We start from the raw sequence: 114,030 nt of genomic DNA, 5'->3' as shown, positions 1-114,030 counted from the left end.
TACGCTTACGACCCGTTGCATTACATGGTGGTGTCGGTGGCCCTGCCGCTAAGCGGTGCGAAGCTCGATGCCAGCCCGGAAAACCCGTGCCTTGGCCTGCGCCTGGACCTCGACCCGGCCGAAATCAGCCAGTTGATCGCCGAAAGCGGCCCGATGCTGGTCCCCAACCTGCCGTCCGGCCGCGGCCTGTTCGTGGAAAAAACCGATCCGCAACTGCTAGACGCGCTGCTGCGGCTAATCCGCCTGCTGGACTCGCCCCGTGACATTGCCATGTTGGCGCCGCTGATCCGTCGGGAGATCCTTTACCGTCTGCTGCGTGGCCCACAGGGCTACAGGCTGTACGAAATCGCCCTGGCCAACAGCCAGACGCACCGGGTGTGCCAGGCCATCACCTGGCTCAACCAGAACTTCCAGCAGCCCCTGCGCATCGAGGACCTGGCGCGGGAGGTCAACCTCAGCACCTCCACCCTGCACCACCGGTTCAAGGCGGTGACCTCCATGAGTCCGTTGCAGTACCAGAAGCAGCTGCGCCTGCAGGAGGCGCGGCGGCTGATGCTCAACGACGGCCTGGAGGCAGCGGTGGCGGGTTATCGGGTGGGCTATGAAAGCCCGTCCCAGTTCAGCCGCGAATACAGCCGGCTGTATGGTGCGCCACCGCTCCGCGATGTCGCACGCTTGCGTGCCAGTGCCAGCTGAAAGTCAGCCCTGCACGGCCGCCTGCCACTGGTTCTGATCGACCTGGATCAGGGTTGGCCCTCGGCGCTCCACCGCCCGCCCGAGGGCAGCCTGCAGTTGCGCCACATCGCCGACATCTTCGGCTTCTGCCCCCAAGGCACGGGCGACGCCGATGAAGTCCGGGGTATGGATATCCACACCGACCGGCTCGATCGCGCGGTTGACCATGTACTTCTTGATCTCTTCGTAGCCCTGGTTATTCCACAGCAGCACGATCAACGGCACCTGCGCTTCCACTGCGCTGGCCAGCTCCGGCAGGGTAAACTGCAGGCCGCCATCGCCAATCAGGCACACCACCGGCGAGCGCGCGGCAGGTTGTTCGGCGCTGCCCAGCCAGGCGCCCATCGCTGCTGGCAGCGCATAACCCAAGGTGCCGTAGCCGGTCGAGGCATTGAACCAGCGGCGTGGCTGATCCATGTCCAGGGTCAGGTTGCCGGTGTACACCGGCTGGGTCGAGTCCCCCACCAGGATGGCAGTGGGCAGACGCTCCAGGATGCTGGTCAGCAGGCGGGTCTGGCTCAGCGTCGGCTGATCCCAATCAGCGTTCAGCGCCTCACGCAGGCGCTGCACACGCGTTGCTCCCCAGCTGACATCACGGGACGGCTGCGGCAGCGCCTGCAAATGGTCGAGTAGTGCCTGCGCCGCCAGTTCGGCATCGGCAACCAGGGCCAGCTCCGGCAGGTAATTGCGCACGGTCTGATCCGGGTCGATGTCGATGCGCAGCAGGCTACCGGGGATTTCAAAGCCACCCTTGAAGGTCACGTCGTAGTCGGTCTCGGCCAGCTCGGTGCCGATCGCCAGCACCACGTCGGCCTCCGCCACCAGCGCACGGGTGGCGACCAGCGATTGCGTCGAACCCATTTGCAGCGGGTGTTTTGCCGGCAGCAGGCCCTTGGCATTGATGGTCAGCGCTACCGGGGCCTGCAAATGCTCAGCCAGGCGCGCAAGCACAGCACCTGCGGCCAGCGCACCCCCCCCTGCCAGGATCAACGGCTTGCGCGCCGTGGCCAGGCGTTCGGCCATCTGTGCCACGGCCTGCGGCGCGGCGCCTGCGCGGCTGCTGCGAACCGGACGCCCTGGCAGCAGGTGGTCAGCGGGCTCTACCAGCACATCCAGCGGGATCTCGATATGCACCGGGCGTGGCCGCGCGCCATCGAACACGGCAAAGGCACGGGCCAGAACTTGCGGCAGGTCGTCGGCGCTCATCAGCGTTTGCGAGAAGGCCGCGACGCCAGCCACCAGCGCGCTCTGGTTGGGCAACTCGTGCAACTTGCCACGGCCACCGCCCAGTTGGTCGCGCGACTGGACGCTGGAAATCACCAGCATCGGGATCGAATCGGCGTAGGCCTGCCCCATGGCGGTGGTGATGTTGGTCATCCCGGGGCCAGTGATGATGAAACACACGCCCGGCGTGCCACGGGTGCGCGCATAACCGTCAGCCATGAACCCAGCGCCCTGCTCGTGGCGAGGGGTGATGTGCCGGATGGACGAGCCCGCCAATCCGCGGTAGAGCTCCACGGTATGCACGCCGGGGATGCCGAAGACATGGTCTACGCCATAGCCTTCGAGGAGTTTGACCAGTACTTCGCCGCAGGTTGCCATCGGATTTCACCTTGGATCTTGTTGGAATCTAGGCGCATTGGACCCAACCCACAGCTATCGCCACAAGGCAAAAAAACACATACTAGCCATGTCCTGTAATCATGGCTTGCCGCGATGAAACGCCTCCCGCCCCTCCCCGCCTTGCACACGTTTCTGGTCACCGCCCAGCACTGCAATTTCACCCGTGCCGCGCAGCAGTTGCATATCAGCCAAGGTGCCGTCAGCCGCCAGATCGCCGGGCTGGAAGAACACCTGGGTTACACCTTGTTCCAGCGCCAGGCCCGGGGCTTGAGCCTGACCCGCGAGGGGCAGGACTGGCTGCCGCGCGTGCAGCAGGTTTTCGCGCTGATCGAACAAGGTGTACGCGAGGTGGGCGGCCGAAGCACCACCCTGCAGCTCAAGGCGCCGACCTGCGTGATGCGCTGGTTGCTGCCGCGCTTGATGGAATGGCAAGCACTGCGCCCGGATGTGCCGGTGGAACTGACCACCACGGTGCAACACGGGGTGGACTTTCGCAGAGAAGGATTCGATGCAGCCGTTGTCTATGGCAGCTTGCCCAATCATGGGCTGCGGGTGCGCAAACTGTTCGACGAGCAACTCACGCCGGTCTGTGCGCCATCGTTACTGGCGGGGCCGGTACCGTTGAAACAGGTCGAGGACCTGGCGCGCCATATGCTGCTGCACCCGTCGCGGGATGAGCATGATTGGCGCCTCTGGCTGCAGTCGGCGGGAGCGGCGTTCGACCTGCAAGGGCCGAAGCAGCATTTCGAGACCCTGGACATGGCCATGGCCATGGCCTCCCAAGGCACTGGGGTGGCCATTGGCGATTGGGCGCTGATTGGCGATGACCTACGCGGCGGGCGCTTGTGCATGCCGTTCGGCTTGAAGGTGATCACCGGTAAAGGCTATTACCTGGTCAGCCAGGCCAAGAGCCTGCCAGCAGGGCTGATCGAGCTGATGGACTGGCTGGAAGGTCGCGCTGGGCAATGACAGGCCTTAGTAGCCGGCAGTAAACCGTTGTTTCGAATGCGCCGGTTTTTCCAGCTCATCGAGCATGGCAATCGCGAAGTCGGCAAAGGTAATCCAGCTTTTGCCATCAGCGCCAATCAGCAGATGGTCCTTGCCCAAGGTGTAATGCCCCGTGCGCTCGCCTTCGACGAACTCTGCCGAGGGCGACAGGAAGGTCCAGTCCAGGTTCTGCTCCTGGCGCAGCACGTCGAGAAAACGAACCCCGGCACTGGCCTCGGCCTTGTAGGCCTCAGGGAAGTCCGGGCTGTCGATCACTCGATGTCCGGAAGGCAACAGCAGGCTACCGGCACCGCCCACCACCAACAGGCGCTTTACCCCGGCACGCTTTACCGGCTCGATGATCGCATGCGGCTCGATGGTCGAGAAATGCGCCGCACTCAGCACGGCGTCCACACCATCGACAGCCTTTTGCAATGCAGCGCTGTCCTTTACATCGAGTGCCTGCACGGTGACACCGGCACGCCCTTGCAGGAATGAGGGGTCTCGGGCGATGGCCAGCACGCTGTGCCCCCTGCGCAGGGCTTCTTCCAGCAGTTGGCTGCCGGCACGGCCAGTGGCACCGATGATTGCTATCTTGCTCATGAGGAACCTTCCTTCAATTGAATGGGATTACCACTTCATCTCGCCCTTGGCGACCTTGGCACCGAGCTCCAGCGAGCTTTCGTCGGCCAGGTCCGGGTAACGTTTTTTCATCGCGCCAATCAGTGCATTGGCATCCTTGGCCTTGGCCGCTTCAGCATCGAAGGCGCGGATATAGCCCGCCGTGAAACGCACGGCATCGAGCGAATGCTTGCTCTGGCCCAGATAGTGCCCGGCCACCACGGTGCGCGGCGCCAATTGCTCGATTTGTGTGAGCGTGCCCAACCAGTCGACATGGGACTTGGCCGACTGGGTATCAGCCATCCACACGTGGATGTTTTCGGAAACCACCACGCCACCGACCACCGCCTTGATCGAGGGGATCCAGACAAAGCTGCGCTCAGGTTGCGGACCATCCAGCCCCATGACATCGAGCGCTTGCCCCTCAAGCATCAGGCGATTGCCATCGAGCACCTGCGGTAGCACCAGGCGCGCCGGTTGGTCCGCGCCCATCTGCGGGCCCCAGTAGGCCAGCTTGGCGTCCATGGTCTGGCGGATATGGGCAACGGTAGCGGCCGAGGCGACCACCTTGGCCTGCGGGAATGCCTGGGTGAGGGTATCGAGGCCGAAGTAGTAGTCGGGATCGCCATGGCTGATATAGATGGTCGTCAGGCGTTTGCCGCCAGCACGCAGGCGCTGCACCACCTGTTCAGCCTGGGCCTTGCCGAACTGGGCATCGACCAGGATGGCGTCTTTCTCGCCGCTGACGATCACCGAGCTGACCGGGAAGATGGCCTCATGGCCCGGGTTGTAGATATCCAGTTGCAATGGCTCGGCGGCCTGGGCCTGAGCCGTCATGGCCAGACCTGCCAGAACCAGACTGCGCAAGGGAGTGAAAATCGACATGCTCTGTGACCGTCCGCTAGAAGAATGATCAACAGCTTAGTTGCCAAATCCATGACAAAAAATGCGATGCTCGAACATAGTTTGTTTCTAAAAACGAGCAGATCATGGACCGTCTCAACGCCATGCGCGTTTTCATCACCGTCGTCGACCTGGGCAGCCAGTCGGCAGCGGCGGATCATCTGCAGCTATCGCGGCCGGTGGTCTCGCGCTACCTGGCAGAATTGGAAGAATGGGTTGGCGCACGACTGATGCAGCGCACCACGCGCAAACTGAGCCTGACCGCCGCCGGCCTGGAGACCCTACCCCGTTGCCGCCAGTTGCTGGAACTGGCCGGCGACCTGCAATCCGCCGTTCGCCAACCGGAAGATGCCCCCCGCGGCGCACTGCGCATCAGCGTCAGTACTTCGTTCGGCCAGGCACAGCTGGTGGATGCGGTGGCCGCCTACGTGCGGCGCTACCCTGGGGTCAAGGTCGAACTGCAGATGCTCGATCGCACGGTCAATCTGGTGGACGAGCGCATCGACCTGGCCATCCGCACCAGCAACGACCTGGACCCCAACCTGATCGCCCGGCGGCTGACCGTTTGCCGATCGGTCGTCTGTGCGGCACCGGCCTATCTGCTTGAGCACGGTACGCCGCAGCGGGTCGAGGAGCTGAGTCGGCACAACTGCCTTACCCATGCCTACTTCGGCCATAGCCTTTGGCAATTCGATGTGGACGGCCAGCAGGTCGCTGTGCCGGTGGAGGGGAATATCAGTGCCAATGAGGCGCTGACGCTGCAAAAGGCCGCAGTGGCCGGCGCCGGGATCGCCATGCTGCCAACCTATCAGGCTGCGGCGGCCCTGCGCACGGGCGAACTGATGCGCCTGTTGCCCGATGCGCGACCACAAGCGCTGAACCTGAACGCGGTGTACACGTCACGCAAGCACATGCCGGCAACGTTGCGCAGCATGTTGGACTTCCTCGCTCAGCGGTTCAGCGATGAGCCTGAGTGGGATGCCGGTTTGCCGTGAAGGGCAGCGTCCTGCTCACTCCTCGACGCTCATGTACTCCTTGGCCCAGCGGATGTAATCCTCGGGCTGGGTATAGGTGTGCGAGAGCTCGGTGGCACTGAGGTTTTCCGACTTGTTCTGCTGACCGCGCTGCAGGCGCAGGCAGTCGTAGGTGGCCTTGATAGCGGCAAAATACGCGGCGTGGCCATCGACCACGATGCGCACGCCCAAACGCGCCAGGCGCTCGTCATCGCGCAGGTTGGGGTTGGCGTAGGTCACCAGCATCAACGGCACGGTCAGGTGCTCGGCAATCTGCTCCAGCTGCTCGAAGTCTTTCACGCCCACCATGCAGATGCCGTCAGCGCCGGCCTTCTGGTAGCTCTGGGTACGCACGATGATTTCTTCGGTGCTGAGCACCCCGGCGTTGGTCCGGGCGATGATCGACAGCGACGAATCGACTCGTGCCTCCAGCGCCGCGCGGATTTTGCCGACGCCCTCTTCGACCGGGATCAGGTCGGTGGACTTGCGACCGAACTGGGCCGGCAGCAGAGTATCTTCGATGGTCAGCGCAGCGACGCCGGCACGCTCCAGTTCAATCACCGTGCGCATGACATTGAGGGCGTTGCCGTACCCATGGTCGGCATCAGCGAGCACCGGCAGCTGGGCCACGCGCCCGATGCGAGTGGCCTGCTCGACGAATTCGCTCAAAGTGATCAGGGCAAAGTCAGGCGCAGCCAGTACCTGCAACGACGCGACCGAGCCGCCGAGAATACCGACTTCGAAACCTAGATCGGCAGCGATGCGCGCCGACATCGGGTCGAACACGGACGCCGTGTGGTAGCAGGAACCTGAAGCGAGCAGCTCGCGGAAGGCAAAACGCAAATCTTGGTGGGAAGCCCTGGGCATGATCACTCCGCTTATAGGTGAAATTGAACGGTTGCTACCGACCCCTGAATCGGGTCTACCTGACCTGTTCCAACCGTCGCCATCTGGGCGGTCATGCTCGACATGCAGGCAGAGGAATAAAAGGTGTGGGATACAGCGGCACTGAAATCCTGCGACAACTTGCTGCACCAAGCTGGTGCAAGCCCCGGATTTCAGCCCCTGCGGCCCATGCACGATATCACGCGGCCATGCAGCACTGGATGAATGCGCCAATGCCGATCTTGCATAGGGGATGCAGATAGTACATAGGAAGCTACCGAAGTCGGGTTACAATTTGAAACTCCTCATGAACCGTCCGTTAAGCGAAGGTACATCGTGACAGCCGCCCTGCCCCCTATCGCCCTGCGCAACGTCCTCACTGCATTGATGCTGGCGATCTTTCTCGGTGCGCTCGACCAGACCATCGTCGCCGTCTCCCTGCCAGCGATTTCCGCCCAGTTCAACGACGTGGGCCTGCTGGCCTGGGTAATCTCCGGCTACATGGTGGCGATGACCGTGGCCGTGCCGATCTACGGCAAGCTCGGTGATTTGTACGGTCGCCGACGCATGATCCTCACCGGCATCAGCCTGTTCACCCTGGCCTCGGTCGCCTGCGCCCTGGCCCAGGACATGCAGCAGCTGGTGCTGGCGCGGGTGCTGCAAGGTATCGGCGCTGGCGGCATGGTTTCAGTGAGCCAGGCGATCATTGGCGACTTCGTCCCGCCCCGCGAACGAGGGCGTTATCAGGGCTATTTCAGCAGCATGTATGCCGTGGCGAGTGTTGCCGGGCCGGTGCTGGGTGGCTGGCTGACCGAATATATGTCGTGGCGTTGGGTGTTCTGGATCAACCTGCCCCTGGGCTTGGTCGCCCTGTGGGCGATCCAGCGCGCACTGAGCGGCATGCCGGTACAGCGCCGGCAGGCGCAGGTGGACTATCTCGGGGCGGTGTTGCTGATTCTGGGATTGGGTAGCCTGTTGCTGGGCATCACCCTCGTCGGCCAGGGCCAGCCTTGGAGCGCGCCTTCCGTGCTGGCCTTGTTTGCCTGCGCAGGGCTGGGCACGGTGTTGTTCATCGGTCACGAACGCCGCCACCCGGAGCCCTTGCTGCCCCTCGGTCTATTTGGCAACCCGGTGGCCGTCTTGTGTTGGGGAGTGATTTTCTTCGCCAGCTTCCAGTCGATCTCGCTGACCATGCTGATGCCCTTGCGTTATCAGGGCATCACCGGTGCAGGTGCCGACAGCGCGGCGCTGCACCTGTTGCCTTTGGCGATTGGCCTGCCCATCGGGGCGTTTACCGGCGGACGCATGACCAGTTTCACGGGGCGCTACAAGCCGCAGATTCTCGCTGGCGCGCTGCTGATGCCGGTGGCGATCTTCGCCATGGCCATCACACCGCCGCAATCCGCGCTGCTCAGCGCCGTGTTCATGCTGCTGACCGGTATCGCCTGCGGCCTGCAGTTCCCGACCTCGCTGGTCGGCACCCAGAGTGCGGTAAGTAGCAAGGACATCGGCGTGGCCACCAGCACCACCAACCTGTTCCGCTCGCTGGGCGGGGCCATGGGCGTGGCGTGCATGTCCAGCCTGCTGCTGGCGCTGCTGCACCAAGGTGGCTTCGAGCTGCTGGGTAATCCACTGCTGGGGAGCTTGCAGGCAGGCGAGCCGGATCCGACGACCCAGGCACGCTTGCTGGAAACCTTCCGCCATCTGTTGCTGGGCAGCGCAGCGGTGGCATTGCTGGGCCTGGTGGCCGCCTTGGCGTTACCCGACCGGCAACTGCGCGGGCATTAACGCATCAGCCGAAGGTATTAATCCCCCCTTAATATCGGCGGGAAACACTCCCTCACAATCCTTAACAAAGTGTCATTTGCGCAATGCGGGGCTCAAGCGCAGCATATCCAGCCCGGTGTCGACCCATTTTTCAACATCGCGCAGCAGGTCGAAGCTGTCCGGCAACAACAGCCAGCGCCCGATCAGGCCATCGACATAGGCAAACAACGCCACGGCCGCGTGCTCAACATTCAGCTCGGCCGGCAGCTGCTCACGGCGCACGGCATTGGCCAGCGCCAGGGTAATGCCCTCGTGGCAATCCAGCACTGCGCTCTGGCGCTGCTGGCGAATTTCACACATGTCATCGGTGAACTCGCACTTGTGATGCAGGATTTCATTGATACGCCGGGTACGGGCGTCGAGCACCAGCTCGTTGAACACTTGCAGCAGCAGCTTGCGCATGCAGCCAAGCGGGTCGACTTCGTCCTCGCTTTCGCTGGCGCGCGCCAAGTGGTCATGGGTTTCGTGCAGGCTGTCGAGCAGCGCCTGCACCAGCTCCGCCTTGTTATTAAAATGCCAGTAGATCGCACCCCGGGTCACGCCCGCCAGCTCGGCAATGTCGGCCAGGGTGGTTCGCGCAACCCCGCGCTTGTAGAAGGCCTTTTCCGCAGCCTCGATGATTTGCGCGCGGGTTTCCTGGGCTTCTTCTTTGGTTCGACGGACCATGGCAGTACAACCTCATCTGGGCCCGCAAGCGCGTCGCGTGCGGGACGTCCGCCGGGAGCACCTCTGCAGGGTACCGCCCGGATAGGCTAATCAAGGGGCTGGGAACGTAGACAGGTACAACCCAACGCTATTTACAAACAAGCATGAATGTAAGTATATTCGTTAGTAAGCTATTTATCCACCTGATAGCATTTTTTCTGACCAGACTCTTCCATTACTCTTGAGCGTCTCCCCGCTCCAGCGACCCGAGGATCCTCATGCAATTCAAGCCAGCCGTTACCGCTCTGGTTTCCGCCGTCGCCCTGGCAACTCTGCTAAGTGGCTGCAAGAAAGAAGAAGCCGCGCCCGCAGCACAGGCTCCTCAGGTCGGCGTCGTGACCCTTCAGCCACAAGCCTTCACCCTGACCTCGGAACTGCCGGGGCGCACCAGCGCCTACCGCGTCGCCGAAGTTCGCCCACAGGTCAATGGCATCATTCTCAAGCGCCTGTTCAAGGAAGGCAGTGACGTCAAGGAAGGCCAGCAGCTGTATCAGATCGACCCGGCCGTGTACGAAGCCAACCTGGCCAACGCCCAGGCCAACCTGCAGGCAACCCGCTCGCTGGCCGAGCGCTACAAGCAGCTGATCGACGAACAGGCAGTGTCCAAGCAGGAATACGACGACGCCAATGCCAAACGATTGCAAGCCGATGCCTCGCTGAAAAGCGCCCAGATCGACCTGCGTTACACCAAGGTCCTGGCGCCGATCAGCGGTCGTATCGGGCGTTCGTCGTTCACCGAGGGTGCGCTGGTAAGCAATGGTCAGACCAACGCCATGGCCACCATCCAGCAGCTCGACCCGATCTATGTCGACGTCACCCAGTCCACCGCCGAGCTGCTCAAGCTGCGCCGTGACCTGGAAAGCGGCCAACTGCAGAAGGCCGGCGATAACTCGGCCTCGGTGCAACTGGTACTGGAAGACGGCAGCCTGTTCAAACGTGACGGTCGCCTGGAGTTCTCCGAAGTCGCGGTCGACGAGACCACCGGTTCCGTGACCCTGCGCGCGATCTTCCCCAACCCCGACCACACCCTGCTGCCCGGCATGTTCGTGCATGCGCGGCTCAAGGCCGGGGTCAACAGCAACGCCATCCTGGCCCCACAGCAAGGCGTCACCCGTGACCTCAAGGGTGCACCGACCGCACTGGTGGTCAACCAGGAGAACAAGGTCGAACTGCGCCAGCTCAAGGCCAGCCGGACCCTGGGCAGCGACTGGCTGATCGAGGAAGGCCTGAACCCGGGCGACCGCCTGATCACCGAAGGCCTGCAATACGTGCGCCCTGGCGTCGAGGTCAAGGTCAGCGAGGCCACCAACGTCAAGAAGCCAGGTAGCCCTGATCAGGCCAACGCGGCCAAAGCAGACGCCAAAGCGGAGTAAACCATGTCGAAGTTCTTTATCGATCGCCCGATCTTCGCCTGGGTGATCGCCTTGGTGATCATGCTGGTCGGCGCCTTGTCGATCCTGAAGCTACCGATCAACCAGTACCCAAGCATCGCGCCGCCGGCCATCGCCATCGCCGTGACCTACCCGGGCGCCTCGGCGCAGACCGTGCAGGACACCGTGGTGCAGGTCATCGAGCAGCAGCTCAACGGTATCGACAACCTGCGTTATGTGTCGTCGGAAAGTAACTCCGATGGCAGCATGACCATCACCGCCACCTTCGAGCAGGGCACCAACTCCGACACGGCCCAGGTTCAGGTTCAGAACAAGCTGAACCTGGCGACCCCACTGCTGCCGCAAGAAGTGCAGCAGCAAGGTATCCGTGTTACCAAGGCAGTGAAGAACTTCCTGCTGGTGATTGGCCTGGTGTCCGAAGACGGCAGCATGACCAAGGATGACTTGGCCAACTACATCGTCTCCAACATGCAGGACCCGATCTCGCGTACGGCGGGCGTAGGTGACTTCCAGGTGTTCGGTGCGCAGTACGCCATGCGTATCTGGCTCGATCCGGCCAAGCTGAACAAGTTCCAGCTGACCCCGGTCGACGTCAAGACCGCGGTCGCCGCGCAGAACGTGCAGGTGTCGTCCGGCCAGCTCGGCGGCCTGCCTGCCCTGCCGGGTACCCAGCTCAACGCCACCATCATCGGCAAAACCCGCCTGCAGACCGCCGAGCAGTTCGAGAAGATCCTGCTCAAGGTCAACAAGGATGGCTCGCAGGTGCGCCTGGGTGATGTCGCCCAGGTCGGCCTCGGTGGTGAAAACTATGCCATCAGCGCCCAGTTCAACGGCAAGCCGGCCTCGGGCCTGGCAGTCAAGCTGGCGACCGGTGCCAACGCCCTGGACACCGCCAAGGCCCTGCGCCAGACCATCAAGGACCTGGAACCGTTCTTCCCGCCAGGCGTGAAAGCGGTATTCCCGTATGACACCACGCCGGTGGTCACCGAATCGATCAGCGGGGTAATCCACACCCTGATCGAAGCCGTGGTCCTGGTGTTCCTGGTGATGTACCTGTTCCTGCAGAACTTCCGCGCCACCATCATCACTACCATGACCGTACCGGTGGTGTTGCTCGGTACCTTCGGCATCCTTGCCGCAGCGGGCTTCAGCATCAACACCCTGACCATGTTCGCCATGGTGCTGGCCATCGGTTTGCTGGTGGACGACGCCATCGTCGTGGTGGAGAACGTCGAACGGGTGATGTCCGAAGAAGGCTTGCCGCCCAAGGAGGCGACCAAGCGTTCGATGGAACAGATCCAGGGCGCCCTGGTGGGTATCGCCCTGGTGCTGTCGGCGGTACTGCTGCCAATGGCCTTCTTCGGCGGCTCCACAGGTGTGATCTACCGGCAGTTCTCCATCACCATCGTCTCGGCCATGGGCCTGTCGGTGCTGGTGGCATTGATCTTCACCCCGGCGCTGTGCGCCACCATGCTCAAGCCGCTGAAGAAGGGCGAGCACCATGTGGCCAAGGGCGGGTTCTTTGGCTGGTTCAACCGCAACTTCGACCGCAGCGTGAACGGCTACGAGCGCAGCGTCGGTGCCATCCTGCGCAACAAGATTCCGTTCCTGCTCGCTTACGCGCTGATCGTGGTCGGCATGATCTGGCTGTTCGCCCGTATTCCAACGGCGTTCCTGCCTGAGGAAGACCAGGGCGTACTGTTCGCCCAGGTACAGACACCGGCCGGTTCCAGTGCCGAGCGCACCCAGGTGGTGGTCGACCAGATGCGCTCATATCTGCTGGAGGAAGAAGGCGACACGGTAGCTTCGGTGTTCACCGTCAACGGCTTCAACTTCGCCGGTCGCGGGCAGAGCTCCGGTATGGCGTTCATCATGCTCAAACCGTGGGGCGAACGCTCCAAGGAAAACAGCGTGTTCGCCTTGGCGCAGCGCGCCCAGCAGCACTTCTTCACCTTCCGCGATGCGATGGTGTTCGCCTTCGCCCCGCCTGCGGTGCTGGAGCTGGGTAACGCCACCGGCTTCGACGTGTTCCTGCAGGACCGTGGCGGTGTCGGCCATGCCAAGCTCATGGAGGCACGTAATGAATTCCTCGCCAAGGCCGCGCAAAGCAAGGTGCTCAGCGCCGTGCGCCCGAACGGTCTGAACGATGAACCGCAGTACCAGCTGACCATCGATGACGAACGTGCCAGCGCCCTGGGCGTGACCATCGCCGACATCAACAACACCCTGTCGATTGCCCTGGGTGCCAGTTACGTCAACGACTTCATCGACCGTGGCCGGGTCAAGAAGGTGTACATCCAGGGTGAATCAGACGCCCGGATGAGCCCGGAAGACCTGCAGAAGTGGTACGTGCGCAACGGTGCAGGCGAGATGGTGCCGTTCTCCTCCTTCGCCAAAGGCGAGTGGACCTACGGTTCGCCCAAGCTGTCCCGTTACAACGGTGTCGAGGCGATGGAAATTCTCGGTGCGCCAGCCCCTGGCTACAGTACCGGTGAAGCCATGGCCGAGGTGGAACGCATCGCAGGCGAATTGCCGGACGGTATCGGCTTCTCCTGGACCGGCATGTCCTACGAGGAAAAACTCTCCGGCTCGCAGATGCCGGCGCTGTTCGCCCTCTCGGTACTGTTCGTGTTCCTCTGCCTGGCAGCCCTGTATGAAAGCTGGTCGATCCCGATCGCCGTCGTGCTCGTGGTGCCGCTGGGTATCATCGGTGCGCTGATCGCCACCAGCATGCGCGGCTTGTCCAACGACGTGTACTTCCTGGTCGGCCTGTTGACCACCATCGGCCTGGCGGCGAAGAACGCGATCCTGATCGTCGAATTCGCCAAGGAACTGCACGAGCAGGGCAAGAGCCTGTACGACGCCGCAATCGAGGCGTGCCGCATGCGTCTGCGTCCGATCATCATGACCTCGCTGGCGTTCATCCTCGGCGTGGTACCGTTGACCATCGCCAGCGGCGCCGGCGCGGGCAGCCAGCACGCCATCGGCACCGGCGTGATCGGCGGCATGATCAGTGCGACCATCCTGGCAATCTTCTGGGTACCGCTATTCTTCGTCGCAGTGTCGTCGCTGTTCGGCAGCAAAGAGCCGGAAAAGGACGTCACCCCTGAAACTCCACGTTATGAGGCTGGGCAATGACCAAGTCTTTGTTGTCCCTGGCGGTAACCGCTTTCATTCTCGGCGGCTGCTCGCTGATTCCTGACTACCAGACCCCGGAAGCGCCGGTGGCCCAGCAGTGGCCGCAAGGCCCTGCGTACACGCCGACCCAGTCGGCCGACGTGGCCGCCGCCGAACAGGGCTGGCGTCAGTTCTTCCATGACCCGGCACTGCAGCAACTGATCCAGACCGCGCTGGTGAACAACCGCGACCTGCGTGTCGCGGCGCTGAACCTGGACGCCTACCGCGCCCAGTACCGCATCCAGCGGGCTGACCTGTTCCCTGCGGTTTCGGCCACCGGCAGCGGCAGCCGCCAACGTGTGCCGGCCAATATGTCGACCACCGGTGAGTCGAACATCACCAGCCAGTACTCGGCCACCCTGGGCGTCAGCGCCTATGAGCTGGACCTGTTCGGCCGCGTGCGCAGCCTGACCGAGCAGGCTCTGGAAACCTACTTGTCCAGCGAGCAGGCGCGGCGTTCCACGCAGATCGCCCTGGTGGCCAGCGTGGCCAACGCCTATTACACCTGGCAGGCCGACCAGGCACTGTTCAAGCTGACCGAAGACACCCTCAAGACGTACGAGGAAAGCTACAACCTGACCCGCCGCAGCAACGAAGTGGGTGTGGCCTCGGCGCTCGACCTGAGCCAGGCGCGCACCGCCGTGGAAGGCGCCCGGGTCAAGTACTCGCAGTACCAGCGCCTGGTCGCCCAGGACGTCAACAGCCTGGCCGTGCTGCTCGGCACCGGCGTACCAGCCAACCTGCCGACAGCGCTGAAACTCGATGCCGACCAGCTGGCCGAGGTGCCTGCTGGCCTGCCATCCGACCTGCTGACCCGTCGCCCGGACATTCAGGAAGCCGAGCACCTGCTCAAGGCCGCCAATGCCAACATCGGTGCAGCGCGCGCAGCGTTCTTCCCGAGCATCAGCCTGACCGCCAACGCCGGGACCCTGAGCCCGGACATGGACGGGCTGTTCAAGGGGGGGTCGGGCACCTGGCTGTTCCAGCCGCAGATCAACCTGCCGATCTTCAACGCCGGCAGCTTGAAGGCCAGCCTGGACTACTCGAAGATCCAGAAGGACATCAACGTCGCCAAGTACGAAAAGACCATCCAGACCGCCTTCCAGGAAGTCTCCGATGGCCTGGCGGCGCGCAAGACCTTCGAAGAGCAGCTGCAGGCGCAACGCGACCTGGTGCAGGCGAACCAGGACTACTACCGCCTGGCCGAACGCCGTTACCGCATCGGCATCGACAGCAATCTGACCTTCCTCGATGCCCAGCGCAACCTGTTCAGTGCGCAGCAGTCGCTGATCACCGATCGCCTGTCGCAGCTGACCAGCGAGGTCAACTTGTACAAGGCGCTGGGTGGTGGCTGGTACGAGCAGACCGGGCAGGCCAATCAGCAGGCATCGGTGGAAGCACCGAAGAGCTGAGTGCTTCTGTAGACTGATCAAGCCCACCCTCGCGGTGGGCTTTTTGTTTCTGCCGTCTGTATCGACCTCTTCGCGGGACAAGCCCGCTCCCACAGGTAAATCACAAGTCTCCAGTTCAGTGGGGACCTGTGGGAGCGGGCTTGTCCCGCGAAGAGGCCAGCACAGACTTACAGTTAACCAGCTGGAACATTCCGTTCGATTATCGCCCGCTTCCGCCTGTGGCGAATTGCCTCGCCCCTTCCCTTCCCCGCACCATCGCCTCCAGCAACGCCCCATCGGCTCGCCAATAAAAACAAGAGATCCACGACAGATGAGCACTTCCCACCCTGCACGCCAGCTGCTGCCCGGCCTGTTGGCCATGTCCTGCGCGCTCCCCGCGTTCGCCGCCGAAGGCGGGTTCATGGAGGACGCCAAGGCCAGCCTCAACCTGCGCAACTTCTACATCAACCGCAATTTCGTCGACCCGGCCCATTCTCAAGCCAAGGGCGAAGAATGGACGCAAAGCTTCATCCTCGATGCCCGCTCCGGTTTCACCCAAGGCACCGTGGGTTTCGGCGTGGACGTGCTGGGCCTGTATTCGGTCAAGCTCGATGGCGGTAAAGGCACCACCAACACCCACCTGCTGCCAGTGCACGACGATGGCCGCCCCGCCGACGACTTCGGCCGCCTGGGCGTGGCGCTGAAGGCCAAGCTGTCGCAAACCGAACTGAAAGTCGGCGAGTGGATGCCGGTTCTGCCAATCCTGCGCTCGGACGATGGCCGCTCGCTGCCGCAGACCTTCCGCGGTGGCCAGTTGACCTCGAAGGAAATCGACGGCCTGACCCTGTACGCCGGGCAGTTTCGCGGCAACAGCCCGCGCAACGACGCCAGCATGGAAGACATGTCGCTGAACGGCCGCGCGGCATTCACCTCCGACCGCTTCAATTTCGGTGGTGGTGAGTTCACCTTCAACGACAAGCGCACGATGATTGGCCTGTGGGACGCCCAGCTCAAAGACATCTACCGCCAGCAATACCTCAACCTGGTGCACAGCCAGCCGCTCGGCGAGTGGACCCTGGGCGCCAACCTCGGCTACTTCATTGGCAAGGAGGATGGCGCCGAACGGGCAGGCGAACTCGACAACCGCACGGCTTCGGCGATGCTCTCGGCGCGCTACAAGGGCAGTACTTTCTATGTCGGCCTGCAGAAGGTCAGCGGCGACGATGCCTGGTTGCGGGTCAACGGCACCAGTGGCGGCACCCTGGCCAACGACAGCTACAACTCAAGTTTCGACAACGCCAAGGAGCGCTCCTGGCAGGTGCGCCATGACTTCAATTTCGTCACTGTTGGCATACCGGGATTGACGCTGATGAACCGCTATATCAAGGGTGACAATGTCACGGCGGGCGGCGTGACCGATGGCAAGGAATGGGCGCGCGAGACGGAGCTGGCCTATGTGGTGCAATCCGGGTCGTTCAAGGATTTGTCGGTGAAGTGGCGCAACTCGACCATGCGCCGGGATTTCAGCACCAATTCGTTCGATGAAAATCGGTTGATTGTGAGCTATCCGTTGAATCTGCTTTGAATGTGCTGGCCTCTTCGCGGCTGAAGCCGCTCCTACAGGTTCCTCACCATTTCAACACCTGTGCATGACCCGGAGCGGCTTTAGCCGCGATGAGGCCATATGCTCCAGCAAATAACCAAAAGAAATAAACAAATCCATAAACCTTCTTTGACGACATATAAATCAGTCGATTAAATCGAGCCTTGTTTCCGCCGCAGAGCCTGACATGGACCTTCGCCAACTGCGCTACTTCATCGCCCTCACCGAGTACCGCAGCTTCGTTCGCGCCGCCGAGGCCATGGGTATTACCCAACCCGCATTCAGCCGCGCCATCCAGGGCCTGGAGCAGGCCTTCGGTTGCGCCTTGGTCGACCGCGCCAGCAAAGCCCTGCCGCCGACCCCCGAAGGCCTGGTGGTCCTGCAACACGCCAGGCGCCTGGTGCAAGGCGCCGCGCAGCTGAGCAACGAAGTGCTGCAGATGACCAAACTCGATGCCGGCGAACTGCATTTCGGCAGCGGCCCTGCCCTGGCCGCGCGCCTGGTCCCGGAAGCCTTGCGCCACTTCATTGCCAGCCACCCCGGGATCCGCACCGCGCTGCTGGTCGACAACGCCGAACGCCTGGGCCAGGCCTTGCGCCGCGAACAAATCGAGTTCTTCGTCGATGACATCCGCCCGTTCGAAGCCGATCCGAACTTCCACACCGAAGCGCTCAGCCCACGCCCCGGCCTGTTCTTCTGCCGCCCCGGCCACCCGTTGCTGGCCAAGGACAGCCTGTCGACCAACGACCTGTTCGCCTACCCCCTCGCCAGCGCCCTGCTCGCCGCCGGCGTGCGCAAACGCCTGGCCAACCTGAGCGGACGTAGCGACTTCACCCCGCACCTGCAAACCGAGCACCTCGCCGTACTGCGCAGCGTTGTGCAGTCTACCGACGCGATAGGCACCGCCAGCGAAGAGGCAGTAGCCGATGACCTGGCTGCCGGGCGCCTGGTCCGCCTGCACTGGCGCAACCTGCCGCCGGCACTGGAGGTACTGAGTGTGCGCTGTGGCGTGGTCAGCCGCAGCGGCTACCGCCTGTCACCGGCGGCACGGGCGATGATCGAGACGCTGGTGGAACTCGATGCGCCGCTACGCAGTGCTGCCATTCGCTGAACTGATGATGCTGTGACTTCGGGCTATCCTCAGCATTATTGGGGGAGGTCAGCCAAGGAGGAACAACAATGAAAAACCTCGTCGAACACCTGAGCCAGTACGCCAACTACCATCGCGACCCGCGCAATATTGGCACGCATTTCATCGGCATCCCGCTGATCGTGGCGGCGGTGGCCATCCTGCTGTCGCGCCCCGGCTGGGACCTGGCGGGCATCTGGCTGTCCCCTGCCCTGCTGGCGGCGGCGGCCTCGGTCTGGTTCTACCTGCGCCTGGACCTGCGCTTCGGGCTGGTGATGGGTGTGCTGCTGGGGCTGTGCCTGTGGGTGGGACAGGTATTGGCAGTGCAGAGCACTTCGCTGTGGCTAAGCGTCGGGATAGGGGCGTTCGTGGTGGGGTGGATCATTCAATTCGTCGGGCATCATTACGAGGGCCGCAAGCCGGCGTTCGTCGATGATGTCAGCGGGCTGATCATCGGGCCTCTGTTCGTAGTGGCCGAAGCGGCGTTCATGTTGGGCCTGTGCCCGGCATTGAAACAGGCCGTGGAAGCCAATGCCGGGCCGGTGGCGCTGCGGCAGAAGAAGGCAGCTGTGTAACAATCAGCCGGCCTCTTCGCGGGGCAAGCCCGCTCCCACAGATATCCCACTGATTTCAAGATTTGTGGAGTATCTGTGGGAGCGGGCTTGCCCCGCGAAGAGGCCAGCAAGACAAACAATTAATCCCGCGATTCCACGCCCAATTCATCCCACACCGACTCCGCCAGGTGGAAGGTGGCATTGGCCGCCGGAATGCCGCAGTAGATCGCGCTCTGCATCAGCACTTCCTTGATCTCGTCACGGGTCACGCCGTTGTTGGCCGCAGCGCGCAGGTGCAGCTTGAGCTCGTCGTTGCGGTTCATGCCGATCAGCATGGCGATGGTGATCAGGCTGCGGGTGTGGCGTGGCAGGCCCGGGCGGGTCCAGATATCCCCCCAGGCATGGCGAGTGATCATGTTCTGGAACTCGCCGTTGAAGTCGTTGAGCTTCTCCAGGCTGCGGTCCACGTGAGCATCGCCAAGCACTGCGCGGCGTACTTGCATGCCGGCGTCGTAACGTTGTTTCTCATCCATGGCGTATTCCTCAGCGAGCCAGCAGGAAGTCGAGCACGCGGCGGCTGAACGCCTCGCCGATCTCGACGTTGGACAGGTGCGCCGCCGGGAACTCGGCGTAAGTGGCACCGATGATGTTGGCCTGCATGAAGCGGCCATGTTCCGGCGTGGTCACCACGTCTTCGGTGCCGGCCACCACCAGCGTAGGCACCTGGATACGGCCCAGTTGCTCACGGAAGTCGGCATCGCGCACGGCGGCGCAGTTGCCGGCATAGCCTTCGGGGGAGGTCTGCGCGAGCATCTGGCAGATGCGCTGCGCCTGCTCAGGTTGCGCCTCGGCAAACGCAGGGGTGAACCAGCGGGCGATGGAGGCATCGCGCAGGTCGGCCATGGCTTGCTGGCCGCCCTTGAGCACGGTGTCGATGCGAGTATTCCACACCTCGTCATTGGCGATCTTGGCTGCTGTGTTGCACAGGGTCAGGCTGTGCAGACGGTCGCCAGCATTGATACCCAGCCACTGGCCGATCAGACCGCCCATGGACAGGCCGACGAAATGGGCGTGCTGGATGTCCAGGGCGTCGAGCAGTGCCAATACATCGCGGCCCAGTCGTTCGATGCTGTAGGGGCCGTCGGTAACCAGCGAAGCACCGTGGCCACGGGTGTCATAGCGCAGCACCCGGAAGTGCTCGCTCCACAGCGGAATCTGGCTGTCCCACATGCCAAGGTCGGTACCCAGCGAGTTGGACAGCACCAGCACCGGGGCATCTTCCGGGCCGTCGAGTTGGTAGTTCAGTACGCCATCGGCCAGTTGCACATGCGCCACAGCGGTCTCCTTCAGGCAGTGAAACGTTGATGTTCAGCCACGGCGCGCGCCACCCAGACGCGGGCCTGGCCGAGGTAATGGGCAGGGTCGAGCAGGCGGTCGAGTTCCGCCTCGGTCAGCTCGGCGGTCACCTGTGGCTCGTCGCCCAGTACGGCGCGCAAGTGGCGCTGTTCGGCCACGGCGCGCTGGCAGCATTGCTCCAGCAGGTGATGGGCGCGGTCGCGGCCCAGGCGCTGAGCCAGGACGATGCTCACCGCCTCGGCCAGCACCAGGCCCTGGGTCAGGTCGAGGTTGCGGCGCATGCGCTCGGCGTCCACCTCCATGCCCTCGGCGATCACCTGGGCCTGGCGCAAGGCGCCCGAAACCAGGCAGCAGATATCCGGCAGTGTTTCCCACTCGGCATGCCACAGACCGAGGCTGCGCTCGTGCTCCTGGGGCATTGCACTGTAAAGCGTCGACAGCAGGCCGGGTACGCGGGTGGCGGCACCGATCAGCACCGCCGCGCCCACCGGGTTGCGCTTGTGCGGCATGGTCGACGAGCCGCCCTTGCCCGGCGCCGAGGGCTCGAACACTTCGCCCGCTTCGGTCTGCATCAGCAGGCTGACGTCGCGGCCGAACTTGCCCAGGCTGCCGGCGACCAGGCCCAGCACCGAGGCGAATTCCACCAAGCGATCACGCTGGGTGTGCCAGGGTTGTTCAGGCAAGGTCAGCTTGAGCTGTTCAGCGAGGCCTTCGGCGACCGGCAGCGCCTTGCTGCCCAGGGCCGCAAGGCTGCCGGAGGCACCACCGAACTGCAGCACCAGCAAACGTGGACGCAGTTCCTGCAGGCGCTGACGGTGACGGGTCAGAGCCCCGAGCACACCCGCCAGCTTCATGCCCAGCGTCACGGGCGTTGCATGCTGCAGCCAGGTGCGCCCCACCAGCGGCGTGTCGGCATGCTGCAGGGCCTGGCGCGACAGGGTTTCGGCCAGCTTGGCAAGGTCCGCCTCGATCAGGCCCAGGGCATCGCGCAACTGCAGCACCAGCCCGGTGTCCATGGCATCCTGGCTGGTGGCACCGAGGTGCACATAGCGCTCCGCCTCGGGCACACCGCTGGCGATCACCTTGCCCAACGCCTTGACCAGCGGGATAGCCGAATTGCCAGCGGTGGCGATTGCATCGGCCAGGGCGCGAACGTCATAACGCTCAGCCTGGCAGCCGGCCTCGATGGCGGCAACCGCGCTGTGCGGCACCAACCCCGCAGCCGCTTCGGCGCGCGCCAGGGCCGCTTCGAAATCGAGCATGCCCTGCAGGCGACCGCGGTCGGAGAAGATCTCGCGCATGGCCGGGGCAGTGAAATAGGCGTCGAACAGCTGGTTGGTCATGCAACGTCCTTAAATCTCATGGTGCAGGTACGCTGCCTGTTTCGGCAGGCGCAGGCTGAACAGGAAAGCGATGGCCATCATCGCTGTCACGTACCAGTAGAAGGTGTTCTCCATACCCAGGGTTTTCAAGCCCAGCGCCACGTATTCGGCCGAACCGCCGAACACTGCGTTGGCTACGGCATAGGCCAGGCCGACACCCAGCGCACGCACCTGCGGTGGGAACATCTCGGCCTTCACCAGGCCGCTGATCGAGGTGTAGAAACTGACGATGCACAGGGCCAGGGTAATCAGCACGAAGGCCATGAACGGGCTGGTCACCGTCTTCAGCGCCATCAGCAACGGCACGGTGAACAGCGTACCCAAGGCGCCGAACAACAACATCGAATTACGCCGCCCGATGCGGTCGGAGAGCATGCCGAAGAACGGCTGCAGCACCATGAACAGGAACAGCGCGCCGGTCATCACGTAGCTGGCGTGCTTCGCGGTCATGCCAGCGGTGTTGACCAGGTACTTCTGCATGTAGGTGGTGAAGGTGTAGAAGATCAGCGAACCGCCAGCGGTGTAACCGAGCACGGTGATGAAAGCTGCGGCGTGGTTGCGGAACAGGCCTTTGACCGAGCCGGCATCCTTGTCATTGCGGGTTTCGGCGCTGCTGGTCTCGTGCAGCGAGCGGCGCAGCATCAGCGAGATCAACGCGGCAATGGCGCCAACCACGAACGGAATGCGCCAGCCCCAGGCACGCAGTTCCTCTTCAGTCAGCAGCTGTTGCAGGATCACCACCACCAGCACCGCCAGCAACTGGCCGCCGATCAGGGTGACGTACTGGAAGGAGGCGAAGAAACCGCGCTGGCCGCGCAGCGCCACTTCACTCATGTAGGTGGCGGTGGTGCCGTATTCGCCACCCACCGACAGGCCCTGGATCAGGCGCGCCAGCAACAGCAGCGCTGGGGCCCAGGTGCCGATGCTGGCGTAGGTGGGCAGGCAGGCGATCATCAAGGAGCCGAAGCACATCATCAGCACCGAGATCATCAGGGAATTCTTGCGGCCATGACGGTCGGCCAGGCGGCCGAAGATCCAGCCACCGATGGGGCGCATCAAAAAGCCCGCTGCGAAAACACCGGCGGTGTTGAGCAATTGCACGGTCGGGTCGTCGGAGGGGAAGAAGGCCGGGGCGAAGTAGATCGCGCAGAAGGCGTAGACGTAGAAGTCGAACCATTCCACCAGGTTGCCTGAGGAGGCACCGACGATGGCGAAGATGCGCTTACTGCGCTCTTCGCCGGTGTAATAGGCTGAGGTCATGATGGTTTTACTCCTGGAGGGTGCTAGGTAAGTCTAGACATACCTAGTAACACACTCGTTCCGCATTGGGGCCGGCCATTAGCCTTGTGTCTTACAGGGCCAGCCTATTCGCGGGGCAAGCCCGCTCCCACACCTAACCTGTGGGAGCGGGCTTGCCCCGCGAAAAGGCCGGACCAGATCAAACCCGTTCGATGGCCAGCGCCAAGCCCTGGCCAACCCCAACACACATGGTCGCCAGCCCCTTACGCCCACCGCTCTTCTCCAACTGGTGAAGTGCAGTCAACACCAGCCGCGCCCCACTCATGCCCAGCGGATGTCCCAGCGCAATAGCACCGCCATTGGGGTTAACCTGCGGCGCATCATCGGCCACACCCAGTTCACGCAACACCGCCAGGCCTTGGCTGGCAAACGCTTCATTGAGCTCGATCACATCGAAATCGCTCACCGCCACACCCAGGCGCTCGGTCAGCTTGCGCACTGCCGGCACCGGGCCGATGCCCATCACGCGGGGGGCAACGCCGCCGCTGGCCATGCCCAGTACACGGGCGCGCGGGGTCAGGTCGTGCTTCTTCACCGCTTCCGCCGAGGCCAGGATCAGTGCCGCAGCACCGTCATTCACGCCCGAGGCGTTGCCGGCGGTGACGGTCTTGTCCGGGCCATTGACCGGTTTGAGTCTGGTCAGCGCCTCCAGGGTCGTTTCCGGGCGCAGGTGTTCATCGTGCTCGACGATGGTTTCACCCTTCTTATGGGCAATGCGCACGGGCACGATTTCTTCGGCAAAGAAGCCGGCGGCCTGGGCAGCGGCAGCTTTCTGCTGGCTGCGCAGGGCGAAAGCGTCCTGGTCGGCACGCGAAACCTGGTAATCGTCGGCCACGTTGTCAGCAGTTTCGGGCATCGAGTCCACGCCGTACTGGCTCTTCATCAGCGGGTTGATGAAGCGCCAGCCGATGGTCGTGTCTTCAAGCTTCATGTTGCGTGAGTAACCGCTTTCAGCCTTGCCCATGACGAATGGCGCACGCGACATCGATTCGACGCCGCCGGCAATGGCCAGCTCCATCTCGCCGCTGGCGATGGCACGGAATGCCGTGCCGATGGCGTCCATGCCCGAAGCGCACAGGCGGTTGAGGGTGACGCCCGGGACGCTCTCCGGCAGGCCGGCCAGCAACAGCGCCATGCGCGCCACGTTGCGGTTGTCTTCACCGGCCTGGTTGGCGCAGCCGAAGAACACTTCGTCGAGCTGGTCCCACTGCACGCCTGGGTTGCGTTCGATCAGCGCCTTGAGCGGCACCGCTGCCAGGTCGTCGGCACGCACGCCGGCCAGGGCGCCGCCGAAGCGGCCGATCGGGGTGCGGATAGCGTCACAGATGAATACGTCGCGCATCAGGCTTCTCCTGCCACCTGGCCATGGGCCGCGGCGGTGCGGGCTTCGAGGTCACGCAATGCGCCCAGTTCGACCTCGGTGGGTTCGGCGGTGGTCTGCACATCGTCGGCGAAACGGATCGCCCAGCCGGTGGCGGCGGTGATCTGCTCGCGGGTCACGCCCGGGTGGATGGCGGTGACCACGAACTCGTGGGTGCCGGCTTCCGGCTCCATGATGCACAGGTCGGTGATGATGCCGACCGGGCCTTCGCCCGGCAGGCCCAGGCGTTTACGCGAGTCGCCGCCTTCACCGTGGCCGACCGAGGTGATGAAGTCGAGCTTGTCGACGAAGGCGCGCGGCGACTGCTTGAGGATGATCAGCACCTGCTTGGCAGAGCCTGCGATCTCCGGCGCGCCACCGGCACCCGGCAGGCGGGTTTTCGGGGCGTGGTAATCACCTACCACGGTGGTGTTGATGTTGCCGAAGCGGTCGACCTGGGCCGCGCCGAGGAAACCGACGTCGATACGGCCACCTTGCAGCCAATAGCGGAAAATCTCACCGGTTGGCACCACAGTGTCGGCAGTTTCAGCCAGCTCGCCGTCACCGATCGACAGCGGCAACACGCTCGGCTTGGCACCGATCGGGCCTGATTCGTAAATCAGCACCACGTCTGGCGACGATGTCAGGCGCGCCAGGTTGGCGGCCTTGGACGGTAGGCCGATGCCGACGAAGCATACGGCACCATTGCGCAGGCGACGGGCGGCGGCAACGGTCATCATTTCAGAGGTGGAGTAGCTCATTGTGCAGCCTCCGAGGTGCTGGCCAGCTTGGCCTTGAATTCGTTGAAGTCGGCGGTGCCACGGATGTAGGAGTCGATCCAGGCGGTGAACGACTCGCGATTGCGCGCGATCGGGTCCCAGGCCTGGTAGAAGCGGTTGTCACGCTCGTAGTAGCCGTGGGCGTAGGACGGGTGTGCGCCACCGGGCACCAGGCAGACCGCGCTGAGCGCCCAAGTCGGCAATACGCAGGCGTTCATCGGCGCTTGCAGGTCATCGACGATTTCCTCGACGGTGACGATGCAACGCTGGGCCGCCAGGGCCGCTTCCTTCTGCACACCGAGAATGCCCCACAGCAGCACGTTGCCCTTGCGGTCGGCCTTCTGCGCGTGGATCACGGTCACGTCCGGGCGAACCGACGGCACCGCAGCGAGCACTTCACCGGTGAACGGGCAGGTGACGCTCTTGATCAGTGGGTTGACCTTCGGCAGGTCGGAGCCGGCGTAGGCGCGAAGCACCGCGAACGGCAGGCCGGAGGCACCGGCGACGTAGGCATTGGCCAGGTCGGCGTGGCTGTGTTCTTCGATTTCGATCGCATGCGGCCACTGTTTCTCGACGGCATCGCGCAGGCGGTGCAGCGAGCCGACACCAGGGTTGCCGCCCCAGGAGAAGATCAGCTTGCTGGCGCAGCCGGCACCGATCAGCTGGTCGTAGATCAGGTCTGGGGTCATGCGCACCAGGGTCAGGTCACGCTTGCCCTGACGGATGATCTCGTGGCCGGCGGCGGTCGGGATCAGGTGGGTGAAGCCTTCGAGGGCGACGGTATCGCCGTCCTGGATGAACTGCTTCACGGCTTCGTGAAGCGGGAGAATTGCAGCCATTGGGAGACTCCTGGTCAGGGTGCTACGTTGAGCTCAGATTAAGGAGCCGGGTGGGTCGCTGACAATCCGATAATCGACTATTTGTGCGATTATCGAACGATTTGTTACCCAGCTCCCTCTCTCTAAAATCCACTGCAGCCCCCCTGTGGGAGCGGCTTTAGCCGCGAAGCAAGCGACACGGTGGATGGCACCGGCTTCGCCGGTGTTCGCGGCTGAAGCCGCTCCTAGGTCGCGTCCGCGTGGCTTACCAAGCCTTTCACGATGACACCGACGGTCGCCAGCGCCGCCGGCACCAACAACGCAGTCAACACCTGCTCGAAGTTCCAGCCCAGGCCCAGCAGCGTCGCGCCACTCCAGGCACCGAGGATCGCGCCGAAGCGGCCAATACCCAGCATCCACGACACGCCAGTAGCGCGCGCCTGGGTCGGGTAGAAACGCGCCGCCAGTGAAGGCATGGCCGATTGCGCGCCGTTCACACACATCCCGGCGACCAGCACCAGCGTCGCAAGCACGGTGATGTTGCCCAGGCTCTGACCGATTGAGTAGGCAAACACACCCGCCAGCAGGTAAAAGATGCCGATGACCTTGTGCGGGTTGTAGCGGTCCATGGCCCATCCCACCGCCACCGCGCTGAGCACGCCACCGAACTGGAACAACGCTCCGATGAAAGCGGCCTGTTCCATGCTCGCACCGCTGTCACGCATCAGCGTCGGCAGCCAGCTGGTCAGCAGATAGACGATCACCAGGCCCATGAAGTAGGTCAGCCACAGCAGCATCGTGCCCAGGCCATAGGTACCGGAGAAGATCACTGCGAACACGTTGCGCGCAGCCACGGCTTTCTGTTCCGGCACGCTGAAGCTTGCCGCCTGCGCCACCACTGCCGGGGCGATCGGTGCCAAGGTTTTGCGCACCTTGTCGGTGCCGCGGTTGCGTACCACCAGGAAGCGCGCCGACTCCGGCAACCAGACCATCAGCACCACCGCCAACAGCAGCGGCAGCACGCCACCGACCACCAGCAGGCTGTGCCAGCCATAAGCCGGGATCATCTTGGCGGAGATGAAACCGCCACCGGCCATGCCTAAGTTGAAGCCGCAGAACATGCTGGTGACCAGCAGGGACTTCAGACGCTCGGGGGTGTATTCGGAAAGCAGCGTGGTAGCGTTGGGCATGCCGGCGCCCAGACCCAGGCCGGTCAGAAAGCGCAGCACCAGCAATTGGTCGACATTGCTGGCGTAAGCCGAGGCGAGGCTGAAGCCACCAAACACGAGCACTGCGCCGACCAGTACGCCCTTACGGCCAAAACGGTCAGCCAATGGCCCCGATCCCAGAGCGCCGAAGACCATGCCGATCAACGCAGCGCTCATCACCGGGCCCAGGCTGGCGCGGTCGATCCCCCACTCCTGTGACAACGCCGGGGCGATGAAACCCATGGCGGCAGTGTCCAAGCCATCGAGGAAAACAATCAGGAAACAGAGAATCACCACCCGCCATTGATAGCGCGACAGTGGCTGGTCATTGATGAACGACTGGACGTCGAGGCAGTTCCCGACTGATTGAGGCTTGTTCATTGTTGTTATCCAGAAGTGCGCACAATCGGGCCGCTGTACTGTGCAACCAGTACAGGGTTATGGATCGAGGAATGCGCCGGTTAATTGTTCTTGTTCGGTCGGCTAAGCCGACCGTTGCGAGAGACATTAATCAGCGAATGAAGGGGGCGCAATTCGCCCGGAGCGACACTGTGCGTTTATCGCACAGGAAACGGATGGGATGTTCGAGATGGGTGCAAAGGGCACTCAGCCAAACAGCTGGTGGCAAAGATCACGGCTCGAGGCCAGCAGGATCGGCAGGAACCGTTGTTCCAGCTCGCTGCGGCTGACCCGTCCGACATGGGTACTGACGTTCAGCGCCGCCAGTACCTGCCCCGAAGCGTCGTAAATCGGCACGGCAATCGAGCGCAGCCCCTGCTCCAGTTCCTGGTCGACTACACACCAGCCTTGCGCACGTACCTGCTGGATGCAGGCAAACAGCGACTCGGGGTCGTGCAGGGTTCTGCTGGTCCGGGCCTTGAGGTCGGCGCGGTCGAGGTACTCGCGCAAACTGGTGTCGTCCATCGCCGCCAAGAGGATACGCCCCATCGATGTGCAATAGGCCGGCAAGCGCCCACCGACCGACAGGTCGACCGAGATCAGTCGCTCGACCGTGGCGGAACGGGCTATATATAGAATGTCGTCGCCTTCGAGGGTGGCCATGTTGGCGGCCTCGTGCAATTGATCGCTGATGCGGTCCAGATAAGGCTGGGCTGATACCGCCAGCGGCGTCGATGACAGGTAGGCATGGCCCAGGGTCAGCACCTTGGGCAGCAGCGAATAGGTGCGCCCGTCAGTGGTGGCATAGCCCAGCTTGATCAACGTATGCAGGCATCGACGCACGGCCGCACGGGGGATTTCAGTACGGTGGCTGATCTGCGCGATGGTCAGGTGGCGCTTGCGCTCCTGGAAGGCCTGGATAACGGCAAGGCCTCTGGCCAGCGAGGTCATGAAATCCGGATCACCCGTGAACGCCTGAATACGCTTGGCGGGTGACGCCACGATGGGCGGTGCCATGGCCGGTGTCGTCGGGCGTGCCGAGTCAGGGCTGGCAGATTCATTGACCAGTGTTTCGTCGCTCATCGCTCACCTCAAAAAAAACGCTGCTTCGTGCGATTATCGAACAAACGGCCGATAATCGCAATTGACCGGCGACACGTTTGCTTATACCTTTCTCCTGCCACATGTGGCTTCTTTGGAGAGACTGGTCAGGTACCCACCGTAGAAGTCCCCAGGCAACGGCCTCGCCTTGTGCGGGGCCGTTTTATTTGCCTCTCTGGGAAGCGTAACTGCAGCGAACTTTCCGATCAGTGCCTGTTCAAACTTCGCACAGGCGCAGCCGGCAAACTTAGACAAGTGATGTCAGAGCTGAGCAAATAAGTCTGTTTGCCCTTTTTGCCATTGCTATAATCGATTCTGCTGGCCCGGATCGATACTCGGGCAGTTAACACCAAGGCCTGATCTTTCACGACGACCAGCACATCCTGTGCATGGGCAACTAGCACGTGCACGCAACACCAGCCTTCTACATTCAGGTATTACTGTGACGAAAGATGAACTGCGCGCGGAACTCGAGCGACAGGCTGAACGTTACAAGGAAGTTTACGGTGGCGAAGTCACCACTTACGCGGCGCAACCGGAACCGGAACGCAAACCGTGGCGCAAACGTGCCACGGTCCAGGATCAGGTGTTCAGCCAGGAACTGGAAAAGATGGAAAAAGAGCTGCGCAGCGAAGAGCCCTGAGCAGCCCCATCCGGCACGGCCATTTGCCATCGCGTCGAGGGTACAACGCTGCCCCGACGCGGCTTATCCTTACCGAAAGGCTGAGGATGAAATGGATTTACACAAATTTCATACAAGCGTTTGAACCCCGATCGACCACTGCCGTTGACAGGAATTTGGCGGATTTAGGCTTTTTTTGTAGCTTTTTACGGAACTTTTACCGGATCTTTCCGTCAGCAGCCAAGCTTTGAGGCCGATCACAAAGCTTCCATCGGTCAGCTGCGGGGGCATCGATTGCAAAGGTTTTCTGGCATAATCCCGCCCCCCAAATGACCGCCAGACAACCTTCATGATCGATTTATTCAGCGGACTGGATGCCTGGGTATTGGTGAGCCTGCTGCTTGCCCTGACCTTCGTGCTCGCATTCGAGTTCATCAATGGCTTTCATGACACCGCCAACGCGGTAGCCACCGTCATCTATACCAAAGCCATGCCACCACACCTGGCCGTGTTCTTCTCCGGGGTGTTCAACTTCCTCGGCGTGCTGCTCGGTGGTGTCGGAGTGGCCTACGCCATCGTGCACCTGCTGCCGGTCGAACTGCTGATCAATGTGAACACCGGACATGGCCTGGCCATGGTCTTCTCGTTGCTGGCAGCGGCCATCACCTGGAACCTGGGCACCTGGTACTTCGGCATCCCGGCCTCCAGTTCGCATACCCTGATCGGCTCGATCCTCGGCGTAGGGCTGGCCAATGCCCTGATCAACGACATCCCGCTGGGTGATGGCGTCAACTGGCAGAAGGCGATCGACATCGGCATGTCGCTGGTAGTCTCGCCCATGGCCGGTTTCGCGATCGCCGCCCTGCTGCTGCTTGGTTTGAAATGGTGGCGCCCGCTGTCGAAGATGCACAAGACGCCAGAGCAGCGTCGCAAGCTCGACGACAAGAAGCACCCACCGTTCTGGAACCGCCTGGTGCTGGTGATTTCGGCGATGGGCGTGAGCTTCGTGCACGGCTCCAACGACGGCCAGAAAGGCATCGGCCTGATCATGCTGGTGCTGATCGGTATCGTCCCGGCCAAGTTCGTGCTCGACCTGAACAGCACCACCTACCAGATCGAACGCACCCGCGACGCGACCACTCACCTGAGCCAGTTCTACCAGCGCAATGCCGCCACCCTGGGCGAGTTCCTGGCACTGGGCAAGGCACAGGCCAGCGACCTGCCTGAGCAGTTCAGCTGCAACCCGCAGCAGACCGAGCCGACCATCGCCGCGCTGCAATCTTCGCTGCAAGGTGTTACCGATTACCGTGCCCTGGATGCAGAGAAGCGCGTGGAAGTTCGCCGTTACCTGCTGTGCCTGGATGACACCGCGAAAAAAGTCGGCAAGCTGCCAGGCCTGGAAGCCCGTGAAAAGGCCGACCTGGACAAGCTGCGCAAAGACCTCACCGCCACCACCGAATACGCCCCGTTCTGGGTGATCGTGGCCGTGGCCCTGGCCCTCGGCCTGGGTACCATGGTCGGCTGGAAGCGCGTGGTCCTGACCGTTGGCGAAAAGATCGGCAAGCAGGGCATGACCTATGCCCAGGGCATGTCGGCACAGATCACCGCAGCCTGCGCCATCGGCCTGGCCAACGTCTTCGCCCTGCCGGTGTCGACTACCCACGTGCTGTCGTCCGGCGTGGCGGGCACCATGGTCGCCAACAAGAGCGGCCTGCAAGGCGGCACGGTGAAGACTATCCTGCTGGCCTGGGTACTGACCCTGCCTGCGACGATAGGCCTGTCGGCCGGCTTGTTCTGGCTGGCGTCCAAAGCGATTGGCTGAGGCCTGCCGCTAACATGAGAAAGGCGCCTTATAGGCGCCTTTTTTATGTGGACTGTACCGGCCTCTTCGCGGGGCAAGCCCGCTCCCACAGATGCACACCAGTCTCAAGCAATGTGGTGAATCTGTGGGAGCGGGCTTGCCCCGCGAAGAGGCCGGTGCTGACTCACTACCGTTTCTTGCCTCCGAGTAACGACCCCATCAACCCGCGCACCAACTGACGCCCCAGCTGATTGGCCGCCTGGCGCACCGCAGACTTGATCGCCTGCCCCGCCGCACTCTGCAGAAAATCCCCGGCCTTGTCGGCCAGGCTCTGTTCATCCGCCTTCGGCACCGGTGCCGGCTCTACCGGCTCGCCCTTGCGCTGCGTCAGCATTTCATAAGCCGACTCGCGGTCGATCGGTTTGTCATAACGCCCCGCCAACGGCGACCCGGCAATCAATGCAGTGCGTTCGGCTCCATTCAACGGCCCAATGCGCGACTGCGGCGGCGCAATCAACACGCGCTGGACCATCGCCGGTGTGCCCTTCTCTTCCAAAGTGCCCACCAGCGCTTCGCCAATACCCAACTCGGTCAACACCGCCAAGGTGTCGAACGAAGGATTTGGCCGAAAACCATCCGCCACGGCCCGCAGCGACTTCTGCTCCTTGGCGGTGAACGCGCGCAAACCGTGCTGGATGCGTAGCCCCAACTGGGCAAGCACGGCATCTGGCAAGTCACCCGGGGATTGGGTGACGAAAAATACCCCCACGCCCTTGGAGCGAATCAACCGCACCACCTGCTCAAGACGATCCTGCAGCGCCTTGGGCGTGCCGTTGAACAGCAGATGCGCCTCATCGAAAAACAGCGCCAACACTGGCTTGTCGGCATCGCCGCGCTCCGGCAGTTGCTCGAACAGCTCGGCCAGCAGCCACAACAGGAAGGTGGCGTACACCTTCGGCGCCTCATGCACCAGGCGGCTGGCATCGAGCAGATGAATGCGCCCACGCCCATCGACGTCAGGCCGCAACAGGTCTTCCAGTTGCAGCGCCGGTTCGCCGAACAATGCCTCGGCGCCCTGCTGCTCCAGTGTCGCCAAACGGCGCAGCAGGGCCTGGGTCGAGGCCGAGGTCATCAGTGCGCTGTCTTCACCCAGCAGTTGCGGGTTTTCTTTCAGGTGCGCGAGCAGCGCCTTGAGGTCCTTGATATCCAGTAACAGCAAGCCATCTCGATCAGCCACCTTGAACGCGGCATACAGCGCCGCCTGCTGGCTGTCGGTCAGCTCCAGCAGATTGCCGAGCAGCAACGGCCCCATTTCACTCAAGGTGGTGCGTAGCGGATGGCCGGATTGCCCGGCGATATCCCACAAACTCAGCGGATAAGCCTGCGGCCGGTAGCCCAGCCAAGGCATGCCGGCAATTCGCTCGGCCACCTTGCCCTGCGGCGCGCCTGCGGCCCCGACACCGCACAGGTCACCTTTTACATCGGCGGCGAAGACTGCCACACCTGCATCACTGAACACCTCTGCCAGGTGCTGCAGGGTCACGGTCTTGCCAGTACCGGTGGCACCGGCAACCAACCCGTGACGATTGGCCAGGCGCATGGCTTGACTGACAGGCTGGCCATCCGGGCCAGCGCCTACAACTATGGTCGAAGATTCCGGCATCTTTTCAATCCTCTGCTCAAGCTTGGCGACCCCTCGGCCGATACGCGGGGATGATATTCGCCTTTGAAGACAGAACACCCCTGAAAGGATTTTCGGGATGTTGCACTGTTTTATAGCGGTACTTGTGCGAACGCCCGATAAAAACCTTAGCGGAACCGATTACGCCATGAACAAAAGCCTTCGTTTCAGCCACAAGATTCTTTTCGCCGCCTCATTGATCGTGATACTCGCTTTCAGCCTGTTCACGCTCTACAACGATTATCTTCAGCGTAATGCCATCCGCGAGAACCTGGAGAATTATCTGGCGGAAATGAGTGCGTCCACTTCCACCAATATTCGCAACCTGTTCGAAGGCCGTATCAAACTGGTGGAAAACCTCGCACAGAACATTGCCCAGCAACCCGCCAACGCTGAAACTTTGATGGGCCAGAACGCGCTGATCTCGAGCTTTCTCACCGTCTACCTGGGCAAGGTCGACGGCGGTTTCAGCGTGCGCCCCGACTCGCCGATGCCCGAGGGCTATGACCCGCGCACCCGCCCCTGGTACAAGGACGGCATGAATGCACAGGGCGCCATCCTTACCGAACCCTACATCGACATGACCACCAACAAGATGGTCATCGGCATCCTCAGCAAGGTCTCCAGCAGCGTCGGCGTGGTCGGCGGCGACCTGGCCCTGGACGGCCTGGTACAGATCATCAACTCCTTGAATTTCGGCGGCATGGGCTATGCCTTCCTGGTCAACGACCAGGGCAAGATCCTGGTGCACCCGGACCAGGCGCTGGTGATGAAATCGCTGTCGGACCTGTTCCCGCAGCACACTCCGAAATTGTCCGGTGAGCTGACTGAAATTCAGACCGACGGCCAAACCCGTCTCCTGACCTTTACTCCGATCAAGGGCCTGCCTTCGGCCAACTGGTACATCGGCCTGTCGGTGGACAAGGACAAGGCCTTCGCCATGCTCAGCACCTTCCGCACCTCGGCGGTGATCGCCACGGTGGTCGCGGTGGTGATCATCATCGGCCTGCTCGGCCTGTTGATCCGCGTGCTGATGCAACCGCTGATGACCATGACCCGCGCCATGGAGGACATCGCCGAAGGTGAAGGCGACCTGACCAAGCGCCTGAAGATTCACAACCATGACGAATTCGGCATCCTGGGTACCGCGTTCAACCGCTTCGTCGAACGTATCCACGGATCGATCCGCGAAGTGTCTTCGGCCACCGAGCAGGTCAACGAAGTTGCCCTGCGTGTCATCAGCGCTTCCAATTCCTCGATGACCAACTCCGACGAGCAGTCCAATCGCACCAACAGCGTGGCCGCCGCCATCAACGAACTGGGCGCCGCTGCCCAGGAAATTGCCGGCAATGCCGCCCAGGCCTCGCAGCATGCCAGCTCCGCCCGCCTGTTGGCTGAAGAAGGCCAGCAGGTGGTGGCGCGCAACATCGATGCGATGAACCGCCTGTCGGACTTGATCGTCACTTCAAGCGCGCACATCGAGACGCTCAACAGCAAGACCGTGAACATCGGCCAGATTCTCGAAGTGATCACCAGCATCTCCCAGCAGACCAACCTGCTGGCGCTCAACGCCGCGATCGAAGCGGCACGGGCCGGTGAGGCCGGGCGTGGTTTCGCCGTGGTGGCCGACGAAGTACGCAACCTGGCGCACCGCACCCAGGAGTCGGCGCAGCAGGTGCAGACCATGATCGAGGAGCTGCAGGTCGGCGCACGCGAATCCGTCGATACCATGGGCCAGAGCCAGCGCCACAGCCAGGACAGCATGGCCATCGCCAACCAGGCCGGCGAACGCTTGGACAGCGTCACCGTGCGCATCGGCGAGATCGACGGCATGAACCAGTCGGTGGCCACCGCCACCGAAGAGCAGACGGCCGTGGTCGACTCGATCAACATGGACATCAACGAAATCAACATGCTCAACCAGGAAGGGGTCGAGAACCTGCAGGCCACCCTGCGCGCGTGCTCGGACCTTGAGCAGCAGGCCAGCCGCCTCAAGCACCTGGTCGGCAGCTTCCGCATCTGACATCCAGCGGCAGGCAGGCGACTGCCTGCCGCGATTCCAACCGAACAAACTATCCTTCTGGTAGGTCAACCTTTAGGCGCGTCATCGCCGGCTCATTACAGCCGGGTGACAGACCCGAAGACGATCCCGGAGGGATGCTGATCGTGCACATCGCTGACATCACCATGTTCTACGCCCCAGCCAGTGGCGGCGTAAGGACTTATCTTGATGCCAAACACCACCGCCTCGATGCCCTCCAGGGCGTGCGCCACAGCCTGCTGATACCCGGCGCCAGCGCGCGCCACGCCGATGGCATCTACCATGTCCCCGCCCCACCCCTGCCCTTCGGCAACGGCTACCGTTTCCCGGTGCGCCTGGCGCCCTGGTGCAATGTGCTGCGCGGTCTCAAGCCCGACCTGATCGAGGTGGGCGACCCCTACCTCACCGCCTGGGCTGCCCTGGAGGCACGGCGGCAACTCGACGTGCCGGTGATCGGTTTCTACCACTCCGACCTGCCGCTGCTGGTCAGCAACCGCATGGGCAACTGGTTCACCCCGAATGTCGAAGCCTACGTCAGCAAGCTTTACGGCAATTTCGACCGGGTGCTGGCCCCCAGCCAGGTGATGGCCGACAAACTGATCCGCCTGGGCGTGCGTGATGTCCATGTGCAGCGCCTCGGCGTCGACCTGCAGACCTTCAACCCGCAGCACCGCGACCCACAGCTGCGCGCCGAACTGGGCATCCCCGATACCAGTCGGCTGCTGGTGTTCGCTGGCCGTGGCTCGCGGGAAAAGAACCTGCCGGTTCTGCTCGACTGCATGCAGCGCCTGGGTCGCCCCTACCACTTGCTGTTGGTGGGATCGAACATGCCCGCCAACGTCCCGGGCAATGTCAGTGTGATCAACCATTTCTGCGCACCGCAGGAAGTCGCCCGGCTGGTCGCCAGTGCCGACTTGCTGGTGCATGCCGGTGACCAGGAAACCTTCGGCCTGGTCATCCTCGAAGCAATGGCCAGCGCCACCCCCGTGGTTGCCGTACGTGCCGGAGCCTTTAGCGAGATCGTCAACGACCAGTGCGGACGCCTGTGCCGGGCCAACGATGGCCTGGCCATGGCAACGGCTGTGCGCGAAGTGTTCGAGGACGGCGTACGCAAGCTGGGCGTCCAGGCCCGCAGCCATGTCGAGCAGCACTATTCATGGGACAACGTCGTCAACGGGCTGCTGCTGCATTATCAAGCGGTGCTCGGCCATCAGCCGTTGGTTCGCGCCCATGGCTGAGGCAAGCATCGCCCCGCGCAGCCTGATGCTGGTGCTGCACGACATCGCGCCCGAGACCTGGCCGGACTACCAGCCGTTCGTGCAAGCGGTCGACCAGATGGGCAACGTGCCCATGACCTGGCTGGTGGTGCCGGACTTCCATCACCGCAACCCATTGACTCGCTCGCCGACCTTCTGCCGGTTACTCGAACGGCGACTTGCGCGGGGCGACGAGCTGGCGCTGCATGGGTTCTACCACGCCGACGAAGGGCCGGCGCCGCGCAGTCCGGGCGAGTTCTTCATGCGCCGCCTCTACACCCATGAAGGCGAATTCTATGGCCTCGACCAAGCGCAGGCCATGCAACGCCTGGAAGCAGGCCTGACGTTATTCGCCCAACAGGGATGGCCAGTCGCCGGCTTCGTCGCGCCTGCCTGGCTGATGAGCCAAGGCACCCGCGAAGCCCTGCGCCAGCTGCCGTTACGCTACACCAGCACCCCTCAGCATTTGTATCGCTTGCCCGACTTCACCGCCTACGACGCTCCAGGCTTGGTCTGGAGCGCCCGCAGCGCCTGGCGCCGCGGCCTGTCGCGGGTGGTTTGCGACTGGCAACGCAAGCGCTGGCAGGGCGCCGATACCTTGCGTCTGGGCTTGCACCCGGTGGATATGCGCCACCGTTCCTCGCGTGAATATTGGCTGCGCACGCTCGACGATCTGCTGCAGCAAGGTCGCGAGCCCCTGACCAAATCGGCCTGGCTGGAGCGCCAGGTGGTCGCATGAGCCGGCTCGGCTGGCTGGCGCTGGCAATGCTGGGTGCGTTGCTGGTGCCCATGCTGCTGGGCGGCAGCGAGTTGCTCCCCAGGCTCAAAGCGTTCGACCCGGGCCTGATGCTGACACTGCTGGGCATGATCCTGCTGTGCTGGGTGATCAATGCCATACGCCTGCGGCTACTGCTTGGCGAACACGGAGCCAGCCTGGGCCACGTGCGCAGCCTCGGCGTAGTGATGGCCACCGAATTTGCCATCTGTACCACCCCAGGCGGCAGTGGCGGGCCGCTGACGCTCATGGCGCTGCTGGCGCGCGAGCGCATCGGGCCGGCGCGCAGCGGCGCCGTGTTCGCCATGGATCAATTGAACGACCTGTTGTTCTTCTTCTGCGCGATGCTGGCGATTGCCGGCTATGCCCTGTTCCACAGCCTCGGCCGCAGCCAGGAAAGCATGCTGCTGGGCAGTGCTCTGCTGCTGTGTGCGGCACTGGCGGCGATCGTGCTTCTGCTGCGCTACCGCCGGGCGGTGATGCGGGCGAACGGACGGTTGTTGCGGCGACTGGGCATGTCGCCACAGCGCAGACGCCGCTGGGCGCGCAAGCTGCTGCATTTCATCGAAGCGCTGGGGCAAACCTGGCAACTACCCAAACGCACCTTGGTGCTGGTGTTCACCCTCACCTGCGCGCACTGGAGCCTGCGCTACAGCGTGCTGTACCTGGTGCTGCGTGGATTGGGCGTGGAGCTTGCGTGGATCCCCAGTTTTCTGGTGCAGATGCTCTCGCTCAGCGCCGGCCAGTTCAGCCTGTTGCCGGGTGGCGCCGGGGCCGCCGAGCTGACCTCGGCCGGCTTGCTGACACCGCTGGTAGGCAGCTCGACTGCCGCTGCGGCCATCCTGATCTGGCGTGCGGTCACGTACTACTTTTACCTGCTGGCCGGGGGGCCGGTGTTCGTCTGCCTGCTGGCGCGTCCGTTGCTGGAGCGCTGGCGGCGTCAGGCGGGTTGAGCTGGCGCCAGAGCTCGGCGGCGTCGCTAAAGTCTGCACCATCCTCTTCGCTGAGAGCGTCGAGGTCGTAACGGGCCAGGCAGCCCTCGCCGAGGGTAGGCGGTGGTGAGGCGGTGGGCTTGTTGCGGGAAGTTGCCATGCCATGCTCCCCAAAATAATGGGGGCTGCAGCGCAGCCCCCTCGGGTGTATCAGTCGAACACCACGGTCTTGTTGCCATGCACCAGCACGCGGTCTTCCAGGTGATAGCGCAGGCCACGGGCCAGCACCATCTTCTCGACATCACGGCCGAAGCGGACCATGTCCTCGATGCTGTCGGCATGGTTCACGCGCACCACGTCCTGCTCGATGATCGGACCCGCGTCCAGCTCTTCGGTCACGTAGTGGCAGGTTGCACCGATCAGCTTCACGCCGCGCAGGGCGGCCTGGTGGTACGGCTTGGCGCCGACGAACGATGGCAGGAAGCTGTGGTGGATGTTGATCACCCGTTCTGCGAAATCCTGGCACAGCTGCGGTGGCAGGATTTGCATGTAGCGCGCCAGCACTACCACGTCCGCCGCATGCTCCTGGACCAGGCGCGATACTTCGGCAAATGCCGGTGCTTTGTCTTTCGGGTCGACGGGTACGTGGAAGAATGGAATACCGTGCCACTCGACCATGCTGCGCAGGTCATTGTGATTGGAAATCACACAGGGGATATCGCAATCCAGTTCGTCGGTGTGCCAACGGTGCAGCAGATCGGCCAGGCAATGGGATTCGCGGCTGGCCATCAGCACGACACGCTTCTTCTGCGCCGAATCGGTCACGCGCCAGGTCATGGAAAACTCTTCGGCGATCGGTGCGAATGCTTCGCGGAAGGCTTCGATGCCGAATGGCAGGGATTCGGCACGGATTTCATGGCGCATGAAGAACCAGCCACTCTGCTCATCGGAGTGGTGGCTGGCCTCGTTGATCCAGCCATTGTACAAAGCCAGGAAATTACTGACTTTCGCCACGATACCAACGCGGTCGGGGCAGGCGATCACCAGTCGATAGGTGCGCATGAATAAGACTCCAAGAACTTCGCAAAGGCGCTCATTCTAACGGCCTGCCCGAAAAAACGCAGTAATCATCGTGTCCGCACCCGGCGCCACCCAGCAGCGCAGGCTGCGACAACCCGCCACGGCAGACAGATGACAAACATGACGAATTGCAGGGGCATATGTAAATTTTTCTTAACCTTGAGATATTTTGTCACAGGCACATTAAGAGTTTATGGCCTGATTAATTGGTTTACTTGAGAGTTTCGCCTGTCTATTATTGCTCCACACATTTCCGAACACGCATCAAGGAACACTCCATGTCTCTGATCAACGAATACCGCGCTACCGAAGAAGCCATCAAGGAACTTCAGGCCCGCCTGGCCAACCTGTCGCAGGATGACAAGCTGAAAAAAGAACTGGAGTTCGAAGGCAAACTGCGCACCTTGATGGGCGAATACTCCAAGTCGCTGCGCGACGTCATTGCCCTGCTCGACCCAGAGTCGAAACTGAGCAAAGCCCCACGTGGCGCCGTCAAGACCACCGCCACCAAGCGTGCGCGCAAGGTCAAGCAATACAAGAACCCGCACAACGGTGAAGTAATCGAAACCAAAGGCGGCAACCACAAGACCCTGAAAGAATGGAAAGCCAAGTGGGGTGGTGATGTGGTTGAAAGCTGGGCGACCCTGCTGGACTGATCTGTCCGCTTACACGCGCCACCGCTTTAAACAAGAACGCCGGCTCAATGCCGGCGTTCTTGTTTATTCAAGCAACTCCACTCAAGGCGAACCGCTCGGACAATTGCCGGGCATGGGCCTGCCAGGCATCCAGCACCCGCCGCCCCGCCTCGTCCGCATTGGCCCAGGCGCCCTGCCGGGCCTGCTCGAAGTCGCCCAGGGTGTTCGGTGCCCCCCATTGCGGGTCGCTGAGCCGCTGCTGACAGAAACCATGCCAGCGCTGACGCTCTTCACTGTTCAAGGTCTCAGGGAAGTTACGTGCCCGGTAACGGAACAACAACTCAGGCATGCGCGGATCATCGAACATCCAATGGCCATGCCCCAACTGAGCGGGGTCCAGGGTACGCACTTGCTCGCACAGGCGCCGATCGCGGTCACCGAGAAAACCGTCATACAACTGCTGCTCGGGGTCTTCACTCGGAACAAAGTCTTCCTTGCTGTAGATATATTCCAGCTTGTGTTGCCACTGCGCCTGTTGATTGGCCAGTGCTTCAGCCCGTGATTGCAGCAATGCCAGATCGATACCCAACCGCTGCTGATCCGCAGGACGCAAAACCGAAAGCGGTGCCACGACCGGGCAGCGATTGATCTGCAGCAACTTCAGGGGTACCGGTAATTGATCTTCAGAAAGTTCCTCACGGCGTGTGTACAACCGCTCACGCAGTACCTCGGCACTTTCCCTTATTAACGGCAGGGTTTCCTGATGCAAGTCGCATACAATCAGTGCATTGCGATTTTTTGGGTGCCAGGCCAGTGGCAAGACTACGCCCAGATAATGACGGGCTGCCGAGAAGCGTCCCGATATATGTACCAGCGGTTGCAATAAACGGATTTGCTCCATCACCTTATGCTTGCTGCGCAACTGGAACAGCCACTCGAACAACTTGGGTTGCTGTTGCCGAATCAGGCGCGCCAAGGCAATGGTCGCCCGCACGTCGGAAAGTGCTTCGTGGGCATGCCCGTGATCGATGCCATTGGCCTGGCTGAGCAACTCCAGGCGCAGGCTGGTGCGCCCATCCTGTTGTGGCCAGACGATGCCCTCCGGGCGCAGGGCGTACGCCGTGCGCACCACGTCGATCAGATCCCAGCGGCTGTTGCCGCCCTGCCATTCGCGGGCATAGGGGTCGAAGAAGTTGCGGTACAGGCTGTAACGGGTGACTTCGTCGTCGAAGCGCAGCGTGTTGTAGCCAGCGCCACAGGTCCCAGGGCGCGCCAGCTGCTCATGAACCCGGGTCATGAACTCGGCTTCGCACAGGCCCTGATTGGCCAATTGTTGCGGAGTAATACCGGTCACCAGGCACGCCGCCGGGTGCGGAAGGATATCGTCGGAAGGGCGGCAATAAAGGCTGATCGGCTCGTCGACTTCATTGAGGTCGAAGTCGGTGCGCACACCGGCCACCTGCAGCGGACGGTCGCAGCGCGGGTTGATGCCAGTGGTTTCGTAGTCGTGCCAGAAGATGGAGGTCACGGGGTCGTCCTGATACAAGGTCGCCCCGATTCTAGGCTATGTACGCAATAGCTTGAAACTTGGTTATGCTGCGTTAAAAACCGGCTCGGAATGCTCATTGACAACCAGTCAACTCCGCTTCCTCGCCGGTTTTTGCCTTGCCTAACCTGCGTTTCAAGCTATTTCGTACACAGCCTAGCGGACCTCAGACAGAAGCGTTGGCCGAGTTGAAACTGAAAAAGTCGCGCAACGAGCGCACGAACTCGTCGTATTCGCGTGATGCCTGCAACAGCATGAAGCCCGAGTCGTAGTGCCCCGGCGTCTGGTCTTCGCGGCACCACAGGCAACTGGCGGTCAGGTTGATGAATTGAAAGCCGCCACCGGCCAGCGGTCGACGCAATTGCAGCTCGTAGTCCGGCCCAACCAGCACAGGGAGCTGGCTGATCAACATCAGGCCATCTTCAGAGGCATTGCCCAACTGCCCGATCGGCTGATCGGTGAAGCGGTTGAAGACCTTGAGTACACAAGGCAACTGATGGCGTTCGATATGGCGCTGGTTGAACATGGTCACTGGTGCGATCCGTACCCGATGCCAGCAATACCAGAGACTGGCGGTGGTTGTAACAACTGAGTTACAGGTTAGCGCAGCGCGCGCGGCAAATCCCGTGAAATGTACGATACCTTGGTGTTAACGCCAAGGAGAGGTATTCACCGGGGTGGCCACTGCCGCTTGGCCAGCACGATAGTGGCCAAGCTTCTCCAATGTCTGCAGTCGGGCCTTGGCGCGATAGGCGTATTCGTTGCGCGGGTACTGCTGAATCAGATACTCGTAGGTTTGCGCAGCGTCCACGTACAACTGCTGGCGCTCCAGGCACTGGCCACGCAGCAGCGACACTTCCGGGTGGATGAACGGCCGGGCACGGCTGGTGCGGTCGACCTGCGACAGTTCCAGCATGACCTTCTGGCAATCGCCCCGGTCATAGGCGCGGTAGGCGTTGTTCAAGTGATGGTCCATGGACCAGCGGGTGCAGCCGACGGCGCTGGCCGCCAGGACGAAAACGATCAGGGCTCGCATGGGGGATCTCCTTTGATGCCAATGTATCGGCCAGCATCGGCAAATCTTCACAGGGTTTTGCAAGCATACGCCGACCGTTCAAATGCCACCCTGTCTTGCGTGCAGGTAGTGCAATGGAACAATGACTACAGCGCAATTGAGGAGTAGCCTTTCGCTGCGCTTCACTATAGGAGTCTGTGCATGACCATCCGCCGTACCAAAATCGTCGCCACCCTTGGCCCCGCCAGCAACTCGCCGCAAGTGATCGAACAACTGATCCTCGCCGGCCTGGACGTGGCACGCCTGAACTTCTCCCACGGCACCCCGGACGAGCACAAGGCGCGCGCCCGCCTGATCCGTGACATCGCCGCCAAGAATGGCCGTCACGTCGCACTGCTGGGCGACCTGCAGGGTCCGAAGATCCGCATCGCCAAGTTCAGCAACAAGCGCATCGAACTGAAAGTCGGTGACAAGTTCACCTTCTCCACCGTCCACCCGCTGACCGAAGGCAACCAGGACATCGTCGGGATCGACTACCCCGACCTGGTCAAGGACTGCGGCGTAAACGACGAACTGCTGCTTGACGATGGCCGCGTGGTCATGCGCGTCGAAACCGCCACTGCCGATGCCCTGCACTGCGTGGTGATCGTCGGCGGCCCGCTGTCGGACCACAAAGGCATCAACCGCAAAGGTGGCGGCCTGACCGCACCGGCCCTGACCGAAAAAGACAAGGCCGACATCAAACTGGCTGCGGAAATGGACCTGGACTACCTGGCCGTGTCGTTCCCGCGTGACGCCAAGGACATGGAATACGCCCGCAAGCTGCGTGACGAGTCCGGCGGCAGCGCCTGGCTGGTGGCCAAGATCGAGCGCGCCGAAGCCGTTGCCGACGACGAAACCCTCGACGGCCTGATCGCCGCCTCCGACGCGGTCATGGTTGCCCGTGGCGACCTGGGTGTGGAAATCGGCGACGCCGAGCTGATCGGCATCCAGAAGAAGATCATTCAGCACGCCCGCCGCAACAACAAGGCGGTGATCGTCGCGACCCAGATGATGGAGTCGATGATCCAGAACCCGATGCCGACCCGTGCCGAAGTGTCCGACGTGGCCAACGCCGTGCTCGACAACACCGATGCGGTGATGCTGTCGGCCGAGAGCGCCGCGGGTTCGTACCCGATCGAAGCCGTACAGGCCATGGCGCGGATTTGCCAAGGTGCCGAAAAGCACCCGACCAACCAGAAGTCCAGCCACCGCCTGCACACCACCTTCGAGCGTTGCGACGAAAGCATCGCCCTGGCGGCCATGTACACCGCCAACCACTTCCCCGGCGTCAAGGCGATCATCGCCCTCACCGAAAGTGGCTACACCCCGCTGATCATGTCGCGCCTGCGTTCGCACGTGCCGATCTTCGCGCTCACTCCACACCGCGCCACTCAGGCCCGTACCTCGATGTTCCGCGGCGTCTACCCGATTGCCTTCGACCCGGCCTCGTTGCCGGCCGACAAGGTCAGCCAGGCGGCAGTCGACGAACTGCTCAAGCGTGGGCTGGTGGAGCAAGGTGACTGGGTGATCCTGACCAAAGGCGACAGCTACCACACCATCGGTGGCACCAACGGCATGAAGATCCTGCATGTCGGTGATCCGCTGGTCGGCTGATAGCCTTCAAAGGGGCCGCTCTGCGGCCCATTCGCGGGGCAAGCCCGCTCCCACAAGGTTTGCGCACGAACCCTGTGGGAGCGGGCTTGTCCCGCGAAGAGGCCGGCCCGAACACCGCAAAGCATCACGCATGCTCTACAAACACATCGGCTAATACCTGATTTCTCGGTATCCCCGCAATAAACAGCCGCCGCGCAAAGCGCTCGACACTCCCCGGCGAGCCACACAACAGCGCAACCGTCTGTCGTGATGATGGGCGCAAAGCAGCCAACGCCTCGTCCAACTGGTCCGCCAACACCGGTTCGACACTCACGCCTTCAATGCCCAGCAAAGGCTCCGCCAGGTAATGCCCCGCGCCATCGCGCGCCACATGCATCACTCTGATTTCGCCCTGATGCCCCTGCCGCACTGCCTCTCGCAAGATGCCCCATAACGGCGCCAGTCCGGTCCCCGCCGCCAACAGCCATAGTGGTCGCGCCTGCCAGTCCGAATCGTAGTGCAACGCACCGCCCCTGAGCTCCCCCAAACGCAGCGTATCGCCAACCTTCAACTGCCGAGCGCTGTCACAAAAGGCGCCTGGCCGCTGGCAGTCGATATGAAATTCGAGAAAATCATCTTCCCCCGGCAGGCTCGCCAGCGAATACGGCCGCGCGACCGATCCGCACCACAGCACCACATGCTGACCCGCCTGGTAACGCAGCGCCCGCTCAGGCCGCAGGCGCAATCGCAGTACATCGCCGAACCAGTCCAGTGCACAAACCTGGGCAGGAATCCCGTCCTGCAGCGGGTCGAACACCGCCACACGCAGGTCACCTACCACCCAGCACTGGCAGGCCAGGCGCCAGCCCTGTGCGTGCTTATCCAACGCCAGCGCCTCGGGCAAGGCATCTGCCGGTTGCCCGTCCAGGCAGTGCACCAGGCAGGCGTGACAGCTGCCGGCGCGGCAGCTGTAAGGCACATTCAACCCCGCCTCGTTCAGGGCATCGAGCAGGTTGCTGCCGGTGGGCACCGTCCAGCGGCGCTCGCCCACGCAGAGTTCAGGCATGGTCATCATCTCTCCAGGTCTATAGGGCCACTCTAAGGCAAGCCAGTACTGGCAGCAAAAAGGATGCCCGTCAGCAGCCGACCATGGTCCAGACCACACGCAGGTGTTTCGCCGCCACAGGCGCGCTATACTGCCGCGCCTTTTTACGTCGGCCTGACCTGCCGGCGCCTTGCCAGGCGTTTCGACACACCGTGTGCAGTGTCGGAAGGCCTTTACGAATGTTCCCGTCTTTAAGAGGAGCGCGCTGCATGACCGTGATCAAGCAAGACGACCTGATTCAGAGCGTCGCCGACGCCCTGCAATTCATCTCGTACTACCACCCCGTCGACTTCATCCAGGCGATGCACGAGGCCTACCTGCGTGAAGAGTCGCCTGCCGCGCGCGACTCGATCGCCCAGATCCTGATCAACTCGCGCATGTGCGCCACCGGCCACCGCCCGATCTGCCAGGACACCGGTATCGTCACCGTGTTCGTCCGCGTTGGCATGGACGTGCGCTGGGACGGCGCCACCCTGAGCGTCGACGACATGATCAACGAAGGTGTGCGTCGCGCCTACAACCTGCCTGAAAACGTCCTGCGCGCTTCGATCCTGGCCGACCCGGCCGGTGCCCGCAAGAACACCAAGGACAACACCCCGGCCGTCATCCACTACTCGATCGTCCCGGGCGACAAGGTCGAAGTGGACGTCGCAGCCAAGGGCGGCGGTTCCGAGAACAAGTCGAAGATGGCCATGCTCAACCCGTCCGACTCGATCGTCGACTGGGTGCTGAAGACCGTACCGACCATGGGTGCTGGCTGGTGCCCGCCTGGCATGCTCGGCATCGGCATCGGCGGTACCGCCGAGAAGGCTGCGGTCATGGCCAAGGAAGTGCTGATGGAGTCCATCGACATTCACGAACTGAAGGCCCGTGGCCCGCAGAACCGCCTGGAAGAGATCCGCCTGGAGCTGTTCGAGAAGGTCAACCAGCTGGGCATCGGCGCCCAGGGCCTGGGCGGCCTGACCACCGTGCTCGACGTCAAGATCATGGACTACCCGACCCACGCCGCCTCCCTGCCGGTGTGCATGATCCCTAACTGCGCCGCCACCCGTCACGCCCACTTCGTGCTCGACGGTACCGGCCCGGCCGAGCTGGAAGCGCCATCGCTGGACGCCTACCCGGAGATCGTCTGGGAAGCCGGCCCGAGCGCCCGTCGCGTCAACCTCGACGAGATCACCCCGGAAGAAGTCGCCAGCTGGAAGCCGGGCGAAACCATCCTGCTCAACGGCAAGATGCTCACCGGCCGCGACGCCGCGCACAAGCGCATGGTCGAAATGCTCAACCGTGGTGAAGAACTGCCGGTCGACCTCAAAGGCCGCTTCATCTACTACGTCGGCCCGGTCGACCCGGTCGGTGACGAAGTGGTAGGCCCAGCCGGCCCGACCACCGCCACGCGCATGGACAAGTTCACCCGCCAGATCCTCGAACAGACCGGCCTGCTGGGCATGATCGGCAAGTCTGAGCGCGGCCCGACCGCCATCGAAGCGATCAAGGACAACAAAGCCGTGTACCTGATGGCCGTTGGCGGCGCCGCCTACCTGGTGGCCCAGGCTATCCGCAAGTCCAAGGTCCTGGCATTCGCCGAGCTGGGCATGGAAGCGATCTACGAGTTCGACGTGAAGGACATGCCAGTCACCGTCGCGGTCGACAGCAACGGTGAGTCGGTGCACATCACTGGGCCTGCGCTGTGGCAGGGCAAGATCGCCGAGAGCCTGGCCGTTGAAGTCAAGTGATCTGATGTAAACGTGCTACCCCATCGCCGGTCACCGGCGATGGGGCCGCAGAAAACACTATTTATTTACCCCACCCAGCCCCACCGTTGCTCTTCAAATAGGCACATCCAACCCAGAGGATGACCTGATGAGCAACTCCGCAAATGCCAGCCAATGGCTACGTCGCTTCCGTGTCGATATCACCTCCAACTCCAACCGAGTGTTTGCCAATGGCCGACAACAGGTGGAAGTGACGATCACCATCGAACCCCGCCAGGGCCAGACCATCAGTGAACAGTCATTGGCCTCGATGCAGCTCATCCTGATCGATGACGACGGCAAGATCCACGACCTGAAAGGCGATCTCAAAGCTCACGCCGAACGCGACCCGCGCTTTGTCTACCATGCAGCGTCCGGCGCAGTCCCCAGCCCGTTGCTGGATGCCTCGACCAACGCCGTGCGCCGACGCTTCTATGTCACTTCGACATTGCCGGGTGGCACGCTGTCTACAATCCATGCGGGTATCTGGAAGGATGAGACGACTCACTTCGAAACCAATGAAGGCCCCTTCCAGTCATCGGTCGTCCTCGAATCCATTTCGCCGCGACGCCACCCAGATTCGGCCTTCCAGTTGAGCATGGAGCCAAGAGTCGAATACCAGATCGAGAGCGTCAATAACCACGATGACGAGTTCAAGGTGGACGTTGGCTACTTCGGCTTCAAGGATCCCAACTTCACCATCGTCCAGAGCATCGCGCACGCGACAGCGTCGGGTGAGGTGTTCTACAAGCGGCGCAATTGGGACCATGCCCTGTTCTCATTCGAGGGGGTCAATGATTACAGCCAGCACTATGACGTGTCTGTCTATGCCGTTGAGCATCATTTCCACCACGAATTTCCCGAAGCACGTAAAACCTTCCTGCCACGTCGTCATCACATGGCCATTTTCTGTTCGCACCGGCGCTTCTATTCCATGTACTTCAATGAGATCGAGGTCCACGAAAGCCTGTGGACACTCATTGATCAGGATGGCAACGCGCACGAGGTCGAATTTTTCACAACGGATAACGACAGGGTTGTCGACTTCCGCGTGAACTGAGCCCTTTCGCGTGAGCTACCACGGCGCTTGCAAGCCAAGCGCCGACCATTCGCCAGCCTGAGTTAACCGCCATGTCCAGTATTCATAGCCAAGCCAGCAACTTCGGCGATTTCGTAAAAACCGGCGTGGATGACCGCACCGGTCAATTCACCCTCGCCCTCTCCCTGCCGCTACCCGCCGCCAACCACCTCTGCGGCCCCTCGCTCAGCCTCTCGCTAGCCTTCAACACGCTCAGCTCTGCGGTCAACCGCGGCTACGGCCTGGGCTGGAACCTCGGATTGTCCGAGCTCAACCTCGATCAGCACAACCCGCACCTGAGCCTGGCATCGGGCGAACGTTTTGCCGTCGACCTGAACGCTTCGAACCTGGCGCCGGGAGAACGATTGGTGTTCTTCGACCACAAGCTCAAGAGTCTCAAGGTAGCGTGGCAGGCTGACGGCAGCGTGCGGATCGATAAAAAGACCGGGGATTGCGAAATTCTCGAAAAACAAGACGCTGGCAGCGCACGCTATCTGCTCACTGAAATGCGCTCGCCTGAAGGCCGCAAGCTGTTTTTCGATTGGATGCCGTTTGGCGATGACGACTACATTTTGCACCAGGTTCGCGATGAAACGCGCTCGCTGGTGCGGCTGGAACACGACGGCGGCGATCTGCAGTTCAGCTTGAACCCTGACAACCCTGACAACGCATTGCTGCAGCTATGGCTGAGCAACGACCGTGTGAGCAGCATCCATCTGCCCGGTGTCGACTCGGCCTTCGAAATCGACTACGACACCCTGCAAATGCCCAACGGCGCCGAGTTGTTGCTACCTTCGCATGTCACCAGCCCGCTGGGTGCCCAGGACATCGTTAAATGGTCTGCGCCGAACGACGGCCATCAGCTACCCGACGGCGCACCTTTTCCGTGGTTACCGCGGGTGATCGCCTGGACACACGCCAGCGGGTTGCAAGCCAGCGAGCTGAACCACAGCTACGAATGGGTCGGCGATCATAACTACCTGGGTTTTGGCAGTGACCAGGCATTCGAGTGGAGCGATGGCCGAGACAACCTCTACCAAGTGGACAGTGACTATCGATACCAAGCCATCGAAACCCTCACCGACGGCGCCGGCGAACCCCTGGGCACTTACCACCGCACCTGGGACCGCTATCACCTGCTGATAAGCGAAACCCACCGGCTGGGCAACTGCGAAACCCGCAAACGCTTCGCTTACGCAGCCGACCCCAAGCTGACCTGGGCGCAGCAGCCAGCGTACTGCCAGTTGCCCATCGAGATTTCCACCACTTACGTCGACCTTGCCCAGGCGGACACCCATCGCAGTGAAACGACCACTTATCGCTACGATGATTTCGGCAATGTCGTGCATACCGGTCACCCCAGCGGGGTCCAGGAGCTGAGCGAATATTACCCAGCCGAAGGCGCCGAAGGTTGCCCGCCTGACCCACTGGGCATGGTGCGACACCTCAAGCGCAAGACCATCATCCCGGCCCAGGCGGCAGGCGATGCAGCGATGTCCAGCATCACCTACACCTACCAGTCGCTGGCCAACATGGCCGAGCCTGACCACGTCCACATCGTCGTCGAAAGCGAACAGGCCTTCAATGGCCATGACCAGGATCTGCTGGAAGCGACCCAATACACCTACATCGACGCCTCAGGCCCTCACCATGGGCGGGTTCAGGCTATCGCGGTAACGCTGCAAGGCAACGTGACCACCACCGCCTTCGATTACCAGATGAACGAGGGCCAACTGATCACCTCGACCACTATCATTGGCTTCGAAAACGATGAGCAAAACCGCTCCAGCACTCGCAGCGCACAGTGGCTGGGCAGCGGTCTGATCTGTTGGGAACGCAGCGAAACCGGCAGTTTGACCCGTTACGAGTACGATGCGCTCGGCCGGCTGGTTCGCGCCCTGAGCGCCATCGACAGCCCATTCCAGACCGAGCAGCTGACCCGCTACCACTTCCACGACGACACTGCCCGCCTGGCCCGTGGCAATAGTGAGCGTAACCCGGTCATGGTCGAGCAGGTCGATGTCATCGGCCGCCGTCAACGGCAGTGGCTCGATGGCGATGGCAACGTCATCTGCGTGGAGCTCGAAGACCTGGAAAACCCACCCGACACATTTCGCGAGGTCAACCGCACTACGTTCGACGGGCTAGGCCGCAAGGTCCGGGAAACCACCCTCGACTGGATTGGCTCACCGCCTGAAGCCTTGGTGCTGACCAGCACGACCCGTTACGACGGCTGGGGCAAGGCTGCCAGCACCACCACTGCGACCGGGATCGAACAGCATGTGCGGCACGATCCGATCAATCTGCTAAGTGAGCAATGGCAGACGGCCGATGGCCAGTCGGGGCCTCGGCAGTTAACCCGTTACAACGTCGCCGGCAGCCCGATCGAACAGCAGGACTTCGATAATACCGGCCAACTGATGCGCACCTTGCACCTGGTCCGCGACGGAATCGATCGGATCATCGAGCAGCGCACCCATGCCACAGGTGTGGCCGATGCCGTGACGCGCTACCATTATGACGCCTACTCACGCGTGATCGAAAAACAGCTGCCTGATTCCACCCGCCTGACCTGGACGTTCGCCCCCCACAGTGACGATCATCATCCCCAGTGCGTTGCAGTAGATGGGCAAGTGATCGGCCGCCAGACCTTCGACGGCCTCGGCCGACAGCGCACTGTGGAGGTCGGCAGGCGCAGCACACGCTATCACTACCAGGCCAACCAGCTGCCACCGACAGCCAATACGCTGGCCGACGGCACTGTCCTTTCGTATACCTATGAACCGAACCTGGGTAACGCCCTGGTTGCCACCATTCCAGACACAGGCGGCGCACGCACACTCGGTTACCACCCAACGCTGGGGGTGCCCATGGTGGCCAGCGATGATCATGGCCGTCAGCAATGGCAATTCAACGCCGCGGGGCTTGCCGAGCGGGTAACCTGGAACATCGATGGCGAGCAACACATCACGACCTGGGAACACTCGTTCAAAGGCCTGCCCCTCCGGTTCACCGATGCCGCCGGGGTCGAACACCAGCGCAGCCTGGATACTCTGGGCCGGCTCCACGTGCTGCGAGTCGGCGCACTGGAAACCACCTACACCTATGACGCCTTCTCCCGCCCTGCGACCATCGTCTGCGACGACCCTGACAACGGGCGACACCTGCGCCAGGTGATCGCCTACGATGCCATGGGCCGCGAACACCAGCGCACCTTCACCCTCGACAGGCTTGATTCCGAACCCTTCCAGAGCACCCAGACCCTCACCTACTCCAATCTCGATCGGCTCGTTGCGCGGACCTGGAGCGGCGATGGGCAACAAGGTGAAGAGCATTTCGACTACGACCTGCGCGGTCGGTTGATTCGCTACACCGTCACGCCCACGTCAGCCCCGTTGGACGCCTTCGGCAACGCCATTGTCGAACAGCGTTTCAACTTCAACGCACTGGATGGCTACACGCAGGTGGTCAGCGTATTTGCCGACGGCAGCCAGGATCAGGCCGAGTTCAGCTACAGTGCGCAGGATCCGACTCAGCTCGTCACCATCACTCATACCCACGCCACTTGGCCCGCGCGTATCGACTTGCGTCATGACGCCTGCGGCCGCGTGGTCGAGGACAGTTTGGGCCGCTCGCTGAGTTGGGACAGCGAAGGGCGCCTCGCGGGCGTCGACGTTTCGGGCCGCAGTTGCAGCTATGCCTACGACCCCAGCGGCCACTTGTGCGACCGCATGCTCGATGGGCAGCTGACCCGCAGCTTCCATAGCGCCGGGCAACTCACCCATGAACAGCAGGGCGACGTACAGTTGAGCGTCGTGAGCGATGGCCAGACATTGTTTGCCCTGAGCGAACTCACTGCAGGGGTGCGCAAGAACACGTTGCTGGGGTGCGACACTCAGGGCAGTGTCATGCTGGAAGCCGGCGATGAAGTTGGTCATTGCAGATACACCCCCCACGGCGCGGCACAACAGCAGCAAGGCTTTGGCTATGCGGGTGAACGTCACGACCCGCTCACCGGCTGGCTCGTCCCCGGCGGCTATCGCCCCTATGACCCCGTGTTGATGACCTTCCTCAGCCCTGACGACGAGAGCCCGTTCGGCCGTGGTGGAATCAACCCTTACGTGTACTGCGGTGGCAACCCCATCGAGCGCACCGATCCAGACGGTCATAGCTGGCAAAGCTGGGTGGTGACGGGTATCGGCCTGGCGCTTGGCGCAGCAAGCCTGGCTTCCGGGGGGGCAGCATTGTTACCGTTGATCGCGGGGGGCTGGGGGGCAATGAGTGCCAGTGGCGCCCTGGCCGTTACCAGCGCAGTGCTCAATGTCACGTCTTTTGGTACCGGTGCCGCCAGCGCGATGCTGCAGGCCAGCGACACGCATGAACGGACCGCCAGTGCACTGGGCTGGGTATCACTGGGTAGCGGTATCGCCGGCGCACTGTTCGGCATCGTCCCCGCCGCCGCCAAACTGGTCAGCTCAGCAGCCAGCGCCAGTGGCCGCAGCGCCAGCAAACTGGCCGGTTTTCAGCCTTACAAGCTCGGCCCAGGCGGAAATGAACGACCCGCGAGCATACTTTTCTCGACTACCAAAGGCGGCAGCGATGTCGCCTTCATTCCAAACCTGTATGGCGAAGGCACAGCGGCGTTCGTCACCCACGGGCACCCCTTGGGGCAATTGATGAATGCACAGGGGCAGGCAGACGATGCGCTCAACATCGCCCGCAACCTGATTGCCCCTCGGCTGGCGGAAATGGGGTACCCCGCAGACCAGAAGATCGTGTTGCTCGCCTGCTGGGGTGGCAAGAGCGGTGCGGCGCAGTCAATTGCCAATGAGTTGCGCCGACCGGTCGAAGCCTTCAGTCAGAAGATATTCCTCAAGGGCCCAGCCACGCTACAGGGCGCTCGCGCACAAGGCCCAACCCTCGAGAAGGTGACCAATGTGCCTGTGTACAAGGCATCACCGCTGAGCCGGCTGATAAACGGGTCGCCAAGTACCTTCCTCGACAAACCTCACTTTGGAGTAGCACGGTCGACGCTATACCGACCGCAATAGTGAAGCCTGACTCAGGCCGGCAACGGCTTGAGCCAGAATGACAGGATCTTGGCCGACTGCTGCGAGTCCCTCAGGTCACGCCAACTGCAGGAAGTGCGCAGCGATGGCTCATGCAAGAAGCCACGGTTGCGCCAGAACCCATGCAGCGGTTTGTAATTGGCCGGGCGTAGCGGATGCCCGCCCGGCCGCTCCACCGTGGAAAATGCGCAGTAGTCGAACTCGGCGAGCTTATGGGCATAAGATTCGCGTTCGATGAAAAAGCGCACCCCCAGGCCCTGGCCTCGATATTTGGGCAGGACCAGCGATTCCCCAAAGAAGTACACGCTGGCAGGGTCCCGCCCCTGCGCGAGGAACGGCTGCTGGAACTCAGCGCCAACGTCTACCAGAGGCAGGCCGGTAGCAGCACCGACCACCTGGCCGGCCTCCACTGCCAACACCACCAGGCTGCGCCCCGATTGGGCATAGATGCCTATCTGCTCGGCCTCATACTCTGCGGTGCTGTCAAAAAGCATGGGAAACTCACGAAACACGGTCAGGCGCAGGCGAGCGAGTTCGTCGATGTATGGCGCGATAGCGGCGCCGTGCAACAGGCGTATTTGCATGCTTGGCGGTCGTTCTGTCGGAGTGGATGACAAGAGGAACCCTACCATCCGACCCGACACAACGCCTTTTCCCTGCGCGACAGGTATTGTTCCATGACCGCTATCGGACGCGTCAGCTGATACGCGTACCCAAGACCTTCAGGAACGCCGCCAGCCAAGCAGGATGCGCTGGCCATGCAGGCGCCGTCACCAGGTTGCCATCGACATGCGCCTGGTCCACCGCGATATCGATGAAGGTGCCGCCCGCCAGTCGCACTTCTGGCGCACAGGCCGGATAGGCACTGCATTCGCGCCCTTCCAGCACCCCGGCCGCCGCCAGCAGCTGCGCACCATGGCATACCGCCGCAATCGGCTTCCCGGCTTGATCGAAGGCGCGCACCAACGCCAGCACCCGCTCATCCAGGCGCAGATATTCTGGAGCACGTCCACCGGGGATCAGCAAGGCATCGTAACTTTCCGGGCGGACCTGAACGAAGTCATGGTTCAAGGCAAAATTATGCCCCGGCTTTTCGCTGTAAGTCTGTTCACCCTCGAAATCGTGGATCGCCGTGCGCACCGTCTGCCCGGCGATTTTCTCCGGGCACACCGCATGCACCGTGTGGCCGACCATGCTCAGCGCCTGGAAAGGCACCATCGCCTCGTAGTCCTCGACGTAGTCGCCCACCAGCATGAGAATCTTCTTAGCCGTCATCGCATCCACTCCTTCGTTTGCAGGGAAACAGTCACTGCACGATAGCCGGTCTCAGTCTCGGCGGTCGAGCAGGTTGACCACTAACCGGTCCAACCAGCCCCACACCCGCTGCTTCACCCGACGCCACAACGGCCGCGCGTGCCAGTGGTCGAGGTCGACTTCTTCGCTGAGGGCGAAATCGCGCTCGAAGCTCGCCAGCACGGCGGCCGTCAGCGGCGGGTCGAGCGCCTCGACATTGGCCTCCAGGTTGAAACGCAGGTTCCAGTGGTCGAAATTGCACGAACCAATGCTGACCCAGTCGTCCACCAAGGCCATCTTCAAGTGCAGGAAGCAGGGCTGGTATTCATAGATCCGCACACCGGCGCGCAGCAAACGGGGGTAATAGCGATGGCCGGCATAACGTACCGACGGGTGATCGGTGCGCGGGCCGGTGAGCAGCAGGCGCACGTCGACGCCTTTGCCCGCCGCCCGGCGCAGCGAGCGGCGCACGCTCCAGGTGGGTAGAAAATATGGCGTGGCCAGCCACACACGTTGCTTGCCACTGTTGAGCGCACGCACCAGCGAATGCAGGATGTCGCGATGCTGGCGGGCGTCGGCGTAGGCCACCCGGCCCATGCCCTGCCCCTGCGCTGGCACCCTGGGCAGGCGCGGCAGGCCGAAGCCTTCGGGGGGCCGCCAGGCGGTACGGCGATTGTTGGCCTGCCACTGGCGATCGAACAGCAGTTGCCAATCGCTGACCAGCGGGCCCTGGATCTGCACCATTACCTCGTGCCATTCGCTGGTGGCCTCACCCGGGGTCCAGAACTCGTCGGTGACACCGGTGCCACCCACCACCGCCCAACGCTCGTCCACCAGCAGCAGCTTGCGGTGGTCGCGGTACAGGTTGCGCAGGCCGCGGCGCCAGCGCAGGCGGTTGTACCAGCGCAGGTAGACGCCAGCGTCCAGCAGGCGCTGGCGCAGGGCTGAATTGAAAGCGAGCGAACCGTAATCGTCGAACAGGCAGCGCACCCGCACGCCGCGACGGGCTACCCGCTCCAGGGCCGCGACCACCGTCTCGGCACAAGCGCCGGCCTCGACCAGGTACAGCTCCAGGTCGACCTGGGACTCGGCGCGCTCGATCGCCTGGAGCATGCGTGGGAAAAATTCAGGCCCGTCGATCAGCAGCTCGAACTGATTGCCATCGCGCCAGGGGAAGACCGGCCCCGGCATGTCAGCGCGCGTTGAAGATCAGCACCGCGTTGACCGGTACCGTCGGGTTGATGGACTTGAGCTTGGCGAACTTGCGCAAGGTTTCCAGGCCTGGCGCCAGGCCGAAGTCCTCGGCACGCAGAATCAAGGGTTCGAGGGTCACCACCTGGAAGCGTCGCGCGTCCAGGCGAGTCGCCAGCAGCAAAGCGTTGTAGCTGTGCGACTGGCCGTGCAGGGTGACGGTCAGCGGCAGGCGCAATTCGATCTGCGCGCCGTCGGCCAGGTCGTTGATCGGCCGCAGGTCGAGCTGGGCCTTGACCGTTGCCTCGGCAAAACGGCCAACCTCGAACAAGTCATCACGCATGCGCTCGTCGCGCAGCGGGATGCCGCTGCTCACCGAGTCCATCTCGATACGCAGCCCAGCCGCGCCTTTGCGGTCGACGCTGCCATGCAGCACCAGAAAACGGTGGACCTCGGCCGTGTCGCCGTTCTTGCCGGTGACGAACGACAGCCGTGAGGACTCACCATCGAGGTGCCAGTTGGCGTGGGCGGGCAGGCATAAAGCCAGCAGCAGGGCGGGCAGAAGACGGGGCAGCTTGAACATGACAGATCTCGTGAAACCAGACCGTCAACCTTAACCGCCCGCCTTCACGGCAGCAAGCGGCAGCCCGCCTGCGCGGACTGCCAGGCGGCCTGGTTGCGCTGGCCGAGGCCCTCGGCGGTAATCAGGCGTTGGGCGACGTCTTCTTCCAGGGTGCTCAGCGGCAGCCATTGCTTTACGTAACCTCGGCAATAGGCTTGGTCGAAGCCCATCACAAAGCGGCACGAGCAGTATTCCTTGGCCGAATAGGCCGAGAGGATGCCAGGGAAATCCGCCAAAGCCTGACGCTCCAGCCACGCCCAGCCGAGCAGGGCCACGACCACCAGTAACAGGAGACGCTTCATGCGCCCTCCTTGGCCAGCGCCGCCAACACGCGCTTGAGCAGTTCGTTATGGCTATAGCTGCCATCGCGGTCATCGGCATAGCGGACGATCACCAGCTTCTGTTTCGGCAACACATACAACGCCTGACCCAAGTGGCCGAGGGCGGCATAAGTGTCTGTCGGTGCATCGGGCCAGGGCACCGCACTGCCCTTGCGTGGCTGGTTGAGCCACCAGTGGCCGCCGGGGTTGGCTTCGCCGGGAATGGCCTGGGCCTGGCTGAACAGCGTGCGGTTGAAGGTTACCCAGCTGGCCGGCAACAGCTGGCGATCAGCCCAGCGCCCTTCACGCTGCATCAACAGACCGATGCGCGCCAGGTCGCGAGCAGTGAGGTACAGGTAGGAAGAGCCGACGAAGGTGCCCGAGCCGTCGCGCTCCCACACCGCGTTGCCGATGCCCAGCGGGGTGAACAGCGCCTGCCAGGGGTAATCGGCATAGGCGCCGGGGTCGAGCATGCCGCGCAAGGCGGCGGCCAATACATTGCTGTCGCCACTGGAATACAGAAACCGCTCACCCGGCTTTGCGACGGCCGCGTGCGCAGCGGTATAGCTCGCCATGTCGGTGTGGCCACGGGTGTAGAGCATGGCCACCACCGAGGATTTCAGCGGCGCGTATTCGTAGTCCTCCTGCCAGTCCAGGCCACTGGCCCAGTGCAGCAGATCGACCAGGCGCACATCCGGATGCGCCTGCATCGGAGAGTAAAAGCGCGCCGCAGCATCCTTCAGCTGGAAGCGCCCTTCGGCCTGGGCAACGCCCAGCACCGTTGCCAGCACGCTCTTGCTCACCGACCAGGTGAGATGAGCGGTGCTTGCCGTAGTGGGTGCCGCGTAACGCTCGTGAACGATGTGGCCGTCTCGGATGATCAGCAGGGCGTCGCTGCGGATACCACTACGCGCACTGGCAGTGCGCGGCGGGAAGACATACGCGTCGACTGCCTGCCAATCGACGTCGCGTTTGTCGACCTGCCAATCCGGTATGGGCCAGCCCTCGGCCCTGGCAGCGCCTGCAGCCATTATCAGGATCAGCAACCACGCCTTCATCGTATGCAGCCCCAAGGTTCATAGGTGCTGCCGATGCTGGCAGGCGTTCATGACAATCCGGCAGCACTCCAGGCCTTGGCCAAGCGTTTTTCCCGCGCTGCGCCAGCCAGCGCCATCACCCCCTGATCCCGCTGCCAGAGCTGTGCCCACTGTGCCGGCCCCGCCGCCAGCGCCTGGTCTATCGGCCCCTTGAGGTCGTGAAACTGTGCGAACAGACCGCCCAACAGCAAGTGGCAACCCACGCTATCGGCACATTGGCGGCTAGCCTCGGCGCACCCCGCCAGCACGCCGAGCAGGCGCAGGCGCAACTGCTGCGGCCAGCCGCACTCCTGCCCCACCCCGTACAGCCAAGCCACCATCGCCGCCAGCACGTACAGGTCTTCCAGCGAACGGAACGGTTTGACGTATGCGTCCCAGCCATCGCCGGCCAGCAGCTCGCAGGCCGCCTGCTGCAGGTGCAGGCGGCCGTGGCCGACCTCGGGCATCACCGGCAGGGTCGGCAAAGGCTCCAGGGCCACCCCATGCTCGCCTGGGTAGACCACTGCCAAATTCAGCCGTGGCGCTTCACCCCGCCCCTCGCTGCGCGCCGCCACCAGCAGCCATTCGGCATCGAGCCCTGCTGTGACGAAGTCCTTGCTGCCGGTCAGGCGCAGCCCCTCCAGGCGGGTTTGCATGTCCGCCGGGCGCACGCTGCGCCGCTCCGTTGCACACAGCGCGCCGAGGCTGGCCGGGGCGCTGGGCCAGAGCATGCGCAAGGCGGCCTGGTAGCCGATGAGAAACGCCAGCCCGGGGGTGGCCATGGCGCGCCCGCCGAGCACCGCCAGTTCAAATGGGGTGACTGCGCCCAGGTGCTCGAGCTGCGCGGCATAGGCTTCGCCCAGAGTGCCAGCCAGGGGCTGGCGGAGGGGATCGTTGAGTCGTTGCAACCAGGCCATCGGACGCTCCTCGAAGGGCTGTTGTGGGGTGTCACGCAAGCATCACCAAAGATTCACAGGGGTGACACCGCGCCTACCTAGGCTGACTTTGCACAACAAAGCCGACCGGCCGCAACCCTTCATGGCTGGCTTATGGAGACTCGCAATGACTCGGATCGCTCGCTCTGGCGACAACAGCACTGAACGCCGTCTGCAAGCCGAGCGCCTGGTCGGCGCTGTGGCCCTGCAGGAAGCACAGGCCCTGCGCTACAAGGTGTTCAGCGCAGAATTCAAGGCCAAGCTCAAAGGCGCCGACCAGGGCCTTGATATGGACGATTACGATGTCCACTGCCAACACATCGGCGTTCGCGACTTGAGCACCGGCGAACTGGTCGCCACCACCCGCCTGCTCGACCACCAGGCCGCCAGCAGCCTGGGGCGCTTCTACAGCGAAGAAGAATTCAGCCTGCATGGCCTGCTACAACTGCAGGGCCCGATCCTCGAACTGGGCCGCACCTGCGTCGCCGCCGAGTACCGCAACGGTGGCACCATTGCCGTGCTCTGGGGCGAGTTGGCCGAGGTGCTCAACGAAGGCCGCTACAGCTACCTGATGGGCTGCGCCAGCATCCCCATGCAGGACGGTGGTGTGCAAGCCCACGCGATCATGCAGCGCCTGCGCGAGCGCTACCTGTGCACCGAACACCTGCGCGCCGAACCGAAAAAACCGTTGCCGAGCCTGGCCCTGCCCGGCAACGTCATCGCCGAAATGCCACCGCTGCTCAAGGCCTACATGCGCCTGGGCGCGAAGATCTGTGGCGAGCCGTGCTGGGACGAAGACTTCCAGGTCGCCGATGTGTTCATCCTGCTCAAGCGCGACGACCTTTGCCCGCGCTACGCCCGCCACTTCAAGGCGGCGGTCTGATGCCCAAGCTGCGGGTGTGCGCCCGCCTCGCAAGGCTGTTGCTGGTGCTTTTGTTCGGCATGCTCATGGCCAGCGTGATCGCCTGTGGTGAACGCCTGGGCCTGAAGGCGTCCAGCGAACGCCGCCAGCGCTGGACCTGCCTGTTCATGAAACGCCTGGTCGCTGCGCTGCCCTTCGAGGTGCGGGTGATCGGCGAGTTGCCCAAACGGCCGATGCTGTGGGTCAGCAATCATGTCTCCTGGACCGATATCCCACTGCTCGGCATGTTGCTGCCGTTGTCGTTTCTGTCCAAGGCCGAAGTGCGCCATTGGCCGGTGGCCGGCTGGCTGGCGGAAAAGGCCGGTACATTGTTCATTCGCCGCGGTGGCGGCGACGCCCAGCGTCTTCGCGAGCAGATCAGCGAACAACTGAACGACGCCCGGCCGCTGTTGATCTTCCCTGAAGGCACCACGACCAATGGGCGGCAACTGCGCACGTTCCATGGTCGGTTGCTGGCCGGTGCAATCGATAAGGGTGTGGCGGTGCAACCGGTGGCCATTCAATATTCGCGCAATGGCGAGGCGGATCCGATTGCTCCGTTCATTGGCGATGATGATCTCGTATCGCACTTGATGCGCCTGTTCGCTGAACCTCGGGGTGAGGTTTGCATTCAGCTGTTGCAGCCGATCTGCAGCGTGGAAAAGGAACGTGCGGTGTTGGCGTTTCAGGCGCAGCAGGCCATTCACATGGCGCTGTTCGGGGTTGATGAGGTTGAATTGGCACCACGCCGGCAGGCTCGGGCTGCTTGATTTTTTGGCTGTCTGTTCTGGCCCTTCGCGGCTGAAGCCGCTCCAGGATGGTGGGCACCTGCAGGAGCGGCTTCAGCCGCGAAGGGCCGGCACGCACACCACATTGCTCAAGTAGAAGCCCTCTGCTCAGCGGCAAACACCTGCAGCTGCGGATAGAACTCACGAAAATCCGCCAGCAGCGGTTCATACAACCGCTCCAACTCCCCCATCACCCCAACCATCCCCTCGGGCCGCGACAAACGCCGCCCGATACCGTTGAACACTTGCTCCAGCGTGGCGAAATCGCCATACGCCCCCAGCCAGTCATCCGCTGCCATGAACGGCGCAATCCGCGCCAGCCGCCCTGGCAATTCCGGCTCTGCCAGCAGCACGCGATAGAACGCCCCGGTGAACTGCGCCAGCGGCTGTTCGGCATAGTCACCCCAATGCCGTGCCAGGCAATGGTCGAAGAACACGTCCAGCACGATCCCCGCATATCGTCGGCGCTCACGGGGAAACCGCGCCAGCGCCGCCAGCACCAACGGGTGCCGATCGGTATAACTGTCGATATGCCGGTGCAGGCGGATTGCCGCTTCCAGTTCCGGCGCAAAGCGCCCTTCCAGCGAACCCTTGACGAAATCGCCATACAGGCTGCCGAGCAGTTGTTGCGGCGCGGGGCCGCCCAGGTGCAGGTGTGCAAGGTAGTTCATGGCACCAGTCTAGCACCCGGCAACAGCATATCGTTGTAACGCGATATAGCGATTCGTGCTCAGCTCAGAACCTCTTCATATTTCTATATCGCCAAAGTCCGATTTATATTTCGTCCCATCGCGATATACCGCTACACCACGAGCCTGATAACCATGCCTCTCGACCTCGACGAAATAATAAAAGCCCTGGCCCACCCAGTCCGCCGAGAAATCCTCCACTGGCTGAAAGACCCGGCAGCGCACTTCCCCGCCCAGCACCACAGCCTTGAGAACGGCGTGTGTGCCGGGCAGATCGATCAACGCTGCGGTCTGTCCCAGTCGACCGTCTCGGCCCACCTGGCAACTTTGCAGCGCGCCGGGTTGATCAGCAGCCAGAAAGTCGGCCAGTGGCACTTCTTCAAACGTAACGAAGCCGCCATCCAGGCATTCCTCGAACAACTGCGCCAAGCACTCTGACAAAGCAGGTAAACCTTATGACCACGCTTTTCGATCCGATCACCCTGGGCGACGTGCAACTGCCCAACCGCATCATCATGGCCCCGCTGACCCGCTGCCGCGCCGATGAAGGGCGCATTCCCAACGCGCTGATGGCCGAGTACTACGTGCAGCGCGCCAGCGCCGGGCTGATCCTCAGCGAAGCGACCTCGGTGACGCCAATGGGCGTCGGTTATCCCGACACGCCTGGCATCTGGAATGATCAGCAAGTACGCGGCTGGAACAACATCACCAAAGCCGTGCACGGTGCTGGCGGGCGGATCTTCCTGCAACTCTGGCATGTAGGGCGCATCTCGCACCCTAGCTACCTGAACGGCGAGCTGCCCGTGGCGCCCAGCGCCATCCAGCCCAAAGGCCATGTCAGCCTGGTGCGCCCGATCACCGAGTACCCCACCCCACGCGCCTTGGAAACCGAAGAAATCGCCGACATCGTCGAGGCTTACCGCAGCGGCGCCGAGAACGCCAAGGCTGCCGGTTTCGATGGCGTGGAAATACATGGTGCCAACGGCTACCTGCTCGACCAGTTCCTGCAGAGCAGCACCAACCAGCGCACCGACCGCTACGGTGGCTCGCTGGAAAACCGCGCTCGCCTGCTGCTGGAAGTGACTGACGTGGCCATCGAGGTGTGGGGCGCAGGCCGCGTCGGCGTGCACCTGGCGCCGCGTGCCGACTCCCATGACATGGGCGACGCCGACCGCGCCGAGACGTTCAGCTATGTGGCACGAGAACTGGGCAAACGCGGCATCGCCTTCATCTGCTCGCGGGAAAAGGAGGCTGACGACAGCATCGGGTCGTTGATCAAAGAAGCCTTCGGCGGCCCTTACATCGTCAACGAACGTTTCGACAAAGCCAGCGCGAATGCAGCATTGGCCAGCGGTAAGGCCGATGCGGTGGCGTTTGGCGTGCCGTTCATTGCCAACCCGGATTTGCCGGCGCGGCTGGCGGCGGATGCGCCGTTGAACCAGGCACATCCGGAAACCTTCTATGCCAAGGGGCCGGTGGGCTACATCGATTATCCGCGGTTGTAATCGAGTAGCGAGCAACCTGTAGGAGCGGATTCATCCGCGAAGCAGGCACCGCGGTGTATGGCACGGGCTACGCCCGTGTTCGCGGCTAAAGCCGCTCCCACAGCTCAATCCGCGCAGCTTTTTAAGTCTTGTGGAAGACAGTTGCTCCCACAGAGGTTCTCATCTGCTAGGCCTTGCGTTGATCTGCTGCTGCAGGTTCTGGATCTGGCTCTGCAGGGTATTCAGGTTACGCGTAGTCTGCCCACGAAACGCATCGAACTCCTGCACCGAAGCACCACTGGCCGCCGCCGCCGGGCGATTCTCCACCTGGCTCTTCAACACCAACAAGTCTTGCTCAAGGCTCTCGATGGCCGCTTTGGGGTTGCCCTGCTTCTTCAGCGCTGCCACCTCGTCGCTCAGGCTCTTGAGTTGCCCGTCGAGCTTGCCGCCGTCCACCTGGCCCGACTTCAGTGCCGCCAGCTCGCTGTTGACGGCCTTCAATTGCGCCTGTAATTGAGTCTGCAGTTCAGTCACGGCTTTCTGCTGCTCGCGGGTATCGGCCAGCACCTGCTCCAGACGCTTGCCCAAATCCCCCGCCTGCCCGGCCACGCCCTGCTGTTGCTTGCCCTGTTCGGCCAGGCTGGCCTGCAACTGGCGAATCTGCAGCTTCAGGGCCTCGCTGCCGGTGGTGCTCGTGGACTCACTGGCCTCGACCTTGCCGCTGATCGCCTGCAGGCGACCCGCCGCTTCTTCGCTGATGCGGGCGAAGCTTTCCTGGGTGGCCACCAACTGCTGCTCCATCAGCGAAATCTGCTGAAAACTCCACCAGCCAAGCCCGGCCAGAGCAATGAACGAGGCGCCGAGCAGCGCCCACAGCGGCCCAGTGCTGGCCGGTTTGGCGGCCTTCTGCCGGTTGCGCGACACGCGTGCAGGCAGAAGCTCATCATCATCAGGGGTACCGGCCCGCAGGGCTGGCACATCATCAAAATCGTCGTGGGCATCGTTGCGCATGGATGGTTTCAACCGCAGTAATAGCAAAGAGGCATGATTATAAACCGCTAACGCGGCGCACTGATGACCATCATCCCTGCGCCAGGTTCACTGGCCCAGTGGCTGGTGCTTCCACCAGGCGCAGAATTCATCCAGCGCCGTCCACAGGCTGACCTTGGGCTGGTAATCCAGGTATTGTCGTGCACGGCTGATGTCCAAGGTGAAATCGCGGCTCATCACCTGCATGCCCAGGCGCGACAGTGTCGGTTGCGGCCGCCCGGGCCAGAGCATGCAGGCTGCCTCGTTCAGCGCGGCCACACTGTAGGCCAGGCCATAGGACCGGTAGCGGGTGACCTGCGGCAGCTGCATCTGACGCATCACGTAGTTGACCACATCCCACAGCGGCAGCGGCTGGCCGTTGCTGATGTTGTAGGCCTGGCCCAGGGCGCGGTCATCGGCGAACAGCGCACTGAGCAGCGCTTCGTTGAGGTTGTGCACGCTGGTGAAGTCGACCTTGTTGAGGCCATTGCCGATGATCGCCACGCGGCCCTTGCGCTGCATCTGCATCAAGCGTGGGAAAATGCTGGCATCACCGGCGCCGGTGACGAAACGCGGGCGCAGCGCCAAGACTTCAAGGCCGAACTCCTGGGCACCGAAGACTTTCTGCTCGGCCAGGTACTTGGTCTGCCCATAGTGGTCGTGAAAACGGCGCGGCACCTGGTCTTCGCGGATATCCAGACGCGAGCGGCCATTGAAGTAGATCGACGGCGATGACAGGTGCACCAGGCGCCGCACATGCTCCTTCAGGCACCCTTCGACGACGTTCTCGGTGACCGCCACATTGCCTTGATAAAAGTCCTGGTAGCGCCCCCAGTTGCCTACCGCGCCAGCGCAATGCACCACCGCCTCGACGCCCTGACACAAGCGCCGGGCCAGTTCGGCATCGCCCAGGTCGCCGGGGATAAACTGCGCACCGCGCTTGACCAGGTGCTCGACGCCCTCGGCGCGTCGGCCGCTGACCCGCACATCCAGGCCCTGCTCCAGGGCAAAGCGTGCAAAGCGCCCACCGATGAAGCCGCTCGCGCCCGTGACCAGAATTCGCATGTAACACTCCGCCTCAGATTTCAGATGCAACAGACGCCAGCCGCCGTTACAACGGCACCAGCCAATGCCGTGCCGTGTGCCGCAGGTGTTCGGTCAGTTGCGCGAGCAGTTGCCCGCCATTGCGCCAATGATGCCAGTACAGCGGCACATCGATAGGGGTATCGGCAGATATTTCCACCAGTTTGCCGTCCGCCAGCTGTTCGCGCGCCTGCAACTCGGGCACCAGGCCCCAACCCAGGCCAGCTTCGGTCATGCGTAGGAAACCTTCGGACGACGGGCAGAGATGATGCAGGAAACCCTCCTCGATCCCCAGCGACGCCAGGTAACGGTGCTGCAGGAAATCGTCCGGGCCATAGACAATGGCCGGCGTGCGCGCCAGGCGCCTGGCGTCGAACCCCTGCGGGAAATACCGCGCCATGAACGCCGGGCTGGCCAGCGCCCGATAGCGCATGGCGCCCAGCGGCAGGCTGCGCGCGCCAGCCACTGGCCGCTCGCTGCCACACAGGCAGGCCGCCACTTCACCGGCGCGCATGCGCTTGAGGCCGACCTCCTGATCTTCCACCACCAGATCGGTGAGCAATTGATGTTCGGCGCAGAAGGTGCCCACCGCACCCGCCCACCAGGTGGCCAGGCTGTCGGCGTTGAGCGCGATGCGCAGGCGCTCCGGCATGCCCTCCTCGTCCAGTGCCGGCACCTGGCGCTGCAGGTCACGTTCGAGCAGGCGCACCTGCTGCACATGGTTGAGCAACTGGCGGCCGACTTCGGTCGGGCTCGGCGGCGTGGCGCGCACCAACACTGGCTGGCCGACCCGCGCCTCCAGCAGCTTGATGCGCTGGGAAATGGCCGATTGCGACAGCCCCAAAACCTGCGCGCCTCGCTCGAAACCACCTTGCTCGATCACCGCCGCCAGGGCAGCAAGCAGCTTGTAGTCGAACATCGATTTTCCTAATGATGGATGAGCTTTATTGGTTTTTCTTATACATCGCCGATCTTCACAATAGCTAGCATCTTTAGGGAGTATGTGCCATGTGGCAAAGCTATCTGAACGGCATGCTGGTCGCCTTCGGCCTGATCATGGCCATCGGCGCGCAAAACGCCTTCGTCCTGGCGCAAAGCCTGCGCCGTGAACATCATCTGCCGGTGGCAGCGCTGTGCATCGTCTGCGATGCGCTGTTGGTGGCGGCCGGGGTATTCGGCCTGGCCACGGTGCTGGCGCACAACCCGACGCTGCTGGCGATCGCCCGCTGGGGTGGCGCGGTGTTCCTGATCTGGTACGGCGCCAAGGCGCTGCGCAGCGCTTGCTCCAAACAGAGCCTGCAACACCAGGAAGGCCAGGGCGTGCGCTCGCGGCGCGCGGTGCTGCTCAGCGCGCTGGCGGTGACCTTGCTCAACCCGCACGTCTACCTCGACACGGTGTTGCTGATCGGTTCGCTCGGCGCCCAGCAGAGCGTCCCTGGCGCCTACGTGGCCGGTGCCGCCAGTGCCTCGCTGGTGTGGTTCTCGACCCTGGCGATCGGTGCCGCGTGGCTCGCACCGTGGCTGGCGCGCCCGGCCACCTGGCGCATGCTCGACCTGATGGTCGCGGTGATGATGTTCGCCGTGGCAGCGCAGCTGATCTTCAATTGAAGGCCGCCGGTCGGCGCCGGCCAACCGCTCTGGAACCTCTATTCCCTATCTTTGTTGCGTGGTTATGCGCCGGGGCTGGTGCTATGATCCAGCCCTTGCGTCGCAAAGAGTACAAACTCGCCGACGCACATAGGGCCGCCCGTGATCGGCCCTGCGCAAACCGCGAACTAGACCTGAATCAGGAGATCCACCATGGCTTTTGAATTGCCGCCGCTGCCGTACGCCCACGATGCCCTGCAGCCGCACATCTCCAAGGAAACCCTGGAGTATCACCACGACAAGCACCACAACACCTATGTCGTGAACCTGAACAACCTGGTCCCAGGCACCGAATTCGAAGGCAAGACCCTGGAAGAGATCGTCAAGAGCTCTTCGGGCGGCATCTTCAACAACGCCGCTCAGGTCTGGAACCACACCTTCTACTGGAACTGCCTGTCGCCAAACGGCGGTGGCCAGCCTACCGGTGCCCTGGCAGAAGCCATCAACGCCGCCTTCGGTTCCTTCGACAAGTTCAAGGAAGAGTTCACCAAGACTTCGGTTGGCACCTTCGGTTCCGGCTGGGGCTGGCTGGTGAAGAAGGCCGACGGTTCCCTGGCCCTGGCCAGCACCATCGGCGCCGGCTGCCCGCTGACCAGCGGCGACACCCCGCTGCTGACCTGCGACGTCTGGGAACACGCCTACTACATCGACTACCGCAACCTGCGTCCGAAGTACGTCGAGGCGTTCTGGAACCTGGTCAACTGGGCCTTCGTTGCCGAACAGTTCGAAGGCAAGACCTTCAAGGCCTGAGTACTCATGCCTTGAACAGAAAACCCGGCCATGTGCCGGGTTTTTTTGTGCGGTTTGGATCCAATATTCAGTTTTTTGCGCGGCTCTTGCTCAGCCCGTATAGCGCGCTAACATCAAACGTCTGGACGTTCGCTACAGCGCACTCAAGTTGCAGGGTCAAGCAACCGATACACTGCTCAGGACAGCCCTACCGGCCAATAGTGTATTGCCAACGTTAATGGCAAAATGATGCCATGCGCATGGATTAAGGAAACCCCATTGAAGCTGGAATTGCGGAACAGCTTATCGGTCAAGTTGCTCAGGGTCGTGCTGCTTTCGGCGCTGGCGGTCGGCGTCGTCCTCAGTTGCGCGCAGATCGTCTACGACACCTACAAGACCCGCCAGACCGTCAACAATGACGCCCAGCGCATCCTCGACATGTTCCGCGATCCTTCTACCCAGGCGGTGTACAGCCTCGACCGGGAAATGGGCATGCAGGTGATGGAAGGGCTGTTCCAGGACGGATCGGTGCGCCAGGCGTCCATCGGCCATCCCAACGAAACCATGCTGGCAGAAAAGTCCCGGCCGCTGCAGGATGCGTCCATGCGTTGGCTGACCGACCTGATTCTCGGCCAGGAACGCACCTACACCACGCAATTGGTCGGCCGTGGCCCCTACAGCGAGTACTACGGCGACCTGAGCATCACCCTCGACACCGCGTCCTATGGCGAAGGTTTCCTGATCAACGCCATCATCATCTTCATCTCCGGCGTGCTGCGCGCGCTGGCCATGGGGTTGGTGCTGTATCTGGTCTATCACTGGCTGCTGACCAAGCCGCTGTCGAAGATCATCGAACACCTCACCCAGATCAACCCCGACCGCCCCAGCCAGCACCAGATCCCGCTGCTCAAGGGCCACGAGAAAAACGAGCTGGGCATCTGGGTCAACACGGCCAACCAACTGCTGGCCTCCATCGAGCGCAATACTCACCTGCGCCATGAGGCCGAAAACAGCTTGCAGCGCATGGCCCAGTACGACTTTCTGACCGGGCTGCCGAACCGCCAGCAACTGCAGGAGCAGCTGGACAAGATCCTGGTCGACGGCGGCCGCCTGCAGCACCGCGTCGCCGTATTGTGCGTAGGCCTGGACGACTTCAAGGGCATCAACGAACAATTCAGCTACCAGGTCGGCGACCAGCTGCTGCTGGCCCTGGCCGACCGCCTGCGGGCGCACAGTGGCAGGCTGGGCGCACTGGCCCGCCTGGGCGGCGATCAGTTCGCCCTGGTCCAGGCCAATATCGAGCAACCCTACGAGGCTGCGGAGCTGGCCCAGAGCATTCTCGACGACCTGGAAGTGCCGTTCGGTCTGGACCATCAGCAGATTCGCCTGCGCGCCACGATCGGCATCACCCTGTTCCCCGAAGACGGCGACAGCACCGAAAAACTCCTGCAAAAAGCCGAGCAGACCATGACCCTGGCCAAGGCCCGCTCGCGCAACCGCTATCAGTTCTACATCGCCAGCGTCGACAGCGAGATGCGCCGCCGCCGCGAGCTGGAAAAAGACCTGCGCGAAGCGCTCGGGCGCAACCAGCTGTACCTGGTCTACCAGCCGCAGATCAGCTACCGCGACCACCGCGTGGTAGGGGTCGAAGCCCTGCTGCGCTGGCAGCACCCGGAGCTGGGCATGGTCCCGCCGGACCAGTTCATCCCGCTGGCCGAGCAGAACGGCTACATCATCACCATTGGCGAGTGGGTGCTCGACCAGGCCTGCCGGCAACTGCGCGAATGGCACGACCTGGGCTTCAGCGAACTGCGCATGGCGGTCAACCTGTCCACCGTGCAGCTGCACCACAACGAACTGCCGCGCGTGGTCAACAACCTGCTGCAAGCCTACCGCCTGCCGCCGCGCAGCCTGGAACTGGAAGTCACCGAAACCGGCCTGATGGAGGACATCACCACCGCCGCCCAGCACCTGCTGAGCCTGCGCCGCTCCGGGGCGATGATCGCCATCGACGACTTCGGCACCGGCTATTCGTCGCTGAGCTACCTCAAATCGCTACCGCTGGACAAGATCAAGATCGACAAGAGCTTCGTCCAGGACCTGCTCGACGACGACGACGATGCCACCATCGTTCGGGCGATCATCCAGCTCGGCAAGAGCCTGGGCATGCAGGTGATCGCCGAGGGTGTGGAAACCGCCGAGCAGGAGACCTACATCATCGCTCAGGGTTGCCACGAAGGTCAGGGTTACCACTACAGCAAGCCGCTGTCGGCCCGCGAGCTGACCAGTTTCCTGCGCCAGGCCCAGCGTAACCAGGTCACCGCACTGTAGTGGCGCATTTACATGAATTGCGTGCTGGCCCCTTTACAGCAAATGCAAATCTTTCGCATGATGTTGCGGTTTCACGTGCCACGGCGCACTGTCCAACTCCACGACGCAGGGAACCCAATAATGATTCGAATGCCTCTGGCCTCCGCCAGTCTGCTGGCCATCGCCATCGCTCTCGCCGGCTGTGGTGAAAGCAAGGACGACAAGGCTGCTGCTCCGCAAGCTCAGGCACCTGCTGCCGCCAGCACCACCGCCGCGGCGCCTGGGGCTGTCGACGAAGCGGCCGGCAAGGCCGTGGTCAAGCATTACGCCGAGATGGTCTACGCCGTGTACAGCGACTCGCTGAGCACCGCCAAGACCCTGCAAACCGCCATCGACGCATTCCTCGCAACGCCCAACGACGACACCCTGAAAGCCGCCAAGGCTGCCTGGGCCGCCGCACGCGTTCCGTATCTGCAGAGCGAAGCCTTCCGCTTCGGCAACACCATCATCGACGACTGGGAAGGCCAGGTGAACGCCTGGCCCCTGGACGAAGGCCTGATCGACTACGTCGACAAGAGCTACGAGCACGCCCTGGGCAACCCGGCGGCCAGCGCCAACATCATCGCCAACACCGAGATCCAGGTCGGCGAAGAGAAGGTCGACGTCAAGGACATCACCGCCGAGAAGCTGGCCAGCCTGAACGAACTGGGCGGTTCCGAAGCCAACGTCGCCACCGGCTACCACGCCATCGAATTCCTGCTCTGGGGCCAGGACCTCAACGGCACCGGCCCAGGCGCGGGCAACCGCCCAGCTTCCGATTACCTCGAAGGCAATGGCGCCACCGGCGGCCACAACGACCGTCGCCGTGCCTACCTGAAGTCGGTCACCGAGCTGCTGGTCAAGGACCTCGAAGAGATGGTCGGCAACTGGGCGCCGAACGTCGCCGACAACTACCGCGCCACCCTGGAAGCCGAGCCTGTCACCGACGGCCTGCGCAAGATGCTGTTCGGCATGGGCAGCCTGTCGCTGGGCGAACTGGCCGGCGAGCGCATGAAGGTTTCGCTGGAAGCCAACTCGCCGGAAGACGAGCAGGACTGCTTCAGCGACAACACCCACTACTCGCACTTCTACGACGCCAAGGGTATCCGCAACGTCTACCTGGGCGAGTACACCCGCACCGACGGCACCAAGCTGACCGGCCCGAGCCTGTCGTCGCTGGTGGCCAAGGCCGACCCTGCCGCCGACGCCACCCTCAAGGCCGACCTGGAAGCCACCGAGGCGAAGATCCAGGTCATGGTCGACCACGCGCTCAAGGGCGAGCACTACGACCAGCTGATCGCCCCCGACAACGCTGCCGGCAACCAGATCGTGCGTGATGCCATTGCATCGCTGGTCAAGCAGACTGGTGCGATCGAGCAAGCTGCGGGCAAGCTGGGCATTGCCAACCTGAACCCGGACACTGCTGATCACGAGTTCTGATTCAGCGGTTATGGTGTTTTGAGAGAGGCGGCCTTCGGGTCGCCTTTTTTGTTTGTCAGTCGCGGCCTCTTCGCGGGGCAAGCCCGCTCCCACAATGAACTGTGTTGGCAGGATTTGTGGGAGCGGGCTTGCCCCGCGAAGAGGCCGATGCTGACACCAATTTCATCCAGCAATTGCAAATTGCTCTTATTCAAACTCCCCCACCCTGCTAAGCTTGCACGCCGGTTTTTCGCCCACGCCCAGGATTTTGCATGTCCTTGTCGCTGTCCCGACTATCCCTTCCGCTGCTGGCCCTCGCCCTCGCCGCCTGTGACGACGCTCCGCGTTTCACCCAGGCCGAGCCCGGCGAAGCACTGTCCGGCGGCCAGGCGACTGTCCAGCGCAGTGATCGCAATGCCTTTTCCCTGCCGTCGGCCAACCTCTCGCCCGAGCGGCGCCTGGACTTTGCCGTCGGCAACAGCTTCTTCCGCAACCCCTGGGTGATCGCCCCGTCCACCACCACCGCGCGCGATGGGCTGGGCCCGCTGTTCAACACCAACGCCTGCCAGAACTGCCACGTGCGCGACGGCCGCGGTCATCCGCCGGAGCCCGGTGACAGCAATGCCGTGTCGATGCTGGTGCGCCTGTCGATCCCCGACCAACCCTACCTGGCCAAGGAAATCGAGCGTCTGGGCGTAGTCCCGGAGCCGGTCTACGGCACCCAGTTGCAGGACATGGCCATTCCAGGCGTGGTCCCCGAAGGCAAGGTGCGGGTGAGCTACGAAAACCAGACCCTGTCCTTCAAGGATGGCCATCAGGTCGAGCTGCGCCGCCCCACCCTGCAGATCACCCAGCTCGGCTACGGGCCGATGCACCCCGACACACGCTTTTCCGCACGCGTGGCGCCGCCGATGATCGGCCTGGGCCTGCTCGAAGCCATCCCCGAAGCCGACATCCTGGCCAACGAAGACCCGGACGATCGCAACCGTGATGGCATTCGCGGGCGCGCCAATCGCGTCTGGGACGACGCCCAGGGCACCACCGTGATCGGCCGTTTCGGCTGGAAAGCCGGGCAGCCCAACGTCAACCAGCAGAATGTGCACGCCTTCAACGGCGACATGGGCCTGACCAGCACCCTGCAGCCCAAGGACGATTGCACCCCGGCGCAGCGCGACTGCCTGGCCGCCGCCAATGGCGACGGCGCCGACGGCGAAAAGGAAGTCAGCGACAACATCCTGCGCCTGGTGACCTTCTACACCCGCAACCTCGGCGTGCCCGCCCGGCGCGATGTCGGCGCCCCACAGGTGCTCGCCGGCAAGAACCTGTTCTTCCAGGCCGGCTGCCAGGGCTGCCACACAGCCCAATTCACCACCGCCGCCGACGCCAGCGAACCCGAACTGGCCGGCCAGGTGATCCGCCCCTACAGCGACCTGCTGCTGCACGACATGGGCCCGGGTCTGGCCGACGAGCGCACCGAATTCGCCGCCAACGGCCAGGACTGGCGTACCGCGCCGCTGTGGGGCATCGGCCTGAGCGAAGCGGTCAGTGGCCACACCCAGTACCTGCACGACGGCCGCGCCCGCAACCTGCTCGAAGCCGTGCTCTGGCACGGCGGTGAAGCGCAGGCGGCGCGCGACCATGTATTGACCTTCGATGCCGAGCAGCGCGCTGCGTTGCTGGCGTTCCTGAATTCACTTTAAACGCGCAAGGAGCCGGGCATGTTCCGACCCAAACTGTTGTTCACCAGCCTCGCCGCACTCGCCCTCGGTGCCTGCTCGCCGCAGGACCCACAGGCCGTGACCTCCGCCGCCATCGCCAAGCAGGTGATCCTGCCGACCTACAGCCGCTGGGTCGAAGCCGATCGCCAGTTGGCCGTCAGCGCCCTGGCCTACTGCGAAGGCAAACAAAGCCTGGACACCGCGCGCGCCGATTTCCTCCATGCACAAAAAGCCTGGGCCGAGTTGCAGCCGCTGTTGGTCGGCCCGCTGGCCGAGGGCAACCGCGCCTGGCAGGTGCAGTTCTGGCCCGACAAGAAAAACCTGGTGGGCCGCCAGGTCGAGCAACTGGTCAACGGCGACAAGCCGGTAGATGCCGAAACCCTGGGCAAATCCAGCGTCGTGGTGCGCGGCCTGTCGGCTTACGAATACATCCTGTTCGACAGCAAGCCGGACATCGCCACGGCCGAGCAGAAGGCCCGCTACTGCCCGCTGCTGGTGGCCATCGGTGAGCATCAGAAGGCCCTGGCCGAAGAGATTCTCAAGGGCTGGAACAGCACTGACGGCATGCTGTCGCAGATGACCAAGTTCCCTAACCAGCGCTACGCCGATTCCCACGAAGCCATCGCCGACCTGCTGCGCTCGCAGGTCACCGCCCTGGATACCCTGAAGAAGAAACTCGGTGCACCCATGGGCCGCCAGAGCAAGGGCATCCCACAGCCGCTGCAGGCCGAAGCCTGGCGCAGCCATTCGTCGATCAAGAGCGTCGAAGCCACCCTCAAAGCGGCCCAGGCCGTCTGGGTCGGGGTCGACAACCAGGGCCTGCGCGGCCTGCTGCCCAGCGATCAGAAAGCCCTGGCAGAAAAGATCGACGACGCCTACGCTACCTCGCTCAAACTGCTGGCCGACAACCAGAAAACCCTGGGCGAGCTGCTGGCAGACGACGCCGGCAAGCAGAGCCTGAACCAGATCTACGACAGCCTCAACGTCGTCCACCGCCTGCACGAAGGCGAGTTGGCCAAGGCGTTGAACATCCAGCTGGGCTTCAATGCCAACGACGGTGACTGATCATGCTGCGACGCCAGGCCCTTAAACTCGCAAGCGTAGTGCTCAGCGCCCTGACCCTGGGCGGCTGGAGCCTGTTTCGCAACAAAGGCAGCGAACCCTTGCTGCTGTCGGCGCGTGACGATGGCGACGGCAAGCACTATGCGGTCGGGTTCCGCCTGGACGGCACCCGGGTGTTCAGCACCCAGGTGGGCCAGCGTTGCCATGCCATCATCAATCACCCTGAATTGCCGATCGCCCTGTTCGTCGCGCGCCGCCCCGGGACCGAAAGCTACCTGGTCGACCTGCGTGACGGGCGCCTGCTGCAGACCATCACCTCGCAGCCTAACCGGCACTTCTATGGCCATGCGGTGATCCACAAAAGCGGCGAATGGCTGTATGCCACCGAGAACGACACCACCGACCCCGGGCGTGGCGTGCTGGGTGTATACCGCTTCGAAGGCGAGCGCCTGGTGCACACCGGCGAGATCTCCACCCACGGCATCGGCCCCCATGAAGTGGCCTGGCTGCCGGATGGCGAGACCTTGATCGTGGCCAACGGCGGTATCCGCACCGAGGCCGAGAGCCGAGTCGAGATGAACCTCGACGCGATGGAGCCGAGCCTGGTGCTGATGCAGCGCGACGGCACCCTGTTGAGCAAGGAGACCCTGGCCCAGCAGATGAACAGCGTGCGCCACCTGGCCGTCGGCAGCGATGGCACCATCGCCGCCTGCCAGCAGTTCATGGGCGATGCCGATGAAACCGCCGAGCTGTTGGCGATCAAGCGTCCGGGCGAGCCGTTCAAGGCCTTCCCGGTGCCCGAGCGCCAGCTGCAATCTATGGCCCAGTACACCGCCAGCGTCGCCATCCATAGCGACCTGCGCCTGGTGGCACTGACCGCGCCACGGGCCAACCGTCTGTTTGTCTGGGACCTGGACAGTGGTGCGGTGAAGCTCGATGCGCCGATGCCGGATTGCGCGGGGGTCGGGGCGGTGAAGGATGGGTTTGTCGTCACCTCCGGGCAGGGGCGTTGCCGCTATTACGATTGCCGCAAGGCGGAGTTGATCGGGCAGCCGATGGACCTGCCTTCCGGGTTCTGGGATAACCACCTGCATCTGGCTTGAGTGCCCTATCGCGGATGAATCCGCTCCTACAAGGCTTGCGTAGATCCTGTAGGAGCGGATTCATCCGCGAAAAGGCCAGCACAAACAAAGCAATTCCCCTTCCCCCGAAAAACAGTCAATACTTCCCCCATCCACACGTGGGCAGGATCGCCCGTTGTCGTGTCCAGACGAATAACAATCACGCTTCCAAGGAACCGGACTTATGCTGCGCCGCCGCATGCTCATCATGTTGGCCGTGGTTCTGCTGATCGTGTTGGCCCTGGGGGGCTACAAGGCCTTCTCGATCTACCAGCAGATCCAGATGTTCACCGCCCCCAAGCCGCCCATCACCGTGGCCGCCGCCCTGGCCGAAGAGCGCCAGTGGCAACAGCGCCTGCCTGCGGTAGGCAGCCTCAAGGCATCGCAGGGCGTCGAGCTGAGCCTGGAAGTCGAGGGCACGGTCAAATCGCTGCACTTCGAGTCCGGCCAGAAGGTGAAGGTCGGGCAACTGCTGCTGCAACTCAACGACGACCAGGAAACCGCGCTGCTCGGCACCGCACAGGCCGACCTGGGGCTGGCCAAGGTCGACTTCGGCCGGGGCAGCCAGCTGGTCGGCGATTCGGCAATTTCCCGGGGCGAGTACGACCGCCTTACCGCCCAATACCGGCGCAATCAGGCGGTGGTCGACCAGCTCAAGGCGTCGAAGACCAAGAAGAGCATCAGCGCCCCGTTCAGCGGCACCATCGGCATCCGCCAGGTGGATGTCGGCGACTACCTGGCCGCCGGCACAGTGATCGCCACCCTGCAGGACCTGTCCAGCCTCTACGTCGACTTCAACGTGCCGGAACAGGCATTGCCGCAGTTGAGCCTCGGCCAGCAAGTGCTGGTGCAGGTGGCGGCCTACCCCGGCCAGACCTTCCCCGCTAGCCTCAGCGCGATCAACCCCAAGGTCGAAGAGAGCACGCGCAACCTGCTGGTGCGGGCAACCCTGGCCAACCCGGACGGCAAGCTGCTGCCGGGCATGTTCGCCAACCTGCTGGTGCTGCTGCCCGATCCGCGCCCGCAGGTGGTGGTGCCGGAAAGCGCCATCACCTACACGCTGTATGGCAACTCGGTGTATGTCGCCACAGCGAAAAAGGACAAGGACGGCAACCCCGAACAGGACGACAAGGGCCAGCCGCTGCTCAGCGCCGAACAGCGCAGCGTGCAGACCGGCGAACGACGCGATGGCGTTGTGGTGGTCAGCAAAGGGCTCACGGCCGGTGAGCAGGTAGTCACCGGCGGGCAGCTCAAGCTGACCCCGGGTGCGGCCATCCGTATCGGCCACGACACCGCTCTCGAACCCGAAGCAGGCGCCCCGCGCGCGGACTGACCAGGAGGCAGGCATGGCGTTCACCGACCCGTTCATCCGCCGCCCGGTCCTGGCCAGCGTGGTCAGCCTGCTGATCCTGCTGCTGGGTTTCCAGGCCTGGAGCAAGCTACAGATCCGCCAGTACCCGCAAATGGAAAACGCCCTGATCACGGTGACCACCGCCTATCCCGGGGCCAACGCCGAGACCATCCAGGGCTACATCACCCAGCCGATGCAGCAGAGCCTGGCCAGCGCTGAAGGCATCGACTACATGACCTCGGTGAGCCGGCAGAACTTCTCGATCATCTCCATCTACGCGCGTATCGGCGCCGACAGCGACCGCTTGTTCACCGAGTTGCTGGCCAAGGCCAACGAAGTGCGCAACCAGCTGCCGCAGGATTCCGAAGACCCGGTGCTGAGCAAGGAAGCCGCCGACGCATCCGCACTGATGTACGTCAGCTTCTACAGCAAGGAAATGAGCAACCCGCAGATCACCGACTACCTGTCCCGGGTCATCCAGCCAAAACTCGCGACCTTGCCGGGCATGGCCGAGGCCGAAATCCTCGGCAACCAGGTGTTCGCCATGCGCATCTGGATCGACCCGGTAAAGCTGGCCGGCTTCGGCCTTGCCGCCACCGACGTGACCAATGCCGTGCGCCGCTACAACTTCCTCGCCGCCGCCGGTGAGGTCAAGGGCGAGTACGTGGTCACCAGCATCAACGCCAACACCGAACTGAAATCGGCCGAGGCGTTTGCCGCGCTGCCGGTCAAGACCGCCGGCAACAGCCGCGTGCTGCTGGGCGATGTGGCGCGGGTGGAAATGGGCGCGGAGAACTACGACACGGTCAGCTCGTTCGATGGCACCCCGTCCGTGTACATCGGCATCAAGGCCACCCCGGCGGCCAACCCGCTGGATGTGATCAAGGAAGTCCGGCGGATCATGCCGGAGCTGGAAAGCCAGCTGCCTTCTGCGCTCAAGGTGTCCATCGCCTATGACGCCACATTGTTCATCCAGGCATCTATCGACGAGGTAATCAAGACCCTCGGCGAAGCGGTGCTGATCGTTATCGTCGTGGTGTTCCTGTTCCTCGGCGCCCTGCGCTCGGTGCTGATCCCGGTGGTGACCATCCCGCTGTCGATGATCGGGGTGCTGTTCTTCATGCAGATGATGGGTTACTCGCTGAACCTGCTGACCCTGCTGGCGATGGTGCTGGCCATCGGCCTGGTGGTGGACGACGCCATCGTCGTGGTGGAGAACATCCACCGGCACATGGAGGAAGGCAAGACTCCGTTCGACGCTGCGTTGGAAGGGGCGCGGGAAATCGCCATGCCGGTGGTGTCGATGACCATCACCCTGGCGGCGGTATACGCGCCGATTGGTTTTCTCAGCGGGCTTACCGGAGCGCTGTTCAAGGAGTTCGCCCTGACCCTGGCCGGTGCGGTGATCATCTCTGGCATCGTCGCGCTGACCCTGTCGCCGATGATGTGCGCCCTGCTGCTGCGCCAGGACCAGAACGCCCACGGCCTGGCCCATCGCCTGGACGTATTGTTCGAACGCCTCAAGGGCCGCTATCAACGGCTGCTGCACACCACCCTGGACAGCCGGCCGGTGGTGCTGGTGTTTGCCGTGATCATCCTGTGCCTGATCCCGGTGCTGCTCAAGTTCACCCAGAACGAGCTGGCGCCGAACGAGGACCAAGGGGTGATCTTCATGATGAGCAGCTCGCCGCAGCCGGCCAACCTCGACTACCTGAACGCCTACACCGACCAGTTCACGCCGCTGTTCAAGGCCTTCCCCGAATACTACTCGTCGTTCCAGATCAACGGTTTCAACGGTGTGCAGAGCGGCATCGGCGGTTTTCTGCTCAAGCCCTGGAACGAGCGGGAGCGCACGCAAATGGAGCTGCTGCCGTTGGTACAAAGCAAGCTCGAAGAAATCGGCGGGCTGCAGATTTTCGGCTTCAATCTGCCGTCGTTGCCTGGGACCGGCGAAGGCCTGCCGTTCCAGTTCGTGATCAACACCGCAGGCGATTACCCGGCGCTGCTGGAGGTGGCCCAGCGGGTCAAGGAACGCGCCCAGGCATCGGGCAAGTTCGCCTTCCTCGACATCGACCTGGCCTTCGACAAGCCCGAAGTGGTGGTCGATATCGACCGGGCCAAGGCGGCGCAGATGGGCGTGTCCATGGATACCCTGGGCGGCACCCTGGCGACCCTGCTCGGCGAGGCGGAAATCAACCGCTTCACCCTCGAGGGCCGTAGCTACAAAGTGATTGCCCAGGTCGAACGGCCCTACCGCGACAACGCCGGCTGGCTGAACAACTATTACGTGAAAAACGATCAAGGCCAGTTGTTGCCCTTGTCGACCCTGATCACCCTCAGCGACCGCGCCCGGCCGCGCCAGCTCAACCAGTTCCAGCAGCTGAACTCGGCGATCATCCAGGGCGTGCCCATGGTCAGCATCGGCGAGGCGTTGCAGACGGTACGCGACATTGCCGCCGAGGAAGCACCTGAGGGGTTTTCCTTCGACTATGCCGGTGCCGCACGCCAGTACATCCAGGAAGGCAGTGCGTTGTGGGTGACCTTCGGCCTGGCGCTGGCAATGATCTTCCTGGTGTTGGCGGCGCAGTTCGAAAGCTTCCGCGACCCATTGGTGATTCTGGTGACAGTGCCGCTGTCGATCTGCGGGGCATTGTTACCATTGTTCCTGGGTATTTCCAGCATGAACATCTACACCCAGGTCGGGCTGGTGACGCTGATTGGTTTGATCAGCAAGCACGGCATTCTGATCGTCGAGTTCGCCAACCAGTTGCGTGAGGAAAAGGGCCTGAGCGTGCGCGAGGCCATCGAAGAGGCGGCGGCGATTCGTTTACGGCCGGTGCTGATGACTACGGCGGCGATGGTGTTCGGCATGGTGCCGCTGATTTTGGCGACCGGGGCCGGAGCGGTGAGCCGCTTCGATATCGGCACGGTGATCGCCACGGGGATGTCGATCGGGACGTTGTTTACCCTGTTCGTGTTGCCGTGCATCTATACCCTGTTGGCGCATAAAACAATGGACCAGAAACCCGTCGTAGCCTGACCCGGCCCTTTCGCGGGGCAAGCCCGCTCCCACAGATACCCCATTGACCTGAATGGAGTGATGAACCTGTGGGAGCGGGCTTGTCCCGCGAAAGGGCCGGCAAAGCCAATACAAGAAATGCAAAAGCCCCGCAATCGCGGGGCCTCATTTGCTCGAACAAGGTCAACCGAACGGCCGCAACCCCTGCCGCAACCCGAACAGGAACAGCAACAGGTCCTGATCAGGCTGCGCCTGGGCCTGCTGTTGCTTCATATCCCTCGGCAACGCGCATTGCTCTGCCTGCTCAGCCTTGCTGAACACCAATGGCCGTGGCTCTTCCCAGGCGGCGACCGCTACCGTGGTCACTGCCAAGCCAGCCACCAGAAACAAAGCTCGAGTGATTTCTAGTTTCATTGCCCTAACCCTTTGACAACGCTGCCAAACGCCATCTGATAAAAGTAGAGCAGCGATTGCCATTCCGCATCGTTGAGCGACGAATGGCGGCGCAGCTGACGCAGGTCGTTACCGGCTGCACGCTGGCAACTGATGCGGCGCCGGCATTTCTCCAGGTCGAGCAGCGCCACTTCCACGCGGGCCTGCTCACCCTCGCCGATCACTTTGATGAAAACATGCTTGCCATACAGGCAGCCATGCTGCCAGTGGCCCAGGTGCATGCGCGCCAGGTTGTCGGCCAGGTCCTTGAGCATGTGCTCGTGCACCACCTGCGGGTAGCGCTCGCGGGCGCCTTCGGCGTGCCAGGTGTCGAGTTCGACGAACCCATCCAGGGCTTCACTGACCAACAGTGCCCGCCACTGGTGCTCGGCATCGCGCTCGGCCCCAGCAAAGACGATACGTGGCACACGCACGCCCAGTTGCTCGAAGCTGTGCAGGGCGTCGAGTTCACGCAATACCGTTGGCCTGCCAAACGGATGCAGCAGGCTGCGATAGATATGGCCCACCTGGCGTTTGGCGTAAAGCAACTTGCCATCAGCGTCGTTCAGGCGTTGCACCCCACTTTCACCGCCGCGTCGCTGGTTGGGTTCCTCGACCCATTCGCCCTGCTGACGCCAGTAATAATCGAAGCGTGACTCCCCGCTCTGGGCTACAGCCATCAAACACTACCCCTTACGCAATACATAAACTCGCCACATGGCATAGAACGGCAAGAAGTCGAGACGTTCCTGAATTCTGAAGCCGGCAGCCTGAAATTCTTCTTCAACTGTCTCCGCCGGTAACACGAAGCGGTTCTGATAGCTGCCCTGCTCGGCTTTGGCGCTGCGACGTGCCTCGAGTTTTTGCCGGCGCCAGGCTTTGAAATTTCCGTCCACCCACAATGACAGGATTACGCTGTCACGGCTAACTCTTTGAAATTCAGAAAGAATTGTCTGGCGGTGAGCCGCCTCGCCGATGTGATGGAATAGCCGCATGCAGAAGATGCTATCCACCGAATTGTCCGGCAGATCGATAGCGAATGCAGAAGTCTGCAAAGGCCGTACCCGCGCCACCACCTCTGGCGGCTGTGCCGCACACGCTGTCTCGATCATCGCCTCGGAGTTGTCGGCACCAATGATCACTCGATTGGGCTTTTCCGCCAGCAGCGGCCAGAACCGGCCTGCCCCGCATGGCAAGTCCAGCACCAACCCAGGTTCGCCGGCCAATGCCAGGGCACGACGGGCCAATTGTTCGTCACGCGTATGGGACAGGCGACGAGCCAGGCCATCCTGATGCTTGAGGAAGTACTCCCGTGCATGTTGCTGGTCGTACTTCTCGGAAAATTCGAGTTTGATCGGGCTACGCATTGGACATCTCCAGATTCCATTGCGCCCACAGTAGGTAAGACAGCGTAGGAAACAGGTCATGCTTGTGTGAAAAAAGTGTTAGCACCAAAGCAAGATGTTTCAGTTCGTTACCCGCAATGCGGTGGAGCATCGGGCCTCGCAGCGCCCTGGCTCAAGTCCACCTGGAAGCGACACCCGTGCGGCGCGGTCGCGGTCAGCGTCACACGCCAGCCTTGGTCATCGCAGATCCGCTGCACCAGCGACAAGCCCAGCCCCAACCCCTCCCCGCGCCGCTCGTCGCCGCGCACGAAAGGTTTGAACATCGCTTCGCGCTGCTCTTCCGGAATGCCGACCCCGCTGTCTTCGACACTGAACCCCTGCGCTTCGAGGCTCAGGCGGATGTAGCCGCTGTCGGTATAGTGGGCGGCATTGCGCAACAGGTTGCCCATCACCGATTGCAGGAAGGTGGCGTTGTACAGCAACGGACCGGCGCTGACGCGGCCATCGAAATACAGCGTCAGGCCCTTCTGTTCGATGGTGTCGCGCCACACCCCGATCAGGTCGTCGGCCACCTCGCACAGAGTCGCCTGCGACGCCACGGCGCCCTGGTCGCGCTGCGCACGGGCGAGCATCAGGAATGTCTTTACCAGTTCCCGCATTTCTTCGGTAGCACGGGCGATGCGTTCGACCTGGTTGCGCGAGCGGGTATCGAGGGTGGGGTTTTCCATCAATAGCTCGCAGGAGGTTGCCAGCACCATCAATGGCGTGCGCAATTCATGGCTGACGTCACTGGTGAACAGGCGCTCGCGGGTCAGCGCATCGCGCAGGCGTCCGAGCGTATCGTCGAAGGCAACCGCCAGCTGGCCCACTTCATCGGCTGCGTAATCCGGCGCCAAGGGTGGAGCCAGGCCAAGCAACTGGTCACGGTGGCGCACTTGCCGCGCCAGGCGGATCACCGGTGCCATCACCCGCCGCGCCAACAGCCAGCCGAGAAACACCGCCAGCACCAGGCTGAGCAGGAAGCCTACGACCACGACCGCGAACAGCACCCGTTCACGTTCTTCGAAATCGCTCTGATCCTGCAGCAGCACGTAGTGCCGACCGTCCACGATCTCGACCATCGCGTGGTAGGACAGTTGGTTGCGAAAGACTTCGTGGAAGCCTTTCTCGAGGTGACGCAGGTCCTTGGGCAGCTCGAAATCGTCGCTGCCACCGCTGAAGTAGAACAACTGGTCGGGGCGTGGCCGGTGGCTCCAGTCGCTTACGCTGTCCATGCGCAGCAAGCGTTGCAGGTCGCCGCCGAGGACCGAGGAAATCAGACGTTCCTCGACCAGATGCACCGTGCCGACGATGCCGAAGGCGAAAGCCCCTGCCACCAGCGCGCTCATCAGCGCGAAGGCAATGATGATGCGCTGCGCCAGGCTTTGTTTAAATTCCATCGCGGCCTTCGGCAAGACGATAACCGACGCCATGGACGGTATGCAGCAGCGGTTTTTCGAAAGGTTTGTCGATTACCTGGCGCAACTGATGAACATGGCTGCGCAGGCTGTCGCTGTCGGGGCAGTCATCGCCCCACAGGGCCTCTTCCAGCACCTCGCGGCGCAGCACGTGCGGGCTTTTCTGCATCAGCACGGCAAGCAGCTTGAGGCCGACCGGGTTGAGCTTGAGCAGGCGGCCCTGACGGGTGACTTCGAGGGTATCGAGGTCGTAGCTGAGGTCGGCGACCTGCAAAGTACGGCGCCCGCCGCCCTGAGCGCGGCGCAAGACCGCTTCGATGCGTGCGGCCAACTCCGATAGGGCGAAGGGTTTCAACAGGTAGTCATCGGCGCCGGAGCGGAAGCCCTGCAGGCGGTCATCCAGTTGGTCGCGTGCGGTCAGCATGATCACCGGGGTATCCCGGCGGGCATCCTCGCGCAGGCGCTTGCACAGGGTGTAGCCGTCGATCCCGGGCAGCATGATGTCGAGCACGATCAGGTCGTAGTGCTCGGTGGCGGCCAGGTGCAGACCGGACAAACCGTCCTGGGCGCAATCGACGGTGTAGCCCTTCATGCCCAGGTAGTCGGCAAGGTTGGCAAGGATATCGCGGTTGTCTTCAACCAAAAGAATTCGCATCGGGTTCTCCTGTGCGGCGCTTCGCTGTGGTGCGCGGCAGGCGCAGCTTAAGGCCATCCCCAAATCTGCGCCAGCCCTGTAGGCGCGGCTTCAGCCGCGAACACCGGCGAAGCCGGTGCCATCCACCGCGTCGCTTGCTTCGCGGCTGAAGCCGCTCCCACTGGATAGGCGCTGACAATGAAAAAGCCCCGCACTAGGCGGGGCTTTTTCTTACTGCTGGGTAAGGCTGGCTTACATCATGCCGCCCATGCCGCCCATGCCGCCCATGTCTGGCATGCCGCCGCCAGCTGGAGCTTCGCTTGGAGCGTCAGCAACCATGGCTTCGGTGGTGATCATCAGACCACCGATCGAAGCAGCGGCTTGCAGCGCCGAACGGGTGACCTTGGCTGGGTCGAGGATACCCATCTCGATCATGTCGCCGTATTCGCCGGTAGCAGCGTTGTAGCCGTAGTTGCCCGAACCCTGCTTGACCTTGTCGGCCACAACGCTTGGCTCGTCGCCGGCGTTGGCAGTGATCTGACGCAGCGGCGCTTCGACAGCGCGACGCAGCAGGGCGATACCGACGTTCTGGTCTTCGTTGTCGCCTTTGAGGTCGACGATGGCAGCCAGGGCGCGAACCAGGGCCACACCACCGCCAGGCACCACGCCTTCTTCGACGGCTGCACGGGTAGCGTGCAGGGCGTCTTCAACGCGGGCTTTCTTCTCTTTCATTTCAACTTCGGTGCCGGCACCGACCTTGATCACGGCAACACCGCCAGCCAGCTTGGCCAGACGCTCTTGCAGCTTCTCACGGTCGTAGTCCGAAGAGGTTTCTTCGATCTGGGCACGGATCTGCTTGACGCGTGCTTCGATGTCGGCATCAACGCCAGCACCGTCGATGATGGTGGTGTTTTCCTTGGACAGGATCACGCGCTTGGCGTTACCCAGGTGCTCCAGGGTAGCGGTTTCCAGGGACAGGCCGATTTCTTCGGAGATGACCTGGCCGCCGGTCAGGACGGCGATGTCCTGCAGCATGGCTTTGCGGCGGTCGCCGAAGCCTGGTGCCTTGACCGCAGCAACCTTGACGATGCCGCGCATGTTGTTGACGACCAGGGTAGCCAGGGCTTCGCCTTCGACATCTTCAGCAACGATCAGCAGTGGGCGGCCGGCCTTGGCAACGGCTTCCAGCACTGGCAGCAACTCACGGATGTTGGAGATCTTCTTGTCGACCAGCAGCAGCAGCGGGCCTTCCAGCTCGGCAACCATGGTGTCCGGCTTGTTGACGAAGTATGGCGACAGGTAGCCACGGTCGAACTGCATGCCTTCTACGACGGACAGTTCGTTTTCCAGGCCCGAGCCTTCTTCAACGGTGATCACGCCTTCTTTACCAACTTTTTCCATGGCTTCGGCGATGATTTCACCGATGGAGTTGTCGGAGTTGGCGGAGATGGTGCCTACCTGAGCGATGGCCTTGGAGTCGGCGCATGGCTTGGACAGGTTTTTCAGCTCGGCGACAACGGCAGCGGTGGCCTTGTCGATGCCGCGCTTCAGGTCCATCGGGTTCATGCCGGCAGCGACGGCTTTCAGGCCTTCGTTGACGATGGCTTGAGCCAGAACGGTAGCGGTGGTGGTGCCGTCACCGGCAGCGTCGTTGGCCTTGGAAGCGACTTCCTTGACCAGCTGGGCGCCCATGTTTTCGAAGGCGTCTTTCAGCTCGATTTCTTTGGCGACGGAAACGCCGTCCTTGGTGATGGTCGGCGCGCCGAAGCTCTTGGCCAGCACCACGTTACGGCCTTTCGGGCCCAGGGTCGCTTTTACCGCGTCAGCCAGAACGTTGACACCAACCAGCATTTTCTTACGGGCGGAATCGCCGAATTTTACGTCTTTAGCAGCCATGATCGTTTAATCCTTGGAATTCTTTGGAGTAACGGGAAGTCGGGGAAATCAGCCTTCGACAACGGCGAGGATTTCGTTCTCGGCCATGACCAGCAGGTCTTCGCCATCGACTTTCACGGTGTTGCTGCCCGAGTAAGGGCCGAAAACCACTTTGTCACCTACTTTCACGGCCAGCGCACGGACTTCGCCGTTGTCCAGGATGCGGCCAGTGCCAACGGCGACAACTTCGCCACGGTTTGGTTTTTCAGCGGCCGAACCCGGCAGGACGATACCGCCAGCGGTTTTCGATTCTTCTTCGCTGCGACGGATAACTACGCGGTCATGCAGAGGACGAAGCTTCATTGTCGATCTCTCCCAAAGTGTGGTTTTCATCGGCCGGTGTCGACACCGGCGGGTTGATGCGGTCCGGCGGTGCCGGGGGGTGGCCCGCGATCGGCGAACCACCTGTGTATTGTCTGGCGTTGCCACCAGAAACCTTGCGGTGACCACATACATGAGGCCGACATAATCAATTACAAGGCTTGCTGTGGAAAAATTTTCAGTGGCCTGAAAAACCAGGGGCCGCAAAGCGCGGCCCCTGGAGTTGTCACTTGTCGCGGCGCTCGTATTCGCCTTCGATCACGTTGGGCCGGTGGCCGCTGTCGCGCGGCTGTGCCTGGAAGGGGTCATCCTGGAAAGCACGCTGGCGCATGGCCTGGGCCTCGGCACGCTGACGCAGCTTGCGCGCGGCCAGGTGACGGGTGAATGGCAGCAGGCACAGCAGGCCCAGCACATCGCTGATGAAACCCGGCAGCAGCAGCAGGCCACCGCCGACCGCCAGCATCAGGCCCTGGAACATGTCCTCGGCGGGCAGTTCGCCACGCTGCAGGCTCTCACGGGCACGCAGGGCGGTGGCCAGGCCGGCCACACGCATCACCAGCACACCCAGTGCGGAACCGGCGATGATCAACAGCAACGCCGGGAAGAAACCGATGGCTGCGCTGACCTTGACGAAAACGAACAACTCCAGCACAGGGAAAAGAAGTAACAACAATAGAAAAGCACGCATCAAGGATTCCTCGACGGAAGACAATCTTCCTTTAAGACCAACAGATGGATGCGTGCGCTCGCTTTTTCAAGCTTCGACTTCAGTCGCAGTTGGCCATTGGTCGGCGCGCGCCAGCAAAACCAGGGCTTCGCGAACTTGTGTCGGCGTATTGCAGGTGCTCGGGAATGGCAGCCAGTAAACGCCTTGGCCGATGCGCAGGTGCATGCCTTCACTGTCGATGCCGACCAGTTGCGCCGCTGCGCTGCGTGGCAGGTCGCTCAATTCGACGTAATGGGCGATGGCATTGGCGTGGTCGCTGTTCATGTGCTCGATCATGCTGGCCTCGGCCTTGCCTGCAAACGGGTTGGCCAAGGTTACGTTGTCGAGCCAGTGGATCGCGCCGAAGCCGCCGATGTAGCGGTGGCGCACCGGCTGCAGCACCCAGAAGTCGAAGTCGTGCGCCTTGTGGTAGTTGGCGGCATCGGGGAAGTAGCGGTAGTAGCGCTCGGCAGCGGCTTCGACGACGGATTCGTCGACAAGCTTATGGGCCTCGGCCATCACCGTCAGGCGGCCAACGGCCTGTACATCCTCGGCTTCACGCTCACCGACCAGCAGCGAGCACTTGGGGTCTTTCTGCAGGTTGTGGGTGTGCTGGGCGATGCGACTGATGAGGATTAGCGGGTTGCCTTCGGCATCCAGGCAGTAGGGCACTACCGAACCGAAGGGGAAACCGGGCATGGACTTGGAATGGGTCGAGAGCACGCCGCGGTATTCCTTGAGCAGCAGTTCCCGGGCGGGGCGGATGGCGTTGGTACTCACTGGGGGCGCTCCTGGCGGCGGACTGGATGGGTGACAAGATAAGCATTATCACCCGCCAGTGCCACAGCGCCCCGTTGATTTACCAGGTCACACCAAACCCGGCGGTGTATCGGGTCTTGTCCAGGTCACTCTCACGCGTGCCGGTGATGATGTCCTTCTCGGCCTTGAGGTTGAGCGAGGCCCATTCGGTGACCTTGTAGCGCAACCCCACTTCGGCATCCAGCGAGTAGTCGGCGACGCCGCCCAGCGGCTTGGCGAACTCGCCATTGGTGAACAGTTGGACGTTCTTGCCGATCAGGTAACGGGTGTAGTCCCATTTCAGCGCCGCCGCATAGAAGTTGTCCTTCGCGCCATCGCGGTATTCGAAATCGGTGCGGTTGATCAACGTACCCAGCGAGAACGCGCCCAGCTCATCATCCCAGAACTGATAGCCCGGGCCGGTACCCACGGTACGCTGGCGGGCCAGGTCTTCGATATGGTCGCGCTTGTACTCCAGGCGCCCCTGCCAGAACCACTTCTCGGTGATGAAGCGGTCGAGTGCGTACTCGGCGCTCCAGTTGTTGGTGGTGGTGACGTCGTCCTTGGTCTCGCGGTTGTACTCGCCTTCGGCATTGTGCCGCCAGCGGCCGTGGCGCGCGGTGGTCTTGAAGCCGACGTCATAATCGTCGGTATCGTTCTCGGCCCGCTTGTAGTCCAGCGCGACGTCGACGTTGCCTTTCCACACCAGGTCCTCGACCACGGGTTTGGGCTTCATGATCTGTTCGATGCTGGCCAGCTCGACGGTCTTCGGCGCGTCGCCGTTGGCCAGGGTGACCTTGCCAGGCTCGGCAGCCTTCAACGACTTGGCGCGCTCACCGTTGTAGGCATCCTGCTTGACCAGCAGTTCCTGGTCGCTCTCAAGCGTCTGGACCTGTTTCCAGTCCAGCGAGATCGAGCCTCCATAAGGCGTCTCCAGCAGCAGCTTGCCGCCGTCGAAGACGCGAATTTTGCCGCTCAGACGGTCACCGTTCTTCATCCAGACGGTGTCGGCGAACGCAGGGGCAGCGCACAGGGAAGCGGTCAACAGGCACAACAACGATCTAGAATGCATAAGCGGACTACGGGTTCGATTAGCGAAGAAGCCGGGCATTATCCAGATACCGACGACCAGAGCAAGGACAGACCGACAGACATGCCGTTGAGTTCAACTCTCATTTACCGCGACCACTCGTCCGGTTTCACTTCAGGCCAAGGCTGGCGCTATGTCTGAGGGATACGTGCACGCGCTGGAAACGCCTGAGGCCCGACGAACGGCACTGTATTCGGTTCTGGGCCAAGTGCCAGAGGGAAAGGTTGTCAGCTATGGTCAGCTGGCCGAACTGGCTGGCCTTGGCCGGGCAGCACGCTGGGTTGGCCGAACTCTGGGACAGTTGCCTGCCGATACCCGACTGCCCTGGCATCGTGTGCTGGGTGCCGGCGGGCGTCTGAGCCTTGCGCTGGGGACGCCATCGGGCGATGAACAACGGGCACGGTTGCGTGCGGAGGGCGTGAATGTAACCAATAATCGTGTGGATATATCGCGCCATGGCTGGCGCCCGATGGAGCACAGCGGTTAGAGTGCGCGTTTTGTTTTCGCAAACTTGAGGCAGATGTTGGCCCATGCCCCGTAAAACCTGGCGCGCTGCGCTTGCTGCCTATGCCAGCCCGTCTACTTTGGTGCTTTTGCTGCTGGGCTTTGCCGCCGGCTTGCCCTACATGCTGGTGTTCTCGACCCTTTCGGTGTGGCTGCGCGAAGCTGGCGTGGCGCGCGAAACCATTGGTTATGCCAGCCTGATCGGCTTGGCGTACGCCTTCAAATGGGTCTGGTCGCCGCTGCTCGACCAGTGGCGGTTGCCGCTGCTCGGTGGCATGGGCAGGCGCCGTTCGTGGTTGTTGCTGTCCCAGGCGCTGGTGGTGATCGGCCTGATTGGCATGAGCCTGTGCGACCCGCAACAACACCTTTCCTGGCTGATCGCCCTGGCAGTGCTGGTGGCGTTCGCCTCGGCCACGCAGGACATCGCCGTCGATGCCTATCGCCTGGAGATCGCCGACGATCAGCGCCAGGCGGCCCTGGCTGCCAGCTACATGGCCGGCTATCGCGTCGCCGCCCTGCTCGCCACCGCCGGTGCATTGTTCTTCGCCGAATGGTTCGGTTCCACCGGTTTCAGCTATCTGCACAAAGCCTGGGCTGGCACCTACGTGCTGTTCGGCGTGATGATGCTGCCGGCCTTGTTCACCACGCTGGTGATGCGCGAACCGCCAGTGCCCCTGCGCACCCAGTTGTCGGCGGCGCGCTATGGGCTGGTTCACCAACTGGCGTCGGTGTTCGTGCTGATCATCCTTTTGGTTTCGGTACCGGCCAGCTTCACTCAGCTGTTCAACACCGATTGGGCCAGCGTCATCTTCGGCGAGGCCACGCCGCTCGACCTGCTGCTCGATGACCGCGCCTTCCTGCGCCTGATCCTCTATGCGTTGCTGACCTGGGCGTGCCTGTCGAGCATGGGCCGTCGCGGCCTGGCGCCGGTGCTGACGCCGGTCAACGACTTCATCAGCCGCTACCGCTGGCAGGCCCTGCTCCTGCTCGGGCTGATCGCCACCTATCGCATGTCTGACACGGTCATGGGCGTGATGGCCAACGTGTTCTACATCGACATGGGTTTCACCAAGGATCAGATCGCCAGCGTCAGCAAGATCTTCGGCCTGATCATGACCCTGGTGGGCGCAGGTGCCGGTGGCTTGCTGATCGTGCGCTTCGGCATCCTGCCGATCCTGTTCATTGGCGGTGCGGCCTCGGCGGCGACCAATATCCTGTTCCTGATGCTGGCCGACATGGGCCCGAATGTCGAAATGCTGGTGGTGACCATTTCGCTGGACAACTTCAGCTCAGGCCTGGCCACCTCGGCGTTCGTCGCTTACCTGTCGAGCCTGACCAACCTGAAGTTCTCGGCCACGCAATATGCGCTGCTGAGTTCGATCATGCTGCTGCTACCACGCCTGATCGGGGGCTATTCAGGCGTGATGGTGGAGAAGTTCGGCTATCACAACTTCTTCATGATTACCGCGCTGCTGGGGGTGCCGACGCTGATCCTGATCGCGCTGCATTGGCGCCAGGAAGCAGGCAAAGGGAAGCCGGCACCGGTGGAGAATTCGGCGGCCGAGCAGCCCTGATACAGCTCTATCGCCTGTCCCGGCCTCTTCGCGGGCAAGCCCGCTCCCACAGGTGCCCCACAGTTTGAGATCTGTGAAGTACCTGTGGGAGCGGGCTTGCCCGCGAAGAGGCCATGAGTAACGCTGAAAATTACTGAGCGACAGCCCCTTCATCCGGCCGGCCACCGACCACAAACCACAACGGCCAAAGCGCCAACGCCCCCGCCACACCCGCCGCCAGCGCAAAATGCATCAAGCTCGCCCCCGCCCCGATCATCGCCATCACCGCACCGCCCAACCCCAACAAGGCAATGGTGATCATCCCCAGCATCGCCGATACCAGTCCCTTGCTCTGCTCGCTGGAGAACAGCGTCATGCGGTACAGCACCGCGTTGGCCACGCCCAGCCCCAGCGCATACAGCGACATGCCAGCCACCACACTGGTCACCGTCGGCCAGTACCAGGTCGCCAGCACCATCAGACACAGGCCGGCCAGGTAAGGCCACAGCGCCCCGCGCACCAGCGCCGGCAATGGATAGCGATCTGCAATGCGATTGATGATCAGGTTACCGAGGATCAACCCGCCAAACACCGGCAGCTGCCACAACGCATACTCCATCGTGCTCAGCCCCTCGTCGTGGATCAGCAACACCGGCGACAGGCCGATCCAGCCAATCAACGGCAGGCCCACCAGTCCCAGCGCGGCGCTGCCGGCGACGAAGCGGCGGTTGGCCAGCAGTTGCCCGTAGCCTGCGAGTAGCGGCAACAGATGAATCGGCGTGAATGGCAGACGCGAGCCATCGCGGCGCTCCACGCCAAGGGTTTCGGGCATCAGACGGTACAACAGCCCCCACACCAACACAGCGCCGATGGCGAACGCCACGAACAACCACCGCCAGTCCAGCCATTGCAGCATCAAGGTGCCCACCAGCGGGCCGAGCAGCGGCGACAACAACGCGATATTGGCCAGCAATGCCATCATCCGCACCGCATCGGCTTCACTGAATGCCTCATTCAGCGCCGGATAGCTGACCGTCACCACGAAGCCAAGGCCGATGCCTTGCAGCAAGCGCAGCAGGTTGAACAGGCCGATGTCCTGCACCCAGTAGGTAGCCAGGCAGGCCACGCCGAAGAGTGCGCAACCGGTCAGCAGCAGCGGGCGGCGGCCATAACGGTCGGCCAGTGGGCCGATCAGCCACTGCAGCACCACGCCACCAAGCAGGTACAGATTGAGTGCGTGGGGGATGTAGTCCGGGCTGGCGTTCAGGTGGTCGACGACCACGGGCATGGCCGGCATCACGGCGTCGCTGGCCAGGTAGGTCAGCAGCTCGAACAGGGCCAGGGTCAGGCCGAACAGCAGGGCTCTGAGGGGGGTGATGAACAGCAGTGGTTTCATGATGGCTTTCGGGTAGAGGCAGGTGGGGTCAGGCTATATGCCAGAAATGACGGGGTTTGGCTGTGAACAAGTGTAATGGGCAAAAAAAGGGGCCGCGAATGCGGCCCCTGGATTACAGGCAGTATTACTGCGCTGCAGTTTCCTGCACCACGCGGATCACCCGCTGTGGAAACGGAATGTCGATCCCTTCGGCCTTCAACCGGTCGCGCGCCTGCTCGTTGAGCATGAACATCACGTCCCAGTAATCGGCCGTCTTGGTCCACAGGCGCAACGACACGGTGATCGAGCTGTCGCCCAGCGTCGAGACCACTGCCACCGGCGCCGGGTCGGCCAGCACGCGAGGGTCTTGCGCCAGTTCCAGCAGCACGTTACGAGCCTTTTGCAGATCAGCCTCGTAATCCACCCCGACATCGAACACCACCTTGCGCGTCGGCTGGCGGTTGCTGTTGGTGATAATGCCGTTGGACAGGCTGCCGTTGGGCATGATCACTGTCTTGTTGTCACCGGTACGCAGCACCGTATGGAAGATCTGAATGCTGTCCACGGTCCCGGCTACGCCTTGCGCCTCGATCCAGTCGCCAATGCGGAAGGGCCGGAACATGAGGATCAGCACGCCACCGGCGAAGTTCGCCAGACTACCCTGCAACGCCAGGCCGATGGCCAGGCCGGCGGCACCGATGGCGGCGACGAAGGAGGTGGTCTCGATGCCGATCATCGACGCCACACTGACCAGCAGCAGCACCTTCAGCACGATATTGGCCAGGGTGCTGATGAAGCCCTGCAGCGCCAGGTCGGCGTTACGCAGGCCTACCAGCTTGCCCAGGCGTGCGCTGACCTTGTTGACGATCCACCAGCCGACCGCCAGGGTCAGCAGTGCCAGCAGCACGCGGCTGCCGTATTCCATGATCAAGGGGATCCAGGTCTGCGACTGGCGGACCAGCTGATCGACTTCAGCGTTCAAATCCATATTTATCTCCTGATGCCGAACGGCAAATACACAGTAAAGCAGGCCGCCAGCGATTCAGCGGCCATGGCCCCCATGGACATCACTGCGCCACCAGGGTTCCGCCACAGCGGCGATCAGTCGCGGAAGTTGTTGAACTGCAGCGGCATGTCGAATTCCTTGGCGCGCAATGCAGCAATCGCCTCTTGCAGATCGTCGCGCTTCTTGCCGGTGACACGCACCTGCTCGCCCTGAATGGCGGCCTGGACCTTGAGTTTGGCGTCCTTGATGTGGGCGACGATCTTCTTCGCCAGCTCCTTGTCGATGCCTTCGCGGAACTTGGCTTCCTGCTTCATTTCCTTGCCCGAGGCGTAGGCGTCTTTGACCTCCAGGCATTTGACGTCGATCTTGCGCTTGACCAGCGCCAGGCGCAGGATTTCGACCATCGCCTCGAGCTGGAACTCGGCCTCGGCGGTCAGCATCACGGTCTGCTCCTTGTCCTTGAACTCGAAGCTACCCTTGCCCTTGAGGTCGTAACGACGGTCGAGCTCCTTGATGGCGTTTTCGACGGCGTTCTGCACTTCGTGCTTGTCCAGTTCCGATACCACGTCGAACGAAGGCATGGTTGTTCTCCATAAAATGAAAGCGCGCTCAGTCTGAAGATGGAGCGCGTCGGGGTTAGAGGGTTAAAATGCGGGCTCATTATAACGGGTTGCGAAACGCAGATGAGCAGCACCTGGCATATTCTCGGCGCCGGTAGCCTCGGCAGCCTCTGGGCCTGCCGCCTGGCACGGGCGGGCAAGGCGGTACAGCTGATCTTGCGCGATCGGCAGCGCTTGCAGGCCTACCAACAAGCCGGTGGCCTGACGCTGGTAGAACAGGACCAGGCGACGCATTACGCAATCCCGGCTGAAACCGCCGAGTCCAGTGGGCCGGTGCACCGTCTGCTGGTGGCCTGCAAAGCCTATGACGCCGCGCCCGCTATCACCCGTTTGGCGCCACGCCTGGCGGAGGGCGCGGAGATCGTGCTGCTGCAAAATGGCCTGGGCAGCCAGGATGAGGTCGCCGAGCAGGTCCCACGCACCCGCTGCATCTTTGCCTCCAGCACCGAAGGCGCATTCCGCGAGGACGACTGGCGGGTGCGCTTCGCCGGCCACGGCTTCAACTGGCTGGGCGACCCGGCTAACCCAGGCGCTCCGGAATGGTTCGACGACCTCCACGATGCCGGCATCCCCGCCGAATGGACCGTGGACATCCTCACCCGCCTATGGCGAAAACTGGCGCTCAATTGCGCGATCAATCCGCTGACCGTGCTGCACGACTGCCACAACGGCGGCTTGCTGGCACACCTGAGCGAAGTCGACGGCTTGAGCGCAGAGCTGGCCCAGCTGCTGCACCGCTGCGGGCAACCCGAGGCGGCGGAAAACCTCGACGAAGAAGTGCAACGGGTGATCCTCGCCACCTCAGCCAACTACTCTTCGATGTACCAGGACGTCCGCGCTGGCCGGCGCACCGAGGTGCATTACCTGCTGGGCCACGCCTGCCGCGCCGCAGCCCGCCACGGCATGGCGCTGCCACAGCTGGAACGCCTGCACCAGCGCCTGGTCGATAACCTGCGTACGCGCGGTTTGCCCTGCGCCTGACGCGCCCTTTCAACCGGATACGGACATTGCCTTGCCCATGACCTTGCGCCAACGCCTGGAAAACCTCCCGGTCGGGCAGAAGCTGCTGGCGGCCCTGCTGGTGCTGCTGGTGACCATCCTGTTGGTAGCCAACCTGACCTTCATCAGCGCCGCCTACTGGATCACCCAGGAGAGCATGGCGCCACAGGCACTGCAGACCATCGGCCGGCTGGTGGCCAACCCGCAGCTGGCCGCCCGCGCGGGCGACAATCCGGACACCGCCACGGCGCTGCTCAAGGAACTGGACAGCTACACCCCGCTGCGCGCGGCGGCCGTCTATGGGGGCGATGGGCGCATGCTGGCACAGCTGCAACATGGCGAGCCACTGGCGTTGCCCAAGCGTTACCGCAACATCGATGGCTGGCGCCTGATGGAGTTTCGCAGCACCCAACTGATCCGCATCCCCCGCGAGGCCAGCCCACCTGCGCACCTGCTGCTGGTGGCCAGCAGCGAACTGCCCATGGCCTTCTACACCGGCACCCTCAGCGCCAGCCTGGCGATCCTGGTGTTCAGCATCCTGCTGTGGCTGGTCATCGCCCGCCAGATCAAGCGCCTGATCACCCAGCCGATCAACCAGCTCGAAGAGCTCAGCCGCCAGGTAACACGCGAAGAAAGCTACGCCCTGCGTGCCAAACGCGGCAACGACGACGAAATCGGCAGCCTGGCCAACGCCTTCAACACCATGCTCTCGCGCATCGAAGCGCGCGAGCAGCAGCTCAAGCGCACCCGCGACGAGTTCCAGGACGCTTACGACCAGGCCCAAGGCCTGGCCGAGGAAACCCGCCATACCAACCGCAAGCTGGAGCTCGAAGTCCAGGTGCGCAGCAAGATCGAGAAAAAGCTCACCGGTTTTCAGAACTACCTCAACAGCATCATCGACTCCATGCCCTCGGCACTGATCGCCCTCGATGAACAGCTCTACGTGACCCAGTGGAACCACGAAGCCACGGTACTCTCCGGTACGCCGCTGGATGAGGCGCTAAACCAGCCGATCTTCATCGCCTTCGAGCCGCTCAAGCCATTTCTGCCTCAGCTCAAGGAAACGGTGGAAAAACACCGCGTGGCGAAAATCGAGCGGGTCACCTGGCCCAAGGACGACGAGCCGCGCCATTACGCCCTGACTTTCTACCCGCTGATGGGCGGCGGCGGCCGTGGGGTGGTGATCCGCATCGACGACATCACCCAGCGCCTGTCGCTGGAAGAGATGATGGTGCAGTCGGAAAAAATGCTCTCGGTCGGCGGCCTCGCCGCAGGCATGGCACACGAGATCAACAACCCGCTAGGGGCGATCCTGCACAACGTGCAGAACATACGTCGCCGCTTGTCGCCGGAGCTGCCGCGCAATCAGGAACAGGCCAGCGAACTGGGCATCGAGCTGCCCGTGGTCTATCGCTACCTGGAAAGCCGCGAGGTGCCGCAACTGCTCGACGGCATTCAGCAAGCCGGTGCCCGAGCTGCCAAAATCGTCACCCACATGCTCAGCTTCAGCCGCCGCAGCAACCGCCAGTTGGTCCCTTGCGACCTGCCGGCGCTGATCGACCAGGCCGTGGAGATCGCTGGCAACGATTTCGACCTGACCATCGGTTTCGACTTCAAGGGTCAAGCCATCGTCCGCCAGTTCGACCCCAACCTGGGTCCGGTGCCGTGCACCGCCAACGAGCTGGAGCAAGTGCTGCTGAACCTGCTGAAAAACGCCGCCCAAGCCATTCATCAACGGCCGCCGAACAGCGAACCCGGGCGCATCACCCTGCGCACCCGGCTCAGCCCGCCGTGGGCGGAAATCCAGGTCGAGGACAACGGCGTCGGCATGCCCGAAGCAGTGCGCAAACGCACCTTCGAGCCGTTCTTCACCACCAAGGAAATCGGCCAGGGCACTGGCCTTGGGCTGTCGGTTTCGTACTTCATCATCACCAACAACCACAAGGGGCAGATGGAAGTGCAGTCCACGCCCGGCCAGGGCACCTGCTTCACCCTGCGCCTGCCCCTCGGCCAGCCGGTAACCACGGCGCCGACTCACACGGAGACCTGACATGGGCTATCGCCTGTCGAAAATCTACACCCGCACCGGCGACAAGGGCGAAACCGGCCTGGGCGACGGGCGCCGAGTGCCCAAGGATCATCCGCGAATCGAAGCGATTGGCGAGGTGGACAGCCTCAACAGCCAGCTTGGCTTGCTGCTGGCAGGCCTGGCCGAACAAGGGCTGGATGAGGTGAGCGAGGTGCTTGCTCCTTGCCAGCATCGCTTGTTCGACCTGGGTGGCGAGCTGGCGATGCCGAGTTACCAGGCTTTGAACCTCAGTGAAGTAGAACGCCTGGAGGCCGCCATCGATGTGTGGAACGAAGAGTTGGGGCCGCTGAAGAACTTCATTTTGCCCAGTGGCTCGGCGTTGATTGCCCAGGCGCATGTGTGTCGCAGCCTCGCGCGCAGTGCGGAGCGGCGTTGTCAGCAACTGAATGCCGTTGAGCCGCTGGAGGGAGTTGGGCTGGCTTATATCAACCGGCTTTCGGATCTGCTGTTCGTGGCGGCGCGGATCATCGGGCGGCGCCAGGGGGTTGCAGAGGTTTTGTGGCAAGCGGCAGAGAAACCGCAGGGATAATCACAGCCCAAGCCTTCTCAATGTGGGAGCAACTGTCTTGCTCAAAATTTAAAGAAACTTGCGCGATATTTGTGGGAGCGGCTTTAGCCGCGAAGCAAGCGACGCGGTGAATGGCACCGGCTTCGCCGGTGATCGCGGCTGAAGCCGCTCCTACCAGGGGGCCGCTGCATCCATGCTGCGACTGATCCGCCGCGCAGAGCGCCGCATACACAGTGGGAGCGGCCCCTCGGGGACGACTCAGGCCTCAGGCCAGAGCGCCCGAATCCCGGCAACGCCCTGCGCCCCGGCTTCCCAGGCACGCTCACGCTCATCCGGCCCCACCCCACCCAGCAAGAACACCGGATGACTGAAGCCTGCGATCAATCGCTGCGCCTCATCCCAGCCCAACGGCACGGCCTCAGGATGCGTCTGAGTTGCTTGCACCGGCGACAGGGTGACGAAATCCACGCCCATCTGCTCGGCCAGCGCCAGCTCTTCAGCGTTATGGCAGGAGGCCGCCAGCCACCGCTCTTTCGGGAATGGCCGGCCCTTGGCCGCATACTTGCGCAGTTGCGCCGCTGTCAGGTGCCAACCGGCGGACGGGAAGTCGCCCAGCCACTCCAGCGGCCCTTTGAGCATCAGCTGCGCCTTGCCGCCACACAGGCCAACCGCGTCAACCGCGACGTCACGATATTTGGGATCGTACATGTCCGGCGCGCGCAGCTGGATCAAGCGAATACCGCTGGCCACCGCCTTTTGGATGCCTTTGAGCATCTGCGGCACTTCCAGGCCGTCCGGGGTAATCAGGTACTGGTCCGGCAGACGTGCGGCCGCCACGATCGGCTTGTTGGCCTCGGGGAACTCGTATTGCGCCAAATCCCGGGGCGACACCCAGGCCAGCGGCTGGCCTTCGGCGCCGTAGGGTTCGCCGGTGTACGCCTCGACCTCGCGGACATCCAGCAACACCTGTTTGTCCGGGTAGTCATGGCTGACCTTGATCAGCGCCCGCGAACGGGTCACCTCGATGCCCAGCTCCTCGCGAAGCTCGCGGGCCAGCGCCGCTTCGACGCTTTCGCCCTCCTCCACCTTGCCGCCAGGGAATTCCCAAAAACCGCCCTGGTGCTGGCTGTCGGCACGTCGAGCAATGAGGATACGGCCATCGTTACCGCGAATGACCGCTGCTGCCACATGAATCCGCTTCACCCTACATGCTCCGCCAGGCCAGCTTGCTGCCAGGCCTGGAAGGCTGGCCACTGGTAAATGGTCTCGATATAAGTGGCCGCCTCCGCTGGCACCTCCACCCGGTAGCTGCGCAGACGCACGGCCACCGGCGCGAAGAAGGCATCGGCCAGGGTTGGCCTGCCAAACAGGAACGGCCCGCTGTCCTTGGCCACCAGACGACATTCGGACCACAGCGCGACGATGCGATCGATGTCCACTCGCACGTCCAGCGGGATGCTTTCCAGTGCTGCATCGCGCGACAGGTCGAACGGCATCGCCTCGCGCAGGGCGAAAAACCCACTGTGCATCTGCGCGCACGCCGAACGCGCCTGGGCACGGGCAGCTACGTCAGCGGGCCACAGCTGGGCTTCGGGGTGGCGTTCGTTGAGGTATTCGGCGATGGCCAGAGAGTCGGCGATCACACCGTGCTCGGTCTTGAGCAACGGCACCTTGCCGGTGGAGGAGAATGCGAGGATGCGTTGGCGGGTGTCGGGCTGGCGCAGTTTGATCAGGGTTTCTTCGTAGGGTACGCCGGCCAGTTCAAGGGCCAGGGCGCCGCGTAGCGACCACGAAGAATACAGCTTGTCGCCGATGATCAGGTGATAGCTCATGGGTCGGCTCCATGTGTCTGAAATTTGGGGCTGCTTTGCGGCCCTTCGCGGGGCAAGCCCGCTCCCACAGGCTGAGGTGCAGCGTCTGTGGGAGCGGGCTTGCCCCGTGAAAGGGCCCTCGAATCAGGTACGGTATTCGGCGTTGATCTTCACGTACTCGTGGGACAGGTCGGTGGTCCAGATGGTTTCGCTGCACTGGCCGCGGCCCAGCTCGATGCGGATGGTGATCTCTTCCTGGGCCATCACCGCCGAACCTTGCGCTTCGGTATAGCTCGGGCTGCGGCCACCTTGGCTGGCGATGCAGACGTTGTCGAGGTACACGTCAATCAGGCTGACATCCAGCTCCGGCACGCCAGCACGGCCCACAGCGGCCAAAATGCGGCCCCAGTTCGGGTCGGAGGCGAACAGCGCGGTCTTGATCAGCGGCGAGTGGGCGACGGCGTAACCGACGTCCAGGCACTCTTGATGATTGCCACCGCCATTGACCTGCACGGTGACGAACTTGGTGGCGCCTTCGCCATCACGGACGATGGCCTGAGCCACTTCCATGCACACTTCGAATACGGCCTTCTTCAGCGCTTCGAACAGCGCGCCACTGGCCTCGGTGACTTCCGGCAGGTCGGCCTTGCCGGTGGCGATCAGCATGCAGCAGTCGTTGGTCGAGGTGTCGCCATCGATGGTGATGCGGTTGAACGACTTGTTGGCGCCATCGAGCATCAGGTCCTTGAGCACCTGGGGGGCGACCTTGGCGTCGGTGGCGATGTAGCCGAGCATGGTGGCCATGTTCGGGCGGATCATGCCGGCGCCTTTGCTGATACCGGTCACGGTGACGGTCACGCCCTGGTGCTGGAACTGGCGGCTGGCGCCCTTGGGCAGGGTGTCGGTGGTCATGATGCCAGTGGCGGCTTCGGCCCAGTTGTTTTCCGACAGATCGTCCAGCGCAGCCTGCAGGGCGCCTTCGATCTTCTCGACGGGCAGCGGCTCACCGATCACGCCGGTGGAGAACGGCAGCACCGCTTCGGCAGGCACGCCGGTCAGCTCGGCCAGCTTGGCGCAGGTGCGCTCGGCGGCGGCCAGGCCTGGCGCGCCGGTGCCGGCATTGGCATTACCGGTGTTGGTCAACAGGTAGCGCACGGTGCCCTGAACGCGTTGCTTGGACAGGATCACCGGAGCGGCGCAGAACGCATTGAGGGTGAACACGCCAGCCACGCTGGAGCCTTCGGCGCAGCGCATGACCACTACATCCTTGCGCCCTGGGCGCTTGATGCCGGCAGAAGCGATGCCGAGTTCAAAACCCGGAACCGGGTGCAGGGTGGGCAAAGGACCAAGACCAACTGCCATTAGAGCGCTCCTAGAAAATCGGGGAAATATTGATGGTAGAGCGGGGCCGCCTCGCGCCCCATTCGCGGCACAAGGCCGCTCCCACAAGGGCAACCGCGCAGTCCCTGTGGGAGCGGCCTTGTGCCGCGAATGGGCCGCGCAGCGGCCCCCGGTGTTGTCACGTTACTGCGAGTGGATCAGATCATTCAATCTGACCATGGCAATGCTTGAATTTCTTGCCCGAACCACACCAGCACGGCTCGTTGCGGCCGAGCTTCTGGTCGTTGCGCACCGGGGCTGCGGCTACCGCCACCTCAGCGCCCTCCTCGCTCAGTTGCTCACTCTCCAGGCCGGGCGCCGGGGCATGCTGGAACTGCATGCGGCTGGCCAGCTCTTCGGCTTCGCGGCGCAGGCGAGCTTCTTCTTCGATCGGGTCTTCGCGGCGTACCTGAACGTGCGACAGCACGCGGATGGTGTCGCGCTTGATCGATTCGAGCAGTTCCTGGAACAGGCTGAAGGATTCGCGCTTGTACTCCTGCTTGGGGTTCTTCTGCGCATAACCGCGCAGGTGAATACCGTGACGCAGGTGGTCCATGGTCGACAGGTGGTCTTTCCACAGGTCGTCCAGCACGCGCAGCAGGATCTGCTTCTCGAAGGTACGCAAGGCGTCGATACCGGCCTGGTCTTCCTTCTCGGTGTAGGCCTCGGAGATTTCCTTCAACAGACGCTCGCGCAGAGTTTCCTCGTAGAGATGATCGTCTTCGTCGAGCCACTGCTGGATCGGCAGCTTGATGGCGAAGTCGCTGGACAGCGCGGCTTCCAGGCCCGCCACATCCCACTGCTCGGGCAGCGACTGTGGCGGAATGTGCTGGCTGATGGTGGCATCGAGCACTTCCTTGCGGAATTCCTCGATGGTGTCACCGATGTTCTCGGCAGCCAGCAGGCTGTTGCGCATGTGGTAGATCACCTTGCGCTGTTCGTTGGCCACGTCATCGTATTCGAGCAGCTGCTTACGGATGTCGAAGTTGCGGCCCTCGACTTTGCGCTGGGCCTTTTCGATGGCGTTGGTGACCATGCGGTGCTCGATGGCCTCGCCGGACTGCATGCCCAGCGCTTTCATGAAGTTCTTCACCCGGTCGGAGGCGAAGATACGCATCAGGCTGTCTTCCAGCGACAGGTAGAAGCGGCTGGAACCCGGGTCGCCCTGGCGGCCGGAACGGCCACGCAGCTGGTTGTCGATGCGGCGCGATTCGTGGCGCTCGGAGGCGATCACGTGCAGGCCACCGGCTTGAATCACCTGCTGGTGACGCTTCTGCCAGTCAGCCTTGATCTGGGCGATCTGCTCGGCGCTTGGGTTTTCCAAAGCAGCCACTTCGGCTTCCCAGTTGCCGCCCAGAAGGATGTCGGTACCACGGCCGGCCATGTTGGTGGCGATGGTCAGCGCACCCGGGGCACCGGCTTGCGCGATGATCTCGGCTTCCTTCTCGTGGTACTTGGCGTTCAGTACCTTGTGGTCGATCCCTTCTTTCTGCAGCAGGTTGGACATGTGCTCGGAAGTTTCGATGGTCGCCGTACCCACCAGGATCGGACGACCTTGAGTCATGCTTTCCTTGATGTCGGCGATGATCGCGGCGTATTTCTCGTCGGCGGTCAGGTACACCAGGTCGTTGAAGTCTTTACGCGCCAGCGGCTTGTTCGGCGGGATCACCATCACGTTGAGGCCGTAGATCGACTGGAACTCGAACGCCTCGGTGTCGGCGGTACCGGTCATGCCGGACAGCTTGGTGTACAGGCGGAAGTAGTTCTGGAACGTAGTCGAAGCCAGGGTCTGGCTTTCGGCCTGGATGTTCAGATTCTCTTTCGCTTCGATGGCCTGGTGCAGGCCTTCGGACAAGCGACGGCCGGGCATGGTACGGCCGGTGTGTTCGTCGATCAGCAGGACCTGGCCTTCCTGAACGATGTACTCGACGTTGCGGTGGAACAGTTTGTGCGCGCGCAGGCCGGCGTAAACGTGGGTCAGCAGGCCCAGGTTGTGCGCCGAGTAGAGGCTCTCGCCCTCGGCCAGCAGGCCGGCCTGGGTGAGCATCTCTTCGATGAACTGGTGACCGGCTTCGTTGAGCTCGACCTGGCGGCTCTTCTCGTCGATGGTGAAGTGGCCTTCCTGGGTGACCTGGCCTTCGACTTCTTCGATGTGCTGGGTCAGGCGCGGGATCAGGCGGTTGATCTCGATGTACAGCTTGGAGCTGTCTTCGGCCTGGCCGGAGATGATCAGCGGGGTACGCGCTTCGTCGATGAGGATCGAGTCGACTTCGTCGATGACCGAGAAGTTGAGCTCACGCTGGAACTTCTCTTCCTGGCTGAACGCCATGTTGTCGCGCAGGTAGTCGAAACCGAATTCGTTGTTGGTGCCGTAAGTGATGTCGGACGCATACGCGGCGCGCTTTTCTTCCGGCGGCTGGAAGGCCGAGACGATACCCACGGACAGGCCGAGGAATTCGTACAGCGGGCGCATCCAGTTGGCGTCACGGCGGGCCAGGTAGTCGTTGACCGTGACCACGTGCACGCCTTTGCCAGACAAGGCATTGAGGTAGACGGCCAGGGTACCGACCAATGTCTTGCCTTCACCGGTGCGCATTTCTGCGATCATGCCCTCGTGCAGGGTCATGCCGCCGATCAGCTGCACGTCGAAGTGACGCATGCCCATCACGCGCTTGCCGGCCTCACGGGCTACGGCGAAGGCTTCAGGCAGCAGTTGGTCCAGTGTCTCGCCTTTGGCCAGGCGCTCCTTGAACTCTGCGGTCTTGGCGCGCAGTTGCTCATCGGAGAGGGCGACCATTTTCTCTTCGAAGGCATTGACGATAGCCACCGTCTTGAGCATGCGTTTGACTTCACGCTCATTCTTGCTTCCAAAAAGTTTCTTTAACAAAGGCGCAAACATATCGGCAGGATCTTCCACACGTAGGGATGGAGGGCGGCCCCATGAGTCGCCCGTGCAGCCCTGAGGCCGCATGCGAACGAGCATTCTACCCGGAAACGATGGTGAGGAAAGTGGTCGATTGCCACGATGCTGGCACAGCGCTTGGGTGGGGGCGTTTGTATGATTGGGGCATTTTCCCCGAGTTCAACCCAGAGCATGATGAAACGTATCGAGAATGACTCTCGCCAGTGCCGGCACCTTCGCGGGGCAAGCCCTCTCCCACAGGTATCACCATCCCTGTGGGAGCGGGCTTGTCCCGCGAAGGGGCCGGCAAGAGCGCTAGAGATGTTAGACTGCCGATCTTGTAACTTCCTGCGTACCCCATGGCCTACAAACCCTCCCCCGCCCAGCCGCCTTCAGCGCTGTTGCGCCAGGTTCGCCCGCTGCGCCTGCTGCTCAACCAGGCCGAGCGCCTGGAACATCTGCAACGCCTGCTGGAAAGCCAGCTGCAACCGGCTGCCCGCGAGCATTGCCATGTGGCGTCGTGGCGCGATGGTAGCTTGCTGCTGGTGGTCACCGACGGGCATTGGGCCACGCGTCTGCGCTACCAGCAGAAGCGCTTGCTGGCCGCCTTGCAGGCCATGGAGGCGTTCGGCAACCTGCGGCGAATCCTGTTCAAGGTGCAGCCGCCACTGGTACCGGCCAAGCGTGGCGGTCATGCCGCCGAGTTGTCGAACAGCGCTGCCGAGAACCTGCGCGACACCGCTGAGGGCATCACCGACCCCAAGCTACGCGCCGCACTGGAACGCCTGGCAGGCCATGCCAAACACAGGCCATAAAAAAGGCCACCCGAAGGTGGCCTCAATGAACTAGAGAGTGTTCGAACTTACACGGCCGCAACAGGGCGCATGTACGAGATCGGTGCCGTGCTGGCATCATCGAACGTGACCACTTCCCAGGCATCGGTTTCCTTGATGAGCTTGCGCAGCAGCTGGTTGTTCAGCGAGTGCCCGGACTTGTAGCCCTTGAACTCGCCGATCAGGCTGTTGCCCAGCAGGTACAGGTCGCCGATGGCGTCGAGGATCTTGTGCTTGACGAATTCGTCTTCGGAGCGAAGGCCGTCTTCATTCAATACACCGGTTTCGTCGACGACGATGGCGTTCTCGACACTGCCACCCAGCGCAAGGTTGTGCTTGCGCAGGTACTCGATGTCACGCATGAAACCGAAGGTACGGGCGCGGCTGACTTCCTTGACGAACGAGGTGCTCGAAAAGTCGACGACAGCGCTCTGGGTCTGGCCCTTGAGGACCGGGTGATCGAAGTCGATCTCGAAGCTCACCTTGAAGCCTTCGAACGGCAGGAAAGTGGCGCGCTTGTCGCCCTCTTCCACTGTCACTTCGCGCAGGATGCGGATGAACTTCTTGGCTGCGTCCTGTTCTTCCAGGCCGGCAGACTGAATCAGGAATACGAAGGGACCGGCGCTGCCATCCATGATCGGAACTTCCGAGGCGGAGAGCTCGACGTAGGCGTTATCGATGCCCAGACCCGCCATGGCGGAGAGCAGGTGCTCGACGGTATCGACCTTGACGTCACCGTTGACCAGCGTGGTGGACATGGTGGTCTCACCGACGTTGGCCGCACGTGCCGGGATCTCGACCACAGGGTCGAGGTCGGCGCGACGGAAGACGATGCCGGTATCGACAGGCGCAGGCTTGAGGGTCAGGTAGACCTTCTCCCCGGAGTGCAGGCCGACGCCTGTGGCACGGATGGTATTCTTCAGGGTGCGTTGTCTAATCATGGCATTGGCCGCTTCAGCGCAAATTGCGAACAGGTATCAACAAAGGCTGAGGATGATAACAGACCCCGCCTTTGCTGAACACCAATCACCCTTATACCCCTGATAAATTCCATTAATCAGCCTGACGACGCAGGAAGGCCGGGATATCCAGGTAGTCCAGGTCATCCTGAGGGTTGAGTTTAGCTGCCGCAGCGGCCCCTGCATGGGCCTGGTTGCGCATCACGGTCGGGCGCTCCAGGTCACGGTAGTTCACTGCTGGCTGCTCCTGACGAACCGGGGCCGGGTTGGAGGCCTCGTATGCCTGCTGAGCGGTCTGCAGGGTGTTGTCGACCACCTTGACCGGCTTCTCGATGCGCGCACCCAGGCCAGTGGCGACCACGGTCACGTGCAGTTCGTCGCGCATGTCCGGATCGATCACGGTACCGACCTTGACCATCGCGTGGTCGGAGGCGAAGGCTTCGATGATGCTGCCGACGTCGGAGTACTCACCCAGCGACAGGTCCGGGCCTGCGGTGATGTTCACCAGGATGCCGCGGGCGCCCTGCAGGTTGACGTCTTCGAGCAGCGGGTTGCGGATCGCCGCTTCGGTGGCTTCGCGAGCGCGGTTCGGGCCGCTGGCGCAACCGGTACCCATCATCGCCATGCCCATCTCGCCCATCACGGTGCGCACGTCGGCGAAGTCGACGTTGATCATGCCTGGGCGCTTGATGATGTCGGAGATACCGCGAACGGCACCGGCCAGTACATCGTCAGCCTTGGCGAAGGCAGACAGCAGGCTGGCATCCTTGCCCAGGATGGTCAGCAGCTTCTCGTTGGGGATGGTGATCAGCGAGTCGACGCTCTCGGCCAGCATGCGGATGCCTTCATCGGCGATCTGCATACGCTTGCGGCCTTCGAACGGGAACGGGCGGGTCACCACGGCGACGGTGAGAATGCCCATTTCCTTCGCCACTTCGGCGATGATCGGTGCAGCACCGGTACCGGTACCACCACCCATGCCAGTGGTGATGAACACCATGTTGGTGCCCTGCAGCACTTCGGCGATGCGCTCACGGTCTTCCAGCGCGGCCTGACGGCCGACTTCCGGATTGGCACCGGCACCCAGACCCTTGGTCACGCCGGTACCCAGTTGCAGGATGGTGCGTGCGCCGATGTTTTTCAGCGCCTGGGCATCGGTGTTGGCGCAGATGAATTCGACGCCTTCGATGCTGCTCTTCACCATGTGGTTGACGGCGTTGCCGCCGCCACCGCCGACGCCGATCACTTTGATGACCGGGCTTTGCGGGACGTTGTCTACGAGCTCGAACATTTTCCCTCTCCTTACAGTTCTCTAGTTGTCGCGCCTACCACTACTGCTTTGAAACTTAGAAGTTGCCCTGGACCCACCGCTTGAAGCGCTCAAGCACTGGGGCCTTCGGTTCATCGCCATAGCTGTTGCTGCTGCTGTTGCTGTTACCGGTCAGGACCAGGTCCTCGGACTGCTTGAGCAGGCCGTAGGTGAGCAAGCCCACGCCGGTGGAATAGATCGGGTTGCGCACCACGTCGCTCAGCCCCCGAACGCTGTGCGGTACGCCCAGGCGTACCGGCATGTGGAAGATTTCCTCGGCCAGTTCCACGGCGCCTTCCATCTTCGCGGTGCCGCCGGTGAGGACGATGCCGGCAGGCACCAGGTCCTCGTAGCCGCTGCGGCGCAGTTCGGCCTGGATCAGGGTGAAGAGCTCGTCGTAACGGGGCTCCACCACCTCGGCCAGGGCCTGGCGCGACAGCTCGCGCGGTGGGCGGTCGCCCACGCTCGGCACCTTGATGGTCTCGCCGGCACCGGCCAGTTTGGCCAGGGCGCAGGCGTAGCGGATCTTGATTTCTTCGGCGTACTGGGTTGGCGTACGCAGGGCCATGGCGATGTCGTTGGTCACCTGGTCGCCGGCGATCGGGATGACCGCGGTGTGGCGAATCGCGCCTTCGGTGAAGATGGCGATGTCGGTGGTGCCGCCGCCGATGTCGACCAGGCACACGCCGAGTTCTTTCTCGTCATCGGTCAGCACCGAGTAAGCCGAGGCCAACTGCTCGAGGATGATGTCGTCGATTTCCAGGCCGCAACGGCGCACGCACTTCTCGATGTTCTGCGCGGCATTGACCGCGCAAGTAACGACGTGAACCTTGGCTTCCAGACGCACGCCGGACATGCCCAGCGGCTCGCGCACGCCTTCCTGGTTGTCGATCACGTAGTCCTGCGGCAGGGTGTGCAGCACGCGCTGGTCAGCCGGGATGGCCACGGCCTGGGCGGCGTCGAGGACGCGTTCGAGGTCGGCAACGCTGACCTCGCGATCGCGGATGGCGACGATGCCATGGGAGTTCAGGCTGCGGATGTGGTTGCCGGCCACGCCGACGAACGCCGAGTGGATACGGCAGCCCGCCATCAACTGCGCTTCTTCCACTGCGCGCTGGATCGACTGCACGGTCGACTCGATGTTAACCACCACGCCCTTCTTCAGGCCGCGGGACGGGTGGGTGCCGATACCGACGATCTCGAGGGTGCCGTCTTCGCCCACTTCGCCCACCAGCGCCACCACCTTGGAGGTGCCAATGTCCAGCCCGACGATCATTTTGCCGCTATGCGCGTTTGCCATGGTCCTGCCTCTCTCTAATTCTTCGCAACGGCGGGTTGGGCCGTCGTCGGTGCGTTCGGTTCCCGCCAACCAACGGCAAGTCCGTTGGCATAACGCAGATCAATGCGGGCGATGTTGGTGATCTGCTCTTTGAGTGTCTTGTCGTAAATGGCAATGAAACGGCGCATCTTTTCCACCAGATGGTCGCGCCCCAACAGCAGCTCGACTCCCGGCCCGCCGTTGACGGCACCGGTGGTCAGGAACCAGCTGCCACGCTCGCGCAGCTCCAGGCGAGCGATGGAAAAGCCCAGGGGGCGCAGCATCTGGCTCAATACCTGATACTGCTGCATGACTTGTTGCTGAGCACGCTGCGGCCCGGCCAGCTGCGGCAGGTGTTCATAATTGGCCAGCTCGCGCGGGGTAAAGGCCTGGCCCTGGTTGTTGAGCAAGGCTTCGTCACCCCAGCGCGCCACTGGCAGTTGTTCTTCCAGGCGGATCACCACCTCGTCCGGCCACACCCGGCGCACTTCGGCGTGGGCGATCCAGGGCATCTGCTCGAGCTCCGCACGCATCGCCGTAAGGTCGACGCTGAAGAAGCTCGCCGCGACGTATGGCGCGATGCGCTGCTGCACCGACTGCTGGCTGATGTAGCTGAGGTCGCCCTGCACGTCGATCTTGGTGATCGGCCGGTCGGCATAGGGCATCAGGCGGATGGCGCCTTCATAGGCGCCAAAGCCTGCGGCCACCAGCAGTACCGGCCATAGCAGGCGCTTGAGGCCGCCCAGGCTCGGCCGCGGCAGGCGCGCCGATACGGGCTCGTCGGCCATCAGTCGGCTGGCACCACGCGGCACCGGCTTGCTACGGCCGGTAACGGGTTGCTGCTGACGTATCATCGCGCCTTGCATGGCTGTTTAACCTCGCGTCGCTACGCTGTCGGCCAGGATCGCCAGCACCAGTTGCTGGAAGTCCAGACCGGCCGCGCGGGCCGCCATGGGCACCAGGCTATGATCAGTCATGCCCGGTGCGGTGTTGACTTCGAGCAGCCAGAACCGGCCCTGCTCGTCCTGCATCACGTCCAGCCGGCCCCAGCCTTCGATGCCGATGGCATCGCAGGCGCGCGCGGTCAGGTCGATCAGTTCCTGTTCCGTGACAGCGTCCAGGCCGCACGGGATGCGGTACTGGGTGTCATTGGCGATGTACTTGGCGTCGTAGTCGTAGAACACGTGCGGGGTGCCCAGCGCGATCGGCGGCAGCACCTGGCCACGCAGCACGGCGATGGTGAACTCCGGGCCGTGAATCCATTGCTCGACCAGAACTTGCGAATCGTATTGAGCGGCGTCTTGCCAGGCAGCGATCAGCTCCTGCTCGCTGTTCACCTTGGCCATGCCGATGCTAGAGCCTTCATGGGCAGGTTTGACGATCAACGGGAAGCCCAGTTCCCCACTGGCGGCAACACAATCGCTTTCGCTGGCGAGCACCGCGTGGCGCGGGGTCGGAATACCCAGGCTCTGCCACACCTGCTTGGTGCGCAACTTGTCCATGGCCAGGGCCGACGCGAGGATGCCGCTGCCGGTGTACGGAATGCCCAGGCACTCCAGCAGGCCTTGCATGCTGCCGTCTTCGCCGCCACGGCCGTGGAGGATGATGAAGGCGCGGTCGATCTTCTCGTTCTGCAGGCGCGCCAGCAGGTCATCGCCCACATCGATGGCGACCACGTCGACACCGGCGCTGGTCAGCGCGGCGATCACCGCAGCGCCGGATTTCAGCGAGACTTCACGCTCGGCGCTCTTGCCACCGTACAGCACGGCGACGCGGCCGAACGCCTTGACGTCCAAGGTCGAGTGCAACTTGTCGTAGGCGCTGGTCATTTCGACTTCTCCTGCTTGGCGCCTGCGAACAGCGGGCTTTTCATCAATTGCGGGGCCAGGCCACCGACGTCACCGGCACCCTGGCACAGCAGAATGTCGCCAGCGCGCAGCAGCGGCTTGACCAGCGGCGCCAGCTCGGCGCCACGTTCGATGTAGATCGGGTCCAATACGCCGCGCTGACGGATGCTGTGGCACAGCTGGCGGCTGTCGGCACCGGGGATCGGCTCTTCACCGGCCGGGTAGACCTCCATCAGCAACAGTACGTTGGCATCGCCCAGCACCTGTACGAAGTCGTCGTACAGGTCACGGGTGCGGCTGTAGCGGTGCGGCTGGTAGACGATGACCAGGCGACGGCTTGGCCAGCCGCCGCGCACGGCCTTGATCACCGCGGCCACTTCGGTCGGGTGGTGGCCGTAGTCGTCGACCAGCATCACGCTGCCGCCGTCGACCGGCAGTTCGCCGTACACCTGGAAGCGTCGGCCGACACCCTGGAAGCCAGACAGGCCCTGGACGATGGCCGCATCGCTGATGCCTTCGTCAGTGGCGATGGCGATGGTCGCCAGGGCGTTGAGCACGTTGTGGTTGCCGGGCATGTTCACCGACACTTCCAGCGGCTCGCAGTCGCGGCGCAGCACGGTGAAGTGGGTCTGCATGCCCTGCTGGCGCACATTGATGGCGCGGATATCGGCTTCTTCGCTGAAGCCATAGGTCACGGTCGGGCGCTTGACCTGCGGCAGGATTTCGCGCACCACCGGGTCGTCCAGGCACATCACGGCCAGGCCGTAGAACGGCAGGTTGTGCAGGAACTCGACGAAGGTTTTCTTCAGCTTGTTGAAGTCCCCTTCGTAAGTAGCCATGTGGTCGGCGTCGATGTTGGTGACCACGGCGACCATTGGCTGCAGGTGCAGGAAGCTGGCATCGCTTTCATCGGCTTCGGCGATCAGGTAGCGGCTGGTGCCCAGCTGGGCATTGGTGCCGGCAGCGGTCAGGCGGCCGCCGATGACGAAGGTCGGGTCCAGGCCGCCAGCGGCAAATACCGAGGCCAGCAGGCTGGTGGTGGTGGTCTTGCCGTGTGTACCGGCAACGGCCACGCCGTGGCGATAGCGCATCAGCTCGGCGAGCATTTCGGCACGCGGCACCACCGGAATGCGCCGCTCCAGGGCGGTGGCCACTTCCGGGTTGGCCGGGTTGATGGCGCTGGACACTACCAGCACATCGGCATTGGCGGCGTTCTCGGCACGGTGACCGACGAAGATCTCGGCGCCGAACGACTCCAGGCGCTCGGTGACAGGCGAGGCCTTGAGGTCGGAACCGGACACTTCATAGCCCAGGTTCAGCAGCACTTCGGCGATGCCGCACATGCCCACGCCGCCGATCCCGACGAAGTGGATGCGACGGATACGGCCCATCTTCGGCTGCGGCATGGCTTTCTGGCTTTCAACCATGGGCCACCTCCAGGCAGATATCGACCACGGTGCTGGTTGCTGCAGGCTTGGCCAGGCGCCGTGCGGTGCCGGCCATGGTGTTGAGTTTCTCGGGTTGCATCAGCACCTCGTTCAGGCGTTCAGCGAGTTGCGCTGCGCCAGTTGTCGCTTGTGGCATGAGGAAGGCGGCGCCTTCCCGAGCCAGATATTGGGCATTGTGGGTCTGGTGGTCGTCGATGGCGTGGGGCAAAGGCACCAGCATCGAAGGCAGGCCCGCGGCCGCGAGTTCGCTCACGGTCAGGGCGCCCGCCCGGCACACCACCAGGTCGGCCCAGCCATAGGCATGGGCCATGTCTTTGATGAATGGCTCTACCTGAGCCTCGACACCCGCTTCCTGATACCGCTCGGCGGTGATCGGCGCGTGGTGCTTGCCGGCCTGATGGAACACTTCGGGGCGCAGGTTTGCGGGCACCTCGGACAGGGCCTTAGGCAACAATTTGTTCAATGGTTCCGCACCCAGGCTGCCACCCATGACCAGCAGGCGCGCGCGGCGCTCGGCAAGGGGGGCACGCAGGGCGTCCATGAACAGTTCCGCACGCACAGGATTGCCGGTGGTACGCAGTTTTTCATCGCTGGCGAAGGTGCCGGGGAACGCTTCGCAGACGCGCGCGGACAGCGGCACCAGCAGGCGGTTGGCGGTACCGGCGCGGGCATTCTGTTCATGAATCACCAGCGGCACGCCGCACAACCGCGCAGCCACGCCGCCTGGGCCTGTGACATAGCCGCCGAAGCCCAGCACGCAGACCGGCTTGAGCTGACGAATGATGCTGCGCGCCTGCAGCACCGCCTTGACCAGAGTGAACGGCGCCTTGAGCAGCGACAGCTTGCCCTTGCCACGCAAGCCGCTGACCTGGATCAGGTGCAGTGGCAGGCCAGCCTGTGGCACCAGTTCATTCTCGATGCCGCGCGGAGTGCCGAGCCAGTGCACGCTGTAACCGCGTGCCTGGAACTCACGGGCGCAGGCCAGGGCCGGGAATACATGGCCGCCGGTACCGCCTGCCATGATCAATACGTTCTTGCCGTCAGCGGCCATGATTGGTCTCCTCGGCAAAATCGCTCTCGTTGAATTCGTGCTCCTCGCTGCCCAGATGCGTGCGGCTCTCCCATTCGATGCGCAGCAACAAGCCCACGCAGGCGCAGCAGATCACCAGCGAGCTGCCCCCGTAGCTGAGGAACGGCAAGGTCAGGCCCTTGGTCGGCAGCAGGCCGACGTTCACGCCGATATTGATCAGGAACTGGCCGATCCACAGGAAAGCCAGGCCGAAGGCCATGTAGGCGGCAAAGAACTGTTTGGCCTTCTCCGCCCACAGGCCGATGTACAAGGCACGCACGGTGACGAAGACGAACAGCGCGATGGTCACCAGCGAACCGACCACGCCCAGTTCTTCGGCAAGTACCGAGAACACGAAGTCGGTGTGCGCTTCGGGCAGGTAGAACTGCTTCTGCACACTGTTGCCCAGGCCCACGCCCAGCCACTCGCCGCGGCCAAAGGCGATCAACGCCTGGGTCAGCTGGTAGCCGGAACCGAACTGGTCGGACCACGGGTCGGTGAAGGTGATCAAACGCGCCATCCGGTAGGGCTGCGCCTGCACCAGCACGAATACCGCAACCACAGCCAGCACCACCATCAGGCTGAAGCGGAACAGCCCCACCCCGCCGAGGAACAGCATGGCGGCGGCGGCGCCCATCATTACCACGGTGGCGCCGAAGTCCGGCTCCATCAGCAGCAGGCCGGCCATCGGCAGCAGCACGATGAACGGCTTGAAGAAGCCCATCCAGCTTTCGCGCACTTCGGTCTGACGGCGTACCAGATAGCCTGCGAGATAGATCACCACGAAAACCTTGGCGATCTCCGAGGGCTGCACGTTGAAGAAGCTGAAACCAATCCAGCGCATCGAACCGTTCACTTCGCGGCCGATACCCGGTATCAACACCAGGACCAGCAAGGCGAAGGCACCGACCAGCATCATGAAACCCATGCGCTGCCAGGTGGCGATCGGCACCATCATGGTCGCGCCACAGGCGACCAGGCCGATGGCCACGTACACCAGGTGACGGAACATGTGATACAGCGGGTTGCCGGACTGCACGGCGGCCACTTCCGAAGATGCCGAAGTGATCATTACCAGGCCCAGGCCAAGCAACGCCAGGCACCCGGCCAGGAAGGCGAAGTCGAGGTCGATGCCACGGCCGCTGATCAGCGGCGACGGATAAGGCTTGAGGATGCCGAAGATCATGCCAGCCCCTCCGCCGCCTGGGCGAACAGGCGCCCGCGTTCTTCGAAGTTCTTGAACATGTCGAGGCTGGCGCAGGCCGGCGACAGCAATACGGCATCACCAGGTTGGGCCAGTTCGGCGCACTGTTGCACGGCTTCGTGGAGGGTCTTGACCCGCACCAGCGGGACGGCATCGCCGAGGGTTTCGGCCAGGCGTTCGGCATCACGGCCAAGCAACACCACCGCGCGGCAGAAACGCGCCACCGGCTCACGCAGGGCGGCGAAGTCGGCTCCTTTGCCGTCACCGCCGGCGATCAGCACCAGCTTGCCTTCGATATCCGCACCCAGGCCTTCGATGGCAGCCAGTGCCGCACCGACGTTGGTGGCCTTGGAATCGTCGTACCAGTTCACGCCGTTGCGCTCGCGTACCCACTGGCAACGGTGGGCCAGGCCACCGAATTCACGCAGGGCTTCGAGCATCGGCTCGAACGGCAAGCCGGCAGCATGGCCCAGGGCCAACGCTGCCAGAGCATTGCTCTGGTTATGCGCGCCACGCACCTTGAGTTCGCGCGCTGGCATCAGCGCCTGAAACTCGAAGGCCAGGTATTTCTCGCCATCGACTTCACGCAGGCCGAAGCCCTTGAAGTCCGGCTGGTTGAGGCCGAAGGTCCAGCACGGGCGGCCCTCGACCGGCAGTGGCCGGCTCAAGGCATCCTGGCGGTTGACCACCACCTGCTGGGCGCCCCGGAAGATCCGGTGCTTGGCCAGGTGATACGCCGGCAGGCCGCTGTAGCGGTCCATGTGGTCTTCGCTGATGTTCAACACAGTGGCCACTTCAGCATTGAGCTGGTCGGTGGTTTCCAGCTGGAAGCTCGACAGCTCCATGACATACAGCTCGACGTCGTCGCTGAGCAGGTCCAGGGCCGGAGTGCCCAGGTTGCCACCCACCGCCACACGCTTGCCGGCCTTGGCGGCCATCTCGCCAACCAACGTAGTCACGGTGCTTTTCGCGTTGGAGCCGCTGATCGCGATGATCGGTGCCTTGGCATGACGGGCGAACAGTTCGATATCGCCAGACAGCTTCACGCCGCGCGCGGCCGCCTGCTGCAGGGCCGGGGTGGCCAAGGCCAGGCCGGGGCTCACGTACAGCTCATTGGCGCGGCACAGGAAGTCCACGTCCAATTCACCACAGCGCACTTCCACCTGCGGGTAATCACGGCGCAGGGTGTCCAGTTCCGGCGGTTGCTCACGGGTGTCGGCGACCGCAAAGGCAATGCCCCGGCTCGCCAGGAAGCGAACCAGGGACATGCCGCTCTTGCCGAGGCCGACAACGATGCGGAATTGGTCGGAAGCGATCAGTGACACGCTCGTCTACCTCAGTTTCAGGGTTGCAAGGCCGATCAGCACGAGAATCACGGTGATGATCCAGAAGCGGACGATCACCCGTGGCTCAGGCCAGCCCTTGAGTTCAAAGTGGTGGTGAATCGGCGCCATGCGGAACACGCGCTTGCCGGTCAACTTGAAGGAGGCGACCTGAATCACCACCGACAGGGTTTCCACCACGAAAATGCCGCCCATGATGAACAGGACGATTTCCTGACGCACGATCACGGCGATGGTGCCCAAGGCAGCGCCCAGCGCCAGCGCGCCGACGTCACCCATGAAGACCTGGGCCGGATAGGTGTTGAACCACAGGAAGCCCAGCCCGGCGCCGATCAGCGCGCCGCAGAACACGATCAGCTCGCCCGAGCCCGGTACGTATGGAATCAGCAGGTACTCGGCGAACTTCACGTTACCCGACAGGTAGCAGAAGATGCCCAGCGCGCCGCCGACCATTACCGTGGGCATGATCGCCAGGCCATCGAGGCCGTCGGTCAGGTTGACCGCGTTGCTGGAACCTACGATGACGAAGTAGGTGAGCACCACGAAGCCGATGCCCAGCGGAATGGTGACGTCCTTGAGGAACGGCACGATCAGGGTGGTTTCGACCGAGGTCGGCGCAGTTTTGTAGAGGAAGATCGCAGCGCCCAGGCCGAATACCGACTGCCAGAAATACTTCCAGCGGCTTGGCAGGCCTCGCGAGTTCTTCTCGATCACCTTGCGGTAGTCGTCGACCCAGCCGATGGCACCGAACAGCAAGGTGACGATCAGTACCGTCCACACGTAGCGGTTGGCCAGGTCGGCCCACAGCAAGGTGCTGACGGCAATGGCCGAAAGAATCAGGGCACCACCCATGGTCGGAGTGCCGGATTTGGACAAGTGCGATTGTGGGCCGTCGTTACGGACGGCCTGACCGATCTGGCGGATCTGCAGGGTACGGATCATCCACGGGCCCAGCCACAGCGCCAGCGACAACGCGGTCAGTACACCGAGGATCCCGCGCAGGGACAGGTACTGGAAGACCGCGAAGCCTTTATGGAACTGTTGCAGATACTCAGCCAACAGCAGCAGCATTAATGTTTCTCCCCGCTGGCACCGCACAGTGCAGCCACGACGTTTTCCATCGCAGCGCTGCGCGAGCCC

At 62.9% G+C, this 114,030-nt stretch carries 99 protein-coding genes and 1 pseudogene (2 of these 100 only partly in view); 41 read left to right on the top strand and 59 right to left on the bottom strand.

All coding sequences use genetic code 11. The annotated features are described in order from the left end of the window. A protein-coding gene (locus ACIPZF_RS14165) for an AraC family transcriptional regulator N-terminal domain-containing protein (protein ID WP_400800230.1) crosses the window boundary here: on the top strand, positions 1 to 696 show its 3' portion. The gene continues 225 nt to the left of window position 1, outside the view; only the last 696 of its 921 coding nucleotides appear in the window; its start codon lies off the left edge, out of view; its stop codon occupies positions 694 to 696. Positions 697 to 699: 3 nt separating this feature from the next. Here the strand turns inward: ACIPZF_RS14165 and ACIPZF_RS14160 are convergent, their stop codons facing one another. After that, positions 700 to 2,337, bottom strand: a complete 1,638-nt coding sequence (locus tag ACIPZF_RS14160) for a 5-guanidino-2-oxopentanoate decarboxylase (protein ID WP_400800227.1) — start codon at positions 2,335 to 2,337, stop codon at positions 700 to 702. Positions 2,338 to 2,451: 114 nt separating this feature from the next. Here ACIPZF_RS14160 and ACIPZF_RS14155 point away from each other — a divergent pair, with 114 nt between their 5' ends. Further along, positions 2,452 to 3,327 (top strand): LysR substrate-binding domain-containing protein, encoded by an 876-nt coding sequence (locus tag ACIPZF_RS14155; RefSeq protein WP_400800224.1) that lies wholly within the window; start codon positions 2,452 to 2,454, stop codon positions 3,325 to 3,327. A 6-nt stretch (positions 3,328 to 3,333) separates the two neighbouring features. Here ACIPZF_RS14155 and ACIPZF_RS14150 read toward each other — a convergent pair whose 3' ends face one another. Together ACIPZF_RS14150 and ACIPZF_RS14145 are read right to left on the bottom strand one after the other, a co-directional pair. Beyond that, entirely contained in the window at positions 3,334 to 3,948 is a 615-nt protein-coding gene (locus ACIPZF_RS14150) for an NAD(P)-dependent oxidoreductase (RefSeq protein WP_400800222.1), read from the bottom strand. 27 nt (positions 3,949 to 3,975) lie between these two features. Beyond that, positions 3,976 to 4,851 (bottom strand): MBL fold metallo-hydrolase, encoded by an 876-nt coding sequence (locus ACIPZF_RS14145; protein ID WP_400800219.1) that lies wholly within the window; start codon positions 4,849 to 4,851, stop codon positions 3,976 to 3,978. A 104-nt stretch (positions 4,852 to 4,955) separates the two neighbouring features. Between ACIPZF_RS14145 and ACIPZF_RS14140 the strand changes: the two genes are divergently transcribed. Next, positions 4,956 to 5,864, top strand: a complete 909-nt coding sequence (locus tag ACIPZF_RS14140) for a LysR family transcriptional regulator (RefSeq protein WP_400800216.1) — start codon at positions 4,956 to 4,958, stop codon at positions 5,862 to 5,864. Between the two features lie 15 nt (positions 5,865 to 5,879). On the opposite strand, the gene ACIPZF_RS14135 is transcribed toward ACIPZF_RS14140, so the two are convergent. Continuing rightward, positions 5,880 to 6,749, bottom strand: coding sequence for an oxaloacetate decarboxylase (locus tag ACIPZF_RS14135; protein WP_400800213.1), 870 nt, complete (start codon positions 6,747 to 6,749; stop codon positions 5,880 to 5,882). Positions 6,750 to 7,103: 354 nt separating this feature from the next. On the opposite strand from ACIPZF_RS14135, the gene ACIPZF_RS14130 reads away from it, so the two are divergent. Continuing rightward, positions 7,104 to 8,555, top strand: coding sequence for an MDR family MFS transporter (locus ACIPZF_RS14130; RefSeq protein ID WP_400800210.1), 1,452 nt, complete (start codon positions 7,104 to 7,106; stop codon positions 8,553 to 8,555). A gap of 72 nt (positions 8,556 to 8,627) precedes the next feature. Here the strand turns inward: ACIPZF_RS14130 and ttgR are convergent, their stop codons facing one another. After that, positions 8,628 to 9,260, bottom strand: coding sequence for an efflux transport transcriptional regulator TtgR (gene ttgR, locus ACIPZF_RS14125; protein WP_400800208.1), 633 nt, complete (start codon positions 9,258 to 9,260; stop codon positions 8,628 to 8,630). A gap of 257 nt (positions 9,261 to 9,517) precedes the next feature. On the opposite strand from ttgR, the gene ttgA reads away from it, so the two are divergent. The 6 genes from ttgA (at position 9,518) to ACIPZF_RS14095 (ending at position 18,565) form a co-directional block, all read left to right on the top strand. Continuing rightward, positions 9,518 to 10,672 carry a toluene efflux RND transporter periplasmic adaptor subunit TtgA gene (ttgA, locus tag ACIPZF_RS14120; protein ID WP_400800205.1) on the top strand — a complete coding sequence of 385 codons (1,155 nt, stop codon included), beginning with the start codon at positions 9,518 to 9,520 and terminating at the stop codon, positions 10,670 to 10,672. A 3-nt stretch (positions 10,673 to 10,675) separates the two neighbouring features. Further along, on the top strand, positions 10,676 to 13,828 hold the full coding sequence (gene ttgB, locus ACIPZF_RS14115) for a multidrug efflux RND transporter permease subunit TtgB (protein ID WP_400800202.1): 3,153 nt from the start codon (positions 10,676 to 10,678) through the stop codon (positions 13,826 to 13,828). Beyond that, entirely contained in the window at positions 13,825 to 15,279 is a 1,455-nt protein-coding gene (locus tag ACIPZF_RS14110; protein ID WP_400800199.1) for an AdeC/AdeK/OprM family multidrug efflux complex outer membrane factor, read from the top strand. Before ttgB ends, ACIPZF_RS14110 begins: the two co-directional genes overlap by 4 nt. Before the next feature lie 310 nt (positions 15,280 to 15,589). After that, positions 15,590 to 16,843 carry an OprD family porin gene (locus tag ACIPZF_RS14105; protein WP_400800197.1) on the top strand — a complete coding sequence of 418 codons (1,254 nt, stop codon included), beginning with the start codon at positions 15,590 to 15,592 and terminating at the stop codon, positions 16,841 to 16,843. Between the two features lie 205 nt (positions 16,844 to 17,048). Continuing rightward, positions 17,049 to 17,972, top strand: coding sequence for a LysR family transcriptional regulator (locus ACIPZF_RS14100; protein WP_400800194.1), 924 nt, complete (start codon positions 17,049 to 17,051; stop codon positions 17,970 to 17,972). Positions 17,973 to 18,040: 68 nt separating this feature from the next. Next, positions 18,041 to 18,565: a DUF962 domain-containing protein gene (locus ACIPZF_RS14095; protein WP_400800192.1), complete on the top strand. Its 525-nt coding sequence runs from the start codon at positions 18,041 to 18,043 to the stop codon at positions 18,563 to 18,565. Between the two features lie 119 nt (positions 18,566 to 18,684). Here ACIPZF_RS14095 and pcaC read toward each other — a convergent pair whose 3' ends face one another. From pcaC to pcaR, 9 genes are all read right to left on the bottom strand, one after another. Beyond that, on the bottom strand, positions 18,685 to 19,077 hold the full coding sequence (gene pcaC / locus ACIPZF_RS14090; RefSeq protein ID WP_400800189.1) for a 4-carboxymuconolactone decarboxylase: 393 nt from the start codon (positions 19,075 to 19,077) through the stop codon (positions 18,685 to 18,687). A 10-nt stretch (positions 19,078 to 19,087) separates the two neighbouring features. Next, positions 19,088 to 19,879: a 3-oxoadipate enol-lactonase gene (pcaD, locus tag ACIPZF_RS14085; protein WP_400800186.1), complete on the bottom strand. Its 792-nt coding sequence runs from the start codon at positions 19,877 to 19,879 to the stop codon at positions 19,088 to 19,090. A gap of 11 nt (positions 19,880 to 19,890) precedes the next feature. Then, positions 19,891 to 21,243 (bottom strand): 3-carboxy-cis,cis-muconate cycloisomerase, encoded by a 1,353-nt coding sequence (locus ACIPZF_RS14080; RefSeq protein WP_400800183.1) that lies wholly within the window; start codon positions 21,241 to 21,243, stop codon positions 19,891 to 19,893. A gap of 9 nt (positions 21,244 to 21,252) precedes the next feature. Beyond that, entirely contained in the window at positions 21,253 to 22,542 is a 1,290-nt protein-coding gene (locus ACIPZF_RS14075; RefSeq protein ID WP_400800180.1) for an MFS family transporter, read from the bottom strand. Between the two features lie 178 nt (positions 22,543 to 22,720). After that, positions 22,721 to 23,926, bottom strand: coding sequence for a 3-oxoadipyl-CoA thiolase (gene pcaF, locus ACIPZF_RS14070; RefSeq protein ID WP_400800592.1), 1,206 nt, complete (start codon positions 23,924 to 23,926; stop codon positions 22,721 to 22,723). After that, a complete protein-coding gene (locus tag ACIPZF_RS14065) occupies positions 23,923 to 24,702 on the bottom strand; it encodes a CoA-transferase subunit beta (protein ID WP_400800178.1) in 780 nt (259 codons plus the stop codon). The genes pcaF and ACIPZF_RS14065 overlap by 4 nt, the downstream gene beginning before the upstream one ends. Next, complete coding sequence (locus ACIPZF_RS14060; RefSeq protein WP_400800175.1) at positions 24,699 to 25,559, bottom strand: CoA transferase subunit A; 861 nt, start codon at positions 25,557 to 25,559, stop codon at positions 24,699 to 24,701. The genes ACIPZF_RS14065 and ACIPZF_RS14060 overlap by 4 nt, the downstream gene beginning before the upstream one ends. Positions 25,560 to 25,783: 224 nt before the next feature. Continuing rightward, entirely contained in the window at positions 25,784 to 27,127 is a 1,344-nt protein-coding gene (locus tag ACIPZF_RS14055; RefSeq protein WP_400800172.1) for an MFS transporter, read from the bottom strand. Between the two features lie 225 nt (positions 27,128 to 27,352). Beyond that, positions 27,353 to 28,228, bottom strand: coding sequence for a pca regulon transcriptional regulator PcaR (pcaR, locus tag ACIPZF_RS14050; RefSeq protein ID WP_400800169.1), 876 nt, complete (start codon positions 28,226 to 28,228; stop codon positions 27,353 to 27,355). Positions 28,229 to 28,688: 460 nt separating this feature from the next. Here pcaR and ACIPZF_RS14045 point away from each other — a divergent pair, with 460 nt between their 5' ends. After that, complete coding sequence (locus ACIPZF_RS14045; RefSeq protein ID WP_400800167.1) at positions 28,689 to 28,889, top strand: hypothetical protein; 201 nt, start codon at positions 28,689 to 28,691, stop codon at positions 28,887 to 28,889. Between the two features lie 328 nt (positions 28,890 to 29,217). Then, the gene (locus ACIPZF_RS14040) at positions 29,218 to 30,690 is read left to right on the top strand and encodes an inorganic phosphate transporter (RefSeq protein ID WP_400800164.1); all 1,473 of its coding nucleotides are present in this window, start codon (positions 29,218 to 29,220) and stop codon (positions 30,688 to 30,690) included. A gap of 166 nt (positions 30,691 to 30,856) precedes the next feature. Here ACIPZF_RS14040 and ACIPZF_RS14035 read toward each other — a convergent pair whose 3' ends face one another. Further along, positions 30,857 to 32,332, bottom strand: a complete 1,476-nt coding sequence (locus ACIPZF_RS14035) for a helicase HerA-like domain-containing protein (protein ID WP_400800161.1) — start codon at positions 32,330 to 32,332, stop codon at positions 30,857 to 30,859. 97 nt (positions 32,333 to 32,429) lie between these two features. Between ACIPZF_RS14035 and ACIPZF_RS14030 the strand changes: the two are divergent. The 5 genes and pseudogenes from ACIPZF_RS14030 to ACIPZF_RS14010 all read left to right on the top strand — a co-directional run. After that, positions 32,430 to 33,515: pseudogene (locus tag ACIPZF_RS14030) on the top strand (cache domain-containing protein); the annotation flags it as partial. Between the two features lie 93 nt (positions 33,516 to 33,608). Next, positions 33,609 to 34,373: a methyl-accepting chemotaxis protein gene (locus ACIPZF_RS14025; protein ID WP_400800589.1), complete on the top strand. Its 765-nt coding sequence runs from the start codon at positions 33,609 to 33,611 to the stop codon at positions 34,371 to 34,373. Positions 34,374 to 34,507: 134 nt separating this feature from the next. Next, entirely contained in the window at positions 34,508 to 35,629 is a 1,122-nt protein-coding gene (locus ACIPZF_RS14020; RefSeq protein ID WP_400800158.1) for a glycosyltransferase family 4 protein, read from the top strand. After that, positions 35,622 to 36,386, top strand: a complete 765-nt coding sequence (locus ACIPZF_RS14015) for a DUF2334 domain-containing protein (protein ID WP_400800156.1) — start codon at positions 35,622 to 35,624, stop codon at positions 36,384 to 36,386. The genes ACIPZF_RS14020 and ACIPZF_RS14015 overlap by 8 nt, the downstream gene beginning before the upstream one ends. Next, positions 36,383 to 37,375, top strand: a complete 993-nt coding sequence (locus ACIPZF_RS14010; RefSeq protein ID WP_400800153.1) for a lysylphosphatidylglycerol synthase transmembrane domain-containing protein — start codon at positions 36,383 to 36,385, stop codon at positions 37,373 to 37,375. The genes ACIPZF_RS14015 and ACIPZF_RS14010 overlap by 4 nt, the downstream gene beginning before the upstream one ends. A gap of 189 nt (positions 37,376 to 37,564) precedes the next feature. Here ACIPZF_RS14010 and purU read toward each other — a convergent pair whose 3' ends face one another. Further along, complete coding sequence (gene purU, locus ACIPZF_RS14005) at positions 37,565 to 38,416, bottom strand: formyltetrahydrofolate deformylase (RefSeq protein ID WP_400800150.1); 852 nt, start codon at positions 38,414 to 38,416, stop codon at positions 37,565 to 37,567. 296 nt (positions 38,417 to 38,712) lie between these two features. Between purU and mvaT the strand changes: the two genes are divergently transcribed. Then, a complete protein-coding gene (gene mvaT, locus ACIPZF_RS14000) occupies positions 38,713 to 39,090 on the top strand; it encodes a histone-like nucleoid-structuring protein MvaT (protein ID WP_186659333.1) in 378 nt (125 codons plus the stop codon). Between the two features lie 67 nt (positions 39,091 to 39,157). On the opposite strand, the gene sbcB is transcribed toward mvaT, so the two are convergent. From sbcB to ACIPZF_RS13985, 3 genes are all read right to left on the bottom strand, one after another. Then, complete coding sequence (gene sbcB, locus ACIPZF_RS13995; protein WP_400800146.1) at positions 39,158 to 40,597, bottom strand: exodeoxyribonuclease I; 1,440 nt, start codon at positions 40,595 to 40,597, stop codon at positions 39,158 to 39,160. 184 nt (positions 40,598 to 40,781) lie between these two features. After that, positions 40,782 to 41,141 carry a PilZ domain-containing protein gene (locus tag ACIPZF_RS13990; protein WP_400800587.1) on the bottom strand — a complete coding sequence of 120 codons (360 nt, stop codon included), beginning with the start codon at positions 41,139 to 41,141 and terminating at the stop codon, positions 40,782 to 40,784. A gap of 123 nt (positions 41,142 to 41,264) precedes the next feature. Next, positions 41,265 to 41,651 (bottom strand): tol-pal system YbgF family protein, encoded by a 387-nt coding sequence (locus ACIPZF_RS13985; RefSeq protein ID WP_400800144.1) that lies wholly within the window; start codon positions 41,649 to 41,651, stop codon positions 41,265 to 41,267. A 180-nt stretch (positions 41,652 to 41,831) separates the two neighbouring features. Here ACIPZF_RS13985 and pyk point away from each other — a divergent pair, with 180 nt between their 5' ends. After that, on the top strand, positions 41,832 to 43,286 hold the full coding sequence (pyk, locus tag ACIPZF_RS13980; RefSeq protein WP_400800141.1) for a pyruvate kinase: 1,455 nt from the start codon (positions 41,832 to 41,834) through the stop codon (positions 43,284 to 43,286). A gap of 124 nt (positions 43,287 to 43,410) precedes the next feature. Here the strand turns inward: pyk and ACIPZF_RS13975 are convergent, their stop codons facing one another. Continuing rightward, positions 43,411 to 44,331 carry an iron-sulfur-binding ferredoxin reductase gene (locus ACIPZF_RS13975; protein ID WP_400800138.1) on the bottom strand — a complete coding sequence of 307 codons (921 nt, stop codon included), beginning with the start codon at positions 44,329 to 44,331 and terminating at the stop codon, positions 43,411 to 43,413. 248 nt (positions 44,332 to 44,579) lie between these two features. Between ACIPZF_RS13975 and ACIPZF_RS13970 the strand changes: the two genes are divergently transcribed. The 3 genes from ACIPZF_RS13970 (at position 44,580) to ACIPZF_RS13960 (ending at position 52,250) form a co-directional block, all read left to right on the top strand. After that, positions 44,580 to 46,103, top strand: coding sequence for a fumarate hydratase (locus ACIPZF_RS13970; RefSeq protein WP_400800136.1), 1,524 nt, complete (start codon positions 44,580 to 44,582; stop codon positions 46,101 to 46,103). Positions 46,104 to 46,230: 127 nt separating this feature from the next. Further along, positions 46,231 to 47,181, top strand: a complete 951-nt coding sequence (locus ACIPZF_RS13965; RefSeq protein ID WP_400800134.1) for a hypothetical protein — start codon at positions 46,231 to 46,233, stop codon at positions 47,179 to 47,181. 71 nt (positions 47,182 to 47,252) lie between these two features. Then, complete coding sequence (locus ACIPZF_RS13960; protein ID WP_400800133.1) at positions 47,253 to 52,250, top strand: RHS repeat domain-containing protein; 4,998 nt, start codon at positions 47,253 to 47,255, stop codon at positions 52,248 to 52,250. Positions 52,251 to 52,261: 11 nt separating this feature from the next. Here ACIPZF_RS13960 and ACIPZF_RS13955 read toward each other — a convergent pair whose 3' ends face one another. From ACIPZF_RS13955 to ACIPZF_RS13925, 7 genes are all read right to left on the bottom strand, one after another. After that, the gene (locus ACIPZF_RS13955) at positions 52,262 to 52,852 is read right to left on the bottom strand and encodes a GNAT family acetyltransferase (protein ID WP_400800132.1); all 591 of its coding nucleotides are present in this window, start codon (positions 52,850 to 52,852) and stop codon (positions 52,262 to 52,264) included. 112 nt (positions 52,853 to 52,964) lie between these two features. Then, positions 52,965 to 53,543, bottom strand: coding sequence for a DJ-1/PfpI family protein (locus tag ACIPZF_RS13950; RefSeq protein WP_400800129.1), 579 nt, complete (start codon positions 53,541 to 53,543; stop codon positions 52,965 to 52,967). A gap of 51 nt (positions 53,544 to 53,594) precedes the next feature. Then, positions 53,595 to 54,752, bottom strand: coding sequence for a phosphatidylserine/phosphatidylglycerophosphate/cardiolipin synthase family protein (locus tag ACIPZF_RS13945; protein WP_400800126.1), 1,158 nt, complete (start codon positions 54,750 to 54,752; stop codon positions 53,595 to 53,597). Between the two features lies 1 nt (position 54,753). Beyond that, a complete protein-coding gene (locus ACIPZF_RS13940; RefSeq protein WP_400800123.1) occupies positions 54,754 to 55,335 on the bottom strand; it encodes a YceI family protein in 582 nt (193 codons plus the stop codon). 44 nt (positions 55,336 to 55,379) lie between these two features. Beyond that, the gene (locus tag ACIPZF_RS13935; protein WP_400800121.1) at positions 55,380 to 55,676 is read right to left on the bottom strand and encodes an amidase; all 297 of its coding nucleotides are present in this window, start codon (positions 55,674 to 55,676) and stop codon (positions 55,380 to 55,382) included. Further along, positions 55,673 to 56,752, bottom strand: a complete 1,080-nt coding sequence (locus ACIPZF_RS13930) for a serine hydrolase domain-containing protein (RefSeq protein ID WP_400800118.1) — start codon at positions 56,750 to 56,752, stop codon at positions 55,673 to 55,675. The genes ACIPZF_RS13935 and ACIPZF_RS13930 overlap by 4 nt, the downstream gene beginning before the upstream one ends. Positions 56,753 to 56,799: 47 nt before the next feature. After that, on the bottom strand, positions 56,800 to 57,687 hold the full coding sequence (locus ACIPZF_RS13925) for an acyl-CoA dehydrogenase (RefSeq protein ID WP_400800115.1): 888 nt from the start codon (positions 57,685 to 57,687) through the stop codon (positions 56,800 to 56,802). Between the two features lie 145 nt (positions 57,688 to 57,832). On the opposite strand from ACIPZF_RS13925, the gene olsB reads away from it, so the two are divergent. Beyond that, positions 57,833 to 58,588, top strand: a complete 756-nt coding sequence (olsB, locus tag ACIPZF_RS13920) for an L-ornithine N(alpha)-acyltransferase (protein ID WP_400800112.1) — start codon at positions 57,833 to 57,835, stop codon at positions 58,586 to 58,588. Next, positions 58,588 to 59,376 carry a lysophospholipid acyltransferase family protein gene (locus tag ACIPZF_RS13915; protein ID WP_400800109.1) on the top strand — a complete coding sequence of 263 codons (789 nt, stop codon included), beginning with the start codon at positions 58,588 to 58,590 and terminating at the stop codon, positions 59,374 to 59,376. Before olsB ends, ACIPZF_RS13915 begins: the two co-directional genes overlap by 1 nt. Before the next feature lie 107 nt (positions 59,377 to 59,483). Here the strand turns inward: ACIPZF_RS13915 and ACIPZF_RS13910 are convergent, their stop codons facing one another. Beyond that, the gene (locus tag ACIPZF_RS13910; RefSeq protein WP_400800107.1) at positions 59,484 to 60,065 is read right to left on the bottom strand and encodes an ACP phosphodiesterase; all 582 of its coding nucleotides are present in this window, start codon (positions 60,063 to 60,065) and stop codon (positions 59,484 to 59,486) included. Between the two features lie 153 nt (positions 60,066 to 60,218). Between ACIPZF_RS13910 and ACIPZF_RS13905 the strand changes: the two genes are divergently transcribed. Beyond that, positions 60,219 to 60,521 carry an ArsR/SmtB family transcription factor gene (locus tag ACIPZF_RS13905; RefSeq protein WP_400800104.1) on the top strand — a complete coding sequence of 101 codons (303 nt, stop codon included), beginning with the start codon at positions 60,219 to 60,221 and terminating at the stop codon, positions 60,519 to 60,521. A 17-nt stretch (positions 60,522 to 60,538) separates the two neighbouring features. Then, a complete protein-coding gene (locus ACIPZF_RS13900; RefSeq protein ID WP_400800101.1) occupies positions 60,539 to 61,588 on the top strand; it encodes an alkene reductase in 1,050 nt (349 codons plus the stop codon). A gap of 159 nt (positions 61,589 to 61,747) precedes the next feature. On the opposite strand, the gene ACIPZF_RS13895 is transcribed toward ACIPZF_RS13900, so the two are convergent. The 3 genes from ACIPZF_RS13895 to ACIPZF_RS13885 form a co-directional block, all read right to left on the bottom strand. Continuing rightward, on the bottom strand, positions 61,748 to 62,578 hold the full coding sequence (locus tag ACIPZF_RS13895; protein WP_400800098.1) for an ATPase: 831 nt from the start codon (positions 62,576 to 62,578) through the stop codon (positions 61,748 to 61,750). 87 nt (positions 62,579 to 62,665) lie between these two features. Next, a complete protein-coding gene (locus ACIPZF_RS13890) occupies positions 62,666 to 63,661 on the bottom strand; it encodes an NAD-dependent epimerase/dehydratase family protein (RefSeq protein WP_400800095.1) in 996 nt (331 codons plus the stop codon). A 46-nt stretch (positions 63,662 to 63,707) separates the two neighbouring features. Beyond that, positions 63,708 to 64,598: a LysR family transcriptional regulator ArgP gene (locus tag ACIPZF_RS13885; protein ID WP_400800092.1), complete on the bottom strand. Its 891-nt coding sequence runs from the start codon at positions 64,596 to 64,598 to the stop codon at positions 63,708 to 63,710. An 89-nt stretch (positions 64,599 to 64,687) separates the two neighbouring features. Here ACIPZF_RS13885 and ACIPZF_RS13880 point away from each other — a divergent pair, with 89 nt between their 5' ends. From ACIPZF_RS13880 to ACIPZF_RS13840, 9 genes are all read left to right on the top strand, one after another. Continuing rightward, entirely contained in the window at positions 64,688 to 65,287 is a 600-nt protein-coding gene (locus ACIPZF_RS13880; protein ID WP_400800089.1) for a LysE/ArgO family amino acid transporter, read from the top strand. A 192-nt stretch (positions 65,288 to 65,479) separates the two neighbouring features. Further along, on the top strand, positions 65,480 to 66,076 hold the full coding sequence (locus tag ACIPZF_RS13875) for a superoxide dismutase (protein WP_012312902.1): 597 nt from the start codon (positions 65,480 to 65,482) through the stop codon (positions 66,074 to 66,076). A gap of 258 nt (positions 66,077 to 66,334) precedes the next feature. Beyond that, the gene (locus tag ACIPZF_RS13870) at positions 66,335 to 68,386 is read left to right on the top strand and encodes a putative bifunctional diguanylate cyclase/phosphodiesterase (RefSeq protein ID WP_400800087.1); all 2,052 of its coding nucleotides are present in this window, start codon (positions 66,335 to 66,337) and stop codon (positions 68,384 to 68,386) included. A 120-nt stretch (positions 68,387 to 68,506) separates the two neighbouring features. Beyond that, positions 68,507 to 69,844 carry an imelysin family protein gene (locus ACIPZF_RS13865; protein WP_400800085.1) on the top strand — a complete coding sequence of 446 codons (1,338 nt, stop codon included), beginning with the start codon at positions 68,507 to 68,509 and terminating at the stop codon, positions 69,842 to 69,844. A 251-nt stretch (positions 69,845 to 70,095) separates the two neighbouring features. Next, positions 70,096 to 71,523 carry a di-heme oxidoredictase family protein gene (locus tag ACIPZF_RS13860; protein WP_400800084.1) on the top strand — a complete coding sequence of 476 codons (1,428 nt, stop codon included), beginning with the start codon at positions 70,096 to 70,098 and terminating at the stop codon, positions 71,521 to 71,523. An 18-nt stretch (positions 71,524 to 71,541) separates the two neighbouring features. After that, positions 71,542 to 72,606: an imelysin family protein gene (locus ACIPZF_RS13855; RefSeq protein WP_400800082.1), complete on the top strand. Its 1,065-nt coding sequence runs from the start codon at positions 71,542 to 71,544 to the stop codon at positions 72,604 to 72,606. 2 nt (positions 72,607 to 72,608) lie between these two features. Then, positions 72,609 to 73,706 carry a DUF1513 domain-containing protein gene (locus tag ACIPZF_RS13850; RefSeq protein ID WP_400800080.1) on the top strand — a complete coding sequence of 366 codons (1,098 nt, stop codon included), beginning with the start codon at positions 72,609 to 72,611 and terminating at the stop codon, positions 73,704 to 73,706. 202 nt (positions 73,707 to 73,908) lie between these two features. Then, the gene (locus tag ACIPZF_RS13845; RefSeq protein ID WP_400800077.1) at positions 73,909 to 75,057 is read left to right on the top strand and encodes an efflux RND transporter periplasmic adaptor subunit; all 1,149 of its coding nucleotides are present in this window, start codon (positions 73,909 to 73,911) and stop codon (positions 75,055 to 75,057) included. Positions 75,058 to 75,070: 13 nt separating this feature from the next. Continuing rightward, complete coding sequence (locus ACIPZF_RS13840) at positions 75,071 to 78,115, top strand: multidrug efflux RND transporter permease subunit (protein WP_400800074.1); 3,045 nt, start codon at positions 75,071 to 75,073, stop codon at positions 78,113 to 78,115. A 162-nt stretch (positions 78,116 to 78,277) separates the two neighbouring features. Here ACIPZF_RS13840 and ACIPZF_RS13835 read toward each other — a convergent pair whose 3' ends face one another. The 10 genes from ACIPZF_RS13835 to ACIPZF_RS13790 all read right to left on the bottom strand — a co-directional run bounded on the left by ACIPZF_RS13835 (position 78,278) and on the right by ACIPZF_RS13790 (position 86,795). Then, entirely contained in the window at positions 78,278 to 78,508 is a 231-nt protein-coding gene (locus ACIPZF_RS13835) for a hypothetical protein (RefSeq protein ID WP_400800071.1), read from the bottom strand. After that, complete coding sequence (locus tag ACIPZF_RS13830) at positions 78,505 to 79,206, bottom strand: lipopolysaccharide kinase InaA family protein (RefSeq protein WP_400800068.1); 702 nt, start codon at positions 79,204 to 79,206, stop codon at positions 78,505 to 78,507. The genes ACIPZF_RS13835 and ACIPZF_RS13830 overlap by 4 nt, the downstream gene beginning before the upstream one ends. A gap of 6 nt (positions 79,207 to 79,212) precedes the next feature. Then, positions 79,213 to 79,893, bottom strand: a complete 681-nt coding sequence (locus tag ACIPZF_RS13825; RefSeq protein WP_400800065.1) for a class I SAM-dependent methyltransferase — start codon at positions 79,891 to 79,893, stop codon at positions 79,213 to 79,215. A gap of 107 nt (positions 79,894 to 80,000) precedes the next feature. Continuing rightward, positions 80,001 to 81,311, bottom strand: coding sequence for a sensor histidine kinase (locus tag ACIPZF_RS13820; protein WP_400800062.1), 1,311 nt, complete (start codon positions 81,309 to 81,311; stop codon positions 80,001 to 80,003). After that, positions 81,301 to 81,984 carry a two-component system response regulator ColR gene (gene colR, locus ACIPZF_RS13815; protein WP_400800060.1) on the bottom strand — a complete coding sequence of 228 codons (684 nt, stop codon included), beginning with the start codon at positions 81,982 to 81,984 and terminating at the stop codon, positions 81,301 to 81,303. The genes ACIPZF_RS13820 and colR overlap by 11 nt, the downstream gene beginning before the upstream one ends. 231 nt (positions 81,985 to 82,215) lie before the next feature. After that, positions 82,216 to 83,859: a chaperonin GroEL gene (gene groL, locus ACIPZF_RS13810; protein ID WP_400800057.1), complete on the bottom strand. Its 1,644-nt coding sequence runs from the start codon at positions 83,857 to 83,859 to the stop codon at positions 82,216 to 82,218. A 48-nt stretch (positions 83,860 to 83,907) separates the two neighbouring features. Beyond that, complete coding sequence (locus ACIPZF_RS13805) at positions 83,908 to 84,201, bottom strand: co-chaperone GroES (RefSeq protein ID WP_016488938.1); 294 nt, start codon at positions 84,199 to 84,201, stop codon at positions 83,908 to 83,910. Between the two features lie 244 nt (positions 84,202 to 84,445). Continuing rightward, entirely contained in the window at positions 84,446 to 84,907 is a 462-nt protein-coding gene (locus tag ACIPZF_RS13800; RefSeq protein ID WP_400800054.1) for an FxsA family protein, read from the bottom strand. Between the two features lie 66 nt (positions 84,908 to 84,973). Next, positions 84,974 to 85,705 (bottom strand): HugZ family protein, encoded by a 732-nt coding sequence (locus ACIPZF_RS13795; protein WP_400800052.1) that lies wholly within the window; start codon positions 85,703 to 85,705, stop codon positions 84,974 to 84,976. Between the two features lie 79 nt (positions 85,706 to 85,784). Continuing rightward, positions 85,785 to 86,795 carry a DUF481 domain-containing protein gene (locus ACIPZF_RS13790; RefSeq protein WP_400800050.1) on the bottom strand — a complete coding sequence of 337 codons (1,011 nt, stop codon included), beginning with the start codon at positions 86,793 to 86,795 and terminating at the stop codon, positions 85,785 to 85,787. Between the two features lie 151 nt (positions 86,796 to 86,946). On the opposite strand from ACIPZF_RS13790, the gene ACIPZF_RS13785 reads away from it, so the two are divergent. Both ACIPZF_RS13785 and ACIPZF_RS13780 read left to right on the top strand, forming a co-directional pair. Next, positions 86,947 to 87,300 (top strand): MGMT family protein, encoded by a 354-nt coding sequence (locus ACIPZF_RS13785; protein ID WP_400800047.1) that lies wholly within the window; start codon positions 86,947 to 86,949, stop codon positions 87,298 to 87,300. 43 nt (positions 87,301 to 87,343) lie between these two features. After that, on the top strand, positions 87,344 to 88,891 hold the full coding sequence (locus tag ACIPZF_RS13780; protein WP_400800045.1) for an AmpG family muropeptide MFS transporter: 1,548 nt from the start codon (positions 87,344 to 87,346) through the stop codon (positions 88,889 to 88,891). 130 nt (positions 88,892 to 89,021) lie between these two features. On the opposite strand, the gene ACIPZF_RS13775 is transcribed toward ACIPZF_RS13780, so the two are convergent. The 3 genes from ACIPZF_RS13775 to ACIPZF_RS13765 form a co-directional block, all read right to left on the bottom strand. Beyond that, positions 89,022 to 90,266 carry an MFS transporter gene (locus tag ACIPZF_RS13775; protein ID WP_400800042.1) on the bottom strand — a complete coding sequence of 415 codons (1,245 nt, stop codon included), beginning with the start codon at positions 90,264 to 90,266 and terminating at the stop codon, positions 89,022 to 89,024. Between the two features lie 124 nt (positions 90,267 to 90,390). Then, on the bottom strand, positions 90,391 to 91,233 hold the full coding sequence (locus tag ACIPZF_RS13770) for a mechanosensitive ion channel family protein (protein ID WP_400800039.1): 843 nt from the start codon (positions 91,231 to 91,233) through the stop codon (positions 90,391 to 90,393). Positions 91,234 to 91,346: 113 nt separating this feature from the next. Further along, positions 91,347 to 91,832, bottom strand: coding sequence for a YajQ family cyclic di-GMP-binding protein (locus ACIPZF_RS13765; RefSeq protein WP_400800036.1), 486 nt, complete (start codon positions 91,830 to 91,832; stop codon positions 91,347 to 91,349). Positions 91,833 to 91,934: 102 nt separating this feature from the next. On the opposite strand from ACIPZF_RS13765, the gene ACIPZF_RS13760 reads away from it, so the two are divergent. The 3 genes from ACIPZF_RS13760 to ACIPZF_RS13750 are packed head-to-tail and all read left to right on the top strand — an operon-like array spanning position 91,935 to position 95,488. Continuing rightward, entirely contained in the window at positions 91,935 to 92,852 is a 918-nt protein-coding gene (locus tag ACIPZF_RS13760; RefSeq protein ID WP_400800033.1) for a putative 2-dehydropantoate 2-reductase, read from the top strand. 37 nt (positions 92,853 to 92,889) lie between these two features. Next, the gene (locus ACIPZF_RS13755; RefSeq protein WP_400800031.1) at positions 92,890 to 94,920 is read left to right on the top strand and encodes an ATP-binding protein; all 2,031 of its coding nucleotides are present in this window, start codon (positions 92,890 to 92,892) and stop codon (positions 94,918 to 94,920) included. 1 nt (position 94,921) lies between these two features. Further along, a complete protein-coding gene (locus tag ACIPZF_RS13750) occupies positions 94,922 to 95,488 on the top strand; it encodes a cob(I)yrinic acid a,c-diamide adenosyltransferase (protein ID WP_400800028.1) in 567 nt (188 codons plus the stop codon). A 237-nt stretch (positions 95,489 to 95,725) separates the two neighbouring features. On the opposite strand, the gene ACIPZF_RS13745 is transcribed toward ACIPZF_RS13750, so the two are convergent. The 4 genes from ACIPZF_RS13745 to secA all read right to left on the bottom strand — a co-directional run bounded on the left by ACIPZF_RS13745 (position 95,726) and on the right by secA (position 101,557). Beyond that, positions 95,726 to 96,670, bottom strand: a complete 945-nt coding sequence (locus ACIPZF_RS13745; protein ID WP_400800026.1) for a Nudix family hydrolase — start codon at positions 96,668 to 96,670, stop codon at positions 95,726 to 95,728. After that, positions 96,667 to 97,299, bottom strand: coding sequence for a glutathione S-transferase family protein (locus ACIPZF_RS13740; protein ID WP_400800023.1), 633 nt, complete (start codon positions 97,297 to 97,299; stop codon positions 96,667 to 96,669). The genes ACIPZF_RS13745 and ACIPZF_RS13740 overlap by 4 nt, the downstream gene beginning before the upstream one ends. A gap of 123 nt (positions 97,300 to 97,422) precedes the next feature. Further along, a complete protein-coding gene (gene argJ, locus ACIPZF_RS13735) occupies positions 97,423 to 98,640 on the bottom strand; it encodes a bifunctional glutamate N-acetyltransferase/amino-acid acetyltransferase ArgJ (protein WP_400800020.1) in 1,218 nt (405 codons plus the stop codon). A gap of 181 nt (positions 98,641 to 98,821) precedes the next feature. Then, the gene (secA, locus tag ACIPZF_RS13730) at positions 98,822 to 101,557 is read right to left on the bottom strand and encodes a preprotein translocase subunit SecA (protein WP_400800017.1); all 2,736 of its coding nucleotides are present in this window, start codon (positions 101,555 to 101,557) and stop codon (positions 98,822 to 98,824) included. A gap of 362 nt (positions 101,558 to 101,919) precedes the next feature. Between secA and ACIPZF_RS13725 the strand changes: the two genes are divergently transcribed. Beyond that, entirely contained in the window at positions 101,920 to 102,375 is a 456-nt protein-coding gene (locus tag ACIPZF_RS13725; RefSeq protein ID WP_400800014.1) for a DUF721 domain-containing protein, read from the top strand. Between the two features lie 47 nt (positions 102,376 to 102,422). Here ACIPZF_RS13725 and lpxC read toward each other — a convergent pair whose 3' ends face one another. From lpxC to murF, 11 genes are all read right to left on the bottom strand, one after another. Next, positions 102,423 to 103,334, bottom strand: a complete 912-nt coding sequence (gene lpxC / locus ACIPZF_RS13720; protein ID WP_400800011.1) for a UDP-3-O-acyl-N-acetylglucosamine deacetylase — start codon at positions 103,332 to 103,334, stop codon at positions 102,423 to 102,425. Between the two features lie 112 nt (positions 103,335 to 103,446). Continuing rightward, positions 103,447 to 104,643, bottom strand: coding sequence for a cell division protein FtsZ (ftsZ, locus tag ACIPZF_RS13715; protein ID WP_003251871.1), 1,197 nt, complete (start codon positions 104,641 to 104,643; stop codon positions 103,447 to 103,449). 55 nt (positions 104,644 to 104,698) lie between these two features. Next, positions 104,699 to 105,961: a cell division protein FtsA gene (gene ftsA / locus ACIPZF_RS13710; RefSeq protein ID WP_186477488.1), complete on the bottom strand. Its 1,263-nt coding sequence runs from the start codon at positions 105,959 to 105,961 to the stop codon at positions 104,699 to 104,701. A 14-nt stretch (positions 105,962 to 105,975) separates the two neighbouring features. Next, entirely contained in the window at positions 105,976 to 106,845 is an 870-nt protein-coding gene (locus ACIPZF_RS13705; protein ID WP_400800008.1) for a cell division protein FtsQ/DivIB, read from the bottom strand. A 6-nt stretch (positions 106,846 to 106,851) separates the two neighbouring features. Continuing rightward, entirely contained in the window at positions 106,852 to 107,808 is a 957-nt protein-coding gene (locus ACIPZF_RS13700) for a D-alanine--D-alanine ligase (protein WP_400800006.1), read from the bottom strand. Then, positions 107,805 to 109,253 (bottom strand): UDP-N-acetylmuramate--L-alanine ligase, encoded by a 1,449-nt coding sequence (murC, locus tag ACIPZF_RS13695; RefSeq protein ID WP_400800003.1) that lies wholly within the window; start codon positions 109,251 to 109,253, stop codon positions 107,805 to 107,807. Before murC ends, ACIPZF_RS13700 begins: the two co-directional genes overlap by 4 nt. Continuing rightward, positions 109,246 to 110,325 carry an undecaprenyldiphospho-muramoylpentapeptide beta-N-acetylglucosaminyltransferase gene (gene murG / locus ACIPZF_RS13690; protein WP_400800000.1) on the bottom strand — a complete coding sequence of 360 codons (1,080 nt, stop codon included), beginning with the start codon at positions 110,323 to 110,325 and terminating at the stop codon, positions 109,246 to 109,248. The genes murC and murG overlap by 8 nt, the downstream gene beginning before the upstream one ends. Next, on the bottom strand, positions 110,315 to 111,529 hold the full coding sequence (gene ftsW, locus ACIPZF_RS13685; RefSeq protein WP_400799998.1) for a putative lipid II flippase FtsW: 1,215 nt from the start codon (positions 111,527 to 111,529) through the stop codon (positions 110,315 to 110,317). The genes murG and ftsW overlap by 11 nt, the downstream gene beginning before the upstream one ends. Then, positions 111,526 to 112,872, bottom strand: a complete 1,347-nt coding sequence (gene murD, locus ACIPZF_RS13680) for a UDP-N-acetylmuramoyl-L-alanine--D-glutamate ligase (RefSeq protein WP_400799995.1) — start codon at positions 112,870 to 112,872, stop codon at positions 111,526 to 111,528. Before murD ends, ftsW begins: the two co-directional genes overlap by 4 nt. Before the next feature lie 6 nt (positions 112,873 to 112,878). Then, positions 112,879 to 113,961, bottom strand: a complete 1,083-nt coding sequence (gene mraY, locus ACIPZF_RS13675; RefSeq protein WP_400799992.1) for a phospho-N-acetylmuramoyl-pentapeptide-transferase — start codon at positions 113,959 to 113,961, stop codon at positions 112,879 to 112,881. Then, positions 113,961 to 114,030 carry the 3' end of a UDP-N-acetylmuramoyl-tripeptide--D-alanyl-D-alanine ligase gene (gene murF / locus ACIPZF_RS13670; protein ID WP_400799989.1) on the bottom strand. 1,298 nt of this gene lie beyond the right edge of the window, so 70 of the gene's 1,368 nt are visible here — the last part of the coding sequence; its start codon lies beyond the right edge, outside the window — the gene reads right to left on this strand; its stop codon occupies positions 113,961 to 113,963. Before murF ends, mraY begins: the two co-directional genes overlap by 1 nt.

It is taken from the genome of Pseudomonas sp. NPDC089752 (assembly GCF_044748725.1).
Classification (GTDB): domain Bacteria; phylum Pseudomonadota; class Gammaproteobacteria; order Pseudomonadales; family Pseudomonadaceae; genus Aquipseudomonas.
This window is presented reverse-complemented; position numbering and strand designations above follow the sequence as displayed.

Excerpts from the sequence above, each read along its gene's own strand:
- ACIPZF_RS13855 (WP_400800082.1), top strand. The coding sequence starts at position 71,542 with ATGTTCCGACCCAAACTGTTGTTCACCAGCCTCGCCGCACTCGCCCTC.
- ACIPZF_RS13895 (WP_400800098.1), bottom strand. The coding sequence starts at position 62,578 with ATGCGCAACGATGCCCACGACGATTTTGATGATGTGCCAGCCCTGCGG.
- olsB (WP_400800112.1), top strand. The coding sequence starts at position 57,833 with ATGACTCGGATCGCTCGCTCTGGCGACAACAGCACTGAACGCCGTCTG.
- ACIPZF_RS13755 (WP_400800031.1), top strand. The coding sequence starts at position 92,890 with ATGACCTTGCGCCAACGCCTGGAAAACCTCCCGGTCGGGCAGAAGCTG.
- secA (WP_400800017.1), bottom strand. The coding sequence starts at position 101,557 with ATGTTTGCGCCTTTGTTAAAGAAACTTTTTGGAAGCAAGAATGAGCGT.
- ACIPZF_RS13700 (WP_400800006.1), bottom strand. The coding sequence starts at position 107,808 with ATGACCAGCGCCTACGACAAGTTGCACTCGACCTTGGACGTCAAGGCG.
- ACIPZF_RS13825 (WP_400800065.1), bottom strand. The coding sequence starts at position 79,893 with ATGCGTAGCCCGATCAAACTCGAATTTTCCGAGAAGTACGACCAGCAA.
- ACIPZF_RS13805 (WP_016488938.1), bottom strand. The coding sequence starts at position 84,201 with ATGAAGCTTCGTCCTCTGCATGACCGCGTAGTTATCCGTCGCAGCGAA.
- ttgA (WP_400800205.1), top strand. The coding sequence starts at position 9,518 with ATGCAATTCAAGCCAGCCGTTACCGCTCTGGTTTCCGCCGTCGCCCTG.
- ftsA (WP_186477488.1), bottom strand. The coding sequence starts at position 105,961 with ATGGCAAACGCGCATAGCGGCAAAATGATCGTCGGGCTGGACATTGGC.
- ACIPZF_RS14100 (WP_400800194.1), top strand. The coding sequence starts at position 17,049 with ATGGACCTTCGCCAACTGCGCTACTTCATCGCCCTCACCGAGTACCGC.
- ACIPZF_RS13760 (WP_400800033.1), top strand. The coding sequence starts at position 91,935 with ATGAGCAGCACCTGGCATATTCTCGGCGCCGGTAGCCTCGGCAGCCTC.
- ACIPZF_RS14040 (WP_400800164.1), top strand. The coding sequence starts at position 29,218 with ATGATCGATTTATTCAGCGGACTGGATGCCTGGGTATTGGTGAGCCTG.
- ACIPZF_RS13945 (WP_400800126.1), bottom strand. The coding sequence starts at position 54,752 with ATGCCGGGGCCGGTCTTCCCCTGGCGCGATGGCAATCAGTTCGAGCTG.
- ACIPZF_RS13765 (WP_400800036.1), bottom strand. The coding sequence starts at position 91,832 with ATGCCTTCGTTCGACGTGGTATCGGAACTGGACAAGCACGAAGTGCAG.
- ACIPZF_RS13955 (WP_400800132.1), bottom strand. The coding sequence starts at position 52,852 with ATGCAAATACGCCTGTTGCACGGCGCCGCTATCGCGCCATACATCGAC.
- pyk (WP_400800141.1), top strand. The coding sequence starts at position 41,832 with ATGACCATCCGCCGTACCAAAATCGTCGCCACCCTTGGCCCCGCCAGC.
- ACIPZF_RS13930 (WP_400800118.1), bottom strand. The coding sequence starts at position 56,752 with ATGAAGGCGTGGTTGCTGATCCTGATAATGGCTGCAGGCGCTGCCAGG.
- ACIPZF_RS13865 (WP_400800085.1), top strand. The coding sequence starts at position 68,507 with ATGATTCGAATGCCTCTGGCCTCCGCCAGTCTGCTGGCCATCGCCATC.
- ACIPZF_RS13830 (WP_400800068.1), bottom strand. The coding sequence starts at position 79,206 with ATGGCTGTAGCCCAGAGCGGGGAGTCACGCTTCGATTATTACTGGCGT.
- ACIPZF_RS14010 (WP_400800153.1), top strand. The coding sequence starts at position 36,383 with ATGAGCCGGCTCGGCTGGCTGGCGCTGGCAATGCTGGGTGCGTTGCTG.
- ACIPZF_RS13935 (WP_400800121.1), bottom strand. The coding sequence starts at position 55,676 with ATGAAGCGTCTCCTGTTACTGGTGGTCGTGGCCCTGCTCGGCTGGGCG.
- ACIPZF_RS13775 (WP_400800042.1), bottom strand. The coding sequence starts at position 90,266 with ATGAAACCACTGCTGTTCATCACCCCCCTCAGAGCCCTGCTGTTCGGC.
- ACIPZF_RS13900 (WP_400800101.1), top strand. The coding sequence starts at position 60,539 with ATGACCACGCTTTTCGATCCGATCACCCTGGGCGACGTGCAACTGCCC.
- ACIPZF_RS13905 (WP_400800104.1), top strand. The coding sequence starts at position 60,219 with ATGCCTCTCGACCTCGACGAAATAATAAAAGCCCTGGCCCACCCAGTC.
- ACIPZF_RS13925 (WP_400800115.1), bottom strand. The coding sequence starts at position 57,687 with ATGGCCTGGTTGCAACGACTCAACGATCCCCTCCGCCAGCCCCTGGCT.
- ACIPZF_RS13780 (WP_400800045.1), top strand. The coding sequence starts at position 87,344 with ATGCCCCGTAAAACCTGGCGCGCTGCGCTTGCTGCCTATGCCAGCCCG.
- ACIPZF_RS13885 (WP_400800092.1), bottom strand. The coding sequence starts at position 64,598 with ATGTTCGACTACAAGCTGCTTGCTGCCCTGGCGGCGGTGATCGAGCAA.
- ACIPZF_RS13740 (WP_400800023.1), bottom strand. The coding sequence starts at position 97,299 with ATGAGCTATCACCTGATCATCGGCGACAAGCTGTATTCTTCGTGGTCG.
- ACIPZF_RS13890 (WP_400800095.1), bottom strand. The coding sequence starts at position 63,661 with ATGCGAATTCTGGTCACGGGCGCGAGCGGCTTCATCGGTGGGCGCTTT.
- ACIPZF_RS13960 (WP_400800133.1), top strand. The coding sequence starts at position 47,253 with ATGTCCAGTATTCATAGCCAAGCCAGCAACTTCGGCGATTTCGTAAAA.
- ACIPZF_RS14080 (WP_400800183.1), bottom strand. The coding sequence starts at position 21,243 with ATGACCAACCAGCTGTTCGACGCCTATTTCACTGCCCCGGCCATGCGC.
- ACIPZF_RS13820 (WP_400800062.1), bottom strand. The coding sequence starts at position 81,311 with ATGGAATTTAAACAAAGCCTGGCGCAGCGCATCATCATTGCCTTCGCG.
- ACIPZF_RS14155 (WP_400800224.1), top strand. The coding sequence starts at position 2,452 with ATGAAACGCCTCCCGCCCCTCCCCGCCTTGCACACGTTTCTGGTCACC.
- ACIPZF_RS14025 (WP_400800589.1), top strand. The coding sequence starts at position 33,609 with ATGACCAACTCCGACGAGCAGTCCAATCGCACCAACAGCGTGGCCGCC.
- ACIPZF_RS13915 (WP_400800109.1), top strand. The coding sequence starts at position 58,588 with ATGCCCAAGCTGCGGGTGTGCGCCCGCCTCGCAAGGCTGTTGCTGGTG.
- groL (WP_400800057.1), bottom strand. The coding sequence starts at position 83,859 with ATGGCTGCTAAAGACGTAAAATTCGGCGATTCCGCCCGTAAGAAAATG.
- ACIPZF_RS13850 (WP_400800080.1), top strand. The coding sequence starts at position 72,609 with ATGCTGCGACGCCAGGCCCTTAAACTCGCAAGCGTAGTGCTCAGCGCC.
- ACIPZF_RS13910 (WP_400800107.1), bottom strand. The coding sequence starts at position 60,065 with ATGAACTACCTTGCACACCTGCACCTGGGCGGCCCCGCGCCGCAACAA.
- ACIPZF_RS14135 (WP_400800213.1), bottom strand. The coding sequence starts at position 6,749 with ATGCCCAGGGCTTCCCACCAAGATTTGCGTTTTGCCTTCCGCGAGCTG.
- ACIPZF_RS14035 (WP_400800161.1), bottom strand. The coding sequence starts at position 32,332 with ATGCCGGAATCTTCGACCATAGTTGTAGGCGCTGGCCCGGATGGCCAG.
- ACIPZF_RS13840 (WP_400800074.1), top strand. The coding sequence starts at position 75,071 with ATGGCGTTCACCGACCCGTTCATCCGCCGCCCGGTCCTGGCCAGCGTG.
- ACIPZF_RS14020 (WP_400800158.1), top strand. The coding sequence starts at position 34,508 with ATGCTGATCGTGCACATCGCTGACATCACCATGTTCTACGCCCCAGCC.
- ACIPZF_RS13790 (WP_400800050.1), bottom strand. The coding sequence starts at position 86,795 with ATGCATTCTAGATCGTTGTTGTGCCTGTTGACCGCTTCCCTGTGCGCT.
- ACIPZF_RS14150 (WP_400800222.1), bottom strand. The coding sequence starts at position 3,948 with ATGAGCAAGATAGCAATCATCGGTGCCACTGGCCGTGCCGGCAGCCAA.
- ttgR (WP_400800208.1), bottom strand. The coding sequence starts at position 9,260 with ATGGTCCGTCGAACCAAAGAAGAAGCCCAGGAAACCCGCGCGCAAATC.
- purU (WP_400800150.1), bottom strand. The coding sequence starts at position 38,416 with ATGCGCACCTATCGACTGGTGATCGCCTGCCCCGACCGCGTTGGTATC.
- argJ (WP_400800020.1), bottom strand. The coding sequence starts at position 98,640 with ATGGCAGTTGGTCTTGGTCCTTTGCCCACCCTGCACCCGGTTCCGGGT.
- ACIPZF_RS13990 (WP_400800587.1), bottom strand. The coding sequence starts at position 41,141 with ATGTTCAACCAGCGCCATATCGAACGCCATCAGTTGCCTTGTGTACTC.
- ACIPZF_RS13800 (WP_400800054.1), bottom strand. The coding sequence starts at position 84,907 with ATGCGTGCTTTTCTATTGTTGTTACTTCTTTTCCCTGTGCTGGAGTTG.
- ACIPZF_RS14160 (WP_400800227.1), bottom strand. The coding sequence starts at position 2,337 with ATGGCAACCTGCGGCGAAGTACTGGTCAAACTCCTCGAAGGCTATGGC.
- ACIPZF_RS14105 (WP_400800197.1), top strand. The coding sequence starts at position 15,590 with ATGAGCACTTCCCACCCTGCACGCCAGCTGCTGCCCGGCCTGTTGGCC.
- ACIPZF_RS13785 (WP_400800047.1), top strand. The coding sequence starts at position 86,947 with ATGTCTGAGGGATACGTGCACGCGCTGGAAACGCCTGAGGCCCGACGA.
- ACIPZF_RS13725 (WP_400800014.1), top strand. The coding sequence starts at position 101,920 with ATGGCCTACAAACCCTCCCCCGCCCAGCCGCCTTCAGCGCTGTTGCGC.
- ftsZ (WP_003251871.1), bottom strand. The coding sequence starts at position 104,643 with ATGTTCGAGCTCGTAGACAACGTCCCGCAAAGCCCGGTCATCAAAGTG.
- ACIPZF_RS14110 (WP_400800199.1), top strand. The coding sequence starts at position 13,825 with ATGACCAAGTCTTTGTTGTCCCTGGCGGTAACCGCTTTCATTCTCGGC.
- ACIPZF_RS14055 (WP_400800172.1), bottom strand. The coding sequence starts at position 27,127 with ATGAACAAGCCTCAATCAGTCGGGAACTGCCTCGACGTCCAGTCGTTC.
- mvaT (WP_186659333.1), top strand. The coding sequence starts at position 38,713 with ATGTCTCTGATCAACGAATACCGCGCTACCGAAGAAGCCATCAAGGAA.
- murC (WP_400800003.1), bottom strand. The coding sequence starts at position 109,253 with ATGGTTGAAAGCCAGAAAGCCATGCCGCAGCCGAAGATGGGCCGTATC.
- ACIPZF_RS13965 (WP_400800134.1), top strand. The coding sequence starts at position 46,231 with ATGAGCAACTCCGCAAATGCCAGCCAATGGCTACGTCGCTTCCGTGTC.
- ftsW (WP_400799998.1), bottom strand. The coding sequence starts at position 111,529 with ATGATCTTCGGCATCCTCAAGCCTTATCCGTCGCCGCTGATCAGCGGC.
- ACIPZF_RS13770 (WP_400800039.1), bottom strand. The coding sequence starts at position 91,233 with ATGGATTTGAACGCTGAAGTCGATCAGCTGGTCCGCCAGTCGCAGACC.
- ACIPZF_RS14095 (WP_400800192.1), top strand. The coding sequence starts at position 18,041 with ATGAAAAACCTCGTCGAACACCTGAGCCAGTACGCCAACTACCATCGC.
- ACIPZF_RS13970 (WP_400800136.1), top strand. The coding sequence starts at position 44,580 with ATGACCGTGATCAAGCAAGACGACCTGATTCAGAGCGTCGCCGACGCC.
- ACIPZF_RS13950 (WP_400800129.1), bottom strand. The coding sequence starts at position 53,543 with ATGACGGCTAAGAAGATTCTCATGCTGGTGGGCGACTACGTCGAGGAC.
- ACIPZF_RS13705 (WP_400800008.1), bottom strand. The coding sequence starts at position 106,845 with ATGCAAGGCGCGATGATACGTCAGCAGCAACCCGTTACCGGCCGTAGC.
- ACIPZF_RS13985 (WP_400800144.1), bottom strand. The coding sequence starts at position 41,651 with ATGCGAGCCCTGATCGTTTTCGTCCTGGCGGCCAGCGCCGTCGGCTGC.
- ACIPZF_RS13880 (WP_400800089.1), top strand. The coding sequence starts at position 64,688 with ATGTGGCAAAGCTATCTGAACGGCATGCTGGTCGCCTTCGGCCTGATC.
- ACIPZF_RS13940 (WP_400800123.1), bottom strand. The coding sequence starts at position 55,335 with ATGTTCAAGCTGCCCCGTCTTCTGCCCGCCCTGCTGCTGGCTTTATGC.
- pcaC (WP_400800189.1), bottom strand. The coding sequence starts at position 19,077 with ATGGATGAGAAACAACGTTACGACGCCGGCATGCAAGTACGCCGCGCA.
- murG (WP_400800000.1), bottom strand. The coding sequence starts at position 110,325 with ATGGCCGCTGACGGCAAGAACGTATTGATCATGGCAGGCGGTACCGGC.
- ACIPZF_RS14065 (WP_400800178.1), bottom strand. The coding sequence starts at position 24,702 with ATGAGCTACTCCACCTCTGAAATGATGACCGTTGCCGCCGCCCGTCGC.
- ACIPZF_RS13860 (WP_400800084.1), top strand. The coding sequence starts at position 70,096 with ATGTCCTTGTCGCTGTCCCGACTATCCCTTCCGCTGCTGGCCCTCGCC.
- ACIPZF_RS13875 (WP_012312902.1), top strand. The coding sequence starts at position 65,480 with ATGGCTTTTGAATTGCCGCCGCTGCCGTACGCCCACGATGCCCTGCAG.
- mraY (WP_400799992.1), bottom strand. The coding sequence starts at position 113,961 with ATGCTGCTGCTGTTGGCTGAGTATCTGCAACAGTTCCATAAAGGCTTC.
- ttgB (WP_400800202.1), top strand. The coding sequence starts at position 10,676 with ATGTCGAAGTTCTTTATCGATCGCCCGATCTTCGCCTGGGTGATCGCC.
- ACIPZF_RS13835 (WP_400800071.1), bottom strand. The coding sequence starts at position 78,508 with ATGAAACTAGAAATCACTCGAGCTTTGTTTCTGGTGGCTGGCTTGGCA.
- colR (WP_400800060.1), bottom strand. The coding sequence starts at position 81,984 with ATGCGAATTCTTTTGGTTGAAGACAACCGCGATATCCTTGCCAACCTT.
- ACIPZF_RS13975 (WP_400800138.1), bottom strand. The coding sequence starts at position 44,331 with ATGCCTGAACTCTGCGTGGGCGAGCGCCGCTGGACGGTGCCCACCGGC.
- ACIPZF_RS14140 (WP_400800216.1), top strand. The coding sequence starts at position 4,956 with ATGGACCGTCTCAACGCCATGCGCGTTTTCATCACCGTCGTCGACCTG.
- ACIPZF_RS14060 (WP_400800175.1), bottom strand. The coding sequence starts at position 25,559 with ATGGCTGCAATTCTCCCGCTTCACGAAGCCGTGAAGCAGTTCATCCAG.
- lpxC (WP_400800011.1), bottom strand. The coding sequence starts at position 103,334 with ATGATTAGACAACGCACCCTGAAGAATACCATCCGTGCCACAGGCGTC.
- ACIPZF_RS13750 (WP_400800028.1), top strand. The coding sequence starts at position 94,922 with ATGGGCTATCGCCTGTCGAAAATCTACACCCGCACCGGCGACAAGGGC.
- ACIPZF_RS14145 (WP_400800219.1), bottom strand. The coding sequence starts at position 4,851 with ATGTCGATTTTCACTCCCTTGCGCAGTCTGGTTCTGGCAGGTCTGGCC.
- ACIPZF_RS14015 (WP_400800156.1), top strand. The coding sequence starts at position 35,622 with ATGGCTGAGGCAAGCATCGCCCCGCGCAGCCTGATGCTGGTGCTGCAC.
- ACIPZF_RS14075 (WP_400800180.1), bottom strand. The coding sequence starts at position 22,542 with ATGACCTCAGCCTATTACACCGGCGAAGAGCGCAGTAAGCGCATCTTC.
- pcaR (WP_400800169.1), bottom strand. The coding sequence starts at position 28,228 with ATGAGCGACGAAACACTGGTCAATGAATCTGCCAGCCCTGACTCGGCA.
- ACIPZF_RS13845 (WP_400800077.1), top strand. The coding sequence starts at position 73,909 with ATGCTGCGCCGCCGCATGCTCATCATGTTGGCCGTGGTTCTGCTGATC.